Origin of the sequence: Hornefia butyriciproducens (assembly GCF_009695915.1) — a bacterium.
GTDB classification, from domain to species: domain Bacteria; phylum Bacillota; class Clostridia; order Peptostreptococcales; family Anaerovoracaceae; genus Aminicella; species Aminicella butyriciproducens.
This window is the reverse complement of sequence record NZ_VUMZ01000006.1, coordinates 1-115,343: the sequence shown is the minus strand read 5'-3', so window position 1 is coordinate 115,343 and position 115,343 is coordinate 1. Positions and strand designations below refer to the sequence as shown.

Annotated in this window: 97 protein-coding genes, 2 tRNA genes, 1 other RNA gene, 1 pseudogene and 1 riboswitch (1 of these 102 running past the window's edge); of the genes and pseudogenes, 48 read left to right on the top strand and 53 right to left on the bottom strand. The window is 51.8% G+C overall.

The features are described 5' to 3' along the window. The 46 genes from FYJ64_RS07540 to yneA all read left to right on the top strand — a co-directional run. On the top strand, positions 1–249 hold the 3' portion of the coding sequence (locus FYJ64_RS07540) for a putative sodium/potassium/calcium exchanger (protein WP_154574566.1). Its footprint begins 957 nt before the window's first position; only the last 249 of its 1,206 coding nucleotides appear in the window; the start codon falls outside the window, past its left edge; the stop codon is at positions 247–249. A 7-nt stretch (positions 250–256) separates the two neighbouring features. Beyond that, the gene (locus FYJ64_RS07535) at positions 257–1,894 is read left to right on the top strand and encodes a fibronectin type III domain-containing protein (RefSeq protein WP_154574565.1); all 1,638 of its coding nucleotides are present in this window, start codon (positions 257–259) and stop codon (positions 1,892–1,894) included. Between the two features lie 148 nt (positions 1,895–2,042). Continuing rightward, positions 2,043–2,771 carry a YebC/PmpR family DNA-binding transcriptional regulator gene (locus FYJ64_RS07530; RefSeq protein WP_154574564.1) on the top strand — a complete coding sequence of 243 codons (729 nt, stop codon included), beginning with the start codon at positions 2,043–2,045 and terminating at the stop codon, positions 2,769–2,771. Positions 2,772–2,867: 96 nt separating this feature from the next. After that, a non-coding RNA gene (ssrS, locus tag FYJ64_RS07525) (6S RNA) lies at positions 2,868–3,046 on the top strand. A 33-nt stretch (positions 3,047–3,079) separates the two neighbouring features. Beyond that, entirely contained in the window at positions 3,080–5,746 is a 2,667-nt protein-coding gene (gene polA, locus FYJ64_RS07520) for a DNA polymerase I (RefSeq protein WP_154574563.1), read from the top strand. Positions 5,747–5,866: 120 nt separating this feature from the next. Continuing rightward, on the top strand, positions 5,867–6,460 hold the full coding sequence (gene coaE, locus FYJ64_RS07515; protein ID WP_154574562.1) for a dephospho-CoA kinase: 594 nt from the start codon (positions 5,867–5,869) through the stop codon (positions 6,458–6,460). Positions 6,461–6,539: 79 nt separating this feature from the next. Continuing rightward, positions 6,540–6,622 (top strand) — tRNA-Leu (locus FYJ64_RS07510). 15 nt (positions 6,623–6,637) lie between these two features. Further along, positions 6,638–6,724 (top strand) — tRNA-Leu (locus FYJ64_RS07505). A 34-nt stretch (positions 6,725–6,758) separates the two neighbouring features. Next, positions 6,759–7,292, top strand: a complete 534-nt coding sequence (gene yajC / locus FYJ64_RS07500) for a preprotein translocase subunit YajC (protein WP_235897147.1) — start codon at positions 6,759–6,761, stop codon at positions 7,290–7,292. Positions 7,293–7,489: 197 nt separating this feature from the next. Continuing rightward, entirely contained in the window at positions 7,490–9,958 is a 2,469-nt protein-coding gene (secD, locus tag FYJ64_RS07495) for a protein translocase subunit SecD (protein WP_154574561.1), read from the top strand. 24 nt (positions 9,959–9,982) lie between these two features. Next, positions 9,983–12,190, top strand: a complete 2,208-nt coding sequence (locus FYJ64_RS07490) for a RelA/SpoT family protein (RefSeq protein ID WP_154574560.1) — start codon at positions 9,983–9,985, stop codon at positions 12,188–12,190. A gap of 111 nt (positions 12,191–12,301) precedes the next feature. After that, positions 12,302–12,922 (top strand): MBL fold metallo-hydrolase, encoded by a 621-nt coding sequence (locus tag FYJ64_RS07485; RefSeq protein WP_154574559.1) that lies wholly within the window; start codon positions 12,302–12,304, stop codon positions 12,920–12,922. Next, positions 12,912–14,282 carry a coproporphyrinogen dehydrogenase HemZ gene (hemZ, locus tag FYJ64_RS07480; protein ID WP_206045590.1) on the top strand — a complete coding sequence of 457 codons (1,371 nt, stop codon included), beginning with the start codon at positions 12,912–12,914 and terminating at the stop codon, positions 14,280–14,282. The genes FYJ64_RS07485 and hemZ overlap by 11 nt, the downstream gene beginning before the upstream one ends. A gap of 4 nt (positions 14,283–14,286) precedes the next feature. Then, on the top strand, positions 14,287–15,540 hold the full coding sequence (gene hisS / locus FYJ64_RS07475) for a histidine--tRNA ligase (protein ID WP_154574557.1): 1,254 nt from the start codon (positions 14,287–14,289) through the stop codon (positions 15,538–15,540). Positions 15,541–15,557: 17 nt separating this feature from the next. Beyond that, on the top strand, positions 15,558–17,327 hold the full coding sequence (gene aspS, locus FYJ64_RS07470; protein ID WP_154574556.1) for an aspartate--tRNA ligase: 1,770 nt from the start codon (positions 15,558–15,560) through the stop codon (positions 17,325–17,327). A 1-nt stretch (position 17,328) separates the two neighbouring features. Then, positions 17,329–17,931, top strand: a complete 603-nt coding sequence (gene nadD / locus FYJ64_RS07465; protein ID WP_206045589.1) for a nicotinate-nucleotide adenylyltransferase — start codon at positions 17,329–17,331, stop codon at positions 17,929–17,931. Then, positions 17,909–18,487 carry a bis(5'-nucleosyl)-tetraphosphatase (symmetrical) YqeK gene (yqeK, locus tag FYJ64_RS07460; protein WP_154574554.1) on the top strand — a complete coding sequence of 193 codons (579 nt, stop codon included), beginning with the start codon at positions 17,909–17,911 and terminating at the stop codon, positions 18,485–18,487. Before nadD ends, yqeK begins: the two co-directional genes overlap by 23 nt. After that, positions 18,477–18,824, top strand: a complete 348-nt coding sequence (rsfS, locus tag FYJ64_RS07455; protein ID WP_154574553.1) for a ribosome silencing factor — start codon at positions 18,477–18,479, stop codon at positions 18,822–18,824. The genes yqeK and rsfS overlap by 11 nt, the downstream gene beginning before the upstream one ends. A gap of 14 nt (positions 18,825–18,838) precedes the next feature. Beyond that, on the top strand, positions 18,839–21,310 hold the full coding sequence (gene leuS, locus FYJ64_RS07450) for a leucine--tRNA ligase (RefSeq protein ID WP_154574552.1): 2,472 nt from the start codon (positions 18,839–18,841) through the stop codon (positions 21,308–21,310). A 16-nt stretch (positions 21,311–21,326) separates the two neighbouring features. Further along, positions 21,327–23,249: a ribonuclease J gene (locus FYJ64_RS07445; RefSeq protein WP_441138918.1), complete on the top strand. Its 1,923-nt coding sequence runs from the start codon at positions 21,327–21,329 to the stop codon at positions 23,247–23,249. A 72-nt stretch (positions 23,250–23,321) separates the two neighbouring features. Then, the gene (locus FYJ64_RS07440; RefSeq protein WP_154574551.1) at positions 23,322–23,660 is read left to right on the top strand and encodes a YlbF/YmcA family competence regulator; all 339 of its coding nucleotides are present in this window, start codon (positions 23,322–23,324) and stop codon (positions 23,658–23,660) included. Between the two features lie 102 nt (positions 23,661–23,762). Beyond that, positions 23,763–24,323 (top strand): elongation factor P, encoded by a 561-nt coding sequence (gene efp / locus FYJ64_RS07435; protein ID WP_075711860.1) that lies wholly within the window; start codon positions 23,763–23,765, stop codon positions 24,321–24,323. Between the two features lie 119 nt (positions 24,324–24,442). After that, on the top strand, positions 24,443–25,534 hold the full coding sequence (gene mltG, locus FYJ64_RS07430) for an endolytic transglycosylase MltG (protein WP_154574550.1): 1,092 nt from the start codon (positions 24,443–24,445) through the stop codon (positions 25,532–25,534). Next, positions 25,534–26,205, top strand: a complete 672-nt coding sequence (locus tag FYJ64_RS07425; RefSeq protein WP_154574549.1) for an O-methyltransferase — start codon at positions 25,534–25,536, stop codon at positions 26,203–26,205. Before mltG ends, FYJ64_RS07425 begins: the two co-directional genes overlap by 1 nt. After that, positions 26,202–27,437 (top strand): peptidase U32 family protein, encoded by a 1,236-nt coding sequence (locus tag FYJ64_RS07420; protein WP_154574548.1) that lies wholly within the window; start codon positions 26,202–26,204, stop codon positions 27,435–27,437. Before FYJ64_RS07425 ends, FYJ64_RS07420 begins: the two co-directional genes overlap by 4 nt. 169 nt (positions 27,438–27,606) lie before the next feature. Continuing rightward, on the top strand, positions 27,607–28,896 hold the full coding sequence (locus tag FYJ64_RS07415) for a hemolysin family protein (protein WP_235897146.1): 1,290 nt from the start codon (positions 27,607–27,609) through the stop codon (positions 28,894–28,896). After that, the gene (locus FYJ64_RS07410; protein WP_154574546.1) at positions 28,893–29,249 is read left to right on the top strand and encodes an Asp23/Gls24 family envelope stress response protein; all 357 of its coding nucleotides are present in this window, start codon (positions 28,893–28,895) and stop codon (positions 29,247–29,249) included. The genes FYJ64_RS07415 and FYJ64_RS07410 overlap by 4 nt, the downstream gene beginning before the upstream one ends. After that, positions 29,246–29,644 carry a transcription antitermination factor NusB gene (gene nusB / locus FYJ64_RS07405; RefSeq protein WP_206045588.1) on the top strand — a complete coding sequence of 133 codons (399 nt, stop codon included), beginning with the start codon at positions 29,246–29,248 and terminating at the stop codon, positions 29,642–29,644. Before FYJ64_RS07410 ends, nusB begins: the two co-directional genes overlap by 4 nt. Next, on the top strand, positions 29,641–30,711 hold the full coding sequence (locus tag FYJ64_RS07400) for a tRNA (adenosine(37)-N6)-threonylcarbamoyltransferase complex transferase subunit TsaD (protein ID WP_154574544.1): 1,071 nt from the start codon (positions 29,641–29,643) through the stop codon (positions 30,709–30,711). The genes nusB and FYJ64_RS07400 overlap by 4 nt, the downstream gene beginning before the upstream one ends. Further along, positions 30,674–31,822 (top strand): exodeoxyribonuclease VII large subunit, encoded by a 1,149-nt coding sequence (gene xseA / locus FYJ64_RS07395; protein WP_206045587.1) that lies wholly within the window; start codon positions 30,674–30,676, stop codon positions 31,820–31,822. The genes FYJ64_RS07400 and xseA overlap by 38 nt, the downstream gene beginning before the upstream one ends. Then, entirely contained in the window at positions 31,815–32,009 is a 195-nt protein-coding gene (xseB, locus tag FYJ64_RS07390) for an exodeoxyribonuclease VII small subunit (protein ID WP_206045586.1), read from the top strand. Before xseA ends, xseB begins: the two co-directional genes overlap by 8 nt. 38 nt (positions 32,010–32,047) lie before the next feature. Further along, a complete protein-coding gene (locus FYJ64_RS07385) occupies positions 32,048–32,941 on the top strand; it encodes a polyprenyl synthetase family protein (RefSeq protein WP_075711870.1) in 894 nt (297 codons plus the stop codon). Between the two features lie 107 nt (positions 32,942–33,048). After that, positions 33,049–34,896, top strand: coding sequence for a 1-deoxy-D-xylulose-5-phosphate synthase (gene dxs / locus FYJ64_RS07380; protein ID WP_154574541.1), 1,848 nt, complete (start codon positions 33,049–33,051; stop codon positions 34,894–34,896). Continuing rightward, entirely contained in the window at positions 34,880–35,689 is an 810-nt protein-coding gene (locus tag FYJ64_RS07375; protein WP_154574613.1) for a TlyA family RNA methyltransferase, read from the top strand. Before dxs ends, FYJ64_RS07375 begins: the two co-directional genes overlap by 17 nt. A gap of 33 nt (positions 35,690–35,722) precedes the next feature. Beyond that, positions 35,723–36,922: a pyridoxal phosphate-dependent aminotransferase gene (locus tag FYJ64_RS07370; protein ID WP_154574540.1), complete on the top strand. Its 1,200-nt coding sequence runs from the start codon at positions 35,723–35,725 to the stop codon at positions 36,920–36,922. 13 nt (positions 36,923–36,935) lie between these two features. Continuing rightward, complete coding sequence (gene mutS / locus FYJ64_RS07365; protein WP_154574539.1) at positions 36,936–39,548, top strand: DNA mismatch repair protein MutS; 2,613 nt, start codon at positions 36,936–36,938, stop codon at positions 39,546–39,548. Then, the gene (gene mutL, locus FYJ64_RS07360; RefSeq protein ID WP_154574538.1) at positions 39,541–41,544 is read left to right on the top strand and encodes a DNA mismatch repair endonuclease MutL; all 2,004 of its coding nucleotides are present in this window, start codon (positions 39,541–39,543) and stop codon (positions 41,542–41,544) included. Before mutS ends, mutL begins: the two co-directional genes overlap by 8 nt. Positions 41,545–41,550: 6 nt before the next feature. Continuing rightward, positions 41,551–42,495 carry a tRNA (adenosine(37)-N6)-dimethylallyltransferase MiaA gene (gene miaA, locus FYJ64_RS07355; RefSeq protein WP_154574537.1) on the top strand — a complete coding sequence of 315 codons (945 nt, stop codon included), beginning with the start codon at positions 41,551–41,553 and terminating at the stop codon, positions 42,493–42,495. Beyond that, positions 42,468–43,712: a tyrosine-type recombinase/integrase gene (locus FYJ64_RS07350; protein WP_154574536.1), complete on the top strand. Its 1,245-nt coding sequence runs from the start codon at positions 42,468–42,470 to the stop codon at positions 43,710–43,712. Before miaA ends, FYJ64_RS07350 begins: the two co-directional genes overlap by 28 nt. Beyond that, positions 43,702–45,009 (top strand): methionine gamma-lyase family protein, encoded by a 1,308-nt coding sequence (locus FYJ64_RS07345; protein ID WP_154574535.1) that lies wholly within the window; start codon positions 43,702–43,704, stop codon positions 45,007–45,009. The genes FYJ64_RS07350 and FYJ64_RS07345 overlap by 11 nt, the downstream gene beginning before the upstream one ends. Then, the gene (locus FYJ64_RS07340; protein ID WP_154574534.1) at positions 45,006–45,728 is read left to right on the top strand and encodes a TVP38/TMEM64 family protein; all 723 of its coding nucleotides are present in this window, start codon (positions 45,006–45,008) and stop codon (positions 45,726–45,728) included. Before FYJ64_RS07345 ends, FYJ64_RS07340 begins: the two co-directional genes overlap by 4 nt. A 69-nt stretch (positions 45,729–45,797) precedes the next feature. Beyond that, positions 45,798–46,052, top strand: a riboswitch (cobalamin riboswitch). 228 nt (positions 46,053–46,280) lie between these two features. Beyond that, on the top strand, positions 46,281–49,205 hold the full coding sequence (locus tag FYJ64_RS07335) for a hypothetical protein (protein WP_154574533.1): 2,925 nt from the start codon (positions 46,281–46,283) through the stop codon (positions 49,203–49,205). 15 nt (positions 49,206–49,220) lie between these two features. Beyond that, positions 49,221–50,381, top strand: coding sequence for an ABC transporter substrate-binding protein (locus FYJ64_RS07330; protein WP_154574532.1), 1,161 nt, complete (start codon positions 49,221–49,223; stop codon positions 50,379–50,381). 114 nt (positions 50,382–50,495) lie between these two features. Next, complete coding sequence (locus tag FYJ64_RS07325; RefSeq protein WP_154574531.1) at positions 50,496–51,563, top strand: FecCD family ABC transporter permease; 1,068 nt, start codon at positions 50,496–50,498, stop codon at positions 51,561–51,563. A gap of 1 nt (position 51,564) precedes the next feature. Beyond that, complete coding sequence (locus tag FYJ64_RS07320; RefSeq protein ID WP_154574530.1) at positions 51,565–52,668, top strand: ABC transporter ATP-binding protein; 1,104 nt, start codon at positions 51,565–51,567, stop codon at positions 52,666–52,668. A 265-nt stretch (positions 52,669–52,933) separates the two neighbouring features. Further along, complete coding sequence (gene yneA / locus FYJ64_RS07315; protein WP_206045585.1) at positions 52,934–53,233, top strand: cell division suppressor protein YneA; 300 nt, start codon at positions 52,934–52,936, stop codon at positions 53,231–53,233. Positions 53,234–53,739: 506 nt separating this feature from the next. Here yneA and FYJ64_RS07310 read toward each other — a convergent pair. The 46 genes and pseudogenes from FYJ64_RS07310 to FYJ64_RS07085 form a co-directional block, all read right to left on the bottom strand. Next, positions 53,740–54,279, bottom strand: coding sequence for a GTP pyrophosphokinase (locus tag FYJ64_RS07310; protein ID WP_154574528.1), 540 nt, complete (start codon positions 54,277–54,279; stop codon positions 53,740–53,742). Positions 54,280–54,348: 69 nt separating this feature from the next. Then, on the bottom strand, positions 54,349–55,032 hold the full coding sequence (locus FYJ64_RS07305) for a response regulator transcription factor (protein WP_154574527.1): 684 nt from the start codon (positions 55,030–55,032) through the stop codon (positions 54,349–54,351). Between the two features lie 173 nt (positions 55,033–55,205). Then, a complete protein-coding gene (locus tag FYJ64_RS07300; protein ID WP_154574526.1) occupies positions 55,206–58,700 on the bottom strand; it encodes an isopeptide-forming domain-containing fimbrial protein in 3,495 nt (1,164 codons plus the stop codon). Positions 58,701–59,119: 419 nt separating this feature from the next. Next, positions 59,120–59,551, bottom strand: coding sequence for an acetolactate synthase (locus FYJ64_RS07295; protein WP_154574525.1), 432 nt, complete (start codon positions 59,549–59,551; stop codon positions 59,120–59,122). A gap of 18 nt (positions 59,552–59,569) precedes the next feature. Beyond that, positions 59,570–60,868 (bottom strand): phenylacetate--CoA ligase family protein, encoded by a 1,299-nt coding sequence (locus tag FYJ64_RS07290; protein WP_154574524.1) that lies wholly within the window; start codon positions 60,866–60,868, stop codon positions 59,570–59,572. Positions 60,869–60,993: 125 nt separating this feature from the next. Next, on the bottom strand, positions 60,994–64,701 hold the full coding sequence (locus FYJ64_RS07285) for a phosphoribosylformylglycinamidine synthase (protein ID WP_154574523.1): 3,708 nt from the start codon (positions 64,699–64,701) through the stop codon (positions 60,994–60,996). Continuing rightward, a complete protein-coding gene (gene purD, locus FYJ64_RS07280) occupies positions 64,701–65,972 on the bottom strand; it encodes a phosphoribosylamine--glycine ligase (protein ID WP_154574522.1) in 1,272 nt (423 codons plus the stop codon). Before purD ends, FYJ64_RS07285 begins: the two co-directional genes overlap by 1 nt. A gap of 17 nt (positions 65,973–65,989) precedes the next feature. Beyond that, a complete protein-coding gene (locus FYJ64_RS07275) occupies positions 65,990–67,174 on the bottom strand; it encodes a phosphoribosylaminoimidazolecarboxamide formyltransferase (protein WP_154574521.1) in 1,185 nt (394 codons plus the stop codon). Then, on the bottom strand, positions 67,171–67,893 hold the full coding sequence (locus tag FYJ64_RS07270; RefSeq protein ID WP_154574520.1) for an IMP cyclohydrolase: 723 nt from the start codon (positions 67,891–67,893) through the stop codon (positions 67,171–67,173). The genes FYJ64_RS07275 and FYJ64_RS07270 overlap by 4 nt, the downstream gene beginning before the upstream one ends. Beyond that, positions 67,893–68,483 (bottom strand): phosphoribosylglycinamide formyltransferase, encoded by a 591-nt coding sequence (gene purN / locus FYJ64_RS07265; RefSeq protein ID WP_154574519.1) that lies wholly within the window; start codon positions 68,481–68,483, stop codon positions 67,893–67,895. Before purN ends, FYJ64_RS07270 begins: the two co-directional genes overlap by 1 nt. Beyond that, the gene (gene purM, locus FYJ64_RS07260; RefSeq protein WP_154574518.1) at positions 68,477–69,517 is read right to left on the bottom strand and encodes a phosphoribosylformylglycinamidine cyclo-ligase; all 1,041 of its coding nucleotides are present in this window, start codon (positions 69,515–69,517) and stop codon (positions 68,477–68,479) included. The genes purN and purM overlap by 7 nt, the downstream gene beginning before the upstream one ends. Before the next feature lie 15 nt (positions 69,518–69,532). Continuing rightward, positions 69,533–70,963 (bottom strand): amidophosphoribosyltransferase, encoded by a 1,431-nt coding sequence (gene purF / locus FYJ64_RS07255; protein WP_154574517.1) that lies wholly within the window; start codon positions 70,961–70,963, stop codon positions 69,533–69,535. Positions 70,964–70,972: 9 nt separating this feature from the next. Next, positions 70,973–71,467 (bottom strand): 5-(carboxyamino)imidazole ribonucleotide mutase, encoded by a 495-nt coding sequence (gene purE / locus FYJ64_RS07250; protein WP_154574516.1) that lies wholly within the window; start codon positions 71,465–71,467, stop codon positions 70,973–70,975. Between the two features lie 165 nt (positions 71,468–71,632). Further along, positions 71,633–72,070: a Holliday junction resolvase RuvX gene (ruvX, locus tag FYJ64_RS07245; RefSeq protein WP_154574515.1), complete on the bottom strand. Its 438-nt coding sequence runs from the start codon at positions 72,068–72,070 to the stop codon at positions 71,633–71,635. 99 nt (positions 72,071–72,169) lie between these two features. Further along, positions 72,170–72,415, bottom strand: coding sequence for an IreB family regulatory phosphoprotein (locus FYJ64_RS07240; RefSeq protein WP_075711898.1), 246 nt, complete (start codon positions 72,413–72,415; stop codon positions 72,170–72,172). Positions 72,416–72,475: 60 nt separating this feature from the next. Further along, positions 72,476–75,094: an alanine--tRNA ligase gene (gene alaS / locus FYJ64_RS07235; protein ID WP_154574514.1), complete on the bottom strand. Its 2,619-nt coding sequence runs from the start codon at positions 75,092–75,094 to the stop codon at positions 72,476–72,478. Positions 75,095–75,141: 47 nt separating this feature from the next. Continuing rightward, positions 75,142–76,791: a phospho-sugar mutase gene (locus FYJ64_RS07230; protein WP_206045584.1), complete on the bottom strand. Its 1,650-nt coding sequence runs from the start codon at positions 76,789–76,791 to the stop codon at positions 75,142–75,144. Positions 76,792–76,957: 166 nt separating this feature from the next. Continuing rightward, positions 76,958–77,398, bottom strand: a complete 441-nt coding sequence (gene nifU / locus FYJ64_RS07225; protein ID WP_154574512.1) for a Fe-S cluster assembly scaffold protein NifU — start codon at positions 77,396–77,398, stop codon at positions 76,958–76,960. 1 nt (position 77,399) lies between these two features. Next, a complete protein-coding gene (gene nifS, locus FYJ64_RS07220; protein WP_154574511.1) occupies positions 77,400–78,593 on the bottom strand; it encodes a cysteine desulfurase NifS in 1,194 nt (397 codons plus the stop codon). 118 nt (positions 78,594–78,711) lie between these two features. Next, positions 78,712–78,897: a DUF896 domain-containing protein gene (locus FYJ64_RS07215; RefSeq protein WP_154574510.1), complete on the bottom strand. Its 186-nt coding sequence runs from the start codon at positions 78,895–78,897 to the stop codon at positions 78,712–78,714. 89 nt (positions 78,898–78,986) lie between these two features. Further along, complete coding sequence (locus FYJ64_RS07210; RefSeq protein ID WP_154574509.1) at positions 78,987–79,361, bottom strand: sporulation initiation factor Spo0A C-terminal domain-containing protein; 375 nt, start codon at positions 79,359–79,361, stop codon at positions 78,987–78,989. 117 nt (positions 79,362–79,478) lie between these two features. Next, on the bottom strand, positions 79,479–80,117 hold the full coding sequence (locus tag FYJ64_RS07205; RefSeq protein ID WP_206045583.1) for a helix-hairpin-helix domain-containing protein: 639 nt from the start codon (positions 80,115–80,117) through the stop codon (positions 79,479–79,481). 75 nt (positions 80,118–80,192) lie between these two features. Further along, positions 80,193–80,879, bottom strand: a complete 687-nt coding sequence (locus FYJ64_RS07200) for a TIGR03936 family radical SAM-associated protein (protein WP_154574507.1) — start codon at positions 80,877–80,879, stop codon at positions 80,193–80,195. Continuing rightward, positions 80,872–83,226 carry a TIGR03960 family B12-binding radical SAM protein gene (locus tag FYJ64_RS07195; RefSeq protein WP_154574505.1) on the bottom strand — a complete coding sequence of 785 codons (2,355 nt, stop codon included), beginning with the start codon at positions 83,224–83,226 and terminating at the stop codon, positions 80,872–80,874. The genes FYJ64_RS07200 and FYJ64_RS07195 overlap by 8 nt, the downstream gene beginning before the upstream one ends. Before the next feature lie 17 nt (positions 83,227–83,243). Then, positions 83,244–84,536 carry a GTPase ObgE gene (obgE, locus tag FYJ64_RS07190; protein WP_154574504.1) on the bottom strand — a complete coding sequence of 431 codons (1,293 nt, stop codon included), beginning with the start codon at positions 84,534–84,536 and terminating at the stop codon, positions 83,244–83,246. A 56-nt stretch (positions 84,537–84,592) separates the two neighbouring features. After that, entirely contained in the window at positions 84,593–84,853 is a 261-nt protein-coding gene (gene rpmA, locus FYJ64_RS07185; protein WP_075711906.1) for a 50S ribosomal protein L27, read from the bottom strand. A 244-nt stretch (positions 84,854–85,097) separates the two neighbouring features. Next, positions 85,098–85,400: pseudogene (rplU, locus tag FYJ64_RS11675) on the bottom strand (50S ribosomal protein L21); the annotation flags it as partial. Positions 85,401–85,576: 176 nt separating this feature from the next. Then, entirely contained in the window at positions 85,577–87,016 is a 1,440-nt protein-coding gene (locus FYJ64_RS07175; RefSeq protein ID WP_154574502.1) for a transglutaminase-like domain-containing protein, read from the bottom strand. 48 nt (positions 87,017–87,064) lie between these two features. Beyond that, the gene (gene recA, locus FYJ64_RS07170) at positions 87,065–88,153 is read right to left on the bottom strand and encodes a recombinase RecA (RefSeq protein WP_154574501.1); all 1,089 of its coding nucleotides are present in this window, start codon (positions 88,151–88,153) and stop codon (positions 87,065–87,067) included. A gap of 255 nt (positions 88,154–88,408) precedes the next feature. Next, the gene (locus tag FYJ64_RS07165) at positions 88,409–88,951 is read right to left on the bottom strand and encodes a CinA family protein (RefSeq protein ID WP_154574500.1); all 543 of its coding nucleotides are present in this window, start codon (positions 88,949–88,951) and stop codon (positions 88,409–88,411) included. After that, the gene (gene pgsA, locus FYJ64_RS07160; protein WP_154574499.1) at positions 88,948–89,505 is read right to left on the bottom strand and encodes a CDP-diacylglycerol--glycerol-3-phosphate 3-phosphatidyltransferase; all 558 of its coding nucleotides are present in this window, start codon (positions 89,503–89,505) and stop codon (positions 88,948–88,950) included. Before pgsA ends, FYJ64_RS07165 begins: the two co-directional genes overlap by 4 nt. A gap of 1 nt (position 89,506) precedes the next feature. Then, complete coding sequence (gene rimO, locus FYJ64_RS07155) at positions 89,507–90,832, bottom strand: 30S ribosomal protein S12 methylthiotransferase RimO (protein ID WP_154574498.1); 1,326 nt, start codon at positions 90,830–90,832, stop codon at positions 89,507–89,509. Beyond that, complete coding sequence (locus tag FYJ64_RS07150) at positions 90,829–93,513, bottom strand: FtsK/SpoIIIE family DNA translocase (protein WP_154574497.1); 2,685 nt, start codon at positions 93,511–93,513, stop codon at positions 90,829–90,831. The genes rimO and FYJ64_RS07150 overlap by 4 nt, the downstream gene beginning before the upstream one ends. 27 nt (positions 93,514–93,540) lie before the next feature. Next, positions 93,541–94,353, bottom strand: a complete 813-nt coding sequence (locus FYJ64_RS07145; protein ID WP_206045582.1) for an undecaprenyl-diphosphate phosphatase — start codon at positions 94,351–94,353, stop codon at positions 93,541–93,543. 39 nt (positions 94,354–94,392) lie between these two features. Next, a complete protein-coding gene (asd, locus tag FYJ64_RS07140; protein ID WP_465250626.1) occupies positions 94,393–95,487 on the bottom strand; it encodes an aspartate-semialdehyde dehydrogenase in 1,095 nt (364 codons plus the stop codon). Between the two features lie 274 nt (positions 95,488–95,761). Beyond that, entirely contained in the window at positions 95,762–95,959 is a 198-nt protein-coding gene (rpmF, locus tag FYJ64_RS07135) for a 50S ribosomal protein L32 (RefSeq protein ID WP_154574495.1), read from the bottom strand. 84 nt (positions 95,960–96,043) lie between these two features. Beyond that, the gene (locus FYJ64_RS07130) at positions 96,044–97,270 is read right to left on the bottom strand and encodes an acetate kinase (RefSeq protein WP_154574494.1); all 1,227 of its coding nucleotides are present in this window, start codon (positions 97,268–97,270) and stop codon (positions 96,044–96,046) included. A gap of 35 nt (positions 97,271–97,305) precedes the next feature. After that, positions 97,306–98,421, bottom strand: coding sequence for a tRNA(Met) cytidine acetate ligase (locus FYJ64_RS07125; RefSeq protein ID WP_154574493.1), 1,116 nt, complete (start codon positions 98,419–98,421; stop codon positions 97,306–97,308). Positions 98,422–98,424: 3 nt separating this feature from the next. Continuing rightward, a complete protein-coding gene (locus tag FYJ64_RS07120) occupies positions 98,425–98,976 on the bottom strand; it encodes an ATP synthase subunit B family protein (protein ID WP_075711918.1) in 552 nt (183 codons plus the stop codon). Positions 98,977–98,985: 9 nt separating this feature from the next. Beyond that, positions 98,986–99,471 (bottom strand): pantetheine-phosphate adenylyltransferase, encoded by a 486-nt coding sequence (gene coaD / locus FYJ64_RS07115; protein ID WP_154574492.1) that lies wholly within the window; start codon positions 99,469–99,471, stop codon positions 98,986–98,988. Beyond that, a complete protein-coding gene (gene rsmD, locus FYJ64_RS07110) occupies positions 99,472–100,038 on the bottom strand; it encodes a 16S rRNA (guanine(966)-N(2))-methyltransferase RsmD (protein ID WP_154574491.1) in 567 nt (188 codons plus the stop codon). A gap of 10 nt (positions 100,039–100,048) precedes the next feature. After that, positions 100,049–102,091 (bottom strand): ATP-dependent DNA helicase RecG, encoded by a 2,043-nt coding sequence (gene recG, locus FYJ64_RS07105; RefSeq protein WP_154574490.1) that lies wholly within the window; start codon positions 102,089–102,091, stop codon positions 100,049–100,051. Next, positions 102,075–102,491, bottom strand: coding sequence for an Asp23/Gls24 family envelope stress response protein (locus FYJ64_RS07100; RefSeq protein ID WP_154574489.1), 417 nt, complete (start codon positions 102,489–102,491; stop codon positions 102,075–102,077). Before FYJ64_RS07100 ends, recG begins: the two co-directional genes overlap by 17 nt. An 11-nt stretch (positions 102,492–102,502) precedes the next feature. After that, the gene (locus tag FYJ64_RS07095) at positions 102,503–103,819 is read right to left on the bottom strand and encodes a M20/M25/M40 family metallo-hydrolase (RefSeq protein WP_154574488.1); all 1,317 of its coding nucleotides are present in this window, start codon (positions 103,817–103,819) and stop codon (positions 102,503–102,505) included. A gap of 89 nt (positions 103,820–103,908) precedes the next feature. After that, positions 103,909–104,100 carry a 50S ribosomal protein L28 gene (gene rpmB / locus FYJ64_RS07090; RefSeq protein ID WP_075711924.1) on the bottom strand — a complete coding sequence of 64 codons (192 nt, stop codon included), beginning with the start codon at positions 104,098–104,100 and terminating at the stop codon, positions 103,909–103,911. A gap of 126 nt (positions 104,101–104,226) precedes the next feature. Continuing rightward, positions 104,227–104,784 (bottom strand): GNAT family N-acetyltransferase, encoded by a 558-nt coding sequence (locus FYJ64_RS07085; RefSeq protein WP_154574487.1) that lies wholly within the window; start codon positions 104,782–104,784, stop codon positions 104,227–104,229. Positions 104,785–105,014: 230 nt separating this feature from the next. Between FYJ64_RS07085 and FYJ64_RS07080 the strand changes: the two genes are divergently transcribed. Continuing rightward, complete coding sequence (locus FYJ64_RS07080) at positions 105,015–106,457, top strand: peptidase dimerization domain-containing protein (RefSeq protein ID WP_154574486.1); 1,443 nt, start codon at positions 105,015–105,017, stop codon at positions 106,455–106,457. Positions 106,458–106,619: 162 nt separating this feature from the next. On the opposite strand, the gene FYJ64_RS07075 is transcribed toward FYJ64_RS07080, so the two are convergent. The 3 genes from FYJ64_RS07075 to FYJ64_RS07065 all read right to left on the bottom strand — a co-directional run bounded on the left by FYJ64_RS07075 (position 106,620) and on the right by FYJ64_RS07065 (position 110,719). Then, positions 106,620–109,010 (bottom strand): homocysteine S-methyltransferase family protein, encoded by a 2,391-nt coding sequence (locus FYJ64_RS07075; protein ID WP_465250625.1) that lies wholly within the window; start codon positions 109,008–109,010, stop codon positions 106,620–106,622. Between the two features lie 23 nt (positions 109,011–109,033). Further along, positions 109,034–109,897, bottom strand: coding sequence for a methylenetetrahydrofolate reductase [NAD(P)H] (gene metF, locus FYJ64_RS07070; RefSeq protein ID WP_154574484.1), 864 nt, complete (start codon positions 109,895–109,897; stop codon positions 109,034–109,036). A gap of 66 nt (positions 109,898–109,963) precedes the next feature. Next, a complete protein-coding gene (locus tag FYJ64_RS07065) occupies positions 109,964–110,719 on the bottom strand; it encodes a glycoside hydrolase family 25 protein (RefSeq protein WP_206045581.1) in 756 nt (251 codons plus the stop codon). A 299-nt stretch (positions 110,720–111,018) separates the two neighbouring features. On the opposite strand from FYJ64_RS07065, the gene FYJ64_RS07060 reads away from it, so the two are divergent. After that, complete coding sequence (locus FYJ64_RS07060; protein ID WP_154574482.1) at positions 111,019–112,191, top strand: M20 metallopeptidase family protein; 1,173 nt, start codon at positions 111,019–111,021, stop codon at positions 112,189–112,191. 268 nt (positions 112,192–112,459) lie between these two features. On the opposite strand, the gene FYJ64_RS11670 is transcribed toward FYJ64_RS07060, so the two are convergent. The 4 genes from FYJ64_RS11670 to FYJ64_RS07045 all read right to left on the bottom strand — a co-directional run bounded on the left by FYJ64_RS11670 (position 112,460) and on the right by FYJ64_RS07045 (position 114,925). Further along, positions 112,460–112,582, bottom strand: coding sequence for a hypothetical protein (locus FYJ64_RS11670; protein WP_268891411.1), 123 nt, complete (start codon positions 112,580–112,582; stop codon positions 112,460–112,462). A gap of 138 nt (positions 112,583–112,720) precedes the next feature. After that, positions 112,721–112,942 carry a hypothetical protein gene (locus FYJ64_RS07055; protein WP_154574481.1) on the bottom strand — a complete coding sequence of 74 codons (222 nt, stop codon included), beginning with the start codon at positions 112,940–112,942 and terminating at the stop codon, positions 112,721–112,723. After that, positions 112,939–113,904 carry a cation diffusion facilitator family transporter gene (locus tag FYJ64_RS07050; protein WP_321041166.1) on the bottom strand — a complete coding sequence of 322 codons (966 nt, stop codon included), beginning with the start codon at positions 113,902–113,904 and terminating at the stop codon, positions 112,939–112,941. The genes FYJ64_RS07055 and FYJ64_RS07050 overlap by 4 nt, the downstream gene beginning before the upstream one ends. Before the next feature lie 193 nt (positions 113,905–114,097). Continuing rightward, positions 114,098–114,925, bottom strand: coding sequence for a PI-PLC domain-containing protein (locus FYJ64_RS07045; protein ID WP_154574480.1), 828 nt, complete (start codon positions 114,923–114,925; stop codon positions 114,098–114,100). Positions 114,926–115,343 lie beyond the last annotated feature (418 nt).

Sequence of the window (115,343 nt, the reverse complement as noted above, 5' to 3'; positions counted from 1 at the left end):
AAGCCGGGGGACGGGAAGAACCGAAACGGCAGTTCTACTGCAGAGGCCGGAGAAGCGCAGGCGATTCCCGTTGAGGAGGACGATCCGGATGAGGACAGTACTTCGGCGGAATCAGAATCACATGGTATGGGTCCGTTTACCGGAGACACGGGAGCAGAGCTGGTTACTGCTCTGTTTTTTATTATGGCGGCTCTGATGACGGGAGCATGCGCAGTCGGACTTCGCATTCTGCGCGGCGGAAAGGAGTAAAGGCGTGATGATGACGAAAAAACTTCTGACCGCTCTGGTTCTCACGGCGGGACTGATGCTCCCCGCGGGAGCATGGGGGAAAACGTCCGGAGACAGCGCAGCGTTTCAGAACGATTCCGCGATGTATGCGGTGAGCAGAGTGCATGGAGATACCGTCGTGCTCCGGTGGTCGAGACGGAATTTCGCGGACGGGTACGAGGTTTCCTGGGGAAGCTCGCAGAATCCCGCCGATGGAAGGATAATACGTCTGCGGGAAAAGAAACTCACCAGTATACGGATCAGGCGGTTGAAAAATGCGAACAGTCTTCGCTTCCGGATCCGATGCTACAGAATCACCGGCGGAGAAAAGCTGGTTTCACCCTGGATAGAGACCGAAAAACAGACACGGATTGCAGGATTCTGCGATGTAAAACAGACGGATATCCGTGCGAAAAAGAACAGTGTGGTTCTTTCCTGGAAAGGCCGGCGGGAGAAAAAAGGGGGAGGTTCCGGAAACTACGTGGTATACAGGCGTGAAAAAGGAGAATCCGTCTGGCATGCCGTGGGCAGCGTCACGGATGAGGGAAGTTCCGGACAGATCCGTTTTACCGACACACATCCGCTGAAAAACAGATCAGCAGAATATACGGTCAGACACCGGCAGATTTTTATTACAACGCGTCCCGACCGTGTGGATACCGGGCTGCAGCCGGCGGAAAACGCACCGTCGAATCAGTTTTTGTTCAGGCAAGGCATACAGAGCGATGCAGCAAAGAAAAAGACCGGCGGAGAGACGGACGGCGGAAAACGTAAAGGAGCATCAGCAGACCGGCAGATGAAATGGGAGCCGGGACAAAGGGTCACGTATCTGAAGAAGAAAGGAAGGGCGCTGAATGTCCGGGCACTGGCGGGAAAAAAACTGTGGGGTTACTATACGACGCAGGGGGCATGCAGTGACGGGAATTACGTCTACATGGCCTTTGTCCTGCGCAGAGACAATTATCGGTATGCGAAGATTATGAAGATACGGCTCCGGGATCTGACATGCGTCCGGGTTTCGGACCGTCTTGCCATCGGGCATGCGAACGACATGACCTATGATCCGGAACGCGGAGAGCTGATTACAACAGCATGCAATAAGGGGACGGGAAGCAGACTGTATGTGGACAGGATCAGTGCATCAAATCTGAAGCATCTGACACGGACGAAGATCCGGATTCCCGACTCGGTCCGGGGTGCCGGCAGTGCGAGACTGCGTTCTGTCCGCGGATTCAGCGCAGTGCAGTACGACGGGAAGAGCCGCCGGTTTTACCTGAAAATCTGGGGACAGCGGGCGTTTTTTGTTTTGGATCGCGATTTCAGAATCAAAAGCTACTTCATCACTCCGGGAGTACGTCAGGACGTTACAGCGCAGGGGATATCCATGCACAAAGGAAAGTTCCTGAGGGCATACAGCAAGGCGCAGTCGAGCGACCGCAACCTCGTGATCTGTTCGGATGGAACCGGCGGAAAGCCGAAGACTGTACGTCTGAGAGTGACCGGAGAACTGGAGAGTTTGTTTCCTGTGGGAGAAGAACTTTACGGAACCGTACACCGCAGATACAGGGACTGCGGCGGACGGGACCGGGTTTTCTCCTACATCATCCGGATAGACTCGAAAAAATAGAGAGATTAAACGGCACGCGCAGAACAGTGAAAATCGCGGGAATTCGGAATAAAAACCAAGTCGATATTGAAAATGGAACGTTTTTGTTGTATAATACCGTAGTTGAGTATGACTTAAAAATTGAAAATACAAAGAAGGAGGTGTCTCCATGGGAAGACACGGCACAATCGCGGGCAGAAAGGCGGCACAGGATTCCAAGAGGGCCGCACTGTTCACGAAGTATGCGAAAACCATTACGGTAGCGGCAAAGGACGGAGGAGATCCGGAATATAATGCGAGTCTGCGCGTTGCCATTGAAAAAGCAAAAGGCATCGGCATGCCGAACAACAATATCGAACGCGCCATCAAGAAAGGCACAGGCGAGTTGGGCGGAGCGGCCTATGAAGAACTGAAATTCGAGGGATACGGTGCAGGCGGAGTTGCGATCATCGTCGACTGTCTGACAGACAATACCAACCGGACGACCTCGGCAGTCCGTTCTTTGTTCGACAAGCACGGCGGAAATCTGGGTACGCCGGGATGTGTATCCTACATGTTTGCCAGAAAGGGCGTAATCATCATTGAGAAGACAGACGATGTGGATGAGGACACGCTGATGGATGCGGCGCTGGAGGCCGGAGCAGAGGATATGACCACCAATGAGGACAGCTTTGAGATCACCACGGATCCGGCAGATTATCCGGCGGTGGATGACGCACTGAGAAAGGCGGGCTATGAGCTGGTGGAGTCTGAGGTTGAATATGTTCCGTCCGTGGAGAGCACGCCGGACGAAAAGGATCTTCGCAAGCTGAAGAAACTGGTGGATTTCCTGGAGGACAACGACGACGTTCAGAGTGTCCATACCAATTGTTCGGTGGATCTGGAAGAACTGGAATAGCCGGACCGTTCGGGGAGACCGGAGAGGTTTTGCATAAGAGTTTTTCTGATTCCGGTCGTTTTGGATTGTAAAACGGAACGGATTGGAGTATAATAAATTTGCCTGGAACATGCGTTAAGGGCTCTTAATTGAACCTACAGCTTTTTATAGGGAATCCGGAGTTCCCGGGCGGATGTCAAGCCTCCTCAGAGAGGACGGCAGAAGCACAGGACAGGGTACCCACCTATCATTTTTGATAGGCGTCAATTAAGTCCTGACGGTGTCCTGGGTTTTTTTCTGTATCACGAACAATTGCGGGGGATATCAGTATGAAGAATAGAATCGTCATCATCGATGGAAACAGTCTGATCAACCGTGCTTATTATGCCATGCAGAAGCCGATGATTACGAAAGAGGGAATTTACACTCAGGGGATCTTCGGCTTTTTAAATATGCTTAATCGGATTCTGGATGATTATGATCCGGATTATATGGCAGTCGCATGGGATATGCGCGCGCCCACTTTCCGGCACGAGGCATATAAGGACTACAAGGCGGGCCGCAGGAAGATGCCGGCGGAACTTGCGATGGAACTTGAGCCCATGAAGAAGATTCTGGACGCCATGCATATTCACAATCTGGAACTGGAGGGCTATGAGGCGGACGATATCATCGGGACGCTGGCCCGCAGAGGAGAAGAGGAAGGGCTCGATCCGCTGATTATCACCGGCGACAAGGACGCGCTTCAGCTTTGTACCCACAAGACGCAGGTTCTGATTACCCGCAGGGGAATTTCGGAATTTGATTTGTTCGATTACGACAAAATGCTGGAGCGGTATGAGGTGACCCCGGAGCAGTTCGTCGATTTAAAGGGGCTGATGGGAGATTCCTCTGACAATATTCCCGGAATCCCCGGTGTCGGTGAGAAAACCGGCATCAAACTGCTGAAGCAGTTCGGCTCGGTGGCTGAACTGCTGGCACACACTGATGAAATCTCAAACGCCAGACTGAGGGCGAAGGTGGAGGAAAACGCACAGCTGGCGGCCATGAGCCGCAAACTAGCAGAAATCAACACCCATGTTCCTCTGGATATTGAAATCGAATCTCTTCACAGAAAAGAGCCGGATTACGAGAAGCTTGTTGAACTCTATACAAAACTGGAGTTCAACCGTTTCCTGCGGCAGCTGAATGCCGGAGGAGTCGGGAACGTGCTGACAGAAACCGTTTCGGATGACACTGAGTATGAGAAGCACCGTATCGATTCGCCGGAAGATCTGAAACTGCTGGAGGCGTTGCCGGAAGGGTCAGAAATCCTGATCCGGGTTTTCGGAAATAATGATCATGTGGAGACGCCGGTGATTCAGGGAATCTCGCTGATATGCGGGAATCAGAGTTTCTTTGTGACGACTGAAGGACAGACAGAGAGCCGGCTGATTGAGATTCTGAACCGGGGGAATTTCCGATATGCCGGACACGACCTGATCGCAGATTATTATATGCTGATGAGCCTGGGACTCAGAGATCCGGTTACCGCCTTCGACAGCGCAGTCGCAGAATATGTGCTGGATCCCGGACGGTCAAACTATGACCTTAAGACTCTGTCATTTGAGTACCTGCATACGGAAATTCAGTCTGAGAAGGAATTCCGGGAAGCGAACGGCCAGATGGATCTTCTGGGACAGGACCTGGAGGCCATGGAGGAATACGGCGCGCAATGGTGCCGGAATGTGAAGCTTATTCGACGTCTTCAGGAGGGAAAGATCAGTGATAACGGACAGGAAAAACTCTGCTTCGAAATCGAGTTTCCGCTGATTGCGGTTCTCGCAGGCATGGAGGTCGAGGGAGTTTCCGTGGATCGCGGTACGCTGGAGGAAATCGGCGACAGCCTGAGCGGAGAGGTAGACGGAATAGAAACTCAGATCTATGAACTCTGCGGAGAAAAATTCAATGTGAACTCTCCGGCACAGCTCGGACCTGTTCTGTTTGAAAAGCTGGGTCTCCCGGCGGGAAAAAAGACAAAGCGCGGATACAGCACCAGTGCGGAGGTTCTGGAGAAGATTCGGGACAAGCATCCGGTGGTACCTCTGATTCTGCAGTACAGAACCCTGACCAAACTGAACAGTACTTACGTTGAGGGGATTCGTCCGCTGATCGGCAGTGACGGCAGAATACATGCGCATTTCCAACAGACGGTGGCGGCAACCGGACGCCTGAGCTGCACAGAACCGAATCTGCAGAACATCCCTGTTCGCTATGAGATGGGGAGACAGCTGCGCAGAGCCTTTGTGGCAGGAGAAAAAGAACTCCTGATCGGCGCAGACTATTCACAGATCGAGTTGCGGATCATGGCGCATCTCTCCGGCGATGAGAATCTGATTTCCGCGTTCAACAACGGGGATGACATCCATCGGATGACCGCGGCCCGCGTATTCGAACTGGATTATGACAAGGTTACTCCGCTGGACCGCAGCCGCGCCAAGGCGGTGAATTTCGGCGTAATCTACGGCATGAGCAGTTTCGGGCTGTCTGAAAATCTGCATATAAGCCGCAAAGAGGCGGAACGGTACATTCAGGAATATTTTCAGAAGCACCGCGCTGTTAAAGAGTATCTGGATTCCCAGGTGGCGTACTGCAGAGAACACGGTTATACGCTGACGATGTTCGGACGGCGCCGGTATATCAATGAAATCGGCTCTTCCAACTACATGACCCGCCAGCTTGGAGAACGGCTCGCGATGAACAGTCCAATTCAGGGAACCGCGGCAGATATCATTAAAATCGCCATGAACCGGGTCTTCAGGGAACTGACGGAGCGCGGCATGAAATCCAGACTGGTGCTTCAGATTCACGACGAACTGATTATCTGTGCGGCAGAGGATGAGGTTGAAGATGTGAAGGAACTTCTGCTGCGGAATATGGAAAGTGCGGCAGAACTGTCGGTGGAGCTCTCCTGTGACATGAATACGGGACGGTCCTGGTATGATCTGAAAAACTGATACGGAAGCTCACAAAGGATAGGCAGGACAAAGGAATGACACGGGCGACACAGACAGCCAGAGAGCCGCAGGGCGCAAGGCTGCACGGTACAGACAAACAAAGGCAATACAGAGGGAACCATGAGAAAAATTATCGGAATCACGGGCGGAATCGGCACGGGAAAGTCAACTGTATCCGCATATCTGAAGGAGCAGGGGTATCCCGTCGTCGATGCGGATCAGATCGCCCGCAAGGTGACAGAAAAGGGAAGCGCGACTCTGGCTGAGCTGGCGAGAAACTTCGGAAGCGGCATTCTAGACCGCGACGGGGGACTTGACCGCCGGAGGATGGCGGAACTGGCGTTTTCCTCTCCGGAGAAAAAAGCCAGACTGGAGGCGATCGTAACGTCCCGGGTAATCGCGGAAACGGCGGCGAGAATCCGGGAACTGCGGCAGGAAGACGGACCGGTGGCTTTTCTGGATGCGCCGACCCTGTATGAGACAGGATCAGACGTTTTGGTGGACGAGGTATGGCTGGTCACTGCGGACGAGAGCGTCCGGGTCAGGAGGGCCGCGGACAGGGACGGATGCAGCGAGGCCGAGATCCGGAGAAGAATCCGCAGCCAGATGAGCGAAGAAGAAAAGCGCTGCCGGGCGGATTACATTATTGATAATTCTGACGGATTGGAGCAGCTTTACACCCGAATCCGTGCATTGATAAAAAAACATGATTAATCGGGGAAAACTTGCGAGTTTTATTTGACAAAGAGCCGAAATTGAATTATAGTAGTAGCGTAGGTTTTTTGAAAAATGTGCGGCTGTGGCGGAATTGGTAGACGCGCACGCTTGAGGGGCGTGTGGGCAACCGTGCTGGTTCGAGTCCAGTCAGCCGCACCATTTTTTTTATACTATGCCGGCGTGATGGAATTGGCAGACGTGCGGGATTCAAAATCCCGTGGTGGAAACACCGTATGGGTTCGACCCCCATCGCCGGCACCACGTAGCACAGGTATACAGGAGGAAACAGGATCTTATGAAGTTTGGTACATTTTTGATGGCGTCGTCAACCAGTTCGTTCGCGTTCCAGATGCTGATTCTTGTCGCGTTCATCGTATTGATGTATTTTCTGCTGGTCAGACCGCAAAAGAAAAAGGAGAAAACCGTCAACGAGATGAGAAATTCGCTGCGAGTCGGCGATGAGATCATTACCATCGGAGGAATCTGCGGAAAGATTGTGAAGACAAAGGATCAGTCCTTGATTATTCAGGTCGGCGCGGATAAGACGAAATTCGAGGTTATGAGATGGTCCATTTCGTCTGTGACGTCGAAGAGCAAGAAGGGCGACCAGAAAGGTGCAGGCGGACTTGATGAGGATGAAGAGTCAGAAGTAAGAACACGCAAGTCTTCCCCGAAGAGATTGAAGAAGGCCAAGAGCGAAGAGCCGGCTGAGAAAAAGGATGCTAAAGCCGAGAAAGCTCCGGCCAGTGCTGAAGAAAAGGGAGAGGCTGCTGTGAAGGAAGACGCTTCCGGTACGGACAGCACAGCGGATAGTGCGGCTGAAAAATAGAAAACAGCCCTGTGTGCAGGGTGGATAAGAGATAATCTCCTGGAAGCAGGAGATTTTCTTTGTTTCAGGACGATTTTCAGTCCTGCGGGACGGGCAGTTGACTCTTGAAGATATGTGAGAAGTGTAGTAAAATACAAGGAAGTACGAGGTTTTTCAAACCGGAAAGGTAATACTGCGGAAAGTGAGAGAGTAATAATATGAGTTCAAAATTCAGGAAAATTCTTAGCGTACTTATTATCGCACTCGTCGCGTTCGGTGCATATGTTTCGTTCTTCGGACTCGGACCGGTGGATAATATCAAAGATTCACTGAAGTACGGTCTCGATATTGACGGCGGCGTATACGTGGTCATGGAGGCACAGACCGGGAAAATGACCGGAACCAAGCTGAAGGAGACCATGGAACAGACGCAGCAGGTCATCAACAAGCGTGTCAACGCCATGGGAGTGTCGGAGGCTTCAGTCAACATTGAGGGTGAGAACCGCCTCCGTATTGAAATGCCCGGTGTGAAAGACGCTAAAACGGCGATCAACCGGATCGGTGATACGGCGAAACTTCGTTTCACGCTTGCGGACGGAACGCAGTATCTTACCGGAGACGACGTCAAGACCGCCTCTGCGGAAACGGACAGCGAGCACGGCGGTTACAAGATTATCATGAAATTCAGCTCGAAGGGTCAGGAGAAATTCGCCCAGGCCACCAGACTGGCGGCGGCCGGGAATGTTAACGCCACTGTAAAAGACGACAGCGGCAATACCGCAGATCCGACATCTGTTGTTATCTGGCTGGACGATAAGGTGCTGACAGCGCCGACGGTAACGGGCGAAATCAATAATGATTCCTGCGAGATCTATCAGCAGAACGGCGGATATTCCAAGACAGAGGCGCAGGAAACCGCGGCTCTGATCCGGGGCGGCGCACTGCCGGTATCGCTGACAGAGGTGGAATCTTCGGTACGGACGGCCTCAATCGGCGCTAATGCGCTGGACAAGAGCATTGTGGCCGGAGGAATCGGACTGTTGCTCGTCTTTATCCTGATGATTCTGATGTATAATGTGCTGGGACTTTTCGCAGATATCGCGCTGTGCCTGTATGTTATTCTTGTACTGTGGATCATGTCTGCGATGGGAGCTGTTCTGACGCTTCCGGGTATCGCCGGTATCGTCCTGGATATCGGTATGGCAGTGGATGCCAATGTAATTATTTTCTCCAGAATCAAAGAGGAAATCGGATTGGGCAGGTCGATACGGGTGGCAGTTGACCAGGGCTTCAAACATGCGCTTGTCACCGTTCTGGACGCGCAGATCACCACGCTTATCGCCGCAGTCGTTTTGTACGAACTGGGCTCCACAACAGTGAAGGGATTTGCCGTTACCCTGATGATCGGTATTATCGTCAGTATCTTCACCGCCGTAATCATCACTCAAATATTTGTCGGCGCACTGGCGGACAGCAAATTCGCGAAGAATACGTTCTTCGGATGCAGGCCGGACGGCACCCCGAAGAAACTGGTCCGGAAGGAATTCCATTTCATTGAAAAGCGGAAGATCTTCTATTGCATCAGCGGCGCTGTAATCGTAATCGGTCTGGTGACGCTGGGCATACGGGGCTTCAATTACGGAATTGACTTCACCGGAGGAACCATGATCCAGATGGATCTCGGCAAGAAGGTGGCTATCAGTGATGTGGAGAAGACGATCAGACAGTATCACCTGAATCCGGAAATTGTGTACTCAGGCGCCGATCAGCATCAGGTGATCATCAAGACAACCAAAGCGCTGAACGCAAATGCGAGAGCCAGTGTGCAGCAGACAATCGAGAAGAAGTATGACCTGAACAAAAAATCCGTGGTCGCTTCCGAAGAATTCGGGCCGTCCATCGGCAAGGAGCTCCGGAACAACGCAGTCAAGGCGATTTTAATCGCAGCGCTGTTCATGCTGCTCTACATCATCTTCCGGTTTAAGACCTGGCGATACGGCGTCGCTGCGATTGCCGGAATCGGTCACGATGTATTGGTTCTGATAGCGGTATATGCGGTTTTCCGGATTCAGGTCAACAACCCGTTCATTGCGGCAATCCTGACGGTGGTCGGATACTCTATCAATGATACGATCGTAATTTTCGACCGCGTCAGAGAGAATTCGAAAATGCTGCGTCAGAAACCGGTTATGGAGCTGCTGGATCACAGTATCAATCAGACACTGGATCGATCAATCATGACTTCAATGACCACAGTTATCGCAACGGTGCCGCTTCTGATTCTGGTATCGGCACAGTTGTCGCAGTTTGTGCTGCCGCTGATGATCGGTGTGCTGGTGGGAACCTATTCCTCTATCTGTCTCTGCAGCCCGCTCTACTATGAGTTTAACCGCAGAGCAGAGGCGTCCCGTTATCTGGCGCAGCAGAAAGCCAGAAAACGGATTGAAGCAAAGAAAAGCTCGAAGAAATCTGAAAAAAAGGCTGTTGAAGCGCCGAAAACTGAAGTGAGCAAAATCACCGAAAAAACCTCCGATGCCGGAATCGCTGCCGGAGATACAAGCACCGGCCAGGAGGCAGAGGCACCGAAGAACGGAAATAAATCCGGGAAAAAATCCGGCGGGAACGGTAAAAAAGGAACCGGCGGAAGCAAGAGCAGAAAGAAGAAGAAAGGCAGCAAAAGAAGATAACGAGTCGATATTACCGGAGAATGTATGGAGACAAAAGCAAAGTTCCTGAAGGAAATTCTGAAATACAAGCAATATGACACCGAACTGATCGGGCGGGCCTATGAGAAGGCTAGACTGCTTCACGAAGGACAGCTTCGCAAAAGCGGCGAGCCGTATCTGATCCATCCCATCGCAGTGGCCATCATCCTTGCCCAGCTGGGCATGGATGATGAAACCCTGGTCGGTGGGCTTTTGCATGACGTGGTAGAGGATACGGCGTATACTAGAGATCAGCTGGTACAGGATTTCGGCGAGGAGGTGGCGCTGCTGGTAGACGGCGTCACCAAACTGGGAACGCTTAAATTCGACAGCAAGGAGGAGGCGCAGGCGGAGACTCTGCGCAAAATGTTCCTGGCGATGTCCAAGGACATCCGGGTGCTGATTATCAAACTGGCGGACCGTCTTCACAACATGCGGACCATCGAATACATGAGTCCGGACAAGATCATCGAAAAATCCAGAGAGACGCTGGAGATCTATGCGCCTCTCGCCAGCCGGCTCGGAATTTATACGATAAAATTCGAGCTGGAGGACATCGCGCTGAAATATCTTCATCCCGAGGAATATGAAACGCTTTCGCGCGAGGTCAGCGAGAAGCGGGAGCAGAGAGTCAAGTTCATCAACGAGGTTATCGCGGAAATCCGGGAGGCTCTGGACGCCATGAACATGAAGTATGACATCATGGGCCGTTCCAAGCATTTGTACAGCGTCTATAAAAAGATGGTTCTCCAGCACAAGCAGCTGGATGAAATCTTTGACCTGACCGCAATCCGGGTCATTGTGGAGAATGTCAGAGACTGTTACGCGGTACTGGGACAGGTTCACACGATGTGGAAGCCGATCCCTGGCCGGTTCAAGGATTATATCGCCATGCCGAAGCCCAATATGTACCAGTCTCTTCACACTACTGTGCTGGGAGACAACGGCGAGCCCTTCGAAATCCAGATCCGCACCTATGAAATGCATCGGGTCGCGGAGTACGGTATCGCGGCGCACTGGAAGTACAAGGAAGGAAATACCAGCGGCAGACAGAACAACGAGGATATGAAACTTGCCTGGCTGCGGCAGACCCTTGAATGGCAGCAGGAGCTGGACGATCCGAAGGAATTTATGGAGACCCTGAAAATGGATCTTTTCTCTTCCCAGGTCTTTGTATTCACTCCGAAGGGGGAGGTCATCGACCTCCCGGCGGAATCCACTCCGCTGGACTTCGCATTCAAGATTCATACAGACGTGGGATGCCACTGTGTCGGCGCCAAGGTGAACGGGAAGATGGTGACCATCGACCATACACTGCATAACGGCGACATCGTGGAGATCGTCACATCAGCCAATTCATCCGGACCCAGCACAGACTGGCTGCGTATCGCAAAGAGCTCCTCTGCGAGAAACAAGATCCGCCAGTACATCAAACGCCAGAACAAGGGAGACGACGTCTCCAAGGGAAAAGATGCGCTGGACAAATATGTCCGGAAGAAGGGCTACGATCCCCAGCAGATCATCCGCACACGTTATCTGACGGCGGCTATGAAGGAAATGAAATTCGCCACCATGGACGAGGCTTATACGCAGATCTCGCAGGGCGGCACTGTCCTGAGCCGGTACGCCAATCTGCTTTTCGACCTTTATAAGAACGAGCAGGAAGAGGAAAAGCAGAGAAAACAGAGAAAAGAAGAAGAGCTGATGAATGAGTCTGCGAAGCACGAGAAGACGATTCGCAGGCATCGGGAGAACCCCGGAATCATCGTAAAGGGCTCTGAGAATATGCCGAATCTGATGATTCGCGTGGCCAGGTGCTGCAATCCTGTGCCGGGAGATGAAATTATCGGCTTTATCACAAAAGGAAGGGGCATTTCTGTACATCGGAAGGACTGCTCCAACATTGTTTCGCTTCCGGAAAAAGAACACGCCCGTTTCATCGAGGTAGAATGGGAAGAGATCGCTGAGGACAAATCATATGCGGCCGAGATCTGTGTGATCACAAGCGACCGCAAGGGAATATTCTCGGACATTTCCCGGGCCTGCGAGGATCAGAACGTTCGCATCGAAGGCGTGAACGCCAAGAGCACCCGGGACGAGACGCTGAGCATCACGCTGACGCTGATGCTGATCAGCACACAGCAGATGCAGCGGGTCCTGCGGACACTGAGGAATGTCAGCGGCGTTCGGAGCGTGTATCGGGCGAGATCGTAGACCGCAGAGGAAAGACCTGCCCGCACAGCCGCGCATCCGCGACAGAGGCAGGTTTGAATTTCTTAAACTTTGCAAGGGGCAATCGGAGAAAGCAGAGCAATCGGAGGGAGTATGAAAATATTCAGATACAGCACCGGACCGATCATGGTGAATACATACCTCGTCTATGATGAGAATAAAATCGGCTTTGTGGTCGATCCGGGAGGCGTCAGCAGACAGCTGAACGAAAAACTTGCGGCGGAAAATGTGGATCTGCAGTATATTGTGCTGACCCACGGTCACGCCGATCATACCGGCGGAATAGCGGAACTGAAGAACCGGTATCCGGGAATCAGAATCGTCGCGTGTGACAGAGAAAGGACGATTCTGGAAACGCCGGAATACAACTCGTCGCCGGAACTTCTGGGACGTCCTGTCAGCGTCCGGGCGGACATCTATGTGAAGGACGGAGACTCCATGGAGATCGGTGACATGAAACTGAAATTCCTGGAGACTCCGGGACATACGCCCGGAGGAATGTGCATTCTTGTTCCGGGGCATGTCTTCAGCGGTGACACCCTGTTTCAGGCAGCCATCGGTCGTACGGACTTCTACGGCGGAGACTACGGAGAAATCGTCCGCTCCATTCGGGAAAAACTTTTTCCTCTTCCGGAGGATACAATTGTGCTCCCCGGTCATATGAACCAGACCACGATAGGCTTTGAAAAGGAGAACAATCCCTTTGTCCGATAAACTGAAAATCAAAATTCACGGATACCGCAAGCTGCCGGTTCTTCAGGAACTGATCGACGAATTTCTGCGCCCGGCGGATTACGAGCTTCTGCCGGACGACGGGTTCCGGCGGGATGCTGCGGTACACATCAATCTGCGGGAATCAGCTGACAAGGACGAAATCAAGCGAGAGATCTTTGACCGTCTTTCGGAACTGACCGGGATCCGGCCTGACTGGGGGATCCTTACCGGCGTCCGGCCGGTCAAACTGGCGGGAGAAATGCTGGAACGCAGCGGAGATCGGGAAGCGGTTTTCCGGACGCTGACGGGCGCTGACCGGCTTACGGAGGATAAGGCGAGCCTGATCCTGTCCGTTTACGAGCGGCAGGATCGTCTGTACGGAAAAGCGGATGAAAATTCCACCGGTGTCTATATCGGAATTCCGTTCTGTCCGACGAGATGTGTGTACTGCTCCTTTGCGTCGAATCAGGTGGGCAATGAGGAGATCGAGCGGTATCTGACTGCGCTTCATCAGGAAATCCGGTACGCGGGACGGAGGCTGAGAGAAAGCGGAATGTATCCGGAAACCGTTTATTTCGGTGGTGGAACGCCGACGACTTTGACGGCCGTTCAATTGCAGACGCTTCTGGAGACAACCAAGGAATCCTTTGACTTTTCCGGAGTCCGGGAGTTTACGGTGGAAGCAGGAAGACCGGACACCATCACCGCAGAGAAACTGGAGGTCCTGAAGAATTTCGGGGTGGACCGGATCAGCATTAACCCCCAGTCCATGCGGCAGGAAACGCTGGACGCCATCGGACGGAGCCATACGCCGGAGGATATCAGGAGGGCGTTTGCGCTGGCAGCGCGCACGGGATTCCGGGTGATTAACGCGGATCTCATCGCAGGACTTCCGGGCGAGGCAGAAGAGGATTTCCGGGACAGCCTTCGCCAGGTGCTGGAGCTGGGCGCAAATAATGTGACTGTGCATACCCTGGCGGTGAAGCGGGCATCCCGGCTGAAGGATATCGACCGCGACTATCATTACCGTGTCGCGAATACAGTTGCCGCCATGCTGGAGGACAGCCGCGAGATTCTGGGTGAACATGGTTTTGTTCCATACTACCTCTACCGGCAGAAGCATATGGCGGGGTTCTTCGAGAACACCGGATACTGCCTCGGAGAAACAGACGGACTCTACAACATCCGTATCATGGACGAGCATCAGACCATCGCGGCTCTGGGAGCGGGAGGAATTTCCAAGCGCTATTATCCGGAGACCAACCGCCTGGAGCGGGTGCCGAATGTAACCAATTATCAGGAATATATCCGCCGCATTGATGAGATGTGCGCGAGAAAAGAAAATAAATTATGGAGGTAAATCTATGCTAACGAACGCGCCGAAGGGCACAAAGGACACATTGCCGGATCAGGTATACCGCTGGCACTATGTCGAGAAGAAGTTTGCCGAGATCTGCGACCGCTACGGCTATCGCGAGATCCGCACGCCGGTGTTTGAGCACACAGAACTGATCAACCGCGGCGTTGGAGATACCACAGACATCGTTCAGAAGGAAATGTACACGTTTAACGATCACGGCGGCAGAAGCCTGACCCTCAAGCCGGAGGGAACCTCACCGGCAGTGAGAGCTTTTGTGGAGCACAAAATGTATGCGGAGGTGCAGCCCACCAAACTGTACTATGTGACGCCGTGCTTCCGCTATGAAAAACCGCAGTCCGGAAGACTTCGGGAATTCCACCAGTTCGGAATCGAGATTTTCGGTACGCCGAACATGATGGCGGATACGGATGTGATCTGCTTGGCTCACGATTTCCTGGAGGAAATGGGAATCCGGGACGTGACGCTGGAGATTAACAGTGTCGGATGTCCGGAGTGCAGGGCACGTTACAGGAAAGCCCTGCAGGACTTTCTGCGGCCGCATTACGACGAACTTTGTGATACCTGCAAGGACAGGTTTGAACGGAATCCGATGAGAATTCTGGACTGTAAGTCTCCTGAGGATCAGGCTATCGTTAAGGATGCGCCGGAGATGCTCGACTATCTTTGTGACGACTGTGCACAGGCTTTCCGGGACGTGCAGGAAGATCTGACTGCCATGGGAATCGAATACGTTGTGAATCCGAGAATCGTCCGGGGGCTGGATTATTATACAAAGACAGCGTTTGAATTCGTTTCCAACAGCATCGGCGCGCAGGGGACCGTCTGCGGTGGCGGGCGTTATGACAATCTCTGCGAGGAGCTGGGCGGACCTCCGATTCCGGGAGTCGGATTCGGTCTGGGCATTGAACGTCTTCTGATGCTGATGGACGCCAACGGCGTGGAGATTCCGGAGCCGTCTCCGGTGGAGGTATTCATCGTGACCATGGGGGATAAAGCCAAAGCCGAAGGCCTCGGCCTGATTCACACACTTCACAGAGAGGGAATCAGCGCGCAGATGGATACTCTGGCACGGAATGTGAAAGGGCAGTTCAAATACGCCGCCCGTCTGAACGCACGTTATACTATTGTAATCGGCGATGAAGAGATCGAGAAAGGCGTGGTTCAGTTCAAGGATATGGAGCAGCATGAACAGCGCGAGATTCCTTTCGGCGAAATTCTGAAGGAACTTGGAAAATAACAGTAGGAGCTTGATGTATGTCAGAAATATTTAAGAGAACTCACATGTGCGGCGAGCTGCGCATGGAGAACGCCGGAGAGACTGTTGTTCTCAACGGCTGGGTTTCCAGACAGAGGCGTCTGGGCGGACTGATCTTCGTGGATCTGCGGGACAAAACCGGCATTGTACAGATCACGTTCGATGAAAGTGTCCCGAAGGAGATTTTTGATCGGGCACAGGCGCTGCGCGGAGAATATGTCATCGGGATCAAAGGGACGGTACGGGAGCGGGCTTCCCGGAATCCTGAGCTTCCTACCGGCGATGTTGAAGTCTTCGCCTCTGATATGATACTCTATGCGGAGGCGGCAACCCCGCCGATCTATATCCGGGATGACGATAACGCTGACGATAATCTGCGGCTGAAGTATCGCTATCTGGATCTGCGGAAGCTGAAGATGCAGCGGAATCTCACATTCCGTCACAGAATCGCGAAGGTGACGAGAGATTATTTCGACGAGCAGGGATTTACTGAGGTGGAGACGCCGATGCTGGTACGCTCCACGCCGGAGGGCGCCAGGGACTACCTGGTTCCCAGCCGTGTGAATCCGGGACAGTTCTATGCACTGCCCCAATCGCCGCAACTGTTCAAACAGCTTCTGATGGTGGGCGGAACCGACCGTTACATCCAGATCGCGAAATGCTTCCGCGACGAGGACCTGCGGGCAGACCGGCAGCCTGAATTTACACAGATAGACATGGAAATGTCTTTTGTGGATATGGACGATGTGATCGGGATGCAGGAAGGCTACCTGAAGCGGCTGTTCCGGGACGTTATGGATATAGAGATCGAGACGCCGTTTCCGCGCCTGACCTGGCAGGAGGCTATGGAACGTTACGGATCGGACAAGCCGGATACGCGGTTCGGATTTGAGCTGAAAAAGCTGAATGATGTGAAGGCGGTTGCGGAAACGGAATTCATGGTGTTCCGGAATGCGCTGGACAGCGGTGGAGACGTTCGGGGAATATGCATCGAGGGCGGATCGAAGCAGTTCAGCCGTAAGGATATCGACAAGCTGACGGAGGCGGTGAAACCCTACGGAGCCAGAGGACTGGTCTGGATCCGCAGAGAAGAGAACGGGTACAAATCCTCCGTCAATAAGTTCTTCAGCGAAGAACAGCTGGATGAAATCGCGGCGGTGTTCGGCGCCGCGGCAGGCGATCTGATTTTAATCGCCTCGGACCGGCCGAAGGTCGTGTTCGACAGCCTCGGGTTCCTCCGCCGCCATATTGCGGGAATGATGGGCCTATTGGATGACCGTCAGTTCAATCTGCTCTGGGTGGTGGATTTCCCGATGTTCGAGAAGGACGAGGAAACAGGCCGGGTAAAGGCCATGCACCATCCTTTCACACATCCTAAAGCGGAGGACATCCCGATGCTTGATACGGATCCTCTGCGGGTCAGAGCGGATGCGTATGATATCGTTCTGAACGGCGTGGAGATGGGAGGCGGCAGCATCCGTATCCATGACCGTAAGCTGCAGGCGAAGATGTTTGAAATCCTCGGAATCTCAGAGGAAGAAAGCATTCAGAAATTCGGGTTCCTGCTGGAGGCCTTCAAATACGGTGCGCCGCCTCACGGCGGTCTTGCCTACGGACTTGATCGCATGGTCATGCTGCTGGCCGGAGAACACAGTATCCGGGACGTAATGGCCTTCCCGAAGAACCAGAACGCTCAGTGCCTCGTGAGCGATGCGCCGAACACTGTGGATGAGGAACAGCTGGAGGAGCTTTCAATCAGGCTCAGGTGACATGAAGAATATCGGAATTCTCGGAGGAACGTTTGATCCTTTCCATCTCGGGCATCTATCCATTATGGAAGCGGCCGCAGAGGAACGGCTTTTTGACCGGGTCATTCTTCTGCCCGCACGGGTCAGTCCGTTTAAAATCGGCAGAGAGATCGCAGACAGGGAAGACCGTCTCGCCATGCTGGAATGTGTCGCAGCGGAATATCCTTCCGTGACAGTCTCCAGGCTGGAGATTGACAGCACGAGAGTGTCGTATACCTTTGACACTCTGACGGAGATGCAGAAGCAGTGTCCCGGCGACAGGCTATGGTTCATCGTCGGATCAGACTCTCTGCTGAGTCTGGAGCGCTGGTACAAAGGCAGGGAACTGCTTCGCGGATTTTCCTTTGTGCTCGCCCCCCGGCCGGGATTCGACCGGACTGATACCGAAGCACATATTCAGCGCTACCGGGAACTTTACGGGACGGAAATCAGGACACTGCACAACAGACTGAAGAACATCTCCTCCACAGAGATCAAAAAAAACATCAGAGAGGGAAAACCCATCGATTCCCTGGTTCCGGGACCGGTGGCAGACTATATCAATGAACACAGACTCTATCAGTAATTACATCAGAGATCATCTCAGTGAAAAACGCCGGATTCACACGGAAGGTGTCCGGACGACGGCGATAGAGCTGGCCCGTCGGTACGGGGCCGATCCGGAGAAGGCAGAGACGGCTGCGCTGTTTCACGACATGTTTCGCGGCGTGGATCGGGATACCTTGAACCGATATGTGGACGAGCTGGGGCTGGACCCCGGTCGGTACAGAGACAACCCGAATCTTGCACACGGAAAGATTGCCGCGGAGATCATGCGTCGGGACTACGGGATCACGGACCCGGATATCATCAACGCCGTAAGGTATCATACGACAGGTCGTCCGGGAATGTCTCAGCTGGAGAAGGTGGTGTTCATTGCGGACGCCATCGAGCCCTCCCGGGATTATCCGGGCGTGGAGGAACTCCGGAAAGCGACCTGGAGGGATCTGGACGAGGGGTGTCTGACGGCACTGTCCAGAACGTCGGAATATGTGAAGAGCCGGGGAATTCCTCTGGATGAGGATACAGCGGAAGCAGAAGCGTATTTCAGAAGGTTAATGGAGAATAAGAATGGAGAATAAAGAATTTGCAATGCAGGCAGCAGAGGTGCTGAATCAGAAGAAGGGAATCGGCATCAAGGTCATCGATATCGCCGGCAAATCATCGTTTGCAGATTATCTGATTGTGGCGAGCGGAGGTTCGGACCGCCAGGTAGCGGCTCTCTCCGACGCGGTGGAGGACCACTTCGAGGAGCTGGGCGTCACTCCCAGAAGTATCGCGGGCAAGAACAACACCGGATGGGTGCTGATGGATTACGGCGACGTGATCGTGAATATTTTCAATCCGGAGCTCAGAGAACGGTACAACCTGGAGCAGGTATGGGGTGACTGCAGTTTTGTGGAGATAAAAGATCAATAACAGGAGTTACAATAATGGACGAGAAGTATAATTTTAAACAGGTAGAAAAAAAGTGGCAGAAATACTGGCAGGAGCATGACTGCTTCCATACAGAGGAGGATCCGTCGAAAGAAAAATATTATGTTCTGGAGATGTTCCCTTATCCGTCGGGTAAACTCCATATGGGACATGTCAGAAATTATTCAATCGGCGACGTGGTGGCTCGTTTCAAGAAAATGCAGGGCTATAACGTGCTCCATCCGATGGGCTTCGATTCCTTCGGACTGCCGGCGGAAAACGCCGCAATCAAGCATGGAATCGCACCGGACAAGTGGACCTGGGATAATATTCACGAGATGGAAGACCAGCTGAGACAGCTGGGACTTTCCTATGACTGGGACCGGGAGGTGCAGACCTGCAATCCGGATTACTACCGCTGGATGCAATGGATCTTTATTCAGTTCTTCAACAAGGGACTCGCTTACAAGAAGGAAAACCCGGTAAACTGGTGCCCAAGCTGCCAGACAGTGCTGGCTAACGAGCAGGTTGTGGACGGCTGCTGTGAGCGCTGCAAAACCCCGGTCGGCAAGAAAAATCTGTCCCAGTGGTATTTCAAGATCACTGATTATGCGGATCGTCTGCTGGAGGATCTGGATCATCTTCCGGGGTGGCCGAACAAAGTAAAGGTCATGCAGGAAAACTGGATCGGAAAATCCGTCGGCGCAAACATCGATTTCAAAATCGACGGAACCGATCGGGTACTGAAGGTTTTCACCACCCGCGCCGACACTCTGTTCGGCTGTACATACATGGTTATGGCGCCGGAGCATCCCTTTGTAAAGGAACTGGTGGACGGAACGCAGTACCAGGAGCCGGTGGACGAGTATCTGGACAAAGTCCAGCATATGAACGAGATTGAGAGAACTTCGACGACAAAGGAAAAGACGGGAGTGTTCATCGGCAGATACGCTGTCAATCCGGTGAACGGGAAGAAGGTTCCGATCTTCATTTCCGACTATGTTCTGATGGGATACGGAACAGGAGCCATCATGGCGGTCCCTGCGCACGACCAGAGAGACTTTGACTTCGCCAGAGCGTTCGATCTGGAAATCATTCCGGTCGTCGACCCGGGAAATCCGGACATCGATGTAAACGATCTGAAGGAGGCCTTTGCTGCCGAGGGTACTATGATCAATTCCGGACAGTTTGACGGCATGAACAACCGGAAGGCGATACCGGCGATGATCGACTGGCTCAATGAAAACGGTGTCGGGGAAAAGACTGTTAACTACAAGCTTAGGGACTGGCTCATTTCCAGACAGCGCTACTGGGGAACCCCGATTCCGATGATCTACTGCGACGACTGCGGATGGGTTCCGGAAAAGGAAGAAAATCTGCCGGTTCTGCTGCCCACCGACGTGAAATTCACCGGAAAAGGAGAATCTCCGCTGACGACATCCAGGACCTTCGGAGAGTGCAGCTGCCCGCGCTGCGGAAAAAAGGCCAGAAGAGAGATGGACACGATGGACACCTTCCTCGACTCCTCCTGGTATTTCCTGCGTTATTGCGATCCAGGGAACGAGAAGCAGGCGTTCAGCCGGGAGAAGACGGATTACTGGATGAATGTAGACCAGTACATCGGCGGAGTGGAGCACGCTATTCTGCATCTGATGTATGCCCGGTTCTTCCAGATGGCTCTTTATGATCTGGGCCTTGTGAAGGATCAGGAACCCTTTGAAAATCTCCTGACGCAGGGCATGGTCAACAAGGATGGCAAGAAGATGAGTAAATCTCTGGGCAATGTCGTCAGCCCCGAGGAGATTATTGACCGCTACGGCGCTGATACAGCGCGCCTGTTTATCCTTTTCGCGGCGCCGCCGGAAAAGGAACTCGACTGGTCCGACACCGGCGTCGAGGGAAGCTACCGCTTCCTCAACCGTGTATGGAGGCTGGTCTATGACTTTGTCACAAATTATGACGTGAAGGAAACCGACTTCAGTGTCGTGACAGAGGATGATAAAAAACTGAACTATATGTTGAATACGACGATAAAGAAAATTACGGATGATGTGAGCGGACGCTTCAGTTTCAATACAGCGATCAGCTCAATCATGGAGCTTGTGAATGAGCTTTACCGGTATAAGCAGCACGCGGAGATCAACGAACCGCTGTTCTGCGCGGCCGTCACCAGGCTGGTCGTAATCCTTTCGCCCTTCACACCTCATATCTGTGAGGAAATGTGGAGTGCCCTGGGACATACAGAGTCGCTGACCGAGGTCGGCTGGCCCGCCTACGATGAATCTGCGCTGGAACAGGATACCATTGAGATCATCGTGCAGATCAACGGGAAGCTGAAGGAGAAGATGCAGATCGCCAGCGGACTTGACCGTGCTGCCCTGGAGGAACAGGTCAGAGCGAACGAGAAGGTGCAGGCGCTGATCGAAGGCAAAAATGTGGTAAAGACGATTGCGGTTCCTGACAAGCTTGTAAACTTTGTCGTCAGGTAAAAGGGGAAGCAATCGAATGAGAGACTATAACAGCAAGAAACCGTCACGCCCGGCGCCGCAGAAGAGAAAGAGCGGCGCCGCAGCAGGCGGAGGCAGCAGAAAAAGGACGGAAAAAAGCAGACAGTCCGGCCGTACCAGATCAGCGGCTCCGGTATTTGCGGAGACCAGAGAGCTGGGAAAGCAGCTGGGACTGAAGGAGAAACAGAAGACACAGAAGAAAAACCGGACCGCGGAGCAGACTTCCGCAAAAGCAAAGCCGAAGAAGGCGGCGACGCCAAGGAAAAAGGCGGAAAACATGAAGATCTTCCCGATCGGAGGTCTGAACGAGATCGGAAAGAATATGACGGTTCTGGAGTACAAAGATCAGATTATGGTCATCGACTGCGGAATGTCCTTCCCTGAGGACGAGATGTTCGGCATCGATGTGGTCATTCCGGATTTCACCTATCTGATCAACAATGCGAAAAAGATCCGGGGCGTTGTGATCACTCACGGACACGAGGATCATATCGGGGGAATCCCCTACCTTCTGAAGAAAATCAATGTGCCGATCTACGGAACCCGGCTTCCGCTCGGGTTGATCCGCAACAAGCTGGACGAGCACGGAATAAAGGGAGATCTGAGACCCATCAATGCAGGAGATAAGTTCAGACTGGGCGATTTCAAGGTTGAAGCGATCCGCACGACCCATTCCATCGCTGACTCTATCTGCCTCTGCATTGAAACGCCGGCGGCGCGGATCTTCCATACCGGCGATTTCAAAATCGATTACACGCCCATCGACGGAGAACCCATCGATTTCGCCAAACTGGCGGAGCTGGGCCGCAAGGGAATCGATCTGATGATGGCAGACAGCACCAACGTGATGCGGCCGGGATTCACGCCGTCTGAGCAGGTGGTCGGGCAGACTCTGGACGGTATTTTCCGGGAAGCGAAAAACCGGATCATCATTGCCACCTTCTCTTCTAATGTACATCGGGTTCAGAAAATTATCGAACTGGCTGTACGGTACGGAAGAAAGTTTGCAGTTTCCGGAAGAAGCATGGAGAACGTGGTAAAACTGGCGGTAGAACTGGGATATCTGAAATTCCCGGCAGGATCCTATGTAGAACTGAACAAGACCAGAAATATTCCGGACAGTGAGCTCGTCATCATTACGACGGGAAGCCAGGGCGAGCCAATGTCTGCATTGGCAAGAATGGCTGACGACGAGCACCGCAATGTGAAACTCAAGAAGGGCGACATGGTCATCCTTTCGTCGACTCCGGTACCCGGAAACGAAAAAGAGGTGTCAAATGTCGTCAACAAGCTTTCCGAAAAGGAAGTCGAGGTCATTTACAATGAAGTTGCGGACATTCATGTTTCCGGGCATGCCTGTCAGGAGGATCTGAAACTGATTCACTCCCTTATACGACCGAAGTTCTTCATGCCGGTTCACGGGGAGCACCGTCATCTGGTGCGTCATGCGAAACTGGCGGAGGAACTGGGAATGAAGAAGGATAATATCTTCATTCTGAGCAACGGCGATCAGCTGACTGTGGACAAGAGAAAAGCGATTCAGTTCAAAAACGTGGTCAGTGCCGACGATATTCTGGTAGACGGACTTGGTGTCGGAGATGTTGGAAACGTCGTACTGAGAGACCGGAAGATGCTGTCGGAATCGGGACTGATCATCATTGTCGCCGCCATCGACAGGGCCAACGGAGTCGTGGTGTCCGGTCCGGAAATCGTCTCGAGAGGTTTTGTCTACGTCAAAGAACATGAGGAACTGATCGAGGCGGCCCGCAAAAAAGCTCTGGAATCCATAGAAGCGAATATCCGGGGCGGGTTCAAGGACTGGAATACCATTAAGAACGGCGTTCGGGACGACATGCGTAAGTTCGTGTTCAAGAGCACGCGCCGCAGTCCGATCATCATGCCGATTTTCCTGGATATATGAACCCGCTGCTGCCCGTTATGCTCCCGCAGATTTTAACGGGTGCATGAAAATAAATCGAGAGGTGATAACAGTATGAACGTGTATGATCAGGCTCACGGGCTGGCACAGGCCATTCGGGAATCTGAGGAATTCAAACAGTATGACGCACTGAAGCAGAGGATCGACCAGAATCCGGAGATCGCGAATGCGGTTCATGATTTTGAGGCGAAACAGATGGAGCTTCAGGCCAGACAGATGATGGGAGAAACTGCCGCAGACGGTATGCAGCAGCAGATTCAGGATCTCTATCAGATCGTCATGAAGGACCCCGCCGCCGCGGCTTATCTGCAGGCACAGATGCGGTTTTCTCTGATGATGAGCGACGTCTACAAAATCCTCGGAGAAGCAATGGGTATTGGCAATCCGCTCTAAATCTGCTATAATAGTTCATATCGTGAACAGTTTGACAGATTTGTAACGGGTCACGGAAAATAACAGATAAGAAAAAGACAGATAGAAAGAGAGTTAAGACCAATGATAACAGCAGGAGATTTCAGAAAAGGCGTTACGTTTGAGATGAACGGGGAACCCCATGTGGTTCTGGACTTTCAGCATGTCAAACCGGGAAAGGGTGCCGCTTTTGTCCGCACCAAGTACAAGAATATCCTGACGGGAGCGATTCGCGAGGAGGCGTTCAACCCCAGCGACAAGTTCCCGAAGGCTCACATCGACACCAAGACGATGCAGTACCTGTACAACGATGGTGAACTTTACTATTTCATGGATCAGGAAACCTATGACCAGGTTCCCATCAGCAAAGATGATGTGGAAGAGGCGATGAAGTACCTGAGAGAGAATGACGAGGCGACGATCAAATTCTACAACGGAACCCCGTTCCAGGTAGAAGCGCCGAATTTCGTGGATCTCGTGGTGACAGAAACCGAGCCGGGCGTCAAGGGCGACACCGCGACGAACGTGACAAAGGCCGCCACAGTTGAAACCGGCGCTGTGATCCAGGTGCCGATTTTCATCGAGGAAGGTGAAAAGATTCAGATCGATACCAGATCCGGCGAGTATCTGGGAAGATCCAAGTAAACCCTCGGCATGAGAATGCGCAGGGCCCCGGAACCTTGTAAACTTTACAATGAACGAACATTCAAAGGGGCGTATTATACGCTCCTTTCTTCGTTTCTGACGCAACCTGGAGGAAATATATGAGTAAAAAAACCAAAGCCAAAGGAAAGGGAACGGTCATAAAGGTGATTCTTCTGATCGTTGCGCTTCTGATCGTCCTCTTTCTCGGACTGATCATATACGCGAACAGTCTCGGAGGAAACGCCAGAGATTCCGGAAGCAAGACGATGATCACAGTGGCGATTGAGAAGGGTTCAACCACCAGTGATATCGGCGCGCTTCTTGAGAAGAAGAAGATCATCAATTCCGGCTCTGCGTTTAAGCTGTACACTGCATATAAACGTCTGGACGGAACGTATCAGGCCGGTACCTACGCACTGTCCCCGTCGATGACTGCGTCGGAGATTTCGCATATTCTGCAGAACGGAAAGACGAACGACATCACCTTCACGATTCCGGAGGGCTACACGGAGTATGACATTGCCTCCCGTCTGGCATCTATCGGTCTTGTGGATAAAGACCAGTTTGTGTCTCTTCTGGAAAACGGCGGATTTTCCACGGAATACACGTTCCTGAAAAAGGCGCAGAAGGGCAAACACAATCTGGAGGGCTATCTGTTCCCGAGCACTTATACGATTCCGGCAACATCGGACGGCGATTTTATCATCAGCACGATGTTGAGCGCCTATCAGAAAGTGTTCACCGATGCGGACCGCGCCAAGGCCAAGAAACTGGGCTATTCTGAGAATGAGATCATCATCATCGCATCCATCATTGAGAAGGAGGCGGCGGTGGACGAAGACAGAGCCAAGGTCGCCAGCGTCATCTACAACCGTCTGGACGACGGCATGGCACTTCAGATGGATTCCACCGTCCAGTATGTCCTGAGTCTCAGCAGCGACCGGAAGAAAGATCTGTCTATTGATGACACCAAGGTGGACTCCAAATATAATACGTATAAGTACACCGGTCTGCCTCCCGGGCCCATATGCAATCCGGGCAGAGCGTCAATTGAAGCGGCGCTGAATCCCGCGAAGACCAAGTACATGTACTTCATTCTCAGCGACAGGCTGGATGACACCATGGTCTTTTCGACGACATATAAACAGTTCCTGAAGGACAAGGAAGCGTATTACAAAGCAAGAGACAAGGCCGAGAGCAAAAATAATTGATGGAGATGATAAATGCGGATGTCCAGACGTTTCTGAACCGGTATTACCGACCGGTCAGCGACGCTCTGGTCCCGTTCCGGGAAGCGGGAGAAAAGGACAGAATCCCGATTATCCTGAAGGAAACTGAATCTGTACTGACGATGCTGCTGAAACTGAAGAAGCCGGCTCGCGTTCTGGAGATAGGAACGGCGATCGGCTACTCGGCAGCATTCTTTGCCCTGTCCTGTCCGGAGGCGGAGATCTATACCATCGAAAAAGATGAACTGGCGTATTCTGCGGCGCGTCTGAATGTGAAACGCGCCGGTGTATCAGACCGTGTTCATCTGTTGTTCGGTGACGGTCAGGAACAGATTGAGAAACTCAGGGATCGGGGAATCGCGGACATTGACTTTGTGTTCATCGATGCTGCCAAGAGCCATTACAAACGGTTCCTGGAGAGTGCTCTGGAAATCTGCGGAGACGGTGCCGTGATCGTTTCGGATAACATTCTGATGCATGGACTGACGGTATTCGAGTCGGCTGCGCCGGACGGAAAGCACCGCAGGAAACATAATACTAATCGGAGAAAAATGCGGGAATATCTGGATTTCATCACAAGGGATCCCCGCATGACCACATCGCTGATGACTGTGGGCGACGGCATGGCGGTCACCTTGTATGAGAAGAAATGAAAAAAATTGAGCTGCTTGCCCCTGCGGGGGATCTGGAAAAACTGAAAACCGCCGTAGACTACGGCGCAGACGCTGTCTATTTCGGAGGAGAGATGTTTTCTCTACGGGCCGGCGCGGGAAATCTCACGGTTCCGGAGATTCGGGAGGGTGTGGAATATGCCCGTCAGCGCGGGTGCAGATGTTATCTGACCGTGAATATTTACGCGCATAACGAGGATATCGGACCTCTTCAGATGTATCTCAGAGAACTGCGCGGAATTCCGATCGACGCGTTCCTGGTTTCCGATCCGGGCGTCATGGATGTCATTCGCGAAGAGTTTCCTTCTGCGGAGCTTCATCTGTCGACGCAGGCGAACATGACAAATTACAGAGCTGCCGGCTTCTGGCACAGAATGGGGGTGAAACGGCTGGTTCTTGCGAGGGAACTTTCTCTTGCAGAAATCCGGGAGATTTCACAGAAAAGCTCCGATGGACCGGAACTGGAGGCCTTTGTACACGGAGCAATGTGCATTTCTTACTCCGGACGCTGTCTCCTGAGCAGTTTCATGACGGGGAGAGATGCGAACCGCGGATTGTGTGCCCATCCCTGCCGTTATCGCTATGCTCTGACAGAGGAGAAACGCCCCGGCCAGTATTATCCGATCGAGGAGGACAGCCGGGGGACATATATCCTCAATTCCAAGGATCTCTGCATGATCCGTCATATTCCGGAACTTGCGGAGAGCGGAGTCGTCAGCGCCAAGCTCGAGGGTCGGATGAAGAGTGCGTATTACGTGGCGACGGTGGTTCATGCCTATCGCCAGGCTATTGATGCATATTACCGCGATCCGGAGCATTATGTGTTCCGGGAGGAGTGGTTCCGCGAACTCTGCAAGGTCAGCCACCGGGAATTCACGACAGGCTTCTATTTTCACGAGGCTGCAGCAGAGGATCAGAATTACGAAACCAGCGCCTACCGGAAGGAATACACTTTTGTGGGTGTGGTGCGCAGACCGGCGGGTGACGACGGATTCGCCGTCGTGGAGCAGAGGAACAAAATGACCCGGGGAGAGCGCATCGAGGTGTTCGGCCCGGACATCGGATTCTTCTGTCAGGAAATCGGAGAAATGTACGATCTGAAAAGCGGGGAACCGCTGGAATCCGCGCCTCATCCTCAGCAGATGCTGCGCATGAGGATGGAGCAGCCGGTGAAGGAGGGCTACATGCTCCGCCGGAAAATCGAAGAACCCTGAAGGAAACACAGAAAACAGTATCGGAAAAGGCTTTGCAGGGAACGCATTTATACATGGGATAATCAGTAAGGCACAACATTATACATGGAATCTGCAATGCTGCAGGCATAGAGAAATGGAGTGAAGAATCATGACAACAGACCCGGATAGTCTGCCGTTATCATGTGTTATGGCCGTGGCGGCCGCGCTGGTCATACTGAATATGATCGTTATCATCTGTAATACCGCGATGGATTCAGTCAGCAGGAGCAAGGTGCGCGGCTGGATGGAGGAGGAACCGCGGGATCCGCGGGCAGAGAAGTTGTGGAAGCTTCTGGAGAAGCCCTCCCGTTACCGTTATACTAACAATCTGCTGAGTTATGCGATCACAGCCGCCGGCGCGGTTCTGGTTTTGCTGCTTCCATACAACAAAATCGTCAGCGTTCTCGTGTTCCTGGCCGTTATCGTATCTGTGGGTGAGATATTCCCCAGAAAACTGTCTTCTCAGCACGTGGAGTCTATCGCCCGGAAAATGGCGGGAGTTCAGACGTTCACTTATCGTCTGCTGCTGCCGGTCACCTGGCTTGAACTGCAGATCGCCAATATCTTTCTGCGTATGTTCCGCCAGAAAACCGATGTGGACGAGCAGGAGTTTTCCGAAGATGAAATCATGTCCATGCTGGAGGTCGGTCAGCTGAACGGTGAACTCCGGGAGGAGGGCAAGAAGATGATCGGGAGTATCTTCCGGTTTGATGATGAGCTTGCCTATGAGATTATGACGCCGCGGACGGACGTGTTCATGATCGACATCACGGATCCGCCGGAGGAGTATGTGGATCAGCTGATGAAACTGAGGTACACCAGGATGCCGGTATGCAACGGCGGCGCGGACGATATCATTGGAATTCTTCATATCAAGGACTATCTGATCAAAGCCCGCGAGGAGGGTTTCGACAAAGTTGATATACGCGGAATTCTGCGCCAGCCGTATTTTGTGCCGGAAACAAAGAAAATCGACACGCTGTTCTTCGAACTTCAGAAGGAGAAGCAGCACATCGCCATTCTGATCGACGAATACGGCGGCTTCAGCGGAATCGTGACGATGGAGGATATTATCGAGGAAATCGTGGGCGATATAGACGATGAATACGACGAGGAAGAGGAGAGCATCGAGAAACTGGATGAGGATGATTATCTGGTAGACGGAAATACAGACCTGGATGATCTCAATGAGGCGCTGGGAACGGATCTGGAATCGGACCGCAGCGAAACCATCGGCGGATACCTGATCGATATGATCGGCGAAATTCCGCGGGACGGATACGTCAATCAGGCGGTGTCCTTTGAGCGGTACACTTTCACGATCCTGTCCGTGAGAGAGAGACGGATTGAAAAGGTCCGGCTGCATATTGACCGGAATTACTCGCCTCAGGATGAGGATGAAAAAACAAGAGAAGAAAAGGAAGAGCAGAAATCATGAGCGCGGCAGAAAATTCACAGAGAAGGGAGCATGTTTCGCGGGCGCTGATGGAAAAGGCGGCGGAGGCAGCGCTGTCTGCCGAAGGCGTCAGCAGTATGAACGGGACGCTGACGGATACGCTGAAGACCGTACCCGGGCTCCCGACGCCGGTCAGAGGCGTAAAGATGTCTGACGATGATGACAGGCTGGACATCGATCTTCATATCAATGTTTATTATCGCACGAAGATCCCCCAGCTTGCCTGGGATATTCAGAGAAAGGTGAAAAAGGCAATGGAGGAGGCATGCAGCCTGCCTGTCAGGGAGATCAACATTCATGTAGACGGCGTGGAAGCAGTGGAGGAAAGAGAATGACCAGAAGAGAAGCCAGAGAATTTATGATGAAGGTGCTGTACCAGATGGATGTGACCTCGGATGATATGACGGGGCCTCTGGAACGATATGTCCGGGATACCCGCCTGGGCATTCAGAAGGAATACTGTGAATCGGTCTATGAGAAGTTCTGTGCCCATAAAGAAGAAATCGACAGTGAGATCGCCCGCTGCAGCATCGGATGGAAAATCGAGCGGATGCCCAGAACAGATGTGTCGATTCTGCGTCTTTCAGTCTGCGAGATTCTGTATATGCCGGATATTCCCCCCGCTGTTTCTATCAATGAGGCGGTGGAGATAACGAAGAAATACGGGACAGATCAGTCTCCGAAGTTTGTAAATGCCATCCTGGGCAGCATTGCGAGGGAGAGAAAATGAGCGGCAGATGTTTTCTGGGAATAGATACGAGCAATTACAAGACCTCGGTCGCGCTGGTAGATGAGGACGGAGAGATTCTGGCAAATCATCAGCGATTCCTGACAGTTAAGGAGGGGGAACGGGGGCTCCGCCAGTCTGACGCGGTTTTTCAGCATGTGAACCGGCTTCCGGAAATGATGGAACAGCTGTTCCGGAAGCCGGGCGGGTTCGACGGACGCGAAATTGCGGCGGTCAGCGTGTCGGAAAGGCCGCGCCCGGTGGAAGGCTCGTATATGCCGGTGTTTATGGCGGGGCTCGCCGTGGCTCGATCCACGGCGGCGGCGCTGGGCGTGCCTCTGTACCGGGTATCCCATCAGGAGGGTCATATTGAAGCGGTTCGCCACGGCACGCCGCTGGAAAGGTCGAAGCGGTTTATATCATTTCATTTTTCCGGCGGAACGACGGAGGCGATTCTCGTGGAGGAACGGGAAGCCGGGACATCGTACCAGATTGTCGGAGGCAGCCGGGACATCTCCTACGGGCAGCTTCTGGACCGGGTAGGGGTTGCGCTGGGGATGCACTTTCCCTGCGGCGCGGAGCTGGACGAAATCGCAATGAAGAGTTCCGGCGGCAGCGTCTCCGGGGTCGGATGGCACAACGGAAACAGAGGATGTGGTGTGACCCTGAGCAAAGATGCCGCAGAAAAATCAGGGAAGAATCCGGAAACGGTGAGGATTCCGGTTATCCGCAGCAAAGACGGCTGGATCAATCTGTCAGGAATCGAAACCTGCTGTCAGCGTCTGATCCGTGAGGGAGCGGAAACGGAGGCGCTGACCCGGGCTTTGTTCCGGGAAATTACAGTATCCATTGGAACGATGACCCGCCAGATTGCCGAGAAGTATGATGTTGCGGATTTCCTGTATGCCGGAGGCGTTTCATCAAGTCAATATGTCAGGACCCATCTGGACACCGGAACGCGCAGATACTTCGGTGCACCGGAGCTTTCGGCGGACAACGCCGTGGGAGTGGCCTTATCAGGAGGTAAATATTATGCCGCTGAAGCCTGTCAGCGTAACACAACTGAATGATTATCTGAACCGCGTGATCAGCACGGATCCGCTTCTGAGCAGCGTAACGGTGCAGGGCGAGGTCTCCGGTGTCAAATACCATTCCAGCGGACACGTATACTTTTCCCTGGTGGACAGCCGCTCCAGACTGAGTTGTTTTCTTCACCGGGAGAAGGCTATGCAGCTGCAGGAAAAGCTGACAGACGGAATGGAACTGACGGCGTCCGGCGGGATCACCGTCTTCTCCAGAGGCGGGAGTTACTCTCTTTATGTGCGGTCACTGGAAATCGAAGGGAAGGGCGATCTTGCGGCCGCATTTGAGCAGATGAAGCGGCGGCTGGATCGGGAAGGACTTTTCAACCCAGCACACAAAAAACCGCTTCCGCCGTATCCGGACAGGATCGGAGTGATCACAGCCGGTACCGGCGCTGCGATCCGCGATATTCTGAAGATTATTCGCAAACGGAACAATGTCTGTGATGTGGTTGTTTTTCCCACGGCCGTCCAGGGGGACGGTGCGGCGGAAAAAATCGCCCGGGCTATTGATTTTGTCAACGAAAATTTCAACGATATCGATATCCTGATCGTCGGCAGAGGCGGCGGATCCGCGGAGGATCTGTGGGCGTTCAATGAGGAGGCGGTGGCAAGAAGCATTTATGCGTCCCGGATTCCGATTATTTCAGCGGTGGGTCACGAGATTGACTTTTCGATTTCTGATCTGGTGGCGGATGTGCGGGCGGAAACTCCTACCGCGGCGGCTCAGATTGCCGTACCGGATACGGAAGAACTGTCCGGCCAGCTTGAGACCTGGAAAGAGCAGCTGCGGCGTCAGCTGGAAAACAGTCTGATGTATCAGAATCTTAAGGTGGAAAATCAGATCCGCATGCTCCGGGACGGTCTGGAGTCGAAAATCAGCGGTGTGCAGAACCGACTGGAGCAGTACCGGACGGTTCTGAGGGAGAACGATCCGCGGCGGATCCTGGCGCAGGGGTACTCTATCGTTGAAGACAGCCGGGGCCGGGTGATGCTGGACGCAAACCTGATCAGCCCGGAGGAAACATACAGAATCACGTTTCATAACGGTTCGGCGGAGGGGCGCCTGAAGAAGACAGGAGATGGTAACGATGAGTGAGAACAAAATGAGTTTTGAGGAGGCACTGAGCCGTCTGAAGGACTGCTCGGAGAGGATTAAGGCTCCAGAGATCAGTCTGGAGGATTCCATCCGCTGCTATGAGGAAGGAATGGAATATTTCGAGCTCTGCAGCAGGACCCTGAGAGAGGCGCAGCAGAAGATTGAAACATTTGAGATTAAGGAGTGAACGTGCTGAAGAAGTGCTGAAGAAGGGAAGGCTGAGCAATGAAGGAAAATTATGATGAATATAAACAGGTGGTAGAAGACCACCTGCTGGATTTCATTCCGAATATCGATGCAAAGAGCGGTACGTTGTATGAATCCATGAAATACAGCCTGACGGCCGGCGGAAAACGGCTCCGCCCGGTTCTGCTGCTGGCGGCCTGTGAGTTTGCGGGGCGTGATTCCAACGTCGCGCTTCCATATGCCTGCGCATTGGAATACATTCATACCTATTCGCTGATCCACGATGATCTTCCGGCGATGGACGACGACGAGCTGCGCCGGGGCAAACCGACCAATCATATGGTTTACGGCCCGGGCATCGCGACTCTGGCGGGGGACGGACTGCTGAACACGGCGTTTGAGGTTATGTACAAAAATCTGTTCCTCTGCTTTGACGACCCCGCTGAACTGAAACGCCGGATAAATGCCGCCTACGTGATCTCCAAGGGTGCCGGCGTTCGCGGAATGATCGCGGGACAGGTTTCCGACATCGAATCAGAGAACAGGGAATGCTCCCGGGAAATGCTGGATTACATTCACCTGAACAAAACAAGCGCGCTGATCCGCTGTGCGGTAGAGGCGGGGCTGTACCTGGGCGGCGCAGAGGATTCCGTGATGCGCGATATGATGCGTTACGCTGAAAATCTCGGTCTGGCCTTTCAGATTGCGGATGATATTCTGGACGTTCGCGGAAATGCGGGAGAGATGGGAAAGAAGACCGGCGAGGACGAAAAGAACGCAAAGGTGACCTACGTTTCCCTGCACGGAATGGAGGCTTCGGAAAAGAGACTGCATGAACTGACGGAGAATGCGGTCGCGGCCATCGCTGATTATTATGATAACGCGGAATTTTTCCGGAACCTTGTACTGAAACTGGAGAAGCGCACATACTGACACGGGAAAGGAAATTCTCCGACTGTGCTTGGAAATCCGTAGAATGAGAAAGACTGCGGAAATCGACCGGCGGAGAGGGAAATTTAAGGAAACAGGACGGGAACAGGATGAAAAAAAATCTGACTGACTATAATTTTCCGGAGGATCTGAAGAGCATGGACGAATCGGAGCTGGAGCTCCTGTCCTATGCCATTCGGGATTTTCTGATTCAGAAGGTATCTGTAACGGGAGGTCATCTGGCCTCCAATCTCGGCGTTGTGGAGCTGACCATCGGGATACATAAGGTTTTTGACAGCCCCCGTGACCGGATCATCTGGGATGTGGGACATCAGTCCTATGTTCACAAGATCCTGACCGGACGGGCCGGACAGTTCGATCACCTCCGCCAGAGCGGGGGAATGAGCGGATTTCCAAAGGCCGCGGAGAGCGAGCATGACGCATATGATACGGGACATTCCAGCACGTCACTGTCCGCCGCCGCCGGAATGGCAGTAGCCAGAGATCTCAGGAAGGAGAAATACAATATCATCGCGGTGATCGGAGACGGCTCGATGACCGGCGGAATGGCATTCGAAGCACTGAACAATATCGGCGCGTCCAAATCCAAGGTAATCGTCATTCTGAATGACAACGGCATGTCCATTTCGAGAAATATCGGCGGACTGTCCAACCATCTGATCCGTCTGCGCTCCTCCGCCCGCTATATGGATGTCAAGAAGACGGTGAGGGAAAGTCTGAACCGCATTCCCGTAGTGGGCAGAGAACTGACCTCCGGCATCTCCAGCGCCAAGGAACGGATGAAGTATGCGATCCTGAACGAAGGTATCATTTTCGAGGAGCTTGGATTCACTTATCTGGGGCCCATCGACGGACACAAAATCGAGGACGTAATCGAAGCTCTGGAAAATACAAAAAAAGTGGAAGGTCCTGTCATTCTCCACGTAATTACCAGGAAGGGAAAGGGGTACCGGAACGCGGAAGCGGATCCCGACAAATTTCACGGGATCGGGCCCTTCAATCTGGAAACGGGAAAGGTTCTGTCATCACCGCAGCTGAGCTGGTCCCGGGTGATGGGGGACACGCTGACAGAGCTGGGACGGGAGAACCGGAATATCGTCGCCATAACGGCGGCCATGGAGTCCGCAACCGGGCTGAAACCGTTTCATGAAGCCTGTCCCGGCCGCTGTTTTGACGTCGGAATTGCTGAAGCGCATGCGGTGACCTTCGCTGCGGGACTTGCCAAAGGCGGCATGCGGCCGTTGGTGGCTATTTATTCCTCCTTCCTTCAGCGAGCCTATGACCAGCTGCTGGAAGACGTCTGCCTGCAGAATCTGCCGGTGGTTTTCGCCATTGACAGAGCCGGCATCGTCGGCGCAGACGGGGAAACACATCACGGGCTCATGGATCTCTGCTATCTTCTTTCAATGCCGAATATGCGGATTCTGGCGCCGGCAGACGGCGGTCAGCTCAGGGCCATGCTTCGGTATGCGTTTACTCTGGACGGGCCGGTTGCGATCCGTTATCCGAGGGGCGGATGTGAGCAGGGTGACAAAGAGCAGGTTTTCCATGGCGGAAACTCCCGTCTGTGTGACGGATCGGACGGCGATATCTGGGCGGTGGGTTCAATGGTGAGTCACGGACTGAAGGCCCGGGAGATCCTTGCGGCACAGGGGCTGCATGTGGGCGTTGTTGCGGTATCGGAGGTGAAACCGGCGGATCGGACTTTGTTAGAGAAGAAAAGCCGCAGAATTTTCACGCTGGAAGACGGCATGACCATCGGCGGATACGGTCAGTATATGGGTGCGCAGTTGCCGCCGGAATATGAAATCCTAAGCCTGGGGTGGCCGGACTCGTTCATCGAGCACGGCACGCCGGCAGAACTCTATCACCGTTACAGGCTGGACGGAGAAGGAATTGCAGAAAGGATCCGTGAATACATTGAAGGAAAGGCTTGACGTTCTGCTGGTGCAGAAAGGATTTTTCGATTCGAGAGAAAAGGCGAGACGGTCCATTATGGCGGGACTTGTCTTTGTAAACGGACAGCGCAGCGATAAAGCTGGGAACAGAACAGATACGGAAGCAGAGATTACGGTCCGGGGAAATGAATGCCCCTATGTGAGCCGCGGCGGATACAAGCTGGAGAAATCTATCCGGAGTTTCGGACTGGAGCTTTCCGGAAAAACCTGCGGCGATATCGGTGCCTCCACAGGTGGCTTCACCGACTGTATGCTGCAGAACGGTGCAAAAAAGGTCTACGCCATGGACGTGGGATACGGGCAGCTGGACTGGAAACTGCGGACGGATCCCAGAGTCGTCAATATGGAGAAGTGCAACGTGCGGTATCTGGAACCGGCACAGATCCCGAAACCGCTGGATTTCATAAGCATCGACGTATCCTTTATTTCACTGAAAATGATTCTTCCGGTGGCTGAGCAGCTGCTGAGCCCGGAGGGAGAGATGGTCTGTCTGGTCAAACCGCAGTTTGAGGCCGGAAGGGAACAGGTCGGAAAAAAAGGCATTGTCCGGGATCCGGGGGTTCACTGTCAGGTTATCCGCCGGTGTATCGGATATGCAGAGGAAAACGGTCTCGTTTCATACGGTCTGACCTTTTCTCCTGTGACCGGTGCGAAGGGAAATATAGAATATCTTTTACATGTTGGCAAACCTGAAAAATTGCGTTATAATCAAGTTACAGTCGATGAATTAATCGATAACGTGGTGAAACAATCACATGAGGAATTAAGGTAACTTATTAATGTTATGTAAAGGAGTAAGAGAGTCATGAACATTTCTAAGAGAGTGAATGCGATGCAGTTCTCACCGATCCGGAAATTCAATCCGATGGCCATTGAGGCAGAGAAGAACGGAAAGAAGATCTATCATCTGAACATCGGACAGCCGGATGTGGAGACCCCGGAATGCTTTATGGAAGCGATCCGGAATTTTGATGAAAAGGTCATTGCCTATGCGGAGTCAGGCGGAAGGCCGGAACTGATCAGCGCGGTTATCGATTATTACAAAAAGTATGACATCGAACTTGAACCTTCGAATATGATTGTCACAAACGGAGGATCCGAGGCGCTGAGCATGGCGTTTCTTTCCCTGCTGAACGATGGCGATGAGGTTCTGATTCCTGAGCCGTATTACACCAACTATTCCACGTTTGCTCTGATGGCGGGCGGCATCGTGAAACCGATCCCGGCGGACGCTTCCAAGGGCTACGCCTATGCCGACAGAGAGAACATTGAAGCGTGCATCACGCCGAAGACCAGAGTCATCTGCTGTCTGGAGCCGGGCAATCCTACCGGTAATGTCCTGACTCTGGAGGAAATGAAGGTGATCTGTGAAATTGCGGAGAAGCACGATCTGGCGATTATTGCGGATGAGGTTTACAGAGAGTTCGTTTACGACGGAAGAACTCCGGTATCCTTCGGACAGCTGTCGGAGTATGCGGACAGAGTTATCATCGTGGATTCCGTTTCCAAGAGATTTTCCGCCTGCGGCGCCAGAATCGGTCTGCTGATTTCCAAAAACAAAGAATTCATGAGCGGCTGCATGAAGATCGCTCAGGGTCGTCTCTGTGTGTCCACCGTGGATCAGATCGGCTCCGCTGCGCTGTTCCGTCTGCCGGATTCTTATTACGAAGAGGCGAAGGCGATTTACTGCGGAAGAAGAGACGCAGTTGTGGAAGAACTGAGGAAGATTCCGGGCATGAATGTCGTAGTTCCCGCCGGTGCTTTCTATCTGACCTGCGCTCTGCCGGTAGAGGATATCGAGGATTTCCTGACATTCCTGCTGACCGAGTTTGAAGATAACGGTGAATCCGTGATGTTCGCACCTGCCGCAGGTTTCTATGCGACGCCGGGCAAGGGCAAAAATGAGATCCGTATCGCTTATGTTCTGAAAGAGGAAGACATGAGGAGAGGTGTAGAACTGATCCGCCTCGGCCTGGAAGCTTATAACAAAAAGCTGGGAAAATAGAACAGGAGGCAGAATGAAATTATCCCCGATGATGGAGCAGTACATGAACATTAAGGAGCAGTATAAGGACTGCATCCTGTTCTTCCGTCTCGGCGATTTCTATGAGATGTTTTTCGATGACGCCAAGCTGGTTTCGCGCCTGCTTGAGCTGACTCTGACCGGAAAAAGCTGCGGCCTGGAGGAGAGGGCTCCCATGTGTGGAGTCCCCTTCCATGCCGCAGATTCTTATATAGAAAAGCTTGTCCGCATGGGCTATAACGTGGCCATATGCGAACAGCTGGAGGATCCGGCAGAAACAAGGGGAATGGTCAAGAGAGGAGTCGTCCGCATCGTGACACCGGGAACGGTGACCTCTGATGCGATGCTTCATGAGAATGAGAACAATTATCTTGCGTCTGTATATATGAGTACCGGCGGGATGTCAGTTGCATACTGTGACATTTCCACCGGGGAACTTTATATTACAGAAAAGACCGGCGGAGCCAATATGTTTGAGGATATGATCAACGAGCTGGTCAAAATCAACGTCAGGGAAATCCTGATCAATCAGGAAGCGGCGCAGAACTATGGAGAGGGAGAAATCCGTGATCTGACGGATTCCTTCATTCATGTGATGCCTGATTCCTACTACTCTAAAAAATCGGCGGAGACGGCGATAAGAGCCCAGTTCGGAAGTATATCTCTGACGGCTCTGGGCATTGACGGACGGGAACTGTGCATTCTGGCTATGGGAGCATTGCTGTCCTATCTTCTGGAAACCCAGAAACAGAATCTGAAACAGCTGACCCGCTGCCAGTTTTATGAGATCGGAAATCACATGTCTCTGGACAAGGCGACGATCAGAAACCTTGAGATTACAGAGACATTGTATGATAAAAAAGTGCAGGGCTCGCTTTTGTGGGTCCTGGATAAAACCTCCACCGCGATGGGCGGGCGCAGACTCAAGCAGTGGTTGCGGGAACCTCTGAACGAGTCCGGCGAGATTAATCTCCGCCTGGACGCCGTGGAAGAACTGACGGAACAGCCGCTTCTGCAGAACAACATCGTGGAGGCGCTGAAGCAGATCTATGATTTTGAGCGTCTCTCGGGTCGGATTGCCGCAGGCAGTGCTAACGCGAAGGATCTGATCGCTCTGCGGAATTCCATCGAGTGCCTGCCGGAAATCCGGGACAATCTGAGTGATGCGCGGAGCGAACTCCTTAACGGACTCGGTGCGGAGATTTCAGATCTTTCCGAGGTGTACCGAATGATTCAGGAGGCAATTGTGGAGGAGCCGCCGTACACGGTGAAAGAGGGCGGACTGATCCGGGAGGGCTTTTCTGAGGAACTGGACATTCTGAAGGACTCTATCCGTGATGCGAAGGACTGGATTGCCGGACTGGAGCAGAGCGAAAAATCGCGTACCGGTATTCAGCACCTGAAGGTGGGATATAACAAGGTATTCGGCTATTACATTGAAATCAGCCGTTCCAACCTCGATCAGACGCCGGAGGAATACATCCGCAAGCAGACCCTGGTGGGCGGGGAACGGTTTATCACGCCTGAACTCAAGGAGAAGGAGAGCCTTGTTCTGAACGCCGAGGCGAAAATCAACAAACTGGAGTATGAGATTTTTACCGGTCTGCGGGAGAAAATCGGAGAGTACATCCTGGAGATCCAGAAGACCTCCGCCGCTATTGCAGTTCTCGACGTCCTGTGCTCCTTCGCCACGGTGAGCATGCGTTTGGGTTATGTGCGCCCGACGGTGGATGACAGCAGACTGCTCTCCATCGAGAAGGGCCGGCATCCTGTCATTGAGCAGACGACGGAACAGGGACTGTTCGTGTCCAACGATACTTATATGGACAGCGATCAGTCCAGCATGCTCATCATAACCGGGCCGAACATGGCAGGGAAATCCACCTATATGCGGCAGACCGCGCTGATCGTTCTGATGGCGCAGGCAGGATGCTTTGTCCCTGCACAAAAAGCCCACATCGGCGTCTGCGACCGGATCTTCACGCGCATCGGCGCATCGGATAATCTGGCTCAGGGGCAGTCCACATTCTTCGTGGAGATGAGTGAGCTTGCGTATATTCTGCGAAACGCCGGAGAGCGGAGTCTGATCATCCTGGACGAGATCGGACGGGGCACCAGCACCTATGACGGGCTGTCCATCGCCTGGGCCACGGTGGAATACCTCTGCAGCGAGAAACGCCGGATCCGGACGCTTTTCGCTACGCATTATCACGAGTTGACCGTGCTGGAAGACGAGCTTCCCGGAGTACGTAACCTGAACGTGGATGTGTCGGAGGAGAACGGCAATATCATTTTCCTGCACAAAATCGTGCCCGGCAGCGCGAGCCGAAGCTACGGTGTCCATGTGGCGCGGCTGGCGGGCGTTCCTTCCCGGCTTCTGAACAGTGCGGAGGACAAGCTTGCCCGCCTGGAGGCGGAGGGCTCGGGGAATTCTGTGACAAAGGCGTTTTCCCGTGAACCGGCGAAGGAGGAACCGAAGCAGCTGTCTTTCTTCTCACGCGAGCCGGTTCCCGTTGTAGAGGAACTGAAGAAGATTGACCTGATGAATGTGACGCCGTCTCAGGCGATACGCATTCTGGAGGATCTGAAGGAATTGATCGATGATTAAATTACTGGAGAAAAACATTGCGGACAAAATCGCAGCGGGGGAGGTTATCGAACGGCCCATCTCCATCGTCAAGGAACTGGTGGAAAACTCCATCGATGCCGGTGCCTCTGAGATTACGGTGGAAATCAGAAACGGCGGAAAGACATTTGTTCGCGTGACGGACAACGGCTGCGGAATCCCCCGGAACGAGGCGGAAACCGCATTTCTGCGCCACGCCACCAGCAAAATCGCAACGCTGGCGGATCTGACGGCGATCAATTCTCTCGGATTCAGGGGCGAGGCACTTGCCAGCATCGCGGCGGTGACCAGAACCTCTCTGATCACAAGACCCCCGGAGGAGAGAACCGGGTGCCGCATCACGATACACGGCGGTGAAGTTATCGAAAACACAGGAGTAGGCTGTCCGGAAGGGACGACGATGATCGTTACCGACCTGTTTTATAATACGCCTGCACGTCGGCAGTTTCTGAAGTCGGACTCTGCCGAGAGCGGACTGATCATCGATTTTGTTTCAGAGATGGCGATGGCGTATCATGACCGAAGGTTCCAGTTAATCAACAACGGACGGAACCTCTTCAGCACGCCGGGTGACGGAAATCTGAAGAAGACGATCGCTGCGGTCTACCATCGCCGGGAATATGAGGAACTGGTAGAGGTGGAATACGGAGAGAACGGATACTCTGTGTCCGGCTGTATTTCGAGACCGTCCCTGACTCGCAGCACCAGACGGGATCAGGTGTTCTTTGTGAACGGACGCATCGTCAAGAGCAGGATCATGGAGCGGGGGGTATCGGAGGGATACCGGGAACGGCTCGCTGAAGGCCGGCAGCCGGTCGTGTTCCTGTTCCTGCGCACGGATCCGGAAACGGTGGATGTCAACATCCATCCGAACAAGAAGGAGGTCCGCTTTCACGATGAGAAGGCGGTCATTTCCGCGCTGAAGGCGGCGGTGTTTCGGACGCTTGCCGCAAAGGATGCGGTGGTCGAGGTGCGGGATTACTTTCCTGCCGCAGGGGCAGGGAGCACAGAAGAAGCGAAGTCTTCCGCACCGGGAACCCCGGATGCTCCGGGCAGTGACCGGCCGGAGCCTTTCCACATCAGTGCCGGACAGGACGGTCTGCTTCGAAAGGAGCGAAAAGAGGATCAGGTTGACATAAAACATATATTGTCCAGAATGCGGGAAGAAGATCAGGAGACGTCTTCGGCATCTCCGACAGCCGCTACGCATGCATCGGCGGCAGATCCGGCAGCTTCATCGACTGCATTTTCGGAAGATAGAACAGCCGGATCCGGAGCTTATCCGCCGGCGGCGGGAGGAAGCTCGGCGGTAATGGATGCTGCGGCGATGACTGACGGGAAACCTTCGGCGGAACGTGACCCTTCGGCGATGGATCTCCGCGGACCGCGGCAGAAGCCTTTCGACTTCAGCGGGCTGAAGATCACCGGTTCAATTTTCGATACGTATATCACAGCGGAGGATTCTGACGGATTTTACCTCATCGACCAGCACGCGGCACAGGAACGGATTTTCTATGAACGTCTTGCGGAGGAATATCTCAATGACGATAAACCTTCTCAGACCATTCTGACGCCTATTACACTTGAGGTGCCTCTGAGCGTCAGGGAGGAGGAATATGACTGGATCGACTCCCTGCGGGACATGGGCTATCACATAGAAGAATTCGGCCCAAGTTCCTATATCATCAGGGAAATCCCGTACTTCATGGAGATATCTGAGGCGGAGTCCTTTCTGCATGATTTTGTGGACCAGATCGGTGAGCAGGATGACCTGCGCAATACTGTGGTCATCGATAAGCTGATCACCCGATCCTGCAAATCCGCTGTCAAGGCCCGCGACCACATGTCGGACATGGAGCTCCGGCAGCTGATCCGGGATCTGGCCCGGTGCCGGAATCCCTTCTCCTGCCCCCACGGCAGACCGACCTTTATCCGTTTTTCCATGTATGACATCGAAAAGATGTTCAAGAGAGCGTGACTCGGAATGAATGATACAGACAGAAAAATCATCGCGATCTGCGGTCCCACTGCGGTCGGCAAGACCCGATTCGCCATCGAAGCCGCACTGGCGCTGGGAGGAGAGATTATTTCCTGTGATTCCATGCAGCTTTATCAGTACATGGATATCGGCAGTGCCAAGCCTACTGCGGAGGAGCAGTCGAAGGTCCGTCATTATCTGGTGGATCAGATTGACCCGCGGGAAAGTTTCTCCGTCGCCCGTTATCAGAAGCTGGCGAAGACAGCCATCGAAGAGGTCTTTGTCCACGGAAAGATCCCGATTATCGCAGGCGGAACCGGTCTCTACCTCAATTCACTTCTGTACGATATGGATTTCAGCGCGCCCCCGGAGAACAACGGGTTTCGCGACGCGATGTACGCTCTGGCGGAGGAGCAGGGTCCGGCAGCGGTCTATGACCGGCTGAGGGCGGCGGATTCTGCGGCGGCAGACAGGATCCATCCCAATAATCTGAAGAAGGTGATCCGGGCGCTGGAGGCGGCGGAGGCGGGGAACAGGGTGAAGGATTTTGCTTCAGATCCTGTTCCGACAAAGGATTATTCGCCTGTACTCGTCGGGCTGAACCGCGATCGTCAGGAACTCTATGACCGCATCAACCGAAGAGTGGACATGCTGATGGAGCAGGGACTGGAGCAGGAGGTTCGCAAGCTTCTGAGCATGGGTCTTACAGGAACGGATATTTCCATGAAGGGCATCGGCTACAAAGAACTCATCGGATATATTCAGGGGGAATACGACCGGGAGGAGGCCGTGCGGCTGATTAAACGTAACACGAGACATCTGGCAAAGCGGCAGCTGACCTGGTTCCGGCGGTACAGGGACATGAAATGGTTCAGCATATCGGAATATGAAAGTGAGGAGCGCTGTATCTGCGCAATGAACGAATGGCTCAGGGAACAGATAAAATCGTAAAAATTCATAACAAGAGTGACCGGCCGGACAATATCGTCGAGACGGAAAATGAAATCGACGAGGAGTGTGAGAAACTGGAGACGCAGATGCCCCGGTTCCTGAGAGGTTTTTTTATCTATCTGCGCGGAAACGTGCTTCCCATGACCCGGCTTGCCTACCTTCGTGACATCAGGTTCTTTCTGAATTATCTGGTTCGGGAGACAGATCTGACGGAGGCGGAGAGCATCGGGAAGATCACACTGAAGGAGTTTGACGCGATCCGGGCGGCGGACATCAATATTTATCTGGATTACTGCAGGAAATACAGGGTAGAGACAGAGAAAAACATTACCGTCTATGAAAATCACAGCAAAACTCTGGCCCGCAAGAAATCTTCTGTTTCCGTGATGTTTAAGCAGCTGTACCGGGATGAGCTGATTTCCAGAAATATTACCGACGGATTCGATCCCATCCGGGTGCAGAAGGCGGACGAAAGGGAGATTAAAGCACTGCAGGATGATGAGGTAATGATCATGCTGGATGCTGTGAGCACCGGCACCGGCCTGACGGAGCATGAGCGGGCTTATTGGGAGAAGACGAGAAAGCGGGACAAGGCGATTCTGATTTTGTTCCTGACCTACGGACTGCGTCTCTCGGAGCTTCAGCAGCTGAATGTGTCCTCTTTCAATTTCAGCCGGGGAGAGTTCAAAATCTACCGGAAGAGGGGAAAAGAATCCATCATGCCAATGAACGATTCTGTGACCGCGGTGATTCACGATTATCTGAATAACGAGCGCAAGGAAGACAGCGCCGTCGTGCCGGAGCACCGGGACGCACTGTTTCTGTCTCTTCAGGGACGCCGGATGACACAGCGGCAGATCAGGGAGCTTGTGAAGAAATACACATCCATCGCGCTGAAGACCAGCCGCAGTGCAGGCTACAGCCCGCATAAGCTGCGGGCAACGGCGGCAACCAGTCTGATCGGACGGGGCAATTCAATTTATGATGTGGCGGCGCTGCTGGATCACGAGCAGGTGACGACGACCCAGCTCTACGCCCGTCATAAAGCGAACGTCAAGCGTGATCTGGTCCATGGCATGGAATGGGAAATCGAACGGCGCGAAACCGAGCAATACGAAACTGTGCGGCATGAAACTGAGCGGCATGGGAACGGGCGGCATAAAGCAGAACGGTATGAGACTGAATACGGAAACGGAGAGGATAAGAATGAAAAATGAGATTCATCAGCTTCTGGCTGAAAAATACAGTATTGAGGACGCAGTAATCAGACATGTGGAAGTATGCGGAGAACAGTTATCCGGACGATTCACCGCACAGGACGAAATCCGGGAATACAATCAATACAAAGTTTTGTCCGCACTGCAAAAAAATCGCATTGCGGATATGCATTTCGGATGGACGACCGGTTACGGCTACGACGACGCTGGCCGGGAGGCGACGGAGCGGGTATACGCTGAAATTTTCGGTACGGAGGCTGCGCTGGTGCGTCCTACGATTGTAAACGGAACTCATGCGCTTGCCATCACTTTGATGGGACTTCTCCGGCCTGGAGACGAGCTGATCTACTGCAGCGGCGGACCGTATGACACCCTGGAAGAGGTCATCGGCATTCGGGGCCGGGGAAAGGGCTCACTGGCGGATTACGGGGTAAAATACAGACAGGTGGAACTGAAGGCGGACGGGAGTATCGATCTTGACGGCGTAGCAGCGGCGATCGGCCCTTCCACCAGGATGGTCTGTGTGCAGCGCTCCACAGGTTACAGCTGGAGGAGGGCGCTGACGATTCCGCAGATTGAGGAGTGGGCGTCCTTTGTGCATAAGGAGCACCCGGAGATCATCTGCATGGTCGACAACTGTTACGGGGAATTTACGGATATCCGGGAACCTTCTGAAGTGGGCGCGGATGTTATCGCCGGCTCACTGATCAAAAATCCGGGCGGCGGACTGGCGCTGTCCGGCGGCTATGTGTGCGGTCGGGCGGAACTGATTGAAAAAATCAGCTACCGCATGACATGTCCCGGTATCGGTGCGGAGTGCGGTCTGACTTTTGGACAGACCAGAGCAATGCTGCAGGGACTGTTTCTTGCACCATCTGTGGTGAACGGCGCGGTGAAGGGCGCTTTGCTCTGCGGGCAGGCGTATTCCGCTTTAGGATATCGGGTCTGCCCCGAATCGGAGGCAGCGCGGTCGGATATTATTCAGGCGGTCCGTCTGGAAAGCGGTGAGTCGGTGGTCGCCTTCTGCGAGGGAATTCAGGCGGCCGCTCCGGTGGATTCCTTTGTGCGGCCGGAGCCATGGGCTATGCCGGGATACGAGGATCCTGTGGTCATGGCGGCCGGCGCATTCGTGCAGGGTTCCTCCATCGAACTGAGCGCTGACGGACCTATGAGGGAACCGTTTATCGTCTATTTTCAGGGAGGGCTGACATATGAACACTCCAGGCTAGGCGTCATGAACTCTCTGAACCGACTGTACCGAAAGGGACTTCTGAAGGGAAGGGGACTTTGTGTATGAGTGACAAAGGAAGCAGGGAAAAGCGGCTGCGCCGCGCTCTGACGATACTAAAGCTCGCTATGCTTGTCGCAATTGTCGTCGCCCTGCCGATTTATATCATCATCTGTCAGAAGGATGTGATTTCCGGATTTCGCAGTTACTCGGATGCGATTCATTATCTGCGGGGATTCGGCATCAGGAGCGTCATGATTTATCTTGCAGCTGAAATTCTTCAGATTGTTGTAAGTGTGCTTCCGGGAGAGATTTTTCAGTTTGCCGCCGGTTCGGTGTTCGGTTTTTTTCCGGGACTTATCCTGACGCTGGCAGGCTGTGCAGCAGGCGAAACCGTGGCCTATTATCTGGCGCGTTTTCTGGGTGAGGACGGACTCGAACTGATTCTCGGAAAGGAACGGATGGAAAAATATGTGAGCCGTTTCAACAGTGAAAAAGCGTATATTCTGACATTCCTGGTTTACCTGATCCCGGGGATTCCGAAGGATCTGGTATGCTATGCCGCCGGAATCTCGCACATGAAATTCCGTGCCTTTCTTCTGCTCTCCCTTGTCGGCAGAATTCCGGCACTGTGCGGATGCCTGCTTTTCGGCGATATGATGATGAAAGGAAATTATCGGGGGATGATCGTGATCGGCGCTGTCTGCGGCGTGATTCTGCTCCTGTGTTTCATCTTCCGGAAGAGAGTCAACCTGTTTATCGATCAGATTTATGAGAAAATATCGTAAGGAACGCCCCGGAAAGCATCGCCGCGGAGCCATTGACAGAATGAAAGGCAATTGCTATAATTTATATAGAATTAAATATGTCGGTACAGTGCCGTGGGCGGAAGTCTGCGGTTAAAAGGGAATCGGGTGTGAGTCCCGAACGATCCGGTCACTGTAAACAGGGAGTTCTCCCGTACTATGCCATTGGCAGCATACATCTGGCGCAGACGACGGGGCCGCAATGCTTCGGCGTTCCGGTTGTCACCGTCATTTCGATGCTGTTGAGAAGGCGCGGAGGAACAAAGATCTGTAAGTCAGGAAACCTGCTGTATCAGAATTATCGGCGAAATGCTTCTGGGGAGAGTGTGCCTGTAATAATAACATGATGAAACATTGAACACATTGCATCATTGTTCCGCTGCAACAGATATTTCATGTAGTATAACTGAGTTTTCATGCAAGCACCCGCTTTGGAGGAAAGTGGGTTTTTTGTTAGTCTGAGATATCTCGCAGTCATGTTACCAGAACTGAACGCCATGCTGAGCGAAAAAATGATGAGAAGGAGAATTTGTTTTGAAAAAGAAAAAGTATTACAAAATTATGTTATCCTTCCTGTTAATCGCTGCGCTTGTTCTGACGCAGCTTGCCGGTGCGTTTGCGGAGGATTCCGCAGGCGTCGGGAGTGCGTCTCCGAAAGCGACGGCACAGCAGGAGACCGCGGCGGGTACGCAGGAAAGTCAGTCTGCACCGACAGACGCGGCACAGCAGGAGGACCGGAGCACAGCGGCCTCTGGTTCCTCAAACGACTCGTCAGCCGCTTCTTCCGCCGACTCCATGCAGCAGCGGTCGGGGCAGACCGAAAGCAGGCAGCAGGGCACATCCAATGCGTCGGAAAATCCGTCTGGCAGCAAGACAGCTTCCTCCGAAGAAAAGGAGACAGCACAGAATCAGACTGCAAAGGCCGGAGAAGCTTCCGCCATCGATAACAGCACGACGCTGGAGGACGGCATCTACACGCCGGACGACGTTTCCTTCACCGGCGGAACCGGAAGAGTGAAAATCACGGTTCCGACGATTACGGTGACGAACGGGAAGGCATATGCCGACATTCTGTTCAGCAGCAAATCTTATACGAAGCTTCAGGCCGGAGGAAAGACCTACGAGCCGGAGGCTGACACATCGAACGGGTCTTTGTTCAAAAAAGTTCCGGTCGCTCTCAACAAAGATACGGCGATTGTCGGAACTACCACGGCAATGTCGAAGATCAACGATATTGAATATTCTATTCACGTAAAAAAAAGTGAACCGGTGAACGATCCGGATACCCCTGCTGTAGATAACAGAACCGATTTAGCGGACGGCGTCTGGGTACCGGACAGCTTCAGTGTGAGCGGCGGTACGAACAAAGTGATTATTACCTGTCCGAAGGTTACGATTTCTGACGGAAAGGCGGTTGCGACGATCGTGTTCAGCAGCGATAAATATACACAGCTGAAGGCAAACGGCAAAATTTACGACGGTGTGACGGATTCTGCTGCAAATACCTCGACATTTTCCGTTCCGGTGGCGCTGAACACGGCCAATCCTATCATCGGGAAAACCGTTAGAATGTCTGATCCGCACTGGATCAGCTATTCCATCACCGTTCGAATGAGTGTGAACTCCGGGAAGTATACGGAGCCTTCCGGCGGACAGGATCCCGATCCGTCACCATCGGATCCGACAGTGCCGGCAGAGACGAAAGACCTGAAAGCCGGAACCTGGAAGGTAAAGTCAGACACCGATAATCGCATGTTCTACCTCTATCCGAAAACCGGAACCAAATACAGTACTCTGACGGTTAAAGGGGAGGGCAGTAAAAAAAACATGACCGCAACCGTCACGCTGACTGGAGAAGGCTACGACTATCTGTACATGGGAACCGCGCTGGAGGCGGCGAAGGCACCGAAGAACCAGTGGATCAAGGCGAAGGTGGTCAACGGATATTATACATACACGTTGCCGGTTTCCGCCCTGGACAAAAATCTGACGGTCTCTGCTCATTCCAAGAAACTGAACAGCTGGTTTGAACATACCATTATCTTCTACAGCAGCGGTGCGAAGGCGGTTCCCTCCGGCACATCGACGACAGTTCCCAAGACAAAGAAGAAGAAAGACAAATACGCCACAAGCGGTAAACAGACGAAATTCAAGAAGAGCAAAAAAAAGGACAAGGTATCCAAATATAAGGATGACAGCCAGAAAAGCACAGGCGTGGTCAACAACAGAACCGCGCTGAAGGACGGAGTATACACTCCCGATTCCTTCAGCTGGTCCGGAGGCTCCGGCCGTCTCGCTTATATTAAATGCAGAAAAATCACGGTAACAGGCGGAAAAGCCTATGCAACCATCGTGTTCGGCAGCAGCAGCTACGACCGTCTCAAGGCAAACGGAAAGGTTTATTCCAAAAGCGGGGGAGGTCTTTCCACCTTTGTGATCCCGGTGAAACTGAACGCCAATAATACTATCATCGGACGCACCACAGCCATGTCCCAGCCTCACTGGATCCGGTACACTATCTATGTGAAAAAAGCCGTCAGTGCCAAGGCCGCGAAAAAAGCTCGGGCAGAAGCAAAAAAAGCCGCGAAGGACGCCCAAAAATCCAAACTTTCGCTGAGTAAATCTGCTCCGAAGATTACCGGATTAAAATACAAGTCGACGGTGAAAAACAAGTATGCGAAATACTTCCGGATCTTTCGATATAACCACGGCGTTTCCCTGCTGAGCATAGATATCAGCAAGAACACCGCACTGTATGAGGAATACACGAAAAACGCGAAGAGGTTCGCAAAGGAAGACGGTAAGGTGGAGTATGACGAGGAAGGTAAACCGGTCGCTCGCTCCCAGCATGAGATTACAGAAGCTCTTTATAAAAACAACGTTGTAAGCTATCTGCTGGTTCCGGAGAAATTCGATGTTCCCGCCGGTCTGGACAAACAGTATATCATCGTCCGGACCCCTGCAGAGAAGAGCTATGTAGCATCGAACTCTGCTTTGTCGTTCCTGGACGCCATGGATGCGGTCGACGGCATCTGCCTCACCGGCGTAACGCCTGAAAAGGTCACTGCCTCCGGCGTTGCGAAAGCGATAAAGCAAAAGCATATAGCCTATGCCGGAACTCCGGAATCACCCCGGTACAGCACAATCATCCGGAAGAAAACCAGGCTGGCCGTTTTGCCGGGAAGCCTGATTCCCAAGGAGATTTCGACAAAGGAAACCCTGCTGAACAAAGACAAGATCGCGAAGCAGAAGAAACAGGCAGAAACGGATCAGAAAAAGCTCGAGACTCTGGAATCCCGTTTTACGGCACTGGATATTCCGGTCATCCTCGACCGGTCTCAGCAGGAGAAGAGTCGTCTGGGGAAAAAGGAATGGATCCGGGCTTACGGAGAAATTTACGGCAGCGCGAAAAAATCGCAGAATATTTTTGAGAAAGAAGTAAAAGCAGAACAGAAATAAAAAAGGCAGGATGAGATGAAAAACCGATTCAAGAGAGGAATGGTCCTTTTTCTGGCGCTGATGACAGCCACGGTGCTGCTGTCCGGATGCGGTGCGAAGAACAGCGAATCAGCTTCGGGCGCGTCGGGGGCTCCTGAGATCAGCGGGCTGACCTACAGCAAGACCATGAAACTGGATTATGCAAAGGAATTCAATGTTTACTACTACAAAGACGGGTACAAACTTATCGATATTAAAGACGATGCTAAGTACCTGATCGTGCCGAAGGGAAAGAAGTCACCGGAAAAGCTGAGCAAAAAGATCAAGGTTCTCCGCGGACCGGTGAAAAACATCTATCTTGCGGCGACTGCGTCCATGGCACTGTTTTCTTCCATGGACGCCCTGGACAATATTTCCATGACCTCGCTGAAATCGGGAGGCTGGTCCTTCCGGTCTGTACGGGACGCGATGAACGCGGGGAAGATCGTTTACGCTGGCAAGTACAGCGAGCCGGATTATGAACTGCTGCTGGACAAAAAATGCGGTCTGGCCATTGAATCCACGATGATTTATCATACGCCGGACGTAAAGGAAATGATTGAGGATCTGAAAATCCCCGTCATGGTGGACCGGTCCAGCTACGAATCAAATCCCCTGGGGCGCACAGAGTGGATCAAACTTTACGGCGCGCTGACCGGACATGAGAAACAGGCCCAGGCTTTCTTTGAAAAACAGGAAAAGAAGATCTCCGCCCTGGACGATTTCAGGAATACGGAGAAAACCGTAGCCTTCTTCTATATATCCACGGACGGAAAAGCGGTGGTGCGCAGCAGTAAAGACTACGTTCCCACGATGATCGAGATGGCCGGCGGACGGTACGTGTTCAAGAAACTGACTGATTCCGACGGGAAAACCTCCGTTCCGATGACCATTGAAAAGTTCTACGATACGGCCGCTGATGCCGATTATATCGTGTACAACGGGAGCATCGACAGCACGGTTCGTTCCATGGATGATCTGATCGCAAAGGATCCGATTATGAAAAAGTTCAAAGCGGTGAAAAACGGACAGTGTTACGCAACGGGAGCATCGATGTATCAGCGGACGGACATCGTCGGCGATATGATCCTGGACTTTCATTATCTCGTGACACAAAAGCATCTGTCTGAAATGAAGTTCCTGACGAAACTGAAGTGAGGATCCTCTGTTCTGCGCTGCATCCCGTAACGTCAGAACCAGAGTACACGACCTTTCTTTCTATTCGACCGTGTACGCGAAAAGAGAAATCGGAGGAAATACAGGTAGTTATTTATGAAAAAAAATATTCCCGCAATCCCGGCAGCCGCCGAAAGCTTTCAGCACGAAAACCTTCGGCGGCGCAGCCGCTATACCATGGTATTCGTACTGCTGTTCGCCGCATTCTGCGTGATGACTGTGATCAATATCAATTCCGGTAATGTACATATATCGCTGGATCATATCGTCAGGATATTGTTCACCGGACAGGGAGATATCAAGGAAACCAATATAATATGGAGAATCCGCCTTCCCAGGATACTTACGGCGGCTATTCTGGGCGGCGCTCTTGCGCTGTCCGGATTTCTGCTTCAGACATTCTTTGAGAATCCGATTGCGGGACCCTATGTTCTGGGAATCTCTTCCGGAGCGAAAATGGTTGTAGCCTTTGTTATGATCGTCGCACTGAAATATTATTCCACGATTTCCTCCTATACGATGATTGTGGCGGCCTTTGCCGGTTCTCTGGCGTCGGTGGGCTTTATTTTGCTTGTTGCCCGGAGAATCCAGAATATGGCGGCTCTGCTTGTGGCGGGAATCATGATCGGCTATATTTGTTCCGCTGTCACGGATTTCATCATTACCTTCGCCAGCGACTCGGATATCGCAAATCTTCACGGCTGGTCTCAAGGCAGTTTTTCCGGGATGAGCTGGGAAAGCGTTCGGATCATCTCAGTTGTGGTGTTTATTACGTTTGCTCTCACACTGTGCTGCGCCAAGCCCATCAGCGCCTATCAGCTGGGAGAATCCTATGCGCGCAGTATCGGTGTGAATATCCGTGTGTTCAGGATTGTGCTGATTCTTCTTTCCAGCGTGTTTTCGGCAACAGTGACGGCCTTCGCCGGACCGATTTCCTTTGTTGGTATCGCGGTACCGTTCCTGATCAAAGGAGCGCTGGGCACGTCCAGACCCATCGTGGTGATTCCGGGAGCATTTGTGATGGGAGCGGTGTTCTGTATGTTCTGCGATCTCATCGCGCGGCTTGCCTTCGCTCCGCTGGAACTGAACATCAGTACCGTGACATCCGTTTTCGGCGCACCGATTGTCATCTATATGATGATCAGCAGAAAGAGAGGCAGATGAGATGAAAGAAAATTATCTGGCTCTTGAACAGCTTTCTGTGGGTTATCACAACAAAAGCCTCATTGACGATATCTGTCTGAACGTTCGCAGGGGTGAGATCGTGACGCTCATCGGACCCAACGGCGCCGGAAAATCCACGATTCTGAAGACAATCGCCCGGCAGCTTTCCATGTTGCGCGGTGACGTGGTCATCGACGGGAGCAGACTGAACGAGATGACCTTCCGGGAACTATCCACCCGCATGGCTGTGGTTCTGACAGACCGTCCGAAACCGGAGCTTCTGACCTGTCACGATATCGTAGCGGCCGGACGGTATCCGTATACCGGCCGTCTGGGCATTCTGACCCATGAGGACGAAGCAAAGGTGGACGAGGCGCTGGAGACGGTTCATGCGCGTGAGCTTGGAAACCGTGATTTCAATGCTATCAGTGACGGGCAGAAACAGCGTGTGATGCTTGCCCGGGCAATCTGTCAGGAGCCGGAAATCATTCTTCTGGACGAGCCGACATCATTTCTGGACATCCGGTACAAGCTTGAACTCCTGAGTATCCTGCGCCGGATGGCCAAAGAAAAGGGAATCACTATCGTCATGACCCTCCATGAGATTGATCTCGCACAGAAAATCTCGGATCGGATTGTCTGTGTCAGCGGGGAGCATGCAGTCCGGGCCGGAACGCCGGAGGAGATTTTTCATTCGGAGGTTATACGTGAGCTCTACGATATCGACAACGGCTTTTATGATCCCGTGTTCGGAAGCATTGAACTGGCAAGGCCTGAGGGAAATACGCCGCAGGTCTTTGTGATATCCTCAGGGGGAACCGGCATACGGATTTATCGTGAGCTTCAGCAGGAGAATATTCCTTTCGCCGCGGGCATCCTGTATGAGAACGATATTGATTATCAGCTGGCTTCGCTCCTGGCCTGCAAGGTAATAAGCGAACGTCCGTTTGCGGAGATTTCTCCTGAGACCTATGAACAGGCGGTGGGGGAGATGGAACAGTGTCAGAGGGTAATCTATGCGGGAGTCCCCAAAGGCGGAATCAACGCCCGCCTGTTTGATCTCGTCAGGCTTGCGGCGGACAAAGGAATCCTGGAGGAGGTCTGAACCTCGTTACAGAACAGAACCACATTTCACAACTAAATAATATCGACCGCAGAGGCGCCGAACCGGCGTCTTTTTTTTGGAACTCTGAAGGAACAAAGAAATACTTCGATGCAGACAGGGGCAGAATTTCTGCCGGTGCACAGTAAAAAGTGACGAGAAAAGAAAACAAATGTTCGCTTTACTATTGACAACGAACATACATTCTGATACTATATTAGTACGAACAAACGTTCCGGGCGAACGTTTCGTACAGGAGGTATACATGATGAGGAAGATGAGAATTGCATCGAAGTTCAGATTTACAATCTTTATGGTTATTGTGCTGCTGACGGTATTCACAGCGGCTTCGACAATTGCAGGTTTCAATACAGCGAACAGTTTATCAATGGATCAGTACAGATGTGTGGAGATTGAATCCGGTGATACATTATGGTCGATTGCGGCTGAATATGCTCCGGACAACCAAGACGTCCGTCAGGTCGTACATGATATCTGTGAGACTAATGATATACAGGCAAACGACATTGCATCGGGACAGAAAATCCTCGTACCGGTGTATGATTGATCCCATATTACATTTCAGGTGTTCCGAACTGGCGCTCGGATGAAACTCCTGGATTAGAGGTTTTGATAAGGACCCGGCAGCCGGACCTGATACACCCGGCGCAGCGGGCCTTTATCATAAGTAAATCTTTTTTAGAAGCAGATTTCATAACAGACTTCATAATAAAATGATGTCTGACGCGCATACAAGACAAGGGAGTCGTGTATGTCTGGTATTGTTCCGATCTTGTCCCAGCCAGAGAACTGCTAAAAAAGTGTCTGCTAAAACGAGGCTTAAATTTACGTTTTAAGCGATTTTAAATGATGATGAGGATATACGGGTCAACCCAATATACGGGTCAACCTGAGCATGGCGTATCATAATGCGTTTTTATTATTTTACCCGCAACTATTCCCAAAATTATGATTTTAGGAATAGTTGCGACTGGAAAATCCAGGAGAGCGTGCCCCGTGAATAACGACCGACCCGCACCCTCCTGTTTTTTCTGCCATATACATTTATTTTTTTTATAGCGCCCTTCCGGATCTTTTGCGTAGCACCTGCATGGATATATCACAGGACGCCAGTTCATCAGCACAGCGTTTCAGTTCCGCACCGATGAGTTCCGGATTTGAAAGTTCCTTTTTATATTTAATCTCATGCTCCAGACTTGCCCAGGTATCCATTGCGATAGTTCTGAGTTGAAATTCGACATAATACCCTTTATAGCGGACAATCATATGATAACTTCTGTAACCGTTCGGCTTGCAGTCTCGGATGTAATCCTTCTCTGCTGTGACTGTAAACGCGTTACGGATCATCTTAGCATAATCATACACTTCGTCTATAAAATGGCATATGATCCGGAAGCCGATGGCATCATGTATCGATTCCAGAGCAGAACGTTCGTTCTCAGGAAGATGGTTGAGACGGCATTTGTTCCGCATACTTTCCTCGGACTTGATTCTTCTGCGGATGTGTTCGTAATTTCCGTTCTCCAGCATTCTGCTGATTTCATCCGCGATTGCGTTCATTTCAGGGAGATGTTCTCCATATATACTGTTCATGGTTTCTGTTGTTTTGCTATTTTTGTATTTATCAGCGGTCCTCAGTTATCTGCGGTGCGGTTTCGTTTATTATGCGGATTCAAGTTCTGTCAGCCGGCAGGATTGATGATCGCTTAAAATATGCAGATCCGCATTGATGGAAGCCAGTTTGTCATTGAGATAACTGATGTAAAGCGACAGCTTTTCTTTGTCTGTGTCGGGGTCGTCTTCCCATATCTGATCCATGACCAGGCTGAAATCGATATCCCGGTTCATATTTTGAATCAGATAGCGCATCAGATCGGTTTCCTTGGGCCCCAGCCGGATGGAATGCTTTGCCGAAAGTTCCCCCTCCAGAGTATCAAGTCGGACACAGCCTGCGGACAGAATGACAGCGCCGCTTCTTCTCCGGATGACAGAGTTGATCCGTGCGATGAGTTCGTCAAAGGAAAACGGTTTGGTGATATAGTCGTCAGCACCGAGATCGAGACCCGCGACCTTATCGTCGATATCATCGCGTGCGGTCAGAAGAATGGCCGGCGTATGTATCCCTTCCTCGCGCATTCTCTTGAGCGCTTCCGTTCCGCTCATGACAGGCATCATGATATCCAGCAGCATACAGTCATATCGTGTTTCCCGTACCATGGAAAGCGCATCACTTCCGTTCTCCGCACAACTTACTGAGAATCCTTTGAATTCCAGCATTTCCCGGATTGCCTCTGACAAAAGCTGTTCGTCCTCAGCCAGCAGGAGTTTCTTTCTGGTATGATTCATGAGTTTACTCCCCTCCCCTCTGCATACCAGAATACAGTACGAATATAATTGATAAATGAGCTGTATATGACGATTCAGAAAAGAGTCCTGCCGGGGATGTGAAGGAATTCATCACATCCCCGGCATATTTGATTCCAAAATTGCGGATTCTCCAAATCTCAAAGTTCAGCAACTCAGTTTCTTCTAAACGCCATCAGACATGTAATGATTCCGAATGAAATCACCGCGAGTGTCACGTACAGAAGCAGCGTCGTCCGGTCACCGGTTGCCGGTGCGGGCGTTTTGCCGTGCTTTGTTACTGCAGTCGGCGTATGAGCGGATTTTGGCGGAACATTGGCTTCGGCCTTTACGGGGTCTACATCTGTTGCGTAAGCAGCGGAGATGTTCTTCACTTTCCTGCCGTTTGTCGCCCGGGCACGGTATGTGATTCTGAAGCTGTCCTTCGGCTGCGCGTCCCGTCGGGTCTCAACCTGAAAATGGTCCAGACCGAAGCTGATGCCGCAGGATTTTGTGATGTCTCTTCCGTTATAGAGGACTTTGACGGAGGCCGGATCATATCGCAGGTTGTCTGTCATCACATGATCCATGATAATTACCCGGCGCAGCGGAGTGAGCGCTTTTGTCGTCAACGTATAGTGAAGATAAGTGTTTTTCGAGGTTACTGACTCGCGTACAGTCTTAGAGTGAATGATTTTCCTCACACCGCCGATAAATCCGACCCTGTTTTCAGTTTCTGCCGGTTCAGCATTTTCCGCACTGCCAACGGCCCTGTTGATCATTGCGGCCTGCGCAGGTATTTTGTCTGCGAAGGTGATGTCATAGGTTACAGTCAGAGTTTCACGAAACGAAAGATCTGTATGAGTCCGGATGATGCAGGTCCCTGCTTTGTGATCTGCAGAAATGTCGCAAGATGCAGTAATATCCTGATCTCCCTTCTTCACGCGTATAGAATCAGGATCACAGACCCCGAGGCTCCTTTGTTCAAAAGCGTCTTTTATGATGATATTTTTCGCTGTCACACGGTCGCGGGCCTGGGTGAGTTTGATAGTATAATGCCCTTTCTCTCCTGCTTTGTACAGCGTCCGGTCGCTTTTCTTGCTGATTACAAGTAACGGTGTCTTCGGGCGGAAATTAACGCCTGTTTCGGAGAAATCGCCGCCTGAAGGAATCGTATCCTGATCCTTGATTCGAATGCCGTTTGTGTTGTCTGTGGCGGGTGCGCGTACAAAATTCCTGAGCTGCTGTGCAGGAAGTTCTGACTCGTCAACGGTCATGGCATACGAGAGATGCAGACCGTTCTTCAGATTCAGATCCTGATAATCAGTCTTATGCTCACGTTTCAGATAATTTGCTTTCGATCCGCGGGAATCCGAAGAGGCCGGTTCCTTCCCGTCCCTGTATCCGATGTTGGCGTATTTTCCGAGGAATCGAATCACGAAGCCGCCGTGATTTTCCCGGGGCAGCGTTTCACCGGAATTTCGGAAACTCTGCGCGGAGGTTTTCAGTTCCTGCCCCGCAACGCGGTCAGCGCCCTCTTTATACGGGTATAGCAGGTAATCAGTTCCCTTTGTCAGCGCAGTCCCGTCGCCTCCTGTTATCTTCAGCGAATCGGGATCCAGTGTCAGACCGGGGGTCTCCAGGGTATCCACCAGAACGATATTTCTCATGAAGGTTCCGGGATTGATGTTGGTGATGTCTGCGGTGAATTGTACCGTGTCCCCTGCTTCATACTCTGCCTTTTCCTGTACAGATTTCTTTTCTATGTTCAGCTTCGGACTGTTTATATATACAGAGGTCGAAGCAGAGCGCTCCGGAACAGTATCGGCCGACGCCCTTACTATATTCGGTACGACAGTTCCATTCAGCGCGTTTCCCGGGACTGCGCTGAACGTGATAGTGACAGTCTCTCCGAATCGAAGTTCAGGCGTGGTGAACTCGAATCCTCCGCTAACAGCCTTCAGAGAGAATTCCCGATTGATTCCTGCTGCTTTCAGTGTCTTAGGATCAATTGTCATATTTGCGGGAAGATCGGTATCTCTGACTCTGACACAGGTTGCGGACGCCTTTGAATTAGTCTGCCAGATACTGATTCTGTACGGGACTTCGTCACCGACCTGGAATTCATAAGGTTCTGTGGTTTTGTTCACGGCGAGTCCCGGTCTACCCTTCTCATCCTGTGGAAAATGTATGCGGACGGATACTTTGTTAGAGAACCGTTCCCACCCGTCAATGACCGCTGAGAACCGGTTGGGAAATTCTGCAGAGGTTTCCGTGGTGTCAAAATGCTTATGATCGCGCAGTTCTTCTGCACTGACATCGTGGCGGACCGAGGCTTCAATATGCAGCGTGATGGTCTCTCCCGCACCATTTCCGTAGAGTGCCGTATTGTTCACATCTGTGCAGGTTGCGGTGATATTTCTGCCATCGGTTTCAATCCGGAAGAGACTGCTGAGATCCTTCCCTCCCCTGTTCTGAATGCGTATTTTGGAGATATCCGTAACAAGACAGCTGTCAAGTGTGTCCCTGAGGACAAAGGACTTGAAATAGAATCCTTCATGATATCCTGCGGGAATCTCCTGTGAACAGTTGAATGTAAAGGATTGATGAAGGTCGGGCAGATCCAGATCGGTGACATTATTCTTTTCGCTGCTGCTAACTGTTTTCTGCGGATCCGGAGTCTCGAAACGAATCAGACTCCAGTCCTGTTGCGGTCCGTAAAATGACCGCGCACCGTTCATTGCACCCTCTTTATAGGTTTTTTTGCCCGCCTTTTCTACGATCTGGTCGGAATGATACCGGACAGCCAGGGCTCTGGTCTTATATGCAATAGATACTCCGTTTTCTGGATTTGCTGCGCCTTTCGCCACGTTGTAGGCATAATTGGAGAAGAAATGCCAGCCTTTTTCTTCCTTGTAAGAAAGTTTGCTGTTGGATGGTACGGCGCTCTTCTTTATACCGTCAGCCCGAAAAGACATCGCCTGTCCCCAGTCGATATCCAGGTAGGTAAAGTTGGATGTGATTTCTGCCGGAGTATCCGTCCCTGAGAAATAATAGGAATATTTCATTTCAAGAGTACCGATGTTGAAAGTATTCAGTCTGGTCATTCCGGCGTATGCCTTTTTGCTCAGGGTGAAATACGGAGACAAAGTATTGTTTAACGGTTTTTTGTGTTTCACGTAATCAGCTGAGCAGAGTTCAGCCACAATATCCAGTTTCACATAACCGGCCATCGAACCGGAACGCAGGGCTTTCTCGTGCTTTGGAGCGTACCAGTAATAATTGGTGTATTTTACCCTGACTGCGCCTTTATTGCTGCCGGAATTCTTCAGTTTGAACTGCCAGGTTGTTTTAATGTTACCGAGGTTGTCCCTTTCACCGTTGGAATTCTTGTATTCAACAGCTTTGCTCAAAGGACTCCCCTTGAGCACCGTACTGCTGCTGTCCGATCCGGGAAGGATTCGGAAGGCGTACAGTTCATCGCAGCTCAGCGCTTTTTTCGCGCTGTCCCAGGTGGAATAAGCGCCGCCGGCTCTGGTCTGAAACGCCTTGTAACCTGAAGAGCTGCTGAGGGGTTGAGCAGTGGCTGCATGGGTGATCACAGCGGAACAAAGGATTATTCCGAGCAGCAGGCAAACCCTGCCTGCCGCGTTTAACATTCTGTTTTTCATCTGATTTCCTTTCCTTCTTTAATTTAGTGTCTACCCGTTATTAAGTTCCTGCCGGACTTAATGGGCTCTGACAGTTGACAGCATTCTTTTTTCCGGTGGCTCTCTGGACTGGAATAAAAATTTTTTGATGCTCTGTCTCATTTTCTCCATCCTCCCAAACGAAAAAAACGTCCTTCCGGACGTTTTCCCCATACTCCGCGGTGATTCGCTCCGATTCAGGCCGATTTTCTTTGTACAAAAAAACGCACGAGCGCCGCAGCCGTTGAAATAGCATGTTCTGTAAAAGATACAAGAAAAAAAGACGGGATGTTTCAACCGCCTTTTTTGCATTCTTTTCCATCAACATCATATCATAGATGTCAGAATCTGTCAAACCTGAATTAAAGAATCCTCGGTTGCCCAAAATAAGAAATCTGAAGCTACAGCTTTTCAAGGTCCTCCTGATCCAGGATTTTAATTCCCGCCTGGCTCAGAGCTTTGTGCCCTCCCTCGACGTCGCTGACCTTGAGAATGATGTAGGCCTCATCTCTGTGCTTTGTCGTAAAGGCGTAAGTGTACTCTACATTAATCTCGGCGTCTTTTAGCGCGGCGAGGATATTTACCAGGCTTCCCGGCTCGTCCCTGATAGCGATGGCCAGAACAGGCGTAGCTTTGAAGATGTAATCCTCCGCCTTCAGTACAGTGGTCAGTTCGTAGTTATCATCGACGATCAGGCGCAGAACGCCGTACTCGGAGATCTCTGCAAGACAGAGAGCTCTCATATTGATGTCGTTCTTTTTCAGAAGCTCTGTGAATTCATACAGGGCCCCCGGTCTGTTTTCCAGAAATACGGAAATCTGTTTTACATCCATTCTTCATACCGCCTTTCATTAAATGTGACGCTTGTCAATGACGCGCTTCGCTTTTCCTTCGCTTCTGGTTATCGTTTTCGGGGCCACCAGCCTGACATCAACGTAGATGCCGAGCATGGATTTCAGTGCACCGATCAGCCGTTTCTCGCGTCCTTCCATTTCGGACATGGAGTCTGAGAACATTTCCGGCGTCATCTCCACCTGCAGTTCCAGCCTGTCGCTGTTGTTCTCCCGCGTGACGATAATCAGATAGTTTGCCGGATAGCCTTCGTTCATCAGAACGGTCTCAATCTGGCTCGGGAAGACATTGACTCCCTTGACGATCAACATGTCGTCGGTTCTGCCCATCAGACGCGACATTTTGGCCAGAGTCCTGCCGCAGGAGCATTTCTCATGACTGAGAACCGTAATATCCTTTGTTCTGTAACGGATCAGAGGGAACGCATCTTTGTTGATGCAGGTGAAAACCAGTTCACCCTTTTCTCCGTCCGGAAGAACCTTTCCCGTTTTCGGGTCAATGATTTCCGGAATGAAATTATCCTCATTGACATGCATTCCCGATTGTTCACTGCATTCAAAGGAAACTCCCGGGCCGGAAATTTCAGTCAGGCCGTAGATGTCATAGGCTTTAATACCGAGACTGCTTTCGATGTCGCGACGCATTTCCTCACTCCACGCTTCTGCGCCGAAAATGCCGGCCTTCAGATGGATCTGATCCCGCAGACCGCGTTCGTTGATGGACTCAGCCAGATAAGCTGCGTAAGAAGGCGTGCAGCAGAGAATCGTGGAACCGAGATCTGTCATGAACTGAATCTGACGGTCTGTGTTTCCGGAGGACATGGGAAGCGTCAGGCACCCGACTTTATGGCTTCCGCCGTTGAGTCCCGCCCCTCCGGTGAACAGTCCGAAACCGTAGGAAACATGGCAGACATCGTCTTTTGTTCCTCCTGCAGCGACAATCGCACGGGCACAGCAGTCTTCCCAGACATCAATGTCATGCTGAGTATAAAAGGCGACGACTCGTCTCCCTGTAGTGCCGCTTGTGGACTGAATGCGGACGCTGTCCCGAACCGGACGCGCCATCAGACCATAGGGATAGCATTCCCTCAGATCGTCCTTGGTCAGAAACGGGAGCTTGTGAAGATCCTCAATCCCATGGATGTCTCCCGGTTCTACACCGGTTTCCTGCATTTTCTTCCTGTAATATTCCACATTTTCATAAACGCGTTTCACCGTGTCGACAAGACGCTTATTCTGCAATGCGGTCATCTGATCCCGCGACGCGGTTTCGATATCCGGCTGATAATAATTTTCCATTCGCGTGATTTTCCTTTCCTGTGTATCTGTTACTGAGTATCCGTTTTCATTGTGTGCCGCGGCGCTGCTGACGGCAGTCGGTCAGCGGCACTCGTTAAGTTCGACATGGACTCAATGAGCCGGCATTATTTAAAGTATTCAACTGCGGAGCGGAACATTTTCATGTCGTAACTGCCCGGCACGTTTTTATAGAGGTTTCTGCCGATTCTTTCCGCGTGTCCCATCTTTCCGACCACTCTGCCGTCCGGCGAAGTGATACCTTCTATGGCATAATAGGAGCCGTTTGGATTGTACTGAATGTCCGATGTTACATTCCCATCCAGATCTACGTACTGAGTCAGGATCTGTCCGTTGTCAGCCAGTTGCCTGATCAGATCCTCCGGCGCGATAAATCTGCCTTCGCCATGGGAAATCGGTACATTGTAGATTTCTCCGGTGCTGACGTTTTTCATCCAGGGCGATTTATCGGAAGCCACACGGACGCGGACGATCTTGGACTGGTGACGCCGGATTTCATTGAATGTCAGCGTCGCACTGTTTTCGTCGGTGTCCACGATTTTTCCGTATGGAACCAGCCCCAGCTTGATCAGCGCCTGGAAACCGTTGCAGATCCCCAGCATCAGGCCGTCCCTTTTCTCCAGAAGTTCTGTGACCGCTTCCTTGATTTCCGCGTTCCGGAAGAATGCGGTGATGAATTTTCCGGAACCGTCCGGCTCATCTCCGCCTGAGAATCCTCCCGGGATGAAGATGACCTGAGAGCGGCGGATTCTGTTCGCAAATTCTTCCACTGATGAGGCGACTGCATCTGCGGTCAGGTTGTTGATCACAAAGATATCCGGGTCGGCTCCTGCGTCGCGGCAGGCTTTTGCGGAATCGTACTCGCAATTGGTTCCCGGGAATACCGGAATCAGAATCCGGGGAGACGCGGAGCCTACCGCCGCATGGAGATTTTCCTTGCGCTCAGATGTGAAAGTTTCCAGACGGTTTGTCTCCGGCGTAATGTTGCATTTGTAGACAGGCTCAAGCTTGGCTTCGTAAGCACCAAACAGCTCGTCGAATCCGAGGCTTTCCGTACCCTTCCGTATCACAGGCTCCGCAATCGTTCTGCCAATCTCGAAGATATTGGCGTCTTCCACGGAGACCTCGCCGCCGTCAATTTCCAGCAGGAAGGATCCATAGTGATAACCGAAGAGATCCTCCATGGTCAGAGAGTCGGCATATTCAAAGCCAATCCGGTTGCCCATGGACATTTTCATGATTGCTTCAGCAACACCGCCGTATACGGGCGTGCAGGCCGCTTTAACGATGCCGGTATCCATGAGCTGTCCCACTGTTCGATACAGAGCTTTCAGTGATTCTCCGGTGGGCAGACCGTTGTCGTCATATTCCGGAGTTAACATAATAATTTTATCGTCTGTACTCTTGAATTCCGGCGAAACGATTCTTTCTGTCTTATCTGTAGTGACCGCAAATGAGATCAGTGTCGGCGGAACATCAATATCTTCAAATGTTCCGCTCATGGAATCTTTTCCTCCGATGGCGGCCACGCCGAGCTCTTTCTGCGCACGGAATGCACCCAGAACGGCGGCCATGGGTTTCCCCCAGCGCTTCCCTTCACTGCCCGGTTTTTCAAAGTACTCCTGGAAAGAGAGGTAGACGTCCTTATATGTCGCTCCTGTTGCAATCAGCTTTGATACGGATTCCACGACCGCAAGGTATGCGCCGTGATACGGACTCGCGCTGGAAATATCAGGATTGAATCCCCATGACATGATGGAACAGGTATCGGTATGCTTTTTTTCCATAGAAATCAGATTGACCATGGCCTGAATAGGCGTGCGCTGATATTTCCCGCCGAAGGGCATCAGCACAGTTCCCGCGCCTATTGTGGAGTCGAATTCCTCGGAAAGTCCGCGCTTGGAGCAGACGTTAAGATCTTCAGCAAGCGCCTTGTATTCCTGTACAAAATCCGATCCGGTCTTCTTCGCGAAATCGCTATGCAAAGGAATATCGATATCGATATGCTTTTCCGCACCGTTTGTGTCTAGGAACGCTCTGGAAATGTTCACGATCGCTTCCCCGTTCCAGTACTCGCGCAGATAAGGTTCGTCTTTGACAACCGCAACTCTGGTGGCTTCCAGATTTTCCTGATGGGACAGCTCGATAAAGCGGTCTGCATCCTGTTCTGCCACGACGACGGCCATTCGTTCCTGAGATTCTGAGATCGCAAGTTCTGTACCGTCAAGTCCGTCGTATTTCTTCGGCACCCGGTTCAGATCGATTTCAAGACCGTCTGCCAGCTCGCCTATGGCGACAGAAACGCCGCCTGCACCGAAGTCATTGCAGCGTTTGATCATCCGGCTTGCTTCCGGATTGCGGAAGAGTCTCTGGAGTTTTCGCTCCTCCGGAGCGTTCCCCTTCTGAACCTCTGCGCCGCAGGTTTCCAGAGACTGAAGCGTGTGCTTCTTGGAGGAACCTGTTGCACCGCCGCAGCCGTCGCGTCCGGTTCGTCCTCCCAGCAGAATCACGACATCACTGTCGACGGGGCGTTCCCTCCGCACATTCTCTGCAGGAGCCGCAGCGATGACAGCACCTACCTCCATTCTTTTGGCAACATATCCGGGATGATAGATTTCATCGACCTGCCCGGTTGCTAGACCGATCTGATTTCCATAGGAGCTGTAGCCGTCAGCGGCCGTCGTAACCAGCTTACGCTGGGGCAGCTTGCCCGGTAGAGTCTCAGAAACCGGTTTGAGGGGATCTGCTGCGCCGGTGACGCGCATCGCCGCATAGACATAGCTTCTCCCCGAAAGAGGGTCGCGGATTGCGCCGCCGATGCAGGTGGCCGCGCCGCCGAAAGGTTCAATTTCCGTCGGATGATTGTGGGTCTCGTTCTTGAAGAGAAGCAGCCATTTTTCCGTACGCCCTTCTGCTTCCACATCGATTTTGACGGTACAGGCATTGATTTCTTCAGATTCGTCAAGTTTATCCATCATGCCGCGTGACTTCAAATATTTAGCCGCCAGGGTTCCGATATCCATCAGATTTACAGGTTTCTTTCTCCCAAGTTCTTCCCGGGTCGCGAGATAGTCCTCATAAGTTTTCTGGATTTCCGGATCCTCGAAGGTCACATGATCGACAGTCGTATTAAAGGTCGTGTGACGGCAGTGATCGGACCAGTAGGTATCGATGACGCGGATCTCGGTGATGGTCGGCTCTCTGTTCTCGGATTTGAAGTATTCCTGGCAGAACTTCAGATCCGCCAGGTCCATTGCAAGTCCACGCTCCTCCAGAAACCTCCGCAGCGCGTCTTCGTCCATTGCGTTAAAACCGCGGATAGTCTCCACCCGGGTGGGAATTTCGTATTCCATCTTCAATGTCTTGAATTCCTCCAGCGAGGCTTCTCTGGCCTCTACCGGATTGATGACATATTTCTTTACGGCTTCAACGTCTGCATCAGTGAGATCGCCGGTCAGGATATAGACTCTGGCGGAACGGACCTGGGGACGTTCCCCCTTTGAAATCAGCTGTATGCATTCCGCAGCGGAATCAGCCCTCTGGTCGAACTGACCGGGAAGGTATTCCACGGCAAAGACTTTGTCTCCGTCTCCAACACGCAGACCTTCGCTGACATCATCTACCTGCGGCTCGGAGAACACCGTGTGGACCGCATCCTCAAACAGGTCTTTTGACAGATTTTCAACGTCATACCGGTTTACGACGCGCACATCCTTCAGTCCGTCGATTTGAAGGAGACCGGTGATCTCTCTGCGCAGAGATTCCGCCTCGCTGGCAAAACGCTTCTTCTTTTCAACATAAATTCGATAAACCATTATTTCCCCTCCAGTGCGTTCAATGCTCTCTGACCGATGTCTCTGCGGCAGAAGCCGTTATCGAACCGAATCTTTCTGACCGATGCGTAAGTTCTGTCAATGGCTTCCCGGAGATTTTCTCCCCGCTCCGTTACGCCCAGAACGCGGCCGCCGCTGGAACGAAGTGTTCCGTCTGCATCTCGTTCGGCACCGGCGATATATACATTCGTGACATCAGAAGGAATTTCGATGGGAAAGCCCTTCTCATAAGATTTCGGATATCCCTTGGATGCCATGACGACACAGCAGGCGGCATCTTCCGCAAAGGACACATCTGCGTCAGCCAGCGTGCCATCCGCGACATGGAGCATGATCTCGAAGAGGTCACTGTCCAGCAGCGGCAGAACCACCTGTGTTTCAGGGTCACCGAAACGGCAGTTGTATTCGATGACCTTCGGGCCGTCCTCAGTGAGCATCAGCCCGAAATAGAGACAGCCGGAAAAACTGCGTCCTTCTTTGTTCATTGCGATCATGGTGGGGAGGAAGATTTCTTCCTCGCACTGCCGTGCGATTTCCTCCGTATAATATGGATTGGGTGCTACCGTCCCCATACCGCCGGTGTTCAGCCCTTTATCTCCGTCCAGCGCGCGTTTGTGATCCATGGAGGAAACCATGGGGATCAGCGTTTTCCCGTCAGTAAAACTGAGTACCGACACTTCCGGACCTTCCAGAAACTCTTCGATTACGACGCGGCTTCCGCTTTCACCGAACACCTTGTCCTCCATCATTTCACGAACCGCCTGTCCGGCGTCTTCACGGGTCTCCGCAATGATAACGCCCTTCCCCTTCGCCAGACCGTCCGCTTTGACTACAACCGGAATTCTGCAGTCTTCAATGTAATGCAGAGCGTCGGCCATCTCCGTGAAGATTTCGTACTGGGCGGTCGGTATACCGTATTTCTTCATCAGATCCTTGGCGAAAGCCTTGCTGCCCTCGATGATCGCCGCGTCTCTGTTCGGCCCGAAACACGGGATTCCTTCGGCCTGCAGCAGATCGACGCATCCCATGACCAGAGGGTCATCCGGCGCAACGATGGCGAAATCGATTGCATTCTCTGTTGCAAATTTCACGATGCCGGGAAGATCCTCCGCGCCGACGCCGACGCATGTAGCGTCTTCTGCGATTCCTCCGTTTCCCGGAAGTGCGTAAATTTCGTCGACCTTCGGGCTTTCCTTTATTTTCTTTATGATGGCGTGCTCTCTTCCTCCGCCGCCAACAACCATTACTTTCATCGCACAACCTCCTCGTATCAGTGATGGAACAGTCTCATGCCGGTGAATACCATGACCATATCATATTTGTCGCAGGTTTCGATCACATTGTCGTCCCGGATGGAGCCGCCCGGCTGCACTACGTAACTGACTCCGCTTTTGCGGGCACGTTCGATGTTGTCTCCGAACGGGAAGAATGCGTCGCTGCCTAGTGTCACTCCGCGGATGGCACTGAGGTAAGACTTCTGTTCTTCTCTCGTGAACGGCTGAGGTTTTTCTGTGAACAGCGTTTCCCATACGCCGTCTCGCAGAACATCCTCGTATTCATCACCGAGATAAACATCAATGGTGTTGTCACGGACCGGGCGGGAAATCTCCTTTCGGAACGGAAGACCAATGACTTTCTCAGACTGACGCAGATGCCAGAAATCAGCCTTGTTTCCTGCCAGCCTCGTGCAGTGAATGCGGGACTGCTGACCGGCGCCGACGCCGATGGCCTGACCGTCCTGCACATAGCAGACGGAATTGGACTGGGTATATTTCAGTGTGATCAGTGCGATGACCATGTCGCGCTTCGCTTCCTCGCTCAGATCCCTGTTTCGGGTCACGATTTCGGTGAAATCATCCTTCGAGACTGTGTAATTGTTTCTGCCCTGCTCAAAAGTTACGCCGAAGACCTGTTTGCGCTCCGTTTCTGCCGGTTCATAATCCGCATCGATCTGGATGATGTTGTAATTTCCTTTTTTCTTTGATTTCAGAATCTCCAGAGCCTCGTCGCTATATCCCGGCGCGATGATGCCGTCGGAGACCTCACGCCTGAGAATTTCCGCAGTCGTCCGGTCGCAGATATCGCTGAGCGCGACAAAATCACCGTAGGAGGACATTCTGTCCGTGCCGCGGGCTCTTGCGTAGGCCGTGGCGATCGGCGAGTCATCCAGCCCTTCGATGTCGTCAACAAAACAGGCCTTCTTCAGCGTATCGCTCATGGGAACTCCCACTGCCGCAGAGGTCGGACTGACATGCTTGAAGGAGGCTGCCGCCGGCATTCCCAGGCTCGTGTGAATCTCATGCACCAGCTGCCAGCTGTTGAAGGCGTCCAGAAAGTTGATATATCCCGGCCGCCCGTTCAGAATCGTTACAGGAAGATCGCCGCCGTTCTCCATATAGATTCTGGCGGGCTTCTGGTTTGGATTGCATCCGTATTTCAATTGAAATTCTTTCATTTTTCCTCCCATTTGTTGATCATGCGGCTGACTGCCGCGCCTGTCGCGATATCGGTATACCGCACATAGAGCGAAATTTTGTTATCCTCATTCAGATTGGTCCAGATCTCTTCGGCGAAGGCGTCGATGTCCTCCGGTACAGTAATCCGTTCCGGCTCTCCGCAGAAGGTGGGGATCGGACTCCCATCCGTCATATATGTGTGAAGGAAATGACCCTGCCCCGGAATGCCGGGATATTCAAAGAAGTACCGACTGCAGGCACTGCCCGCCGCATCAGCGCTCTTCAGAATGCTCATTTTGTACCGGAAACCGTCTTCGAAACAGAGGAGTCCGGAGATCCGCGGCGTCCAGTTGGGGCCGTCCGGCTCGAATGCTCTGGTACGCAGCGCCTCCTCAAAGGATCCCCCCTCCTGAAGGAAATCGCGGATCGTGTCTGTCTGATCGCCGTTAGTCACAATCAGTTTCTGTCCGACCAGGCGGACAGGATAATAGATGATCAGCGACGGATCCTCCACTTTGGATACATCAAAGGGACGGATCATCAGATCCTCTCCTTCTTCCACAAAAATACGGTTTCGGCTGTTCTCAGAACGTCCCATGATGAAATATGCCGTCACGGCGGTTTTCCCGTCGCCGGTCATTCCGACAGCGATTCCGCGTCCCACATAAGGATTTCCCTCAATGTATTCGCGTATCGGCCTCGATTCATATACATTCATTATCGAATTCCTTTCTGTATTTCCAGAGAAATATCCTCCGTCGCCTTCGGAAGCAGGATCCATTCTGCCTGCTCCATGACTCGCCGCTGCAGAGTCTCAGGTGTATCTCCATCTTCGACATTCACTGCCTTCTGCGCTATGATTTTTCCTCCGTCGGGGATTTCATTGACAAAATGAACCGTTGCGCCGGTCACCTTGACGCCGTAATCCAGAGCCTTTTCATGGACATGTAGACCGTAACAGCCCCGACCGCAGAAGGACGGAATCAGAGATGGGTGGACATTGATGATCCGGTCACGGAAGGCTCCGATAAATTCCGGACTCAGAATCTTCAGGAAACCTGCCAGAACAATCAGTTGAATCCCCCGGCGCTTCAGTTCCTTCAGCAGAGTCTGCTCGTCCTCCGTTACGAAAGTCTCGATTCCATTTCGCCGGGCTCTCGTCAGAGCGTAAGCATCAGGATTCCCGGACGCGACCAGAACGATTTCTCCGCTCCGGAGGATTCCGCTTTTCTCGGCATCGATAAGCGCCTGCAGATTGGTGCCGCCGCCGGAAACCATCACGCAGATTCTGGTTTTGTTCGCTAACATATAACCACACTTTCCTCCGAGTTCACGACTTCCCCGAGAATATAGGCATCTTCGCCGGAAGCCTTCAGGACGGACAAAGCCTGATCCGCATCTTTTTCAGCGACGACGCAGGTCATCCCGACGCCCATGTTGTAGGTGTTAAACATATCCCGTTCCGGAATGTTTCCTTCCTTTGCCAGAAGATCGAAGATCGGCAGAACACGGACGTCGCTTCTGCGGATCCGTACACCGACGCCTTCCGGAAGGCTGCGGGGAATGTTTTCATAGAATCCTCCGCCGGTGATGTGCGCGGCGGACTTTACGTCAACCGCATCAAACAGCGCAAGCATAGATTTGACATAGATCTTTGTCGGAGTAAGGAGCGCCTCCCCGAGAGTCTTTCCGTCAAGCTCCCCGAAGGTCCGGTTCAGATCCGTATGCTCCACATCGAAGACCTTGCGGACAAGAGAAAAGCCGTTGGAATGAATTCCCGAGGACGGCAGTCCGATAAGAACGTCTCCCGCCTTGATTTTCGTCTTGTCCAGGACCTTGGACCGATCCACAACTCCTACAGCGAAACCGGCAAGATCGTATTCATCCTCCGGATAGAATCCCGGCATTTCCGCGGTTTCTCCGCCGATAAGCGCGGATTCCGACTGGACGCATCCCTCTGCCACACCGCTGACAATCCGGGCAATTTTTTCCGGGTAGTTTTTTCCGCAGGCGATGTAATCAAGGAAGAACAAAGGCTTTGCCCCCACACAGATAATGTCGTTGACGCACATGGCGACGCAGTCGATTCCCACAGTGTCATGACGATCCATCAGGAACGCGAGCCGGAGCTTGGTGCCGACGCCGTCTGTCCCGCTGACCAGGACCGGGTCGCTGATACCGTTCATATCCAGATGAAACAGACCGCCGAAGCCCCCCAGATCAGAGGTGTCGCCGAATGCCATGGTCCGTTTGATGTGCTGCTTCATCAGCTCGACGGATTTGTATCCGGCGGTGATGTCAACACCTGCTTCTTTGTAGCTTTCACTGAAACTCTTGCTCATCTTCTCCTCCTGAAATTATTCTCTGCTGCTGATCTTTCTCTCAAAACGATTTTTATCCCCGTCTGACGGAATCGCCGTCGCATATCTGCCGCTGAAGCATCCGTCGCAGAACCCTTCTCCGGGAGCTGTACCGATCAGAAGATTCAGGTGATCGATGTTGAGGAAACCGACGCTGTCGGCCCCAATGACGTCCGCGATTTCATCGACCGAATAGCGGCAGGCGATGAGATTCTCGCGTGAGTCGATATCGGTCCCGTAGTAGCAGGGATTTGTAAAGGCCGGTGCAGAAGACATCATATGCACTTCTGTGGCACCGGCTTCCCGCAGAAGCTTCACGATCCGCGCACAGGTCGTGCCGCGGACGATGGAGTCGTCCACGAGAACTACACGTTTGCCGCGGACGGTTTCCGAGATCACGTTGAGCTTGATCCGAACCTTGTCCTCTCGCGCCTTCTGCCCCGGCGCGATAAATGTGCGGGCAATATATTTGTTCTTGATAAAGCCGATTCCATATGGAATTCCGGTCTGTCTGGAATAACCCAGAGCCGCATCGAGACCGGAATCAGGCACTCCGATTACCACATCCGCCTGAATGGGGTATTCCATTGCGAGGCAGGTTCCCGCGGCAACTCTCGCCGCATGAACACTTTTCCCTTCAATTACGGAATCCGGCCGCGCGAAGTACAGATATTCGAAAATACAGATCTTGTGCGGCGCTTTATCACAGTGATCCCGGATAGACTGAATGCCTTCCCGGCTGAATACAAGGATTTCTCCCGGATCGATGTCCCGGACGTATCTGGCGCCCACCGCGTCCAGTGCACATGTTTCGGAAGCGACTATATATGTTCCGTCGTCTCTGACACCGTAGCATAGCGGGCGAAACCCGTTTTCATCGCGAACAGCGATGAGTTTGGCGGGCGACATGATAACCAGAGAAAACGCCCCCTCCAGTTTGTCAATGGCCTTGTTCACGGCTTCCTCGATTGAGCCGCTGCGGATCCGTTCCTTTGTGATAATATACGAGATGACCTCTGTGTCGCTGGTGGTGTGAAAAATCGACCCCTGAAGCTCCAGTTCAGTCCGAAGCTCAAAGGAATTGACCAGGTTTCCGTTATGAGCCAGCGCCATTCTTCCTTTATGGTGATTTACGACGATAGGCTGTGAGTTCAGCCGCTCATTTCCACCTGTTGTGGAATAGCGGACATGTCCGACTGCCATCTGCCCCTGTCCAAGATTCTCGAGCGTCTGCGGGGTGAACACATCGTTCACGAGTCCTGAGTCTCGATGATCGGTAAAGACTCCGTCATCATTCACAACAATACCGCAGCTTTCCTGGCCGCGATGCTGGAGCGCGAACAGACCGTAATAGGCGGTATGTGCGACGTCCTGCGTCTGCGTCCCAAAGATTCCAAAAACTCCGCATTCTTCCTGTAAGCTGCTCATTTTTCACTCCTACTGATTGAATTTCTCTTCGATGGTCTTGTTTTTTCCGAGAACCTTTGCCGCGGCTTCTTTTCTCTGAGCGCTCAGACGTCCGGCGAGCTCCTCGTCGGTGATGGCCAGCATCTGAGCGGCCAGCAGCCCTGCGTTCTTCGCGCCGTCGATTGCAACGGTTGCAACCGGGATTCCGCCCGGCATCTGCACAGTGGACAGGAGCGCGTCCAATCCGTCCAGGGTTGAAGATTTTACCGGGATTCCGATAACCGGCAGAGTGGTGTTCGCGGCGAGCGCACCTGCGAGATGAGCTGCCTTTCCGGCAGCCGCGATGATGGCACCAAAGCCCCGGTCGCGGGCAGACACGGCGAATTCCTTCGCCTCATCCGGCGTCCTGTGGGCTGAAAACACATGTACTTCGTAAGGGACGTCCAGTTCCCGGAGCGTCTCGATCGCCTTCTCCACGACCGGGAGATCGCTGTCGCTTCCCATGATGATTCCGATTTTTTTCATTGATTCTGTACCTCCAAAAAATACAAAAGTATCCGTGTTTAACTTTACCATAGATATTTTTTATCTTCAATATTCGTTCCGTAAAAAACCGTAAAAATGCACACTTCTGCGGATTTCTCCCATCTTTTTCCGTTAAAATACGAATATTTTTATAGATATTCCCAATTATAGTTCGCTATAATGGGAATCAAGATACGACTGAAGTATTATCACCGCCGCCTGCTTATCGATAACTTTTTTTCTCTTGCTCCGACTGACATCGGCTGCAATCATGACCTTTTCTGCCTGTACGGTCGTCAGCCGTTCGTCCTGCCATACGATTTCAATTCCCTTCATGCCGGTGCTTCGCATTTTGTTCTCCAGCATTCTGCGGAAATCACGAACTTTCTCTGTCTGACTGCTGTCTTCTCCGTTCATAGACAGCGGCAGACCCATCACGATTACGTCGCATTCATACTCTCTGACATAATCCAGTACTTTGCCGGAGTCTTTTCGGATTCCGACACGTTCAATTGTTGTAATGCCCTGCGCGGTAATTCCCAGCGGATCGCTGACAGCAACACCGATTGTTCTGTCCCCCACATCAAGTCCTATTTTTCTCATCAGCTTATCATTATCCTTTCAGATCACTTTGCCCTGTTCATATTTCTTCTCATAATTAAAAAGAGCGAGTGAAAATACCCGCTCCCGTTCTTAGCAGATCTATTTCTTCAGATATTCCTTCAGGATCTCCTCCAGAAGATCATCGCGATCAATTCTGCTGATCATCAGCCTCGCATTGTTGTGGCTTGTGATATAGGAAGGATCCCCGGACAGAATATAGCCTACCATCTGGTCGATTCCGTTATAACCTCTCTCTTCCAGAGCGTCATATACAGACTCCAGAACCTCCTTGGTCGTTCTCTGTTGTGTCTTAGCAGCGTCAAACATTATAGTCTTCTTGTCCATTTACAAGGCCTCCTGTTCAATGATTCATAAATGAATCGAATCTATCTAATGCCTATTATACTATGCCAGAAGCTCTTCTGCAACCTTAAATGCTTCAGAAATACCTTCCGGATTGCGGCCGCCGGCCTGTGCCATATCGGCCTTACCGCCTCCGCCTCCTCCGACTTTGGCGGCGATCTGCTTGATCATCTTTCCGGCGTGAAGACCGCGGGCGGTCAGATCATCCGTAAGTGAAACCAGCAGAGTAACTTTCCCGCCGCTGACTGTTGCGAACACCATTGCCGTATGGTCGCAGGCCGCCCGGATTTCGTCGGAAAGACTGCGGAGATCGTTCATGTTATAATCGCTGAACTGCTTCGTGATCAGGCGGACTCCGTTGATTTCCGCAGCGTCACGTATCATGGCATCAAGACTGCTGTCCATGGCGGCTTTTTTAAATTCTTCGAGTTCACGTTTTGTATCCCGAAGTTCCGCCATCAGCGCGGAAGCCCGCGCCGCAACCTGATCCGGCCGGGACTTCATTGCCTCGGATACCTCCGCGACTGTCTCCTCTGCCCTTTTAGCTGCATCCAGAATGCCGGTTCCTGTAACGGCAACAATACGGCGAACTCCGGAGGCGACTCCGGATTCACTCATGATTTTCAGTGCACCGATCTGGCCGGAATTGGACACATGCGTGCCGCCGCAGAGTTCGACGCTGAAATCGCCGCAGCTGACTACACGGACACGCTCTCCGTATTTTTCGCCGAACAAAGCCATAGCCCCCATTTTCTGCGCCTCAGCGAAGGATGTTTCCGTGGTCGTCACAGGAATGAATTCGCAGATCTTCTCATTGACAAGCTGCTCTGTCTGTGCGATTTCCTCAGGCTTCATAGCGGTGAAGTGGCTGAAGTCGAAACGAAGCTCTTTTTCGTTCACAAAGGATCCCGCCTGCTCTACATGTGTGCCCAGAACCTCACGGAGAGCTTTCTGAAGGAGATGCGTTGCTGTATGATTTCTCGCAGTCTGATTGCGCAGTGCAGCGCTGACAGTACTGCAGACTGTATCTCCTCTCCGGATCACACCTTCGGTGACGGCTCCTTTGTGAGCGAATACACCTCTGGACTTCGTCGTATTCAGAATTTCCACGCGGCCATTCGGAGTAGACATAAAACCTTTATCGCCTACCTGACCGCCTCCTTCCGCATAGAATGGCGTCTGATCAAGATAGATGACTGTCTGATCGCCTGCTGTCGCCTCCTGGACGGGTTTGCCGTCACGATAGAGTGCAAGTACGGTTCCGCTGCCGCTGAGCGTGTCATAGCCGTGGAACACCGTTTCCGGAACGTCTATGTCCGTGTCGCCTTCTTCCCATCCCAGTTCTTCCGTATTCTTCCGTCCTGCCCGCGCCGTGTCGCGCTGCTTCTGCATGCAGGCGCTGAACCCGTCCGTATCGGCGGACATTCCGTTTTCAGCCAGGATTTCCTTTGTCAGTTCCAGAGGAAATCCGTAGGTGTCGTAGAGCCGGAACGCTTTTTCTCCGTCCAGCACCTTCTCGTTCTGATGTTTCAGTTCTTCGATATATTCGCCGATAATGGATTCCCCCTGTTCGAGAGTCGCCATAAACTGCCGTTCCTCGGCGGAAATGATGTTTTTGATGTAATCCTGTTTTTCGGTCAGCTCCGGATAGGCTTCGCCGGATACGGTGATGACCCGATCCGCCAGTCCGGCCAGGAATCCGCTCTGAATCCCAAGCATGCGCCCGTGGCGGGCCGCTCTCCGGATCAGGCGGCGCAGTACGTAGCCGCGACCTTCATTAGACGGCGTGATAGTATCCGCGATCATGAAAACCATGGACCGCAGATGGTCAGTGATGATACGGATGGAAACGTCAGCTTTGTCGTTACCGGATTCATAGGGGATTCCGCATAGTTCAACTACTCCGTCCAGGATGTAACGGATCGTGTCCACGTCGAAGATTGAATCCACATCCTGCATCAGGCACGCGATGCGCTCCAGACCCATTCCCGTATCAATATTGGGATGAGCCAGGTCAGAATAACTGCCGTCCTCTTCCTTTGAAAACTGAGTGAATACATGGTTCCAGAATTCGATATACCGGTCGCAGTCGCAGCCCGGTCGGCAGTCCGGCTTTCCGCAGCCGTACTCAGGCCCCCGATCGTAGAAAATCTCTGAATCGGGGCCGCAGGGGCCAAGCCCGATTTCCCAGAAGTTATCTTCTTTTCCGAGACGGACGATCCGTTCCTCCGGGAGTCCGAGACTTCTCCAGATATCATGGGCCTGTTCGTCATCCTTATAGATTGTGGCCCAGATTCGATCCTCAGGCATTTTCAGTACCTCAGTGATGAATTCCCATCCCCAGGTGAGAGATTCCTTCTTGAAATAATCTCCGAACGAAAAATTCCCCAGCATTTCAAAGAATGTCCCGTGGCGGGAGGTCAGTCCCACATTGTCGATGTCTCCTGTACGGATACATTTCTGACAAGTCGTCATTCTCCTGGAAGGCGGCGTCTCCTGTCCTGAAAAATACGGCTTCAGCGGCGCCATTCCGGAATTGATGATCAGCAGTGACTTGTCGTTTTTCGGAATCAGCGATGCGCTCTTTCCCGGATAATGTCCCTTGCTGACATAAAAATCACGGAACATTTTTCTTATTTCGTTTAAACCTTTCTTTTCCATTTATGTTAAGTCCTCCAAATTTGCGATGATACTGTATTATACATCATTTATCGGTATTTCTCAATGATTCGGATGATTTCTCGTTCTACAGATGTGAAATCTTCTGTTTCAAAGGAATAGATTTTCATTTTCGATTCTGTGCCGGAGGGACGAATCGCCAGCGTACTTCCGTTTTCAAGCCAGAACTGGACAACGTCTGCCCTGGGAAGCCCGGTATCCTCCATATAATCAATTTTACGCAGGATCCGCCGTCCGCCGATGGAATCTCCGATTTCTCCGCGGAAATATTCCATAATCTTTTCCATAGCTATGCGGCCGCGTACCCCCTGGAAGTAGTAGTTTCGGATTTTATCGACGCAGATTCCGTACTCCTCATACAGCTCATTCAGGCGGTCTACCGGATCTTTCCCGTAGCTTTTGTGGAAGGCCGCCATCTCTACGATCAGCATGGCGCTGCTTACGCCGTCCTTTTCACTGATGAACGGGCTGAGCAGATAACCGTTGCTCTCTTCAAAACCGAAGTAAAAGTCCTCCGGCCGGCCTTCTTCCCGCAGTCTTCTGATCAGATCTCCGATATACTTGAAACCGGTAAGTGTATTGACCACTTTCATTCCGTATCGTTCTGCGATGCGCTCTCCCAGCGGTGACGTTACGATGCTCTTCGCGACAATCTGGCCCGGTCTGGGGGGACGTATATGACAAAGGTAATCGAGCAGAAGCACGCCCAGCTGGTTGCCTGTGAGCAATGTCCGCATTCCCTCATGGTAAAGTGCCGCGCCGACACGGTCAGAATCCGGGTCAGTGGCGATCAGCAGGTCACCTCCTGCGATATCCGCCCGCCGGAAGGCTTCATTGAAGGCCAGTATCTTTTCCGGATTCGGCTGCGGACAGGTGGGGAAATTCTCATCAGGATACTCCTGTGTCCGCACAATTTCAAAGTTCTTATATCCGATACTTTGGAATACCTGACGGACATATTTACGGCCGGCACCGTTCAGCGGCGTGTAGATAGTTTTCAGCTGATTGAGCCGATCCGGCTCAATACGGGTCGACAGTGCTGTGATGCTTCGGACGAAATCTTTTCCGATTTCCGGATCCACGGTCAGGACTCCGTCATCATTGTAAGGAATCGCATCGAAAAAGTCGATTTTTTCGATTTCGTTCAGGATGCTTTCAGGCTCTTCGCCGACAATCTGATATCCCTCGCTGTTGTAGACTTTATAACCATTATAGATTTTCGGGTTATGGCTGGCGGTGATCATGACGCCCATGTCGCACTTCAGTGTACGGATGGCGTAGGAGAGGCAGGAAACCGGCGTCAGTTCCCGGAAGATCCATGTCCGTATTCCGCTTCCGTTGAGAACCCGTGCGGTTTCCCGGGCATAATAAGCAGAACCCGCTCTGCTGTCATACGATATTACAGCAGAAGGCGATCGGAACCTGTGGTTCATGTAGTTCGCAAGACCGGCGCTGGCGCGCCGAATCACAATCCCGTTGATCCGGTTCGGTCCGGGTCCCAGAAGCCCTCTCATTCCGGATGTCCCGAAAGTGAGATGGCAGTAGAAGGAATCCGTCAGCTCTTCCGGATTATCCACCAGCGCACGAAACTCTTCATAATATTCATCGCCCTCGCGGATCTGTTCGCTCCAGCGAATATATTCCCGTTCCGCGTTGCGTGTGATTTCGTTCATATCCATAAGCATTATTTTATCACAGCACGCCGTATTATGAAACTGTTTTCCGGGAGAAAAAGGAACGGCGGCTCCGAAAAAACACAAAATAAAAAAGAGCGGCGCACCGTTTTTTACAGATGTGCCACTCCTTCTGTCAGATGTCTGTTTTCTTTTACAGAAGGGCCTGCTATTATTCTTCGCCGCCCTCGTCATCGTCGTCTGCGTTGGGATCGAATCCCTCCAGACCTTTATAATGCTTTCCGTTCTTCTGCGCGTAATCATAAATCGCGGATTTGATTGCGTGATCCGCCAGAACGGAGCAGTGAACCTTGACCGGAGGCAGTCCGCCCAGCTCGTCGATGATGGTTTTGTTGGTGATTTCCAGAGCCTCCTCGACAGGCTTTCCGATAATCATTTCAGTTGCCATGCTGGAAGAAGCGATAGCGCTTCCGCAGCCGAAGGTTTTAAACTTAGCGTCCTTAATGATGTCGTCCTCGATTTTTACCTGGACCTGCATCATGTCACCGCATACCGGGCTTCCGTATACGCCTGTGCCGTCCGGGTTTTCCATCTCTCCCACGTTTCTCGGATTCATGAAGTGATCCATTACTGTATCATTATAAAGTCCCATATCAGTTCCATCCTTTCTGACTGTTTACTGAGGAAATCTCTCTCAGTCTTTCTACAACCTTGACCAGGCATTCCACTGTGTAATCAATATCTTCCTTTGTCGTGAAATCTCCGACAGTGAACCGGATTGTTCCGTGTATCATCTCGTCAGGCACGCCGATCGCCGACAGCACATGTGACGGCTCCAGTGACTTGGAGGAGCAGGCGGAGCCTGTGGAAACCGCAATGCCGAAACTGTCCAGCAGGAGCAGGATCGACTCGCCCTCGATGTATTCAAAGGTGATGTTGGCGTTTCCGGGATGACGGCGGCTCATGTCAGCCGGTCCGTTGAGATATACGTCAGGAATTTTTTCCATTATCTGCTGTACCAGATAATCTCTGAGTTCTGAGCAGTGGCGGACGTGATTTTCCAGATTCTGTTTCGCCAGTTCCGCAGCCTTTCCGAATCCAACGATTCCCGCCAGATTCTCTGTGCCAGCCCGTTTTCCCATTTCCTGGGCTCCGCCGTGAATAAAGCTTGGAATACGAACGCCTCTTCTTACATAGAGAGCGCCCTCCCCCTTCGGCCCGTAAATTTTGTGAGAAGACATGGAAAGCATGTCGATGCCGGCCGCCTTCACGTCGATGGGTGTATTTCCCACAGCCTGAACAGCATCTGTATGGAACAGGATCCCGTGCTTGTGAGCAACTTCCGCCAGTTCCCTGATGGGCTCGATGGTTCCGATCTCATTATTGATATACATGATACTGATCAGAACCGTATCGTCGCGAATCGCTTTTTCCAGTGCTTCCGGTGTGACGGTCCCATCCTTTTCCACGTCCAGATATGTGACCTCATATCCGTTCTTCTCCAGAAACTGGCAGGTGTGCAGCACTGCGTGATGTTCGATTCTGCTGGTGATAATATGGTTACCTTTGCCCTTGCTCTTCATGTCGTTGGCGATACTCTCCAGAACCCAGTTATCGGATTCACTTCCGCCGCCGGTGAAATAAATCTCCTTGGGCGAGGCTCCTATCAGATTCGCAACCTGCTCTCTCGCCTTATCGATCGCCGCTTTGGATTCAAGTCCAATGGTATATAAACTGGATGCGTTGCCGAAATGCTCGGTAAAGTACGGCAGCATCTCCTTTAATACTTCGTCCCTGACCGGTGTCGTCGCTGAATAGTCAAGATATACTTTTCTGCTCTCCGTCATGTTCTTAGCTCCTTTTCTGAATTAATCTATTTCGTTTATACCATATAACCTCATTTTCAAACAGCGAATCCATTATTTTAGGCACAAAAAGAGACCGGAACGCCGGTCTCGCGGTCTTTCATGACTTTTTCTTATCATCTGTCCATTCGATGCGATCCAGCTGTGCCTTGAGATTTGCCCGAAAACTGTCGATGTATTCCTCCCGGAGGAGCCCCTGCTCAAGTTTTTCCTCTTCGGTCAGTCCTTCGCTTTTCGCCTTATGGGCCAGCTCGTTAATCCGATCGATTTTTTCTTTTGTGATCATATCCCTCTCGCCTTGTATCTCTGCTGGTGTAATGTCTGGTCTGTGCCGGCAAAGCGCTGCGGAACCCTGCCGGCACAGAACATATTGTATCAGATTGCTTCCGGATTTTCAACATTGATCCGCCAGATGACGTAACTGAGCACCTCCGTCGCAGTCGGACGTCTGGTGATCTCCTCAGGGAAATAAGCGCGCAGTCTGTCTTTCATCCTGTCCGGATCCTTTTGCCACGCCGCAGCGATAGCCTTTCTGACGCATTTTTCCACGTTGCAGGGGGAAATGTTATTGATTTCTCCGACCATGACATATAAGCCCTTCTGAATCTGGTAAAGAAGATTCATATTTTCCCGTATCAAAAGGCAGCAATCACATAAATACAGGTAACCCGTCATGCTGGAATGGATTCCGAGTTCGCGAACATGACGCCCTATCTCGCAATACAGCATACTGTTTCTTTTCTGATTCATGATTGTTCTGATGATCCTCCCTCAATTATTTCAGCTGCAAATAACTCTGCGCAAACTGCACACACAACACATGATAAATATTACCTCTTTATGTTTAACCTGTCAATATATTCTAAATTAAATGGTAATATTTTCCTTCATTTTCTCAAAGGTCTTTTCCCCGATTCCGCTGACATTCTTCAGATCCTCGATACGCTTAAACGGACCGTTCTGTGTCCTGTAATCAATGATTTTCTGTGCAGTCGCCGGTCCGACTCCGCTGATCTGCTGAAGTGCCGTGGAATCTGCTGTGTTAATGTTGATTTTGTCACCCGGAGCGGATACCGATGCCGACAAAGAATTTTCTGCTGTGCCGGTACCCGGCGCCCCTGCGGTTTCCCCTTTCTCAGGGATCTGAATCTTCTGCCCGTCCTTCACCTCCTCCGCCTGATTGAGTGCAGATGTGTCCGCCTTCTTCGTCAGCCCGCCGGCTTTTTCAATCGCTTCAAACACACGATCCCCAGAATTCATTTTGTAGACGCCGGGTCGGGCGACGGCTCCTCCTACATCCACATAGAGAATGCCTTCTGAGGAAGATTTCCTCTCGCCTGCGTCTTCCTTTGCCGCCGGAAATCCTTCAGAAACGGTAATTGTGTCATTCTTCTCTTTCATCCCATAAAACAGAAAGGCGGTGATAATGATCATTATCACCGCTAAAAGCTTTATGGAATTTCTGTTTTCAGTCAGCTTTCGCAGACCCTGCCTGAGTTTCTCCATATCCATATTGCCTGTTCCTTTTCCTGTACTTTCCTTCGTGAATCGGTTCCTTTCTCTTTTATTTCTTCCATTATTTTACATCCATCGGATCGCATAGTCAAGAGGCAGAATCAGTCCGTTCCGCGTCACGTCAATTTCATACCGCCGGCAGGAGAGCCCGGTGAAATCCAGAAAAGAACGGATGACAAGCTCCGGACTCAGGTTGGATGCGCTGCCGCAGTCGAGTTCCAGCCGGATGCGCAGCTTCCCGCGGCATCCTTCTTCCGTCGTCATCGTCCGGATTTTTTCGCGGATGTCAACTTCGCGCAGTTCTTTGCTTTTTTTCTGTTTCTTTTGAACAATAATCTGCTTCTGTTCCAGATAGCGCTTCGTTATCGCAGGGAAATCCTCTCTGTAATACGGCACCGGGAAACAAACGGTATAGACAGCTCCGGAAACAGACGCTGCCAGAGATTTTTTTTCTTTTATTTCTCCGCACCGGACGATTTGAATTCCCTCCGGAAGATTTTTCTGCAATTCTGTCAGAAACCGGTGCGCGCTTACCGGCTCTTCGGTTTCAATCTCCAGCCACTCCGCGTCTGCCTCGTAGCCCAGTGAAAGCGGCTGCGCGAGGCTCATCCTGGGATGGGGATTATATCCCCTGCTGTACTGCAGCTCGATGCCGGCCCGTCGGAACGCCCGTTTCATAATCCGCTGCAGATCGAGATGAGATGTGTATTTGATGTAACCACGCTTGGAAAATTCCAGCACATATTTAAACATGAGATCCCTCCTGACTGCAGTACGTATATTGATTCACGCCGCATCCAGAGCAGCCGGAACGACAGTCTGCCGTTGTCATCGCCTGCTCTGCCTTCCGGTTCTCCCGGAGCAGAAAGTCCTTTGTCACACCGCTGTCAATCACATCCCAGGGGAACACCTCGTCGCAGGATCGTTCCCTCTCTGTGTAAAAACGGTAGTCAACCTCCCAGTTTTGCAGGAGTTCGTTCCATTTATCACGGTCAAAATATTCACTCCATCCGTCGAACCGGCATCCCGCCCGGTGTGCGTTCAGCAGCAGCTGCCCGCATCGGCGGTCGCCCCGTGCGAATACAGCCTCGCAGGTGCTGACGGCGTCATCATGGTAATTATACGTGACGCCCTTGATCCGGAGGCGTTCCGTCAGATAATCATGCTTTCGCTTAAACTCCTCAGTAGAATTCTGCGGGAACCACTGGAACGGTGTATGTGCCTTTGGAACAAAGTTGGAAATGCTCACGGTCACATTGAAGCGTCCGCCCCGTCCGGAACGCTTATGAATATTGATGATGTTCTTCGCAATTTCGGCGATTCCGTCCAGATCCGCATCCGTTTCAGAGGGCAGACCGATCATGAAATAAAGTTTCACATGACGCCATCCGAGTTCAATCGCCTGCTCCACCGCACTGTAGATATCCTCCTCAGTGATTCCTTTGTTGATCACATCCCGCAGTCGCTGTGTTCCCGCTTCCGGGGCAAAAGTCAGACCCGATTTCTTGTACTTCTGAATCTCCTCGAGCACCTGGAAGGAAAAGCTGTCCAGACGCAGCGACGGCAGAGAAAGGGAGACATTGCGTTCCCGGCAGTACTCTGTCAGTTCCATGGCAAGCCCCTCAAAATCCGAATAATCGCTGGTGGAGAGAGACATCAGCGCCAGTTCGTCATGCCCTGTACGCTTAAGCTGTTCTGCAGCGATCCTGAGAATATTTTCCCGGTTCCGTTCGCGAACAGGACGGTAAATCATTCCGGCCTGACAGAACCGGCATCCCCGGGTACATCCGCGGAAAGTCTCCACCACAGCCCGGTCATGAACGGTTTCAATCAGCGGGACGATGTTGTTTACCGGATATTCCGCGTGATTCAGATCACTGACGATCGCCTTGCGTACCCGGTCAGGCGCTCCGTACCACTTTTTTTTGTACTCGAGAACGACTCCCGACGCATCGTAAACCGGCTCATAGAAGGACGGAACATAAACGCCCGACAGTCCTGCGGCACGTTTCAGCGTTTCCTCCCGGGACAGCCCCTGCTTACGGCATACACGAATAAGTTCCAGAAATTCCGGAAGCGCTTCCTCTCCATCGCCGATCAGGAACAGGTCGATGAAATCCGCAAGAGGCTCTGGATTGAAGGCACATGGCCCTCCGGCGATCACCAGCGGATCTCTCTCGCTCCTCTCGTCGGAACGCAGAGGAATCTCTGACAACTCCAGCATATTGAGGATATTGGTGAACGACATTTCATACTGCAGCGTGAATCCCAAGAGATCCATCTCCCGGCAGGGAGTCTTTGTCTCCAGCGTGAACAAAGGATAATTCTCCCGGCGCATAAGCGCCTCCATGTCCGGTGCGGGTGCAAAAACCCGTTCGCAGCATATCTTTTCCATTTTGTTCACAAGATTGTAGATGATCTGCAGACCCATATACGACATTCCGATTTCGTACATATCCGGAAACGCAAATGCGAAACGCAGTTCGGTCTCGGCCGGGTCTTTCACGACGACGTTCACTTCATTTCCGATATAGCGTGCCGGTTTCTCAACTTGTTTCAGCAGATAATCCAGCGGAGGACGGAACAGACTGTCCACGGTACGTCCGATCACAGCCTCGATCTGATCCATATAACCGCGGGTCATTTCTCTGGCCGCCAGAAGGTGTCGTGTTCTCTCGGGATTCTCACCTTTTTTGTGAATCAGATAATCGACTCTTTTGTCCAGACCCACATACTCGTCCTCGCGGACGAGGCGGTCACCGAGACATACGAGATCTGTCTCACTGATCTGGCTAATGTCTCCGAATTTATAGAACATGTGAACTCGAACGATTGCAGCCTCGTCGTAAAAGCCGTCCGCCTCCAGCATGTCTGCTGCAACCTGCTCGTGATGCTCCTGCAGACGTGCGACATCGTGAATAAGACCGGCATACCGGATCAGTCCGATATCCAGGTCATATCCATGGCGATTCAATTCCTCCGCAATTCTCACAGCCGTTTTGCTCACCGCCTCGCAGTGAGCGATGACATGCGGGGGAGTTTTGTATTTCCTAAAATATTCAAAGCAGTCTTTTTCCGTAAGTCGTCTGGACTCTGACATGTCCGACCTCCTCGTTGTCAATACTCGTCATAATATTCAAATTCGTAGTCAAAGATGCGGATCGTATCGCCTTCTTCCAGCCCCATTTCTATCATCTTATCGATGGCGCCTTTCTTCTCAATGTATTTATACAGATACCGGAGAGAGCCGAAATCGTTGAAATTGGTGGAGTCAAAAATCTTTTTCAGCTGTTTTCCTGTGACGACGTAGGCTCCCTTCTCCCGGGCAACATACACCTCCCGGTAGTCCGGATCGATATCGTCCGTTTCAAAGTCAAAGTACTGATACTCCGGTTCCGGCTCCGGCTCTGCAAGCGCCTTCTGAAGCTCGGCCAGCGCCGCATCGAGAAGGGCGGGAACGCCCTGACGAATCGGTGCGGAAACCGGAAATACCCGGTATCCTCTGGACTCGACGTATTCCTTGAATTTCAGATATCCGGGTGCATCCTCACCGATCAGATCAATTTTGTTGGCAGCGACGAGCATCGGTTTGCGGGCTACAGATTCGCTGTATTTCAGCAGCTCACTGTTGATCTTCTCGAAATCTTCAATGGGGTCGCGTCCTTCGCTTCCGGATACGTCCACAACATGTATCAGAACCCGCGTACGTTCGATGTGTTTCAGGAATTTCAGTCCGAGTCCGAGTCCCCGGTGAGCGCCTTCAATGATCCCCGCGATGTCTGCCATTACAAAACTGGTATCATGAATGTGCACCACGCCGAGATTCGGTTCAATCGTTGTGAAATGATAATTTTCAATCTTCGGCCGCGCACTGGTGGAAACCGCGAGAAGACTGGATTTTCCAACATTCGGAAAACCTACAAGTCCGACGTCTGCAATCATTTTCAGTTCGAGAATGATCGTGCGCTCACGTGCCTCGGTTCCGGCTTCCGCGAAGTTCGGTGCCTGCCGGACAGAATTTTTATAATGTACGTTTCCCTTGCCTCCGCGGCCTCCTTTTGCGGCAACAAAGGACTGTCCGTCCTCCACCATGTCCTGCATGACAAGTCCTGTCTTTTCATCAATAACGACGGTTCCCTGCGGAACTTTAATAACGAGATCCTGACCGTTCCGGCCGAATTTCTTTTTTTTCATTCCGTCCTGGCCGTTCTCAGCAGCGTATTTTTTTTTGTAGCGGAAATCCATCAGTGTTCGCAGGTTTTTATCTGCAACGATAACGATATCTCCGCCCTTTCCTCCATCGCCTCCGTCCGGCCCGCCTTCCGGGACAAACGGTTCCCGGCGGAAAGACACGGCCCCGTTTCCGCCTTTTCCGGATCGGATTTCAATTTTCGCTCTGTCTACAAACATCTATATCCCTCTAAAATCAAAAACAAGCCCCTACTTGCATAGGGGCTCCTGGTGTTTTATGCTTCCTTCGGATAGACACTGACCTGTTTTCTGGTCTTGTCTTTTCTCTCAAATTTTACAGCGCCGTCAATCTTGGCGAACAGCGTATCATCACCGCCGATTCCCACATTATTGCCTGGATGAAGCTTGGTACCTCTCTGTCTTACCAGAATGCTTCCTGCTGTAACGAACTGACCGTCACCAGTCTTGACGCCTAAACGTTTGGACTCGGACTCACGACCGTTCTTAGAGCTTCCTACTCCCTTTTTACTTGCCATAGACCGTACACCTCCTTACTGAATGACAATCCTACTGAGCGTTTTCAATCGTCTCAATGATCACTGCCTTGGTGGCCTTCTCATCAATTTCGATATTATGTTCCTTTGCATAGGCAATCAGCTCATCCTTTTTCATGGACGCTGAAACCTTTTTCTCTTTAGCTTCCGGAGTCTCGGTTTCCTCTGCCTTCGGTTCGGATGTTTCTGCCTCCGCAGGCTTCTCCGCCTTTTTCATCTCTCCTGTGAGACTTGTGATCTGTACCAGAGAATACGGCTGTCTGTGACCCTGTTTCTTTCTGTAATCCTTCTTGCTCTTGTACTTGAAGATGATCACTTTCTGGCCTTTTCCGTTTTCCTTGACCTCGCCGACAACCTTGGCTCCGTCCACATACGGCGTTCCGACCTGAATTCCGTTGTCATCACTCAGCACGAGGACTTTGTCGAAAGCGACAAGTTCACCAGCCTCAACTCCCAGCTTCTCCACAGAAAGCACATCACCTTCCTGAACGCGGTACTGCTTTCCGCCGGTTTCAATTACTGCATACATATTTCTGTTACCTCCTCTTACCAGTCTCGCCTTTTCGGGTAGCGCATACGCACTTTAAAGGAACCCTTTCCGAGCGGTCTAACTTAGTCAGTTTAGCACATAAAAGAAGGCTTGTCAAACTATTTTCAGTCCTTAGTCCGGATTTAGTCCTTAGTCTGGATTTTCAGTCCGGATTTTCAATCCATCAGACGTATATCTACTCCGGTATAGGTCCGGTGAAGTCCGTTAAGGCGGATTCCCGCACTCTCGCATTCTGCCTCTCCGCACTGATTATCGATGGGATCTATCCGCGAGAACTTTTTTTTCGGTATAAGCTCTGCCTGCATCTCGTTATTGATCGGAATGCGATATGGATCCAGATTCCCGAAATAAAAGTTCCACTGCGCCGTGTTGCCTTTCGCACAGGCAGAGTTTCCGTAAGACGGATCAGTATACAGCCATCCGGCTTCCGGAATCCAGAACATCGCCCAGTCATGTTCTCCGACATGTTCAGGAGAAGCGATAAGTCCGGACTGCCAGCGGGCGGGAATCCCGCTGATCCTGCACAGCGCGATGAAAAGTATCGCCTGCACGCCGCAGTCCCCCCGCAGCGACGCCGCAGCAGATTCCGCGATGCTCTCAACCGCGAAATAATCACGCATAAAGCGATATTCCATCCGGGTTGTCACAAAATCATAAATCAGCCTCGCCCTTCGCAGCGGCGAAAATTCATTCCCGCATATCTCGTCCGAAAGAGCTTTCAGATATGGTGAGAAAATAATATGCGGGAGTTTCTCCGAAAGATACGGTTTAACATTTTCCGGATATTCGATTATTCCCTGTCCCGGTACATTGAGTCTGTAATCATTCGCTGTGCCTGACGGAGGAACCAGCGCGATTCCGTCTGTAATCCTGCCGAGTGCTTCCATGTCGGTAACAGGATATGTCGTGGTCAGCGAATATTCAATTTCAAAGGTCAGGTTCTGTGCGGCCGTGTCCCGGAAGCAGACCGTCGGCTGCAGTTCGTCTTCCTCCGGAAGCCTGACCGGTTTCCGCGAGGATCGGATTAAACGTACATCACTGATCTCCGCAGTCTTATGCGGAAAAGGCATATGAACCAGCAGCGATTCTCCCTCCCGGACATCTTCTCCGTCGATTCGGATACTGTGTATGATATGGATATGTGCCGCCAGACATTTCACCGTGCCGGATTTTTCAACGCATTCATCTTTCAGCCGCGAATCTTCCTCCGGCCTGCGAGCACGCCTTCGGTATTCCGGATAGGTCTCCAGCAGCGTTCCGCGAAAGCTGTCTATGAACCGGACTTCCCCGTTCAGATAGATCCAGTCGGCGCGCGACTGAATACGGAGCGTCTCAAGCTCCTCTGCGGTAAAATCCGGAATGATTACCTGCATCATTTTTACGGCCTCGTCTGGAGAAATCGTGTACCGCCTGCGCAGTACCGTGATATTTTCCAGCTCGTATTCCAGACGCGATCTCATCGCCCGAGACAGCAAACGGTCGGAAAGGCGGAATTGAATCATTTTTATTTCGTTCTCGAAATGTCCGCTCATCCGCTCGGCAAGAATGTCGTCGGGAAGCGGAACGGTCAGATATTTAAGTTCATCGTTCTGCATGGAAGAATCTCCCTTCTGCTGTTACAGAGCAGTCCGTTCTGCGAAAATCTATTCGATGATCACGCCGTCCTCATCGACGACAATGTCCTCTGGTACCGCAGGTGTATCAGGAGCATCTGCGGTCTGCCCCTCGCCGGCGTCAAGAGTATCCATGACCTTCCGTCTGATTTCCTCCAGGGTTTCCGGATTGGCTTCCAGATAGTTCTTTACATTTTCACGTCCCTGTCCGATGCGGTCGCCGTTGTAACTGAACCATGAGCCCGCCTTTTTCACGATTCCTTCGTTGACGGCACAGTCGAGCACATCGCCGGACAGCGAAATGCCTCTGCCGTACATGATATCGAATTCGGCTTTTTTAAAGGGCGGAGCAACTTTATTCTTTACGATTTTAACGCGGGTGCGGTTGCCAAGCATCTGATCGCCCTGCTTGATGGTTTCTATCCGTCTTACATCCATGCGCATGGAAGAGTAAAATTTCAGCGCGCGTCCGCCGGTTGTAACCTCCGGATTTCCGAACATGACACCGACCTTCTCACGGAGCTGATTGATAAAGATAACGCAGGTATTGGTTCTGTTCACAGTTCCCGTCAGTTTACGGAGTGCCTGCGACATCAGTCTCGCCTGCAGGCCTACGTGGGAGTCGCCCATTTCTCCCTGGATCTCCGCCTTCGGCACCAGGGCGGCGACAGAGTCGATGACGATCACGTCGATAGCGCCGCTGCTGGCCAGCATATCGCAGATTTCAAGAGCCTGCTCGCCGGTATCCGGCTGTGAAACCAGCAAGTCGTCTATCTGCACCCCAAGATTCTTCGCATAAACCGGATCAAGAGCATGCTCCGCATCGATAAATGCGGCTTTACCGCCGGCCTTCTGTGCTTCTGCCACGATGTGAAGCGTCAGCGTTGTTTTGCCGGAGGATTCCGGTCCGTAGATCTCGACGACTCTTCCTCTCGGTACACCGCCTACCCCCGTTGCCATATCAAGACTCAGAGAGCCGGTGGAAATCGTTTCTATATTCATATGAGCGCTTGCGTCACCCAATTTCATGACTGCACCTTGCCCGAACTGCTTCTGTATGCGGGACAGTGCATCATTCAGCGCCTTCTCCCGTGCATCTTTTTCTGTTGATTTTGCCATTCCTTACCTCCACAAAGAACATTTGTTCTTATTTTATTCTACATGAAACCGGTCTTTTGTCAAGTCTTTATTCCCGTCGGTCACTCGTGCTTTCTCCTCGTCCGAATAACGCAACGCAGTCTTCTATGCAAGCGTTTACATGAAAAACAAACGATGCATTTTCCGGCTGAAAGCCATAGCGGGTGGAATATGTATCTGAATAATATGTAAATAAATGGTAACCACACTATATCACGATTACCATTTAATGTCAATTTATTCTTCTTTCAGAGTGTTCACGACCAGACGAAACATCGCAATAACTGCATCACGGCGATTCCGGCTCCGGCTGCAGCTTCCTGTCTGCAGCATCTCAACCTGAACCTTTCCGCAATGACAGCAGCCGATATAGACTGTTCCAACCGGCTTTCCGGGGAGTGCCCCGTCCGGACCGGCGATCCCGGTTACGGAAACACAGATATCGCTCCCTGTCTTTCTGTACAGGCCTTCTGCCATCTCCCGGGCGACCTCCGCGCTGTAAACTGTATGAGTCGCCAGCGTTTCCTTCCTGACGCCAAGTTCCTCCATTTTGGCACGCTCAGTATAGGTGACAAGCCCCCTGTCAAATACACCGGAGATTCCGGGAACTCCGGTCAGTGCCGCCGCAAACAGTCCGCCGGTACAGGATTCACAGCAGGATATTGTAATATGGTTTTCTACAAGTTTTCTTCCCGCTGACCGAATCAGCAGACGTTCTGATGCACTGAAGAGCCCTTCGCTGAAAAAATCTTCTGCTGTTTCAGTTCTTCCGCCGTTCATGATTTGCTTTCTTCCTTAAACACATTGCTGTTTTTGACGATGTATTCGATTCCTGAATAGACAGTCATGATCAGAGATGCCCATAGGAATCCGTATGCCAGATAGTAAATGATCTGTTCCGCGCCGCCGGCGTTTCCTTTCAGTGCCAGCATGAACAGCAGCAGAGGTACTGCGATCATCTGAAGCACTGTCTTGGCTTTGCCGCTCATGGCCGCCGCGATGACGATTCCGTCGGATGCTGCGACAGTACGGACGCCGCTGACGACAAATTCACGTGCCAGGATGACGATCAGCATCCAGGCAGGAATCGTTCCGTCGCCGATCATCAGGCAGAACGCAGAGTACACGAGAATTTTGTCTGCCAGAGGATCCATGATTTTTCCGAAATTGGAAACCAGATTGTATTTCCTGGCGATTTTTCCGTCAAGCATATCCGTGAATGACGCCGCGATAAAGATGATCAGTGCGATTATAAAGTACCCGGTCAGATACGCGGCGATGAAAAACGGTACCGCGATCATACGGCAAACCGTCAGTTTGTTCGGTAAATTCATTTTAAACCTCCCGGCCCTCCAGATCATAGTCAAAGGCCTCTAAAATCTCCACATTAACGATATCTCCAGGACAATGCTCCCTCAGTGGCGTGAAAATCACCGAATTATCGATATCCGGAGCGTCATAGCGAGTCCGTCCGATACAGGATCCGTCCTCATCAGTTTCATCCACAATCACCTCCAGAACCTGCCCAAGCTTGCTCCGGTTGTTCTCCAGCGAAATTTCCATCTGGCGCATCATGATACTGTCAAGCCGCTGCTGTTTGATTTCCTCCGGAATCTGATCCGGCATTTCCGCGGCAACGGTACCGTCTTCCCTGGAATAAGGAAAGACACCGAGTCTGGCGAACCGTTCATCCTCTGCGAAACGGTACAGAATATCGAAATCCTCATCGGTCTCTCCCGGAAATCCGACGATCAGTGTTGTACGGATATGAATATCCGGAATCGCATTCCGAAGCCGGTCTATGGTTCCGCGCAGCGAAGCCTCCGTCGAGTGCCGGTTCATACGATCAAGTATCCGGTCACTGGCATGCTGGATCGGAATATCGATATAGTTACAGATCTTCTCTTCCTCAGCAATGGTCTGAATCAGTTCGTCTGTAATCCGATCCTCATAGCAGTACATCAGACGGATCCATTGAATCCCGTCGATGCGGCACAGGCTGCGGAGAAGCTCTGCGAGAGCCGGTTTCCCCCGGAGATCAGTTCCGTAATAGGTCAGATCCTGAGCAATAAGAATCAGTTCCCGGCATCCGGCCTCCGCGAGCCGATGGGCCTCTTCCATTACCGCTTCCGGCCGTCTGCTTCTGTAAGGTCCGCGAATCCTGGGAATAACACAGTAGGCACACGCATTGTCGCAGCCTTCTGCAATTTTCAGGTAGGCGGTATACAGATTTTCCGGCAGGTGCCGGTGTTCCTGTTCTTGTTCGATGGCGGTCAGGTCGCAGGGATTGCTGACGACAAAACGCTCTGAACCGGGTTTTGTCATCTGATCCAGAAGCTGAGGAAGACGGTCGTAGTCGTTGACGCCAAGAAATCCGTCCACCTCAGGAAGTTCGTCAAAAAGTTCCTGCGAGTACCGCTGTACAAGGCAGCCTGAAACGATCAGTTTCCTGTCCTTTCCTTTTTGTTCCGCCATACGGAAAATCTCGCTGATAGATTCCTTTTTCGCGTCATCGATGAACCCGCAGGTATTTACGATAAAGACATCCGCATCCTCCGGCGTCTCTGCGATTTCATAGCCTTTTTCTTCCAGGATTCCCATAGCCATCTCAGAATCGTTGAAATTCTTGGGACATCCCAGGGTGTCAAAATATACTTTCATGGATTTGTTTCCTGTGTCTTCTCCTTTAACTCTGCCAATTCTTCCTCACTCATCAGAACCTGCCTCGGCCTGCTGCCGTCCTGTGGTCCGACGATACCTCTTGCCTCCATTTCATCGACGATACGGGCAGCGCGGTTATATCCGATACGATACCGCCGCTGAAGCATAGACACCGAGGCCTGTCCCTGCATGACTACACATTCAATGGCGTCCGGCAGCAGTTCGTCAGCGTTGTCGTTTTTATCCGGGAGCATGGTGTTTCCGCTTTCGATGGTATCTATGACCTCGTCGGAGTAATCCGCTTCGCCCGACTGCGCCTTCACAAAATCAATCACTCTCTGCACCTCTTCGTCAGAGACAAAGGTTCCCTGGATGCGCACGGCACTGCCTACGCCCAGCGGATTAAACAGCATATCGCCCTTTCCGACAAGATGCTCCGCCCCGCCGCGATCCAGAATCGTTCTGGAATCAGCCTGCGAAGAAACTGCAAAGGCGATTCTGGAAGGAATGTTCGCTTTAATCACTCCGGTGATGACATCCACGGAAGGTCTTTGCGTTGCAACGATCAGGTGCATGCCTGCTGCTCGGGCCATCTGTGCCAGCCTGCAGATCGATTCCTCAACCTGGTTGGGCGCTGCCATCATCAGATCCGCCAGTTCATCGATGATGATCACCACCTGAGGCATCACCATATCCGCATTTCCATCAGCCTTCATTTTCCGGTTATATGAACCGAGATCCCGCACATTTGACTCCGCAAACATCTTATAGCGATTGGTCATCTCCACAACAGCCCAGCTCAGGGCCGCCGCAGCTTTCGACGGATCAGTGACAACCGGAATCAGAAGATGCGGAATACCGTTATAATTTCCAAGCTCCACTACCTTTGGATCAATCAGAACCATTTTCACCTCATCAGGATTGGCCTTATACAGGATGCTGGTAATGATGCTGTTGATGCAGACGCTCTTTCCGGAGCCTGTGGAGCCGGCAATCAATAAATGCGGCATACTTTTCAGATCAGCGACAATGGGCTTTCCGGCGATGTCCTTACCTACCGCGAATTCAATCCGCGACTTCGCATTCCGGAATTCTCTGGAATCGATGATTTCGCGGAGCCGCACCATATTGATCTTATCGTTTTCCACTTCAATTCCGACGACGGCCTTTCCGGGAATAGGTGCTTCGATGCGAATACTCTTCGCCCGGAGATTCAGCGCGATATCGTCGGCAAGATTGACGATCTTGCTGACCTTGACGCCAACGTTGGGCTGTATTTCATATCGGGTGATTGCCGGACCCTGAGTAACCTGAACCACTCTGGCATCGACATTGAAATTCTGCATAGTCTCTTCCAGAAGGCGTGCTTTGTTCTTCAGATCGTCGTTCAACCCCCGGCGATCCGGGGTCTGAGGCTTGTCCAGCAGATCAATCGGCGGCTTCCGGTATTTTTTTGTGTGAGTTTTGTCCACGGATTTCGTCAGCGCCGCAGCACCGTTCCTCAGCCCGAGTCCCTCGCCGATCTCAGCGGCTCCCCGGGCGATTTCACTGGCAGAAGCCTTTCGCCCCTCGTAATTCTCAGTATTAATTCCGGCTTCCTGCGAGTTGTGAATCTCCCCGTCTAGACCATATCCGTCTCTAGGCGTATGAATTTCTTCAAGTCCCCGTTCAATTTCCACAGGCTCCATGGTGTCACGGCCATCGGAATCCCGCCCGAAGGGATCCCCCTTTCGGATAAAATCGACCACATTGCTTCCGGCGTGCCGCCGTCCGTCAAAATGCCTTGCTCTCTCTCCTGTCGCATCCTCATAGGGCGTGACGATGCGGATATCGCCCGATCCGGCCGGGGGATCCGCCGCGCCGTTTCCGGCTTCCAACGCGTTTCTGACATCCTGTCCGGATCCTGCCTGACCCGTCCGCGAAGAAGGCTGCGGCTCATCTGCGGACAGACGCGACTGCTCCCGCATAAGCTGACGTTCCTCACGCCTGTCTCTGGCTGATTCCAGTGCGTTGGACAGCGGCGTATTGACCAGGAACAGTAAACTGATCAGTGCAATGACAAAGGAAAAAATATAGAGTCCGGCCTTGCCGATCCACCGCACAAGAAGCGTGCCTGCGGACATGCCGAAGACACCGCCTCCGGTAAGGCTGACGCCATCATTAAAGAACTGGTAAGGTGTAATCACAGTATGTGCCGCATCGATGAATCTTCCGGAATTCAGGAGACAGAACATCAGAAGCATTACAATACAGGCCAGAAGCGATTTCCCCGAGAAATGGCTGGCCTTGTGGAGCATCAGGAGGAATCCGATTAAAATCAGATACCAGGGCAGGATCAGGCCGACTAAACCGAAAATCCCTTTCAGAATGTCGCCCAGCGCATTCCCGAACTGACCGGCAGCCTGAAACTGCACGGCAATGAAAATAAAAGCCCCGACTGCGATATAAACGATGCCCCATATGATGTCATCAATCAGCCGGCTTCGTTTCCGCTCCTCCTGCATTCCCCGGATATCGGCTCTCGCAGCGGCCTCCTCAGGCGTATCTTCCTTTTTTCTCCGCCGCCCTCCCGCACTCTGAGAGTTCACGGAACGCTTTGACCCGCCGGAGGAAGCTGCACCGCGCTTTCCTCCTGAGCTGCTCTTTGTATTTTTTCTGCTTTTATTCTTTACGTTTGCCAATCCATACCCTTCCTTTGCTGTTCTCGTCTAGGCCGTTACTACGTTATACACAATTGTGAATACTCCCAGAGCCCAGACATAGTAGGCAAACCACTTCAGTTTCCGGTCGACAACCACCCGGATCATTGCCTTGATGGCCAGAATGCCGCATACTGCGGAGACGACGACACCCGCAATCAGCGGTCCCATCTCCAGACCTACCGAGGACGCCTTCATTGCCGCCGGAATCTCCAGTACCGCCGCTCCCAGAATGGACGGAATCGAAATCAGGAACGCAAACCGGACTGCAAAATCCCGTTTCAGACCGGTGATCAGACCTCCCACCATAGTGGATCCGGAACGGGAAATTCCCGGGCAGATCGCGATACCCTGCAGCACACCGATGAAAAAGCCGTTGCGGAAGTTCATTTTGTCGATGTCTTTGACACTTTTCCCGAGCTTTTCCGAAAAATAGAGCATGCAGCCAGTGATCAGCCAGCCGATTCCGATGGCCCAGAGCTTGCTGTTCAGGGATTCAAAGAAATCGTTGAACAGCAGCCCCATTACCGTCGTGGGAACCGTGGCCCAGATAATCATCAGCCCAAGTTTACGCGTGGGACGCTCTTTGATACGCAGTCCTTTCCCTGTGATCAGGTCCGCGATCATCAGAAACAGTTCTTTAATCAGAGCCCAGATGTCCTTCCAGTACATCACAAATACGGATACCAGCGTGCCGATATGGAGCATGACCGTGAACATCAGGACACGGTCGCTCTCCACGCCGAAGAAATGCTGCAGCAGAGCCAGATGTCCGCTGCTGCTGATCGGCAGAAATTCTGCAAGCCCCTGTACAACTCCCAATATGATTGCCTCAAAATAAGTCAATGTTTCCCCCTTAATCTATTTGTGTGAAATATAATTTTTTTCAACAAGAGCCTCTGCCGACAGCACAGCTCCTCCCGCGGCGCCTCTCACTGTATTATGTGCTAGGCCGATAAACTTGTAATCGAACAGATTATCCTCCCGGAGCCGTCCCATGGTAACCCCGAAGCCTCTCTCATAATCCACATCCAGTCTGACCTGAGGACGATCTTCTTCCTCCATGTATTTGATGAACTGTTTCGGCGCGCTGGGCAGATCGGCTTCCTGAGGAAATCCCCGGAAGTGAACCAGCCGATCGATCAGGTCCTCCTTCGAGGGTTTCTGCGCGAATCGGATTGACACAGCTGCAGTATGTCCGTCCAGCACCGGCACGCGAACGCATTGCGCGGAAATCACCGGCGCCTCTGCGTTGACAATCTCACCGTGCTCAATGTGACCGAGGATCTTCAGCGGTTCCTTCTCGCTTTTCTCCTCCTCGCCGCCGATATACGGAATGATGTTCTCCACCATTTCCGGCCAGTCCGCAAAGGTTTTTCCGGCACCGGAAATCGCCTGATACGTGCAGACGCTGACTTCGATCGGTTCAAACTCCTTCCATGCAGCCAGAGCAGGCATATATCCCTGGATGGAGCAGTTCGGCTTGACTGCTATGAACCCTCGGTTCGTTCCGAGACGTCTCCGCTGAAAGTCGATGACGTCGTAATGTTCGTCATTGATTTCCGGAATGACCATCGGTACGTCTGGAGTCCAGCGGTGGGCGCTGTTATTGGATACTACCGGAGTCTCCGTTCTCGCGTAAGCTTCCTCAATGGCGCGGATCTCATCCTTTGACATATCCACGGCACTGAAGACAAAGTCAACGGTACTGGCAACATTGTCAATATCAGAGACATCCATCACGACAATATCCTTCGCGGCCTCCGGGATCGGCGTCTGCATCTTCCATCTTCCGGCCACCGCATCTTCATAGCGGCTGCCCGCGCTTCTTGCGCTCGCGGCGATGGTAACCACCTCGAACCAGGGATGATTCTCCAGAAGGGAGACAAAGCGCTGTCCTACCATTCCGGTTCCTCCCAGAATTCCAACCTTCAGTTTTTTATCCAGATTTTTCATCTATTTATGACCTCCATTGTGAATTCTATTCATTATAGCATTCCTGCCGGGCATTTTCAACAGGACATGCCCTTTCACAAATGCACGTTCCTTTTCATCTGCCGCTCTTTTCGCAGACGCGTTGTATCCTCTTCTCCCGGATGCATCGCGCGCTTTGCCGAAAAGGTCCCTGTGTTCACTCCGGCAGGCGGCTGCCGCTGAACAAGATGCGGAGCTTTCCGGCACAATAAAAAGCAGGCACCGAAATGCCTGCTTTACATTCGTGCTAAAAGGATTAGCCCTCTGCCATTACTTCGTCGTCTCTAAGAATGCTCTTACCATCGTAGTAGTTGCAGTTGGGGCAAACTCTATGCGGAAGCTTTGGCTGATGACACTGGGGACAAATCGAAAGCCCAGGAGCAGTCATCTTCATGTTTGCAGATTTTCTCTTATCACGTCTGGCTTTAGATGTTTTCCTCTTTGGAACTGCCATTGTCTACACCTCCTCGTACAAAAATTTATATCAAAGATATTTTTTTCGTCAACTTCTAAAGTATATATCCTTTAACAAAATCTGTCAACTGTTTTTATGCGAAGTATCGCGGCTTTTTTTGACAAGCTCGCTGGTTTCTCTTGCAATGACGAGTTCTTCGTTCGCCGGGATCACCATAACCTTGACCGGAGAATCGTCTGTCGACAGCATTGCCTGTACTCCGCGTGCCTGGTTTTTGTGCTTATCCAGCTTGATTCCCAGATTGCCCATGTTGCTGCAGATGAGATTCCGCATGTAGGCGTCGTTTTCACCGATACCGCCGGTGAAAACAAGTGCGTCTACACCATTCATCTCGGCAATGTAGGCTCCGATGTAGAATCGAACCTTGCGCGCGAATATCTTCAGCGCCAGCTCCGCTCTCTTGTTTCCGTCGTTCATTGCCTTCTCCAGATCCCGGAAGTCGCTGGAGATTCCGGAAATACCCAGCACTCCGGATTTTTTGTTCAGCACCTCGACGACTTCCTCGTGGCCGATCTGCATTTTTTCCGCCAGCATGGATACAATGGTGGGATCAAGGTCTCCGCAGCGCGTTCCCATAACGAGTCCCTCCAGCGGCGTCAGACCCATGGAGGTGTCGATGCTGCGGCCGTGCTTGATTGCGGATACCGACGCGCCGTTTCCGAGGTGGCAGGTGATCAGTTTCAGATCATTCACGTCGATGTTCAGCATTTCCGCAGCTTCCTTGGCCATATATTTATGAGATGTTCCATGGAATCCGTATTTACGGATGCCGTAGTCCTCATATGCTTCATACGGAATCGCATAGAGATATGCCTCCGGCCGCATGGTCTGATGGAACGCAGTATCGAATACCGCCACCATCGGTACGCCGGGAATCAGCTCACGGCAGGCTTTGATGCCGTCGAGATTCGGTGGATTATGAAGCGGCGCCAGATCGATACATTCCTTCAATGCGTCCACGACGGAATCATTGATAATGACGGAATTCGCATATTTCTCTCCGGCATGGACGACACGATGCCCCACAGCGTTGATCTCGTCCAGCGACTTCAGTGCACCGTGATCCGGGCTTAACAGCGCGTCCATTACATGCTGAATCGCTTCCTTATGATTCGTCATGGGTGTTTTCAGCACGTATTTGTCATCAGTTTCGGCAAGTTCATGAGTGATAACGGAACCTTCGATTCCGATTCTCTCTACAAGGCCTTTGGCAATCAGCTTCTCTTTTTTCATATCGAGCAGCTGATACTTGAGCGAGGAGCTCCCGCAATTGATAACTAAAACTAACATAAATACTCCTGTTGGTTTAAATTGGTGAAATAACTTTATATGCCGATAAACGGCGCTTTAATATAATCCGAATAATCATAGAGATCATTTCTGGTTATTATATTATACATATCTGATGCGAGGATGTCCGTCGCCAGTGTAGTGGCGATCTCCGGATAGTCATCCTTCTCACGGTTTATATTGGTAATGACAGGAATGGTGCAGCTGTCATTTTTTTTCATTTCCTTGATGAATTTCGCTCCGACATCGTCCAGCGCCAGAAGACGAATATACGGCTTCGCGTTCCGGACCGTATCTTCTGTAATGCCCAGAAGAACCTGTGTCAGGAGCCGGGAGATCCGGGTTCTTGTATATGCCTTCGACTTGATTCTCTGGATCAGCTGCTCCGTCGAGCTGACATAACGGATCTCGTTTTTCAGTTTGTTGCCCAGACCCTCTCCTGCAGAGAATATCTCCTCGAGCTGTTCGTTATCCGACTGCAGAATGCGGGCGCTTACGAGAGAGAAATACGCCTGATCCATATGTTCAAACCGGTCCGGATCCTGTTCCGTCAGGATTTCACGCTGCTTTGCTCCGGACTCGTGATAACTGTCTCCGCGGCGCTTGATTGTCACCGGCCGCATATTTTTTATATGCTTCAGATATTCAATAGCCAGAATGTTATTCGGTTCCCGGATCAGAGCCTCGTCCAGTTCCGGCGCGAGCTGCCTGGCAGCCATGGCCCTCGCCTTCGGATAAGAGTTCCCGTGCTTCAGCAGTTCCTTTGCGATCTGCTCAATATAGACCTCATTCCTGACCATGATCCGGCTGGCGTTTCTCAACGCGTCAACATCGCCGCTCTCACTTCCGAACGCCAAGTAATCGATGCATCCGAATCCCTCCAGAATCCGCACCGCGCCGCGGGCGAAATATTCCGCGCTGTTGCACGCGAAAACGGTTGGAAGTTCGCAGACCACATTGATCCCGTTCTGCACCGCCGTCTGTGCCCGATCCCATTTGTCGTAGACCGCCGGCGTCCCCCGCTGCGTAAAATCTCCGCTCATAACGGAAACGCAAACCTTTGCCTCTGTCGCCTTCATGGCCTTTTCCAGGAGATAGGCATGTCCGTTGTGAAACGGGTTATATTCCCCGATAATTCCGATTGCCTTCATGCTCTACTCATCCTTATCTTCATAGAGCCATTCCTCACCGTTTTTGGTACGTACAGCCATCTCCTTCAGCTCATCCCGGTTCTGCTGCAGAACTTCGCCCATATTATCAAAGGTTCTGGCCATGTAATTGAAGAGCTCATTCAGATACTTTCCGTTCAGCTCATCGAATTTTCCCTGCATATCGTACAGGGTTTTATCCAGATAATCATAGGTCTTCAACTTCAGAATCGTGGAATACTCCTGAGCTTCCTTGTTGATGGCATCGGCTTTCTTCTGTGCGGCCAATGTGATGTCGTGCTCATCGACGAGATAATCCGCCTGTTTTCTGGCCTCCACGATGATCTTCTCATACTCTTCCTTCGCCTCCGACAGGATCCGTCCCTTCTCATCCCGTACCCATTTGGCCTGTTGCACGTCATCCGGCAGGCTGATGCGAATTTCCTTGACGATTTCCATCAGCTCGTTGCCGTCCACCATGATTTTATTTGTCAGCGGAACCGTCGATGCGGTTTCCACAATGTCCTCGATTTCATCTAACAGATCCAATATTGTCATGTCTTCCTCCTATTGATTCACATACTTCTTGACAATCTCGTCCATGATTTTCTCCGGTACCAGTCCTTCCACGCATCCGTTCAGTGAGACGACCTCCTTGATCATGCTGGAGCTGATAAACGAATATTCCGGGCTGGTCATCAGAAATACGGACTCGATTCCCGGGGCGAACAGTCTGGCGTTCATCTGCGCCATCTGTATCTCATACTCAAAATCCGTCGTGGCCCGCAATCCGCGAACCACTGCGTTGAAACGGTTTCTGTTTACATAATCTGCAAGCAGCCCCTCGAAGGAATCCACTGTGACATTCGGCAGTTCATCTGTGATCTCGCGTATCATCGCGACTCTCTCTTCCTTGGTGAACAAAGGATGCTTGGCAGGATTTACGATCACACCCACCACCAGTTCGTCGAACATTCTGGAGGCGCGGGTAATAATATCCAGATGGCCGTTCGTCATCGGATCAAAGGATCCGGTATATAGTGCCTTTTTCATTCATTCCTCCTCAGAAACGGACTCCTGCGGATAACGGTAAATGCTGACGACAGTTTTGCCGTATCGGCATTCTCTGATCCGCTTCAGTCTGCCCGCCGATTCCGGCATGGCGTCTCTGGAGCCGTGCTCTGTTATTATTATACCGTTTCGTGATAATAAATCAAGCCGATCTATCTTCAGCAGGCACTTTTCATACAGTCCCGCCCGGTATGGAGGATCCAGCAGAAAGACGTCCACTTTCTCATGGATCCGATCCAGGGTTCGCTGATAATCTCCCTGCAGGATTACAGCCCGTTCCTCTGCTCCGCAGTGCTCGATGTTCCGGCGGGTCAGACGTATGCTTTCCCGGGCGCTGTCGCAGAAATAGCACTTTTTCGCCCCCCGGGACAGCGCCTCGATACCGAGGCTTCCCGTTCCGCTGAACAGATCGCAGAACACCTGTCCCCAGGTGTCGTTCATCAGCAGATTAAATATCGATTCCTTCACTTTATCAGAGGTCGGACGGATCTCATATCCCGTCGGCGTTTCCAGCTTTCTTCCACGATATTCTCCTGTTATAACTCGCATTTTCTTTCTCCTATAATTCCAGTTTTATGTCTTCCCCGAACATCTTCTCAACCCGCCGTCTCAGCTCCGCATAGCTGTCTGACATGAGTCCGGGATCCTCCTGAAGAATTTCTGCGGCCGCTTTCCTGGCCTTCTCCAGAACATCGCCGTGGCGCACGATATCACTGATGTGCATCTCGGGGAGCCCGTGCTGTCTGGTGCCGAAAATCTCTCCCGGCCCCCGCAGATGGAGATCCTCCTCCGCAATACGGAAGCCGTCTGTGCTCTCACACATGATCCGGATCCTCTGACGGGCAACGTCCGTCTCATTTCCCTGGATCAGGTAGCAGTAAGACTGGTCGCTGCCGCGGCCCACTCTGCCCCTCAGCTGGTGAAGCTGCGCCAGGCCGAATCGTTCCGCATTTTCAATCACCATTACTGTAGCGTTGGCGACGTTGATACCAATCTCAATGACCACAGTGGAAACCAGAACATCAATTGTCCCCTGATAAAAATCCGACATGATCCTGTCTTTTTCCGCCTGAGGAAGTTCGCCGTGAATCAGCGCAACTCTGTAATTCCTGTATTTCTGGCACAGTTCCTGATAAACGCGTTCCGCCGAATGCGCCTCAATCTTCTCCGAGTCCTCGATCAGCGGCGTGACGACATAAGCCTGATGTCCTTCGGCCAGTTCCTTTTCCACCCGGCGGTACACACCGGAGCGCCCGGCTCCGTCCACAGAAACCGTCCGAACCGGCCTGCGCCCTGCCGGCATCGTATCGATTACAGAAATATCCAGTTCCCCGTACAGAATCACCGCCAGCGTCCGCGGAATCGGCGTCGCGGTCATTACCATCACATTCGGATTGGCGCCCTTGACGGACAGGCGGCGGCGCTGCTCGACGCCGAACCGGTGCTGTTCATCGGTGATCACCAGCCCAAGATTCCGGAACGCCACATCCTCCTGAATCACCGCGTGCGTTCCCGTGAGAACATCGATATCTCCGCGGATCAGTCTTTCAAGAACCTCTTTCTTCTCAGATTTTTTCATGCTCCCGGTCAGAAGTCCGACCCGGATCCCATAAGGCTGGAAATCTTCTGTCAATGACTGATAGTGCTGTCTGGCCAGAATCTCCGTCGGCGCCATCATCGCTGCCTGATATCCGCTTCGCGCCGCGCAGAACATGCTGATCTCCGCAACGGCGGTTTTTCCCGAGCCGACATCACCCTGCACCAGCCGGTTCATCGCATGACTCTCCCACAGATTCGCGGCGATCTCGCTCCACACCCGCTTCTGCCCTGAAGTCAGAGGAAACGGAAGTCCCCGGATGAATTCATCTGCCGCCGAAACATCCAGGCGAACGCCTTCGCCCTCCCGGACGTTATCATGCTTCATGTACAAAAGACCGGTGGAGAGAGTCAGCAGCTCATCGAAGATCAGGCGGAACCTGCTCATCAGAATGTGGCTCCGATCCTTCGGGAAATGGATATGATGAAGCGCGAAGGCCGGACCGGCCAGCCTGTATTCCCGCACAATATGCTCTGGAAGCCATTCCGGAATCTCATCAATGACCGGCTCGATCTGCCGCTGGAATTTCCGTACCTCCTTTTGTGAAATGCCGGAAATGGCGGGATAGACCGGAAGAATCTCTCGGACATCCTCCGGAGCGCCTTCCCGGCAGGACTCCGGATGAACCATCTGCACCCGTCCTCGGTTCTCCGTTATCTTTCCGTAAAAGATATACCGGCCATGAATTTCAAACGCCCGGCTCATGTACCGTCCATTGAAGTATACGACCTCAAGCATTCCGGTGTCGTCAGAAACCAGAAAGGAGACCGGCACATGTTTTTTATAGGGGTTGCCGCTGTACCGTCTGGACAGAATTTCACCTCTGATCAGAGCAGGCTTTCCCGGACGAAGTTCTCCGATGGGTGTGAGCTTCCTCCGATCTTCATAGGAGCGGGGAAACCACCATGCCAGATCCTCCAGTGTCGCGATACCGTGACCGGCGAAGGCCTCTTTTTTCTTCTCGCCAATTCCTTTCAGGCTGCTGATATCATCCGTTATCTTCATATCTGTATACGACCTTTGTATTCCTTCTCGCTTTGTGCCGGGAGCGGACTCCGGCGATGTTGATGGTGATTGCCGCAGGCTTTCTGCCGCTGTATTTTACAAAGGCATCTGCAATATAGTCAGCCAGATGCTTCGTCGTTCGCTTGATGCTGATGCCGAACAAAGTAATCACGCTGAATTCCAGCTCGACGCGTCCTTCTTCATTGAAGTCCACGTCAATATACATGGAAAATTCCGTATCGATATACTTCGGCACAATGCCGATCTGCCGTCCCCGCGGAGTTGCCGGCCAGATTTTGCCCCTGCATTCCGGAAGGCGCATTCCCTCAAAGATGATCTGCGCGAAAACCATATTGGAAATGGAAATCTCGCCCAGCTCGGTCTGCTTTGTCAGTGCCATATAATCCCCTCCTAACGAAAACTCCGCTTCAGGAAAATGATGTTGCTGATCACCCGCTCATACAGTGTTTCCAGATATTTCAGGTGCTGCAACGACATGGATTCGTTGACGTGATGCCGCAGATTGTCCTCATCTCCGAAGGTCGGACCGAACACGATGGAATTGGGAACGATCTGCGCATAGGTTCCCACCGTATCCACATGATATTCTGCCGGCCGCTCTGCCAAGTGCTCATACGCCTCTGCCATCGCTTTGATGAAAGGCTGGTTCCTGCTGATAAATGAAGCCGGCTGTGAGCTGATACGGTCGATCCGGACGATATCCTCGCGGAAATACCGTTCGATGGCGGTCAGAACCTGATCCTCTCTGGTATCCGGGCTGAGCCGCGCGTTGATATTGACGAAGAGTCTGTCCTTCTGCCGGAAAATCGCAGTCGGCGCATATACGTTCTCACCGGAATATTCGTTTTTATACCGTCCCAGACTTCCGGGAAGCCCGGCGCGTCTTCCGTTTCCCTCGAAAAATCCGGCCTTCAGTTTCCGGAAAATACGGTAGGTCGTGTCTCGCCGAATCTTCGCTTTGTTCCTGCCGCGCAGAGATTCCAGTGCTTCAGCCATATTAAAAATCGCGTTGTCCGTCAGCGCCAGCATGGAGATATGACCGGCGGATCCGCGGGCGGCAAAGGTTCTTCCGTCATTCAGCGTGACCTTGCAGACCTCCGGGACGGTTTCCGGGTTGCTGCCTGCGCGGACATCTCTCAGAACCTGCCCCTCTGTCTCCAGAGGGAAAGAAATCAGCACGTTAAAACTTCCCATTTCAACATTGCAGAGGGGAAACATCCCGTCGGGACTGAAACTGTAATCAGGCGGGCGATGGGTCAGCAGATAGTCCCGCATGTCGCCGCCTCCGGCTTTCTGCTCCGTCCCGATAATCATGCGGACCTTTTTCCGGGCGGGCAGACCATATCGGCGACTGAGCTCTGCCACGTCTGCCATCGCGAACAGCGCCGCCATGGCGGGTCCTTTGTCGTCCACAGCTCCTCTGCCGTAGATCCTGTCTGCATCCACGACCGGCTGGAAAGGAGGAGACTCCCAGAGAGTGTAATCGCCCGGATGCGCCACGTCAACATGGGTGAGGATGCCAAGTGCCTCGCTCCCCTGCCCGTATTCTATGATCCCGATCCGTCCGTCCGCAGCCAAAGAAACGGAGAAACCGAATTCATCCCCCCGTTGAAGCATATAGTAAAGAGCCTCCAGGCAGTTTTCGCGATCCCCGCTCACACTGGGGATCCGGATCAGATCCGATACCGACTCAACCAGGTCGTACATGGGCAATTCCTTTCCGCTTTGTCCGTTTTACGCTTTAGAAAAAAAACCACACTGAAGTGATTCAGCATGGCGTGTTTCTTACGGTCAGATCAGATGGCACGGTTTACTTTGCCGGATCTCAGGCACTGTGTGCAAACCTTGGCTTTTCTGACAGTTCCGTTATCATCGATCCTGACGGTCTGGATATTAGCATTCCACTTTCTTCTCGTATGTCTGTTCGAGTGGGATACATTGTTTCCGGAAACCTGACCTTTTCCGCAAATTTCACATTTTCTCGACATCTGCCGCACCTCCTATCCTATATCGTTAAGTCTGAACGTGTCATTCATTCCTGATTGATTGTGCCATGCCTAACATCGCACGGACAGCATTATACCACAGATACGCTGATAAGCACAAGTTTTTTTTTATTTGGAATGGATTTTATCGTAATATTCGGCGCGGAGCATCGACATGAGGCACAGATCGTAATATTTTCCGTTCTTTTTTCCTGCATGGCGCATGATCCCTTCATCCTGGAATCCAATCTTATGATACAGGTGGCGCGCGACCTCGTTTTTGACAAAGTGATCAATCGTCACGCGTTCCATATGAAGATTGATGAACGCGTATTCCAGAATCATCCGGATAGCCTCTTCTCCGTAGCCTTTGTTCCGGTTTCCCGGATCCGCGATGTATATCCGCGTCAGATCCAGGCTGTCATCCGCCCGGTTGATCCGGGACAGATAAATCCGACCTATGGGTTTTCCGGAAGGCTTCAGAGTGATCGTGAACAGTTTCTTCTCAGGATCAGACCCGTAACGGATGAACTCCGTGACGATCTCCTGATAATCGCGGTCGTCCTCCATCGTGAAAAATTCCCTGACCTCCTCGCTACTTTCCCACTCCGCAAAGATGGCGCAGTCGTCGAACGCCGTTTCTCTTACAATCAGATTTTTCGATTCCATGGTTAATACTCCACTCACTTCTCGTTTCCTTCTTCCTGCTGATTACTGCGTACCGGCGCATATTACAGCTGCATTGTGTGCCGCATGCTGTTAACTGACCATTGTCATATCCACTGTATGCGGCCATTAAGTCCGACGGGAGTTTAATCCCCGGGCAGTGATTAAATTTCACGAAATTATTACAAATAATTTTTTCATTGTGGTATTATTATATAGTATTTTCAAGGAAAATAAAAGGAGATTAGACGATGATTAACAAAAAAATCACATCCGTTGTGCTGATTTTTTTTCTTATGGCTGCTGCAGCGCTCCTGTCAGCGTGCGGCACCACAGGCAGCGCCAAGACAGAAACAACATCACAGGAGGATCTCACGTCCAAGATTTCATCCAAGATCGACGCATACACCACCGATCTCATGGATTCCAGAGATTCCATGAAGAGCAACCGGGCAATATGCCGGTATCTTCAGAACTGGGCAAAATCCAAAGGCATACATTCTGAAACTGACAGTGCAGGCAATGTCATCATGAGTGTCAGTTCTTCAAAGAAATATAAGGATGCGGCGCCTGTCGTAATCGTCTGTCCATATGATTATCTGGAATTCGACAATTACAGCAGACCCGTCGCGATGGCACTCTACACCATTAAAAACAATGAATCAACGGGCAAGCTCACCGTGATCTTCACCCGTGAAGACGGGCATGACCTCTCCGGAGTCAAGACGCTGAACAAAAAATATTTCACTGACGATGCCAATGTATTCTGTCTGAACGCCGCGGATCAGGGGCTGTTCTCACTGAAATCCGGCGCAAGTTCCACATACCGGTTCACGCAGAGCGTCAGACGGGTTTCACCGACGCTGACAAAGGCGTATAAGATCACTATCAAGGGTCTGTCGGCCACTCAGCCCGATGCTCAGATATCAAAGGCCACGAACCCGATCACGCGTCTGGAGTCGCTGCTGGTTTCGCTGAAGAACCGGAACATCAGCTACGAGATCGCCTCCTTCAGGGGCGGAGAAAACACCAATCTGTACGCGGCCTCAGCCACGCTGACCATCGTCATCGACGCCAACAAAGAAAAGTCCTTCCTCGATAAGATGCAGGAAGTGACGGAGCGATTCAACGAAGACAAGAGCAAGATGCATCCCGGCGCCACCTATACATATAAAGAAGTCGATCTTCCATCCAGCGTGATCCGCAGATCAGACGGAAGCAGGCTGGTCAATTTCATGTACACCCTGCTCGACGGCGTATATGAAAAGGATGAGGACAGCGGAGATCTCGTCTCCATCAACAATGTGTCCAAGATAGACACCTCAGGAAGCCGGGTACAGATCTCCTCGGTCGCTTACAGTCTGAGCGAGACCAACCTGAAGACCATCGATACAGATGCGAGAACACTCTGCAATCTGTCCGATATCAAGTTCAGCAAAACCGGTTCCGTTCCGATGTGGACGGGGAAAGAGGATACAGAATTTACGAAGAACGTCGCTTCCGCCTACAAAAAGACAACGGGAAAGACTCTGAGCTACAACGATTCCGTGACATCCACCTCTGCCTCCTATGTGGCGCAGAAGAACAGCAAATGCAACATTATCAGCATTACACTGAACGAAAATATTCTGAAGGACTGTACAGGAACCATGATCAACTACCTGATCAATTCACTTCCTGAAGATGACGACTGATCTCTTCTGCGTCCGGCTCCGGGCCGGGCGCAGTTTTTATCCATAACTGAAAGAGCCGTGTCCGGGCGGATCCATTCCGCCGGAGCACGGCTCTTTTCTGTCTGCTTCATCTGATATTCAGTTGACATTCAGTTTTCTGCAGCCGGCCATAGGGACCGGCTCTCAGCCCAGCACGTCCTTTGCCGCAGCAGCAGATGCCATAGCGTCCGCCACGTAATAGTCTGCGCCGATGGATTCTGAATAATCCTTTGTGACCACAGCTCCACCGGTCATGACTTTGCATCCCGGAGCGGCCTGACGAATCTGGCGGATGGTTTCCTCCATGTTGCCCAGCGTGGTTGTCATTAGCGCCGACAGACCGACCAGATGAACGTGATCCCGCACGACACGGTCCACGATGACCTTCGGATCCACATCCTTCCCCAGGTCGATGATGTCGTAGCCGTAATTTTCCAGAATCACTTTCACGATATTTTTGCCGATATCATGAACGTCCCCCTTCACTGTGGCAACGATGATCTTTCCCTTCGAGACACTCTGTCCGCCGCCGGCTGCCAGGCGCTTCTTGATGACCTCGAAGGCGGCCTGCGCAGTCGTCGCTGCAAGAATCAGCTGCGGGATAAAGATCTTTCCGGTCTCAAAACGCTTTCCGGTTTCATCCAGAATCGGAATCAGCTCATTGTTCACGATATCAAGAGGATCTCTGGTTTCCAGTTCCTTCTCAATAAGTTCCCGGCAGGGTCCCTCCAGTCCGTTGCTGATATAATACGACAGCGTTCCCTCTTTCTGATTCACCGCGGAAACCGTCTTTTTCCCCGGAGTCGGCGCGGCGGACACCGCTTCCGTGTCTTTATATTTGTCAATGAAATCACGTGCGTCGCGGTCAATTCCCATAATCAGCTTGTAGACGTCGATCGCCGCTACCATTCCGGGCGCCGCCGGATTGATAATCGCCAGATCCAGACCGCAGGTCAGCGCCATCTGCAGGAAGTTCTGATTGATCAGCGGGCGCTGCGGAAGTCCGAAGGAAATGTTGGATACACCCAGAACCGTTTTCAGTCCCAGCTCACTCTTCACCCGGCGGATCGCCTCCAGAGTGTTGGAAGCATTATCCTGCTCCGCAGAGACAGTCAGAGTCAGACAGTCCACATAGATATCCTTTTTGGGGATTCCCAGAGACAAAGCACGGTTCATTATTTTCCGCGCAATTTCCAGCCTCTTCTCCACTGTTTTCGGGATTCCGTCTTCGTCCAGTGTGAGAGCGATGACAGAAGCTCCATATTTTTTTACAATAGGAAGAATCGCGGCCATGGATTTTTCCTCGCCGTTTACAGAGTTGACGATAGCCTTACCGCAATAAAGCCTGAGCGCAGCCTCCAGAACTTCCGGGTTTCCGGAATCGATCTGAAGAGGTGCGGAAACGTTGCCCTGCAGCTTTTTGATTATGTTTACAATAACCTCTTTTTCGTTTACTCCGGGTACGCCCGCGTTTACATCCAGAATCTCCGCGCCTTCGGTCTCCTCCTGCAGCGCCATATCAAGAACATAGTCGAGATTTCCCTCTGCGATGGCAGCTTTCAGTTTTTTCTTGCCCGTCGGGTTGATTCTCTCCCCGATTACTCTCGGACGATCCAGGAGCACGATACTTTCCGGCGTACAGACAGCCGGCGGAATCTCAGCCTCGGAGCGGTTCGAAGCCGCACTGCTCAGCCGCAGCTTCAGCTGCCTGATGTAGTCCGGATCAGTTCCACAGCATCCGCCGGCCAGACGAACACCGCAATCCGCCAGACGCTCCGCATAATCCGCGAACTCCGTCGCTCCCACCAGATATTTCCCGGTTTTAGGATCGGGAAGCCCCGCATTCGGTTTGGCGACAATCGGAAGTTCCGTCCACTGAGAGAGCTCCTGAATCAGAGGAAGAAATTCCGCCGGGCCCAGACTGCAGTTGATGCCGATGGCATCTGCCCCCAGTCCTTCCAGCGTCAGCGCCATTGAAGGAATAGATGTTCCGGTGAATGTCCGGCGGTTCTGCTCAAAGGACATGGTACAGATCACCGGCCGTTCTGAATTTTCCTTGGCGGCGAGAAGCGCAGCGCGCATCTCGTATAGATCTGTCATGGTCTCAATGACGATAAGATCTGTTCCCTTCCCTGCGACGATCTGCCTTCGAAATATCTCATAGGCCTCCTCAAAGGTGAGATTTCCGTTCGGCTCTACAAGACGACCGATCGGTCCGATGTCCAGCGCGATCTTCACATCTGTTCCGACAGCCGCCTCTGCGGCGTTTTTTACGGCAGCTGACGTCAGTTCCTCAACGGTATATCCACAGCCCTCTATCTTGTAATCGTTGATGCCGAAAGAGCAGGTGTAGATCACATCTGCGCCCGCTTCTATGTATTTTCTGTGAATGTCCTGTACAATTTCCGGACGGGTAATATTCAGAACCTCCGGAACCTTTCCGACCTCCGCGCCGCTCTGCTGCAGCATCGTTCCGAAACCGCCGTCCAGAATGATGAAGTCCGGATTCCCGAACAGTTTTTCAATTTTATTCAATCGCCTCATCTCCCTCTTTCTTATTAGAACAAGGTTTTAACGTTCTGACAGATCCTTCTGGCGATATACGGATTATTCATGGTGTAGAGGTGAATGCCGTCTACTCCGTGTGCCAGCAGATCCACAATCTGGTTCGTCGCATAGGCGATTCCCGCATCCCTCATCGCTTCAGGTTTATGTTCAAATTTTTCCATCATTTTGATGAATTTCTCCGGAAGCGTCGCGCCGCAGAGCGTCACCATACGTTCAATCTGTTTTTTGTTCACCACCGGCATGATTCCTGCCTCGATCGGAACGTTTATTCCGGCGATTCTCGCCTTCTCCAGGAAGGAGTAGAACATCCCGTTGTCAAGGAACAGCTGAGAGATCAGATGCTCTGCGCCGGCGTCCACCTTCAGTTTCAGGTTACGTATGTCGTCAATCATATCGGGGCTGTCGGGATGTCCTTCCGGATAGCACGCCGCTGAAATTCCGAAATCATAGTGGCTCGCTCGGATATACCTGATCAGATCGCTGGCGTGCGGGAAGTCCTCCTTGGGCGGGACATCCGGGACGCGGTCACCCCGCAGGGCCAGAATGTTGTCGATTCCTGCATTCGCCAGTCGCTCCAGCATAATATCGATCTCCTCCCTGGTGGAGTTCACGCAGGTCAGATGCGCCGCCGCTTCCAGGCAGTACTGCTTTTTAATCGCAGACGCGATTTCACAGGTGGAGTTATTAGCCAGGCTTCCGCTGGCACCGTAGGTCACGCTGATAAAATCGGGATCCAGGTAGTGGAGCTGATCCAATGTCGTATAAATCGTATTAATGTCCGCGTCTCTCTTCGGCGGGAAGATTTCAAAGGAAAAGACCGTTTTTTCTCCATTGAATAAATCTTTCAGATTCAAGTAATCACCCTCTTTTTCGTATCATTATCCCTAATAATATACCAAAATGGTATGTTATTGCAACACTTATTTTTTTACAAAGTAGATATTCAGATCCACGTTCTTCCTGATGCCTTTGATTTTCCCTGTGGAGGAGTACTGCCACATCGCGTACTGATAGGGATAATAACTCGTCTTACTGTAATGTGCCAGCCAGAATTCATATCCCGTCAGATACCGGAGATCCAGATTTTTCAGCAGCCATTCCGGATTGCCGTAGATCATCGGACGGAAGCTGTTCTTCTGCACGATTGTACAAAAGGCGTCTGCAATTTCCGTCTTTTCTTTTTTGGTGAGTTCTCCTACCCGGTCGCCAGGCGTATGCTCCATGTCATATACCACCGGATAGGTGATGCCCCTTCCCCGGATATGTCGGACTACATATTTCGCCTCCCGGACCGCTTCGTCTGTGGTAATCGCCTGGGAGTAGAAATAAACGCCGACGTTCAGCCCGGCCTTTTTCGCGCCCTTCAGGTTTTTCCGGAAGTTCTCGTCCTCATGAATCGTCCCCTTCTCCGAGCCGCTGTATCCCACCCGGATCATCGCGAACCGGATGCCTGCGCCGTAGACCTTGTCCCAGTCCACGTTCCCTTGAAATACAGAAACATCGATTCCGGGAATGGAACGGTAATTTCTGTCCCGGTAATGACGCAGTCCGTTCTCGGTGTACAGTGCGTCGGAGCTGTACCGGTTCATCCGTATCGTGTCCTTTTTCCCCAGACCGTTGTAACTTCCCAATACGACATAGGAAATGCAGAACAGGAAAACCGCCGCCGCTGCCATCACCACTACAGCGGTGATGAGCGCAATCCGACGGTCGCGGATACGGAGGCCTCCGCGGCGTTTCCGACCCGGTCGTCCGGGTTTCCGCGACCTCTTTCGGCCTGACGAACGGACACTTTTCCCATTCCTGACCGATGTTGCCGGCTTCCGCGACTTCTGTATTATGTTTGTTCCTTTTGCTCCAGTGATTCCTTTTGTTTTTCTCATAGTCCCTATACTAACATAATTCCCGTTCTAAATAAAGTTTAATTGACGAAACGCAGGAAGTCCTATATGATAAACGTAAGAGAGGAGAACTCATGATAGACTACGAAGAATTGTCAAGACAGATAACCGGGTTCCGAAGAGATCTGCACCGGATCCCGGAGCTGGGTTTTTTCGTCTACAGGACGAACGCCTACATCCGCAGCATCCTGGAACAACTGGACTGCCGCATTGAAACCATCGCGAAAACAGGTCTGGTGGCCTTTTTCGATTTCGGCAGGGAGAAAACTCTCTGCTACCGCGCTGATATGGATGGACTGCCCATTGAAGAGGAAACCGGCGTTCCCTATGCATCAGAAAACGAGGGCTGTATGCATGCGTGCGGTCACGACGGTCACATGGCCAATATGCTGGGCTTCGCCAGGATTCTGAACCGTTATAAAGAAGACGGCGTCCGTTTCAACTACAATGCGCTGCTGCTGTTTCAGCCCGCAGAGGAAACGATCGAAGGAGCGCGAACCATCATCGGAACAGATTTGTTTAATGAATTCAATGTTATTGCAATCTTCGGCCTGCATATGTGGCCATTCCTTGAAAAGGGAGAAATTACTACAAAGCCTGGACCGATGATGGCCAAATCCACGAATGTCCATATTGAAATCCACGGACTCAGCGCGCACTGCGGCGAGCCGGAGAAGGGTCACGACGCGCTGGTGGCCGCCTGCAGGTTCATCGATCTCGTTTATGACTATAAAGACGAACACATCCGGGAACGCTCTGTTCTGAAGTTCGGAAAAATGCAGAGCGGAACTGTGCGGAACGCCATTTCTGACCATACCGTCATCGAGGGCACCATGCGGACCTTTGAAGAACAGACATGGAAAAAGCTGGTGAACGCCATGAAGCATTATGCCCGGCAGGTTGCGCGCAGATATCAGGTCACCATCGACGTGGACACCTCCAAATATCATCCGGCGGTCGTAAACAGCCCCGAGCTTTATGAAAAAGTAAAAGGAGAGCTTCTGGAGCACCACATGAATTTTGTCGCGCTCCGCCGACCCTCCATGATCGCAGAGGATTTTTCTTTCTTCGAAAAGGAAATCCCTGGTCTGTTCTTCTGGCTGGGCACCGGAACCGGAATCCCGCTCCACGCCAGCACCTTTAACTTCGATGAATCCGTCCTGATCGAGGGAGTCAAGCTCTTCAATACGATCTTTACCGAATTCGACGATTTCAACGCGGCTCCGATTGAGGAATCCGCCGTTTAACTGTGATTCACCGTTTTCAATTCGATTTTTTCATCGGCGCATTCCGCCACATAGGAGGAATGCGTCACGAGGATCACACATTTGCCGTTTTTCGTTGATTGCTTCAGAGAATTGTGTTTGTTTTTGGTTCGTTTTTTGTCCCGGGACCGCAGTCTTCTACGCTCTTCCCGCGGTTTCCGGCACAAAAAAGAGACTGTAACCCCGCGGAATCCGGCGTACTGCCGATTCTCCCTCGCGGCGCAGTCTCTCTGTGTCCGCATGTTATTCCTTATAATTCTTCTTTTTCGTCTACTTCATCCATTTCATTGTAAGCGGCAATCAGTACGATCGCTGCGACAGCACAGAGGCTGATGACGGTCCATGCTTTCTTCATCGGAATCACTCCCTTCATAGTTGTATTATATCGTCTTATCGGTGCAAAATCAATTCTAATATTTTTATATTTCGCTGACGCGAACTCTGCCGCGCCCCCGGGCTGTTCCGATAATGAGCCGCCGACGCTTCCGCTTCGCTGACGGTTACGGACGCTTCAGCCTCCGTAGCCCGCCAGTTCATATAAAAGCTCCCGTTCTTCTTTGTCGACCGCCATTCGTTCACAGATCAGCGCCAGCGCTTCTTCGCTGAACACAAATTCCGGATCCATGCATAACTGCGTGAAATCATTTTTACTGATGCCGCTCTGACTGAAGGTAATCTCTCCGGATGAGATTTTGCGGTCGTAAATCCTTAAAAATACCTGATTGAATGTCATTGGAATTTTTCACCTCCCGGCTGCGCGTTTCCATGCTCTGTCTCCGTATCGGGATTGACGTGAACCATGCAGTGCTTGATTTCGGGATTTTCCCGTTCCAGCAGACGATGAACAGCCTCAGCGGTATCATGAGCCTCACAGAGCCGGAGCTGTCCGTCCATAGTAATCTCAACATCCACGTAGATTCTGGATCCGAACTGCCGTGTTCGCAGGGAATCGATGTGTTCCACGCCCTCCACAGACAGAATCTCCTTTTGGAGTTTGCGAATAATCTCATCGTCGCACTTCCTATCGATCATTTTATCCATGGTTTCTCTGAAGATATCAAAAGAAACCTTGATGATCATCACTCCGATGATTACACTGGCCAGCGGATCCAGAACCGGGTACCCCAGCCGTGCTCCCAGGATTCCCACAAAACTTCCGATTGAACTCATCGCATCAGACCGGTGATGCCAGGCCTCCGCCTTCAGCGACACCGAGTTAATTTTTCTCGCGGAGAGAATCGTATACCAGTACAGGCCTTCCTTTGTGCCGATGGAAATCAGCGCCGCCGCAAGCGGGAGCAGCGTGGGGACAGCAATGCTCTCCGGGTGAAGGATCTTCATCAGGCCGTGATAGCCGATTAATGCTCCCACAAAGAAAAGAATATCCGCCAGAAGTGTTGATACTACGCACTCCATCCGCTCGTGACCGTAAGGATGCTCCCGGTCCGGCGCCTTGCCGGAAAGATGCGCGCCGATGATGACCAGCACCGTTCCCGCCACGTCCGAGGCCGAATGTACTGCATCCGAAACCATCGCCGCGGAATTTCCCAGAATTCCCGCCACAAATTTAAACGCCGCCAGCAGAACATTCAGCGTAATGCTGACCGCGGACACACGATAAATCACCTTCTGTGACGAAAGCTCCCCCTTCTCCCCGGGGTTCTTCTCTTTTCTCTGCCCTTTTCTCATACTCATCGCCTGCTATCATTTCGTCCGGAGCCGCCACTCCGGGTCAGTTTCCTTTGTTGCTTCAATTTCTGTCTTTAAGATAATACCACAGGTGCAGCCTGCATTTCAAGTATAACGGAGAGGGCGTTCAGAGCGTAATGCGGAGTGGTTTCTTGGTATGAAAAACTCCCTCTTTGGCGAAAAGGGAGATGTCAATTGATTATTTCTGTGGAATCCCGTTTAAGATAATCGTTTGAATGCCATATTTCCTCATTTGCTGGATTTCCGCAAGTGTGAACATCTTCTGATGACCGGACACCCATGCATGTCTGTCCAGTCCTTTAGAGTTCTTGTAGAACTTTGAATTCACTTGACTGTCGTTGATGCAGATTCCGTTCATTTTATATTTCTTTGCGAATTTCTTCGCCTTGGATGTGTCTTTAGCATTCTTAATCGTTACTATGGCTTTAATTTGCACACCATATTTCTGACGGGCATATTTCTTGGCATACACCGCATACTCTGCAGGTTTATTTCGAAATCCAAGATATACGGTTCGTTTACTCAGTACCCCTGTTTTATGCAAGAACCTGACAGATTTACGAATTCCTGCTTTTGTCATTCCGCTTTTGACTTCCACAACCGGAACCATTTTGTATTTTTTACACGCTCTGGCAAAGTCACCAAAGGTCGCTGCTCCTTTTGTTCTGTATTTATCGTCGGTCCTGTTATTTATTGTTTTTATTACGTTTTTATAACTAAAACTTCGTAAAGATTTTCCATTGATTTCGCTGTCGTGAGCGGTCACAATCACCATGTGATTGGCTTCGTTGATATCGCATTCACAACCCCAGAAACCAGCCTTCCCGGCCGCTTCAAAGGCTTCCTTTGTATTGGTTCTCATAGTTTCATTAGACAAGAATCCCGCATGGGCAACATATTTTACCGTTGCCGCATGTACGGTTATTGGAAATGCGGCAACAGTACATAGAAGTACTCCCCCTATATGAATCGCAATAATTAACCTAGCCCGTTTTCTCAATTTCACGTCTTTCCTCCTCGTATAATATATTTAATTATCACACTTCCGTCCTGTTTTTTTCATACATGTACGCTAAATTTGGGTATTGTAAAGATGTTTCAGGGCGTATTCGACATTTACATTGTACTTACTTTTTTGTTACAATGCGTACACTCTCTGTTTTTCGCGTACAACAAACAATTAGGCTTCCGATAATACGAATTGAGCCTCAGCTAAAGTATAGCACAAATCCGAACCGTTTTGGGCACTTTCGAACAAAAAAAGGTATTATGCATAAAATCAGAACAGAGATCATACGGTTCTAAAAAATATGTTGGGGTGGCTCACTGTCTGTGAGCCATCTTTAGATTGAAAAAGTAAGAGCATCAAATACCAAAATCCTGTAGAATAAAGCTGCGAAACAAAACCCTCAGGAGGTAATCAA

Excerpts from the sequence above, each read along its gene's own strand:
- FYJ64_RS07535 (WP_154574565.1), top strand. The coding sequence starts at position 257 with ATGATGACGAAAAAACTTCTGACCGCTCTGGTTCTCACGGCGGGACTG.
- FYJ64_RS07530 (WP_154574564.1), top strand. The coding sequence starts at position 2,043 with ATGGGAAGACACGGCACAATCGCGGGCAGAAAGGCGGCACAGGATTCC.
- polA (WP_154574563.1), top strand. The coding sequence starts at position 3,080 with ATGAAGAATAGAATCGTCATCATCGATGGAAACAGTCTGATCAACCGT.
- coaE (WP_154574562.1), top strand. The coding sequence starts at position 5,867 with ATGAGAAAAATTATCGGAATCACGGGCGGAATCGGCACGGGAAAGTCA.
- yajC (WP_235897147.1), top strand. The coding sequence starts at position 6,759 with ATGAAGTTTGGTACATTTTTGATGGCGTCGTCAACCAGTTCGTTCGCG.
- secD (WP_154574561.1), top strand. The coding sequence starts at position 7,490 with ATGAGTTCAAAATTCAGGAAAATTCTTAGCGTACTTATTATCGCACTC.
- FYJ64_RS07490 (WP_154574560.1), top strand. The coding sequence starts at position 9,983 with ATGGAGACAAAAGCAAAGTTCCTGAAGGAAATTCTGAAATACAAGCAA.
- FYJ64_RS07485 (WP_154574559.1), top strand. The coding sequence starts at position 12,302 with ATGAAAATATTCAGATACAGCACCGGACCGATCATGGTGAATACATAC.
- hisS (WP_154574557.1), top strand. The coding sequence starts at position 14,287 with ATGCTAACGAACGCGCCGAAGGGCACAAAGGACACATTGCCGGATCAG.
- aspS (WP_154574556.1), top strand. The coding sequence starts at position 15,558 with ATGTCAGAAATATTTAAGAGAACTCACATGTGCGGCGAGCTGCGCATG.
- nadD (WP_206045589.1), top strand. The coding sequence starts at position 17,329 with ATGAAGAATATCGGAATTCTCGGAGGAACGTTTGATCCTTTCCATCTC.
- yqeK (WP_154574554.1), top strand. The coding sequence starts at position 17,909 with ATGAACACAGACTCTATCAGTAATTACATCAGAGATCATCTCAGTGAA.
- rsfS (WP_154574553.1), top strand. The coding sequence starts at position 18,477 with ATGGAGAATAAAGAATTTGCAATGCAGGCAGCAGAGGTGCTGAATCAG.
- leuS (WP_154574552.1), top strand. The coding sequence starts at position 18,839 with ATGGACGAGAAGTATAATTTTAAACAGGTAGAAAAAAAGTGGCAGAAA.
- FYJ64_RS07445 (WP_441138918.1), top strand. The coding sequence starts at position 21,327 with ATGAGAGACTATAACAGCAAGAAACCGTCACGCCCGGCGCCGCAGAAG.
- FYJ64_RS07440 (WP_154574551.1), top strand. The coding sequence starts at position 23,322 with ATGAACGTGTATGATCAGGCTCACGGGCTGGCACAGGCCATTCGGGAA.
- efp (WP_075711860.1), top strand. The coding sequence starts at position 23,763 with ATGATAACAGCAGGAGATTTCAGAAAAGGCGTTACGTTTGAGATGAAC.
- mltG (WP_154574550.1), top strand. The coding sequence starts at position 24,443 with ATGAGTAAAAAAACCAAAGCCAAAGGAAAGGGAACGGTCATAAAGGTG.
- FYJ64_RS07425 (WP_154574549.1), top strand. The coding sequence starts at position 25,534 with ATGGAGATGATAAATGCGGATGTCCAGACGTTTCTGAACCGGTATTAC.
- FYJ64_RS07420 (WP_154574548.1), top strand. The coding sequence starts at position 26,202 with ATGAAAAAAATTGAGCTGCTTGCCCCTGCGGGGGATCTGGAAAAACTG.
- FYJ64_RS07415 (WP_235897146.1), top strand. The coding sequence starts at position 27,607 with ATGGCCGTGGCGGCCGCGCTGGTCATACTGAATATGATCGTTATCATC.
- FYJ64_RS07410 (WP_154574546.1), top strand. The coding sequence starts at position 28,893 with ATGAGCGCGGCAGAAAATTCACAGAGAAGGGAGCATGTTTCGCGGGCG.
- nusB (WP_206045588.1), top strand. The coding sequence starts at position 29,246 with ATGACCAGAAGAGAAGCCAGAGAATTTATGATGAAGGTGCTGTACCAG.
- FYJ64_RS07400 (WP_154574544.1), top strand. The coding sequence starts at position 29,641 with ATGAGCGGCAGATGTTTTCTGGGAATAGATACGAGCAATTACAAGACC.
- xseA (WP_206045587.1), top strand. The coding sequence starts at position 30,674 with ATGCCGCTGAAGCCTGTCAGCGTAACACAACTGAATGATTATCTGAAC.
- xseB (WP_206045586.1), top strand. The coding sequence starts at position 31,815 with ATGAGTGAGAACAAAATGAGTTTTGAGGAGGCACTGAGCCGTCTGAAG.
- FYJ64_RS07385 (WP_075711870.1), top strand. The coding sequence starts at position 32,048 with ATGAAGGAAAATTATGATGAATATAAACAGGTGGTAGAAGACCACCTG.
- dxs (WP_154574541.1), top strand. The coding sequence starts at position 33,049 with ATGAAAAAAAATCTGACTGACTATAATTTTCCGGAGGATCTGAAGAGC.
- FYJ64_RS07370 (WP_154574540.1), top strand. The coding sequence starts at position 35,723 with ATGAACATTTCTAAGAGAGTGAATGCGATGCAGTTCTCACCGATCCGG.
- mutS (WP_154574539.1), top strand. The coding sequence starts at position 36,936 with ATGAAATTATCCCCGATGATGGAGCAGTACATGAACATTAAGGAGCAG.
- mutL (WP_154574538.1), top strand. The coding sequence starts at position 39,541 with ATGATTAAATTACTGGAGAAAAACATTGCGGACAAAATCGCAGCGGGG.
- miaA (WP_154574537.1), top strand. The coding sequence starts at position 41,551 with ATGAATGATACAGACAGAAAAATCATCGCGATCTGCGGTCCCACTGCG.
- FYJ64_RS07350 (WP_154574536.1), top strand. The coding sequence starts at position 42,468 with ATGGCTCAGGGAACAGATAAAATCGTAAAAATTCATAACAAGAGTGAC.
- FYJ64_RS07345 (WP_154574535.1), top strand. The coding sequence starts at position 43,702 with ATGAAAAATGAGATTCATCAGCTTCTGGCTGAAAAATACAGTATTGAG.
- FYJ64_RS07340 (WP_154574534.1), top strand. The coding sequence starts at position 45,006 with ATGAGTGACAAAGGAAGCAGGGAAAAGCGGCTGCGCCGCGCTCTGACG.
- FYJ64_RS07330 (WP_154574532.1), top strand. The coding sequence starts at position 49,221 with ATGAAAAACCGATTCAAGAGAGGAATGGTCCTTTTTCTGGCGCTGATG.
- FYJ64_RS07325 (WP_154574531.1), top strand. The coding sequence starts at position 50,496 with ATGAAAAAAAATATTCCCGCAATCCCGGCAGCCGCCGAAAGCTTTCAG.
- FYJ64_RS07320 (WP_154574530.1), top strand. The coding sequence starts at position 51,565 with ATGAAAGAAAATTATCTGGCTCTTGAACAGCTTTCTGTGGGTTATCAC.
- yneA (WP_206045585.1), top strand. The coding sequence starts at position 52,934 with ATGAGGAAGATGAGAATTGCATCGAAGTTCAGATTTACAATCTTTATG.
- FYJ64_RS07310 (WP_154574528.1), bottom strand. The coding sequence starts at position 54,279 with ATGAACAGTATATATGGAGAACATCTCCCTGAAATGAACGCAATCGCG.
- FYJ64_RS07305 (WP_154574527.1), bottom strand. The coding sequence starts at position 55,032 with ATGAATCATACCAGAAAGAAACTCCTGCTGGCTGAGGACGAACAGCTT.
- FYJ64_RS07300 (WP_154574526.1), bottom strand. The coding sequence starts at position 58,700 with ATGAAAAACAGAATGTTAAACGCGGCAGGCAGGGTTTGCCTGCTGCTC.
- FYJ64_RS07295 (WP_154574525.1), bottom strand. The coding sequence starts at position 59,551 with ATGGATGTAAAACAGATTTCCGTATTTCTGGAAAACAGACCGGGGGCC.
- FYJ64_RS07290 (WP_154574524.1), bottom strand. The coding sequence starts at position 60,868 with ATGGAAAATTATTATCAGCCGGATATCGAAACCGCGTCGCGGGATCAG.
- FYJ64_RS07285 (WP_154574523.1), bottom strand. The coding sequence starts at position 64,701 with ATGGTTTATCGAATTTATGTTGAAAAGAAGAAGCGTTTTGCCAGCGAG.
- purD (WP_154574522.1), bottom strand. The coding sequence starts at position 65,972 with ATGAAAGTAATGGTTGTTGGCGGCGGAGGAAGAGAGCACGCCATCATA.
- FYJ64_RS07275 (WP_154574521.1), bottom strand. The coding sequence starts at position 67,174 with ATGAAAGAATTTCAATTGAAATACGGATGCAATCCAAACCAGAAGCCC.
- FYJ64_RS07270 (WP_154574520.1), bottom strand. The coding sequence starts at position 67,893 with ATGAATGTATATGAATCGAGGCCGATACGCGAATACATTGAGGGAAAT.
- purN (WP_154574519.1), bottom strand. The coding sequence starts at position 68,483 with ATGTTAGCGAACAAAACCAGAATCTGCGTGATGGTTTCCGGCGGCGGC.
- purM (WP_154574518.1), bottom strand. The coding sequence starts at position 69,517 with ATGAGCAAGAGTTTCAGTGAAAGCTACAAAGAAGCAGGTGTTGACATC.
- purF (WP_154574517.1), bottom strand. The coding sequence starts at position 70,963 with ATGAGCAGCTTACAGGAAGAATGCGGAGTTTTTGGAATCTTTGGGACG.
- purE (WP_154574516.1), bottom strand. The coding sequence starts at position 71,467 with ATGAAAAAAATCGGAATCATCATGGGAAGCGACAGCGATCTCCCGGTC.
- ruvX (WP_154574515.1), bottom strand. The coding sequence starts at position 72,070 with ATGAGAAAAATAGGACTTGATGTGGGGGACAGAACAATCGGTGTTGCT.
- FYJ64_RS07240 (WP_075711898.1), bottom strand. The coding sequence starts at position 72,415 with ATGGACAAGAAGACTATAATGTTTGACGCTGCTAAGACACAACAGAGA.
- alaS (WP_154574514.1), bottom strand. The coding sequence starts at position 75,094 with ATGGAAAAGAAAGGTTTAAACGAAATAAGAAAAATGTTCCGTGATTTT.
- FYJ64_RS07230 (WP_206045584.1), bottom strand. The coding sequence starts at position 76,791 with ATGGATATGAACGAAATCACACGCAACGCGGAACGGGAATATATTCGC.
- nifU (WP_154574512.1), bottom strand. The coding sequence starts at position 77,398 with ATGGGACTTTATAATGATACAGTAATGGATCACTTCATGAATCCGAGA.
- nifS (WP_154574511.1), bottom strand. The coding sequence starts at position 78,593 with ATGACGGAGAGCAGAAAAGTATATCTTGACTATTCAGCGACGACACCG.
- FYJ64_RS07215 (WP_154574510.1), bottom strand. The coding sequence starts at position 78,897 with ATGATCACAAAAGAAAAAATCGATCGGATTAACGAGCTGGCCCATAAG.
- FYJ64_RS07210 (WP_154574509.1), bottom strand. The coding sequence starts at position 79,361 with ATGAATCAGAAAAGAAACAGTATGCTGTATTGCGAGATAGGGCGTCAT.
- FYJ64_RS07205 (WP_206045583.1), bottom strand. The coding sequence starts at position 80,117 with ATGGAGAAACTCAGGCAGGGTCTGCGAAAGCTGACTGAAAACAGAAAT.
- FYJ64_RS07200 (WP_154574507.1), bottom strand. The coding sequence starts at position 80,879 with ATGTTTAAATATGTGCTGGAATTTTCCAAGCGTGGTTACATCAAATAC.
- FYJ64_RS07195 (WP_154574505.1), bottom strand. The coding sequence starts at position 83,226 with ATGTCAGAGTCCAGACGACTTACGGAAAAAGACTGCTTTGAATATTTT.
- obgE (WP_154574504.1), bottom strand. The coding sequence starts at position 84,536 with ATGTTTGTAGACAGAGCGAAAATTGAAATCCGATCCGGAAAAGGCGGA.
- rpmA (WP_075711906.1), bottom strand. The coding sequence starts at position 84,853 with ATGGCAAGTAAAAAGGGAGTAGGAAGCTCTAAGAACGGTCGTGAGTCC.
- FYJ64_RS07175 (WP_154574502.1), bottom strand. The coding sequence starts at position 87,016 with ATGCAGAACGATGAACTTAAATATCTGACCGTTCCGCTTCCCGACGAC.
- recA (WP_154574501.1), bottom strand. The coding sequence starts at position 88,153 with ATGGCAAAATCAACAGAAAAAGATGCACGGGAGAAGGCGCTGAATGAT.
- FYJ64_RS07165 (WP_154574500.1), bottom strand. The coding sequence starts at position 88,951 with ATGAACGGCGGAAGAACTGAAACAGCAGAAGATTTTTTCAGCGAAGGG.
- pgsA (WP_154574499.1), bottom strand. The coding sequence starts at position 89,505 with ATGAATTTACCGAACAAACTGACGGTTTGCCGTATGATCGCGGTACCG.
- rimO (WP_154574498.1), bottom strand. The coding sequence starts at position 90,832 with ATGAAAGTATATTTTGACACCCTGGGATGTCCCAAGAATTTCAACGAT.
- asd (WP_465250626.1), bottom strand. The coding sequence starts at position 95,487 with ATGAAAAATCTGGATAAAAAACTGAAGGTTGGAATTCTGGGAGGAACC.
- rpmF (WP_154574495.1), bottom strand. The coding sequence starts at position 95,959 with ATGGCAGTTCCAAAGAGGAAAACATCTAAAGCCAGACGTGATAAGAGA.
- FYJ64_RS07130 (WP_154574494.1), bottom strand. The coding sequence starts at position 97,270 with ATGTTAGTTTTAGTTATCAATTGCGGGAGCTCCTCGCTCAAGTATCAG.
- FYJ64_RS07125 (WP_154574493.1), bottom strand. The coding sequence starts at position 98,421 with ATGAAGGCAATCGGAATTATCGGGGAATATAACCCGTTTCACAACGGA.
- FYJ64_RS07120 (WP_075711918.1), bottom strand. The coding sequence starts at position 98,976 with ATGACAATATTGGATCTGTTAGATGAAATCGAGGACATTGTGGAAACC.
- coaD (WP_154574492.1), bottom strand. The coding sequence starts at position 99,471 with ATGAAAAAGGCACTATATACCGGATCCTTTGATCCGATGACGAACGGC.
- rsmD (WP_154574491.1), bottom strand. The coding sequence starts at position 100,038 with ATGCGAGTTATAACAGGAGAATATCGTGGAAGAAAGCTGGAAACGCCG.
- recG (WP_154574490.1), bottom strand. The coding sequence starts at position 102,091 with ATGAAGATAACGGATGATATCAGCAGCCTGAAAGGAATTGGCGAGAAG.
- FYJ64_RS07100 (WP_154574489.1), bottom strand. The coding sequence starts at position 102,491 with ATGGCACTGACAAAGCAGACCGAGCTGGGCGAGATTTCCATTTCCAAT.
- FYJ64_RS07095 (WP_154574488.1), bottom strand. The coding sequence starts at position 103,819 with ATGTACGACCTGGTTGAGTCGGTATCGGATCTGATCCGGATCCCCAGT.
- rpmB (WP_075711924.1), bottom strand. The coding sequence starts at position 104,100 with ATGTCGAGAAAATGTGAAATTTGCGGAAAAGGTCAGGTTTCCGGAAAC.
- FYJ64_RS07080 (WP_154574486.1), top strand. The coding sequence starts at position 105,015 with ATGATTAACAAAAAAATCACATCCGTTGTGCTGATTTTTTTTCTTATG.
- FYJ64_RS07065 (WP_206045581.1), bottom strand. The coding sequence starts at position 110,719 with ATGGCAGCGGCGGCGGTTTTCCTGTTCTGCATTTCCTATGTCGTATTG.
- FYJ64_RS07060 (WP_154574482.1), top strand. The coding sequence starts at position 111,019 with ATGATAGACTACGAAGAATTGTCAAGACAGATAACCGGGTTCCGAAGA.
- FYJ64_RS11670 (WP_268891411.1), bottom strand. The coding sequence starts at position 112,582 with ATGAAGGGAGTGATTCCGATGAAGAAAGCATGGACCGTCATCAGCCTC.
- FYJ64_RS07055 (WP_154574481.1), bottom strand. The coding sequence starts at position 112,942 with ATGACATTCAATCAGGTATTTTTAAGGATTTACGACCGCAAAATCTCA.
- FYJ64_RS07050 (WP_321041166.1), bottom strand. The coding sequence starts at position 113,904 with ATGAGTATGAGAAAAGGGCAGAGAAAAGAGAAGAACCCCGGGGAGAAG.